This is a genomic window from Nitratireductor sp. B36 (assembly GCF_020833685.1).
GTDB lineage: Bacteria > Pseudomonadota > Alphaproteobacteria > Rhizobiales > Rhizobiaceae > Nitratireductor.
On record NZ_JACKZY010000001.1, the window covers coordinates 54,455 to 169,797 of the forward strand.

General features: G+C 59.5%; 103 protein-coding genes and 1 tRNA gene (1 of these 104 cut by a window edge). 34 read left to right on the top strand and 70 right to left on the bottom strand.

The genetic code is table 11. The annotated features are described in order from the left end of the window. Both glmS and H7H48_RS00340 read left to right on the top strand, forming a co-directional pair. Positions 1-1,506, top strand: the 3' portion of a protein-coding gene (gene glmS, locus H7H48_RS00335) for a glutamine--fructose-6-phosphate transaminase (isomerizing) (protein WP_229446858.1). Its footprint begins 318 nt before the window's first position; only the last 1,506 of its 1,824 coding nucleotides appear in the window; the start codon falls outside the window, past its left edge; it ends in the stop codon at positions 1,504-1,506. 121 nt (positions 1,507-1,627) lie between these two features. Beyond that, entirely contained in the window at positions 1,628-2,332 is a 705-nt protein-coding gene (locus tag H7H48_RS00340) for a DUF502 domain-containing protein (RefSeq protein ID WP_229448023.1), read from the top strand. Here H7H48_RS00340 and recG read toward each other — a convergent pair. Then, positions 2,284-4,392 carry an ATP-dependent DNA helicase RecG gene (gene recG, locus H7H48_RS00345; RefSeq protein WP_229446859.1) on the bottom strand — a complete coding sequence of 703 codons (2,109 nt, stop codon included), beginning with the start codon at positions 4,390-4,392 and terminating at the stop codon, positions 2,284-2,286. The two genes, H7H48_RS00340 and recG, sit on opposite strands and share 49 nt — an antisense overlap. Positions 4,393-4,499: 107 nt before the next feature. Between recG and H7H48_RS00350 the strand changes: the two genes are divergently transcribed. After that, complete coding sequence (locus H7H48_RS00350; protein WP_229446860.1) at positions 4,500-4,778, top strand: succinate dehydrogenase assembly factor 2; 279 nt, start codon at positions 4,500-4,502, stop codon at positions 4,776-4,778. Positions 4,779-4,790: 12 nt separating this feature from the next. Continuing rightward, positions 4,791-8,294 (top strand): transcription-repair coupling factor, encoded by a 3,504-nt coding sequence (mfd, locus tag H7H48_RS00355; RefSeq protein ID WP_229446861.1) that lies wholly within the window; start codon positions 4,791-4,793, stop codon positions 8,292-8,294. A gap of 28 nt (positions 8,295-8,322) precedes the next feature. On the opposite strand, the gene H7H48_RS00360 is transcribed toward mfd, so the two are convergent. Both H7H48_RS00360 and H7H48_RS00365 read right to left on the bottom strand, forming a co-directional pair. Continuing rightward, positions 8,323-9,000: a DsbA family oxidoreductase gene (locus tag H7H48_RS00360; RefSeq protein WP_229446862.1), complete on the bottom strand. Its 678-nt coding sequence runs from the start codon at positions 8,998-9,000 to the stop codon at positions 8,323-8,325. Between the two features lie 12 nt (positions 9,001-9,012). Further along, a complete protein-coding gene (locus H7H48_RS00365) occupies positions 9,013-10,845 on the bottom strand; it encodes an extracellular solute-binding protein (protein WP_370633298.1) in 1,833 nt (610 codons plus the stop codon). A gap of 275 nt (positions 10,846-11,120) precedes the next feature. Here H7H48_RS00365 and H7H48_RS00370 point away from each other — a divergent pair, with 275 nt between their 5' ends. Beyond that, positions 11,121-11,747, top strand: coding sequence for an invasion associated locus B family protein (locus H7H48_RS00370; RefSeq protein WP_229446863.1), 627 nt, complete (start codon positions 11,121-11,123; stop codon positions 11,745-11,747). A 68-nt stretch (positions 11,748-11,815) separates the two neighbouring features. Here H7H48_RS00370 and hspQ read toward each other — a convergent pair whose 3' ends face one another. Then, entirely contained in the window at positions 11,816-12,148 is a 333-nt protein-coding gene (gene hspQ / locus H7H48_RS00375) for a heat shock protein HspQ (protein ID WP_229446864.1), read from the bottom strand. Between the two features lie 164 nt (positions 12,149-12,312). Here hspQ and H7H48_RS00380 point away from each other — a divergent pair, with 164 nt between their 5' ends. Then, complete coding sequence (locus H7H48_RS00380; RefSeq protein WP_229446865.1) at positions 12,313-13,275, top strand: AEC family transporter; 963 nt, start codon at positions 12,313-12,315, stop codon at positions 13,273-13,275. Here the strand turns inward: H7H48_RS00380 and H7H48_RS00385 are convergent. Beyond that, the gene (locus H7H48_RS00385; protein ID WP_229446866.1) at positions 13,238-14,458 is read right to left on the bottom strand and encodes a UbiH/UbiF family hydroxylase; all 1,221 of its coding nucleotides are present in this window, start codon (positions 14,456-14,458) and stop codon (positions 13,238-13,240) included. The two genes, H7H48_RS00380 and H7H48_RS00385, sit on opposite strands and share 38 nt — an antisense overlap. A 27-nt stretch (positions 14,459-14,485) precedes the next feature. Here H7H48_RS00385 and H7H48_RS00390 point away from each other — a divergent pair, with 27 nt between their 5' ends. From H7H48_RS00390 to H7H48_RS00425, 8 genes are all read left to right on the top strand, one after another. Then, on the top strand, positions 14,486-15,472 hold the full coding sequence (locus H7H48_RS00390; protein WP_229446867.1) for a DUF2182 domain-containing protein: 987 nt from the start codon (positions 14,486-14,488) through the stop codon (positions 15,470-15,472). Between the two features lie 16 nt (positions 15,473-15,488). Next, positions 15,489-16,103 (top strand): DUF1326 domain-containing protein, encoded by a 615-nt coding sequence (locus H7H48_RS00395; RefSeq protein ID WP_229446868.1) that lies wholly within the window; start codon positions 15,489-15,491, stop codon positions 16,101-16,103. Between the two features lie 9 nt (positions 16,104-16,112). After that, on the top strand, positions 16,113-16,841 hold the full coding sequence (pcsA, locus tag H7H48_RS00400) for a phosphatidylcholine synthase (RefSeq protein ID WP_229446869.1): 729 nt from the start codon (positions 16,113-16,115) through the stop codon (positions 16,839-16,841). Between the two features lie 98 nt (positions 16,842-16,939). After that, entirely contained in the window at positions 16,940-18,526 is a 1,587-nt protein-coding gene (locus H7H48_RS00405) for an ABC transporter ATP-binding protein (RefSeq protein ID WP_370633320.1), read from the top strand. Continuing rightward, positions 18,526-19,623, top strand: a complete 1,098-nt coding sequence (locus tag H7H48_RS00410; protein ID WP_229448026.1) for an ABC transporter permease — start codon at positions 18,526-18,528, stop codon at positions 19,621-19,623. Before H7H48_RS00405 ends, H7H48_RS00410 begins: the two co-directional genes overlap by 1 nt. Continuing rightward, on the top strand, positions 19,616-20,530 hold the full coding sequence (locus H7H48_RS00415) for an ABC transporter permease (protein WP_229446871.1): 915 nt from the start codon (positions 19,616-19,618) through the stop codon (positions 20,528-20,530). Before H7H48_RS00410 ends, H7H48_RS00415 begins: the two co-directional genes overlap by 8 nt. 34 nt (positions 20,531-20,564) lie before the next feature. Continuing rightward, positions 20,565-21,641 (top strand): BMP family ABC transporter substrate-binding protein, encoded by a 1,077-nt coding sequence (locus H7H48_RS00420; protein WP_229446872.1) that lies wholly within the window; start codon positions 20,565-20,567, stop codon positions 21,639-21,641. Between the two features lie 140 nt (positions 21,642-21,781). Next, complete coding sequence (locus tag H7H48_RS00425) at positions 21,782-22,417, top strand: glutathione S-transferase family protein (RefSeq protein ID WP_229446873.1); 636 nt, start codon at positions 21,782-21,784, stop codon at positions 22,415-22,417. 30 nt (positions 22,418-22,447) lie between these two features. Here H7H48_RS00425 and speE read toward each other — a convergent pair whose 3' ends face one another. Both speE and speD read right to left on the bottom strand, forming a co-directional pair. Next, on the bottom strand, positions 22,448-23,311 hold the full coding sequence (gene speE / locus H7H48_RS00430; RefSeq protein ID WP_229446874.1) for a polyamine aminopropyltransferase: 864 nt from the start codon (positions 23,309-23,311) through the stop codon (positions 22,448-22,450). Continuing rightward, complete coding sequence (speD, locus tag H7H48_RS00435; protein WP_229446875.1) at positions 23,308-23,787, bottom strand: adenosylmethionine decarboxylase; 480 nt, start codon at positions 23,785-23,787, stop codon at positions 23,308-23,310. The genes speE and speD overlap by 4 nt, the downstream gene beginning before the upstream one ends. Before the next feature lie 277 nt (positions 23,788-24,064). Between speD and H7H48_RS00440 the strand changes: the two genes are divergently transcribed. The 6 genes from H7H48_RS00440 to H7H48_RS00465 all read left to right on the top strand — a co-directional run bounded on the left by H7H48_RS00440 (position 24,065) and on the right by H7H48_RS00465 (position 30,114). After that, positions 24,065-25,225, top strand: coding sequence for a hypothetical protein (locus H7H48_RS00440; protein ID WP_229446876.1), 1,161 nt, complete (start codon positions 24,065-24,067; stop codon positions 25,223-25,225). Beyond that, a complete protein-coding gene (locus H7H48_RS00445; protein WP_229446877.1) occupies positions 25,222-25,644 on the top strand; it encodes a toxin-activating lysine-acyltransferase in 423 nt (140 codons plus the stop codon). Before H7H48_RS00440 ends, H7H48_RS00445 begins: the two co-directional genes overlap by 4 nt. Before the next feature lie 157 nt (positions 25,645-25,801). Beyond that, the gene (locus H7H48_RS00450; RefSeq protein WP_229446878.1) at positions 25,802-26,035 is read left to right on the top strand and encodes a complement resistance protein TraT; all 234 of its coding nucleotides are present in this window, start codon (positions 25,802-25,804) and stop codon (positions 26,033-26,035) included. 110 nt (positions 26,036-26,145) lie between these two features. After that, entirely contained in the window at positions 26,146-27,828 is a 1,683-nt protein-coding gene (locus H7H48_RS00455; protein ID WP_229446879.1) for a peptidase domain-containing ABC transporter, read from the top strand. Continuing rightward, positions 27,815-29,134, top strand: a complete 1,320-nt coding sequence (locus H7H48_RS00460) for an HlyD family type I secretion periplasmic adaptor subunit (protein WP_229446880.1) — start codon at positions 27,815-27,817, stop codon at positions 29,132-29,134. Before H7H48_RS00455 ends, H7H48_RS00460 begins: the two co-directional genes overlap by 14 nt. A 101-nt stretch (positions 29,135-29,235) precedes the next feature. Next, positions 29,236-30,114 carry an aldose 1-epimerase gene (locus tag H7H48_RS00465; protein ID WP_229446881.1) on the top strand — a complete coding sequence of 293 codons (879 nt, stop codon included), beginning with the start codon at positions 29,236-29,238 and terminating at the stop codon, positions 30,112-30,114. 195 nt (positions 30,115-30,309) lie between these two features. Here H7H48_RS00465 and H7H48_RS00470 read toward each other — a convergent pair whose 3' ends face one another. The 25 genes from H7H48_RS00470 to H7H48_RS00590 all read right to left on the bottom strand — a co-directional run bounded on the left by H7H48_RS00470 (position 30,310) and on the right by H7H48_RS00590 (position 55,662). Beyond that, a complete protein-coding gene (locus tag H7H48_RS00470) occupies positions 30,310-30,780 on the bottom strand; it encodes a YbaK/EbsC family protein (RefSeq protein WP_229446882.1) in 471 nt (156 codons plus the stop codon). Continuing rightward, the gene (locus tag H7H48_RS00475) at positions 30,777-31,601 is read right to left on the bottom strand and encodes an MBL fold metallo-hydrolase (RefSeq protein WP_229446883.1); all 825 of its coding nucleotides are present in this window, start codon (positions 31,599-31,601) and stop codon (positions 30,777-30,779) included. The genes H7H48_RS00470 and H7H48_RS00475 overlap by 4 nt, the downstream gene beginning before the upstream one ends. After that, positions 31,598-32,386: a TatD family hydrolase gene (locus H7H48_RS00480; RefSeq protein WP_229446884.1), complete on the bottom strand. Its 789-nt coding sequence runs from the start codon at positions 32,384-32,386 to the stop codon at positions 31,598-31,600. Before H7H48_RS00480 ends, H7H48_RS00475 begins: the two co-directional genes overlap by 4 nt. A gap of 5 nt (positions 32,387-32,391) precedes the next feature. Further along, a complete protein-coding gene (gene metG, locus H7H48_RS00485) occupies positions 32,392-33,951 on the bottom strand; it encodes a methionine--tRNA ligase (RefSeq protein ID WP_229446885.1) in 1,560 nt (519 codons plus the stop codon). Between the two features lie 83 nt (positions 33,952-34,034). Next, the gene (locus H7H48_RS00490) at positions 34,035-35,078 is read right to left on the bottom strand and encodes a DNA polymerase III subunit delta' (RefSeq protein WP_229446886.1); all 1,044 of its coding nucleotides are present in this window, start codon (positions 35,076-35,078) and stop codon (positions 34,035-34,037) included. Then, a complete protein-coding gene (gene tmk, locus H7H48_RS00495) occupies positions 35,078-35,743 on the bottom strand; it encodes a dTMP kinase (protein WP_229446887.1) in 666 nt (221 codons plus the stop codon). The genes H7H48_RS00490 and tmk overlap by 1 nt, the downstream gene beginning before the upstream one ends. 125 nt (positions 35,744-35,868) lie before the next feature. Next, entirely contained in the window at positions 35,869-37,017 is a 1,149-nt protein-coding gene (locus tag H7H48_RS00500; RefSeq protein WP_229446888.1) for a D-alanyl-D-alanine carboxypeptidase family protein, read from the bottom strand. A gap of 111 nt (positions 37,018-37,128) precedes the next feature. Beyond that, complete coding sequence (locus H7H48_RS00505) at positions 37,129-38,382, bottom strand: septal ring lytic transglycosylase RlpA family protein (RefSeq protein WP_229446889.1); 1,254 nt, start codon at positions 38,380-38,382, stop codon at positions 37,129-37,131. Positions 38,383-38,776: 394 nt separating this feature from the next. Further along, entirely contained in the window at positions 38,777-39,271 is a 495-nt protein-coding gene (locus H7H48_RS00510) for a 2,4'-dihydroxyacetophenone dioxygenase family protein (RefSeq protein ID WP_229446890.1), read from the bottom strand. A gap of 44 nt (positions 39,272-39,315) precedes the next feature. Continuing rightward, on the bottom strand, positions 39,316-40,011 hold the full coding sequence (locus H7H48_RS00515; protein ID WP_229446891.1) for an RraA family protein: 696 nt from the start codon (positions 40,009-40,011) through the stop codon (positions 39,316-39,318). A gap of 14 nt (positions 40,012-40,025) precedes the next feature. Next, positions 40,026-40,730: an SDR family NAD(P)-dependent oxidoreductase gene (locus H7H48_RS00520; RefSeq protein WP_229446892.1), complete on the bottom strand. Its 705-nt coding sequence runs from the start codon at positions 40,728-40,730 to the stop codon at positions 40,026-40,028. A gap of 4 nt (positions 40,731-40,734) precedes the next feature. Further along, positions 40,735-42,243 carry a tripartite tricarboxylate transporter permease gene (locus H7H48_RS00525; protein ID WP_229446893.1) on the bottom strand — a complete coding sequence of 503 codons (1,509 nt, stop codon included), beginning with the start codon at positions 42,241-42,243 and terminating at the stop codon, positions 40,735-40,737. After that, complete coding sequence (locus tag H7H48_RS00530) at positions 42,243-42,710, bottom strand: tripartite tricarboxylate transporter TctB family protein (protein ID WP_229446894.1); 468 nt, start codon at positions 42,708-42,710, stop codon at positions 42,243-42,245. The genes H7H48_RS00525 and H7H48_RS00530 overlap by 1 nt, the downstream gene beginning before the upstream one ends. A 23-nt stretch (positions 42,711-42,733) precedes the next feature. Next, on the bottom strand, positions 42,734-43,696 hold the full coding sequence (locus H7H48_RS00535; RefSeq protein WP_229446895.1) for a tripartite tricarboxylate transporter substrate binding protein: 963 nt from the start codon (positions 43,694-43,696) through the stop codon (positions 42,734-42,736). A gap of 27 nt (positions 43,697-43,723) precedes the next feature. Then, entirely contained in the window at positions 43,724-44,467 is a 744-nt protein-coding gene (locus H7H48_RS00540; RefSeq protein WP_229446896.1) for a FadR/GntR family transcriptional regulator, read from the bottom strand. A gap of 385 nt (positions 44,468-44,852) precedes the next feature. Continuing rightward, on the bottom strand, positions 44,853-45,905 hold the full coding sequence (locus H7H48_RS00545) for a dihydrodipicolinate synthase family protein (protein WP_229446897.1): 1,053 nt from the start codon (positions 45,903-45,905) through the stop codon (positions 44,853-44,855). A gap of 16 nt (positions 45,906-45,921) precedes the next feature. Then, positions 45,922-46,644, bottom strand: a complete 723-nt coding sequence (locus H7H48_RS00550) for a TetR/AcrR family transcriptional regulator (RefSeq protein ID WP_229446898.1) — start codon at positions 46,642-46,644, stop codon at positions 45,922-45,924. Beyond that, complete coding sequence (locus H7H48_RS00555) at positions 46,631-47,659, bottom strand: NAD(P)-dependent oxidoreductase (RefSeq protein WP_229446899.1); 1,029 nt, start codon at positions 47,657-47,659, stop codon at positions 46,631-46,633. Before H7H48_RS00555 ends, H7H48_RS00550 begins: the two co-directional genes overlap by 14 nt. Before the next feature lie 4 nt (positions 47,660-47,663). Beyond that, positions 47,664-49,142 carry a mandelate racemase gene (locus tag H7H48_RS00560; RefSeq protein ID WP_229446900.1) on the bottom strand — a complete coding sequence of 493 codons (1,479 nt, stop codon included), beginning with the start codon at positions 49,140-49,142 and terminating at the stop codon, positions 47,664-47,666. Continuing rightward, positions 49,139-49,978: a sugar phosphate isomerase/epimerase gene (locus tag H7H48_RS00565; RefSeq protein WP_229446901.1), complete on the bottom strand. Its 840-nt coding sequence runs from the start codon at positions 49,976-49,978 to the stop codon at positions 49,139-49,141. The genes H7H48_RS00560 and H7H48_RS00565 overlap by 4 nt, the downstream gene beginning before the upstream one ends. A 4-nt stretch (positions 49,979-49,982) precedes the next feature. After that, positions 49,983-50,489, bottom strand: coding sequence for a tripartite tricarboxylate transporter TctB family protein (locus tag H7H48_RS00570; protein WP_229446902.1), 507 nt, complete (start codon positions 50,487-50,489; stop codon positions 49,983-49,985). Between the two features lie 2 nt (positions 50,490-50,491). Next, positions 50,492-51,529: a Gfo/Idh/MocA family protein gene (locus H7H48_RS00575; RefSeq protein WP_229446903.1), complete on the bottom strand. Its 1,038-nt coding sequence runs from the start codon at positions 51,527-51,529 to the stop codon at positions 50,492-50,494. Continuing rightward, on the bottom strand, positions 51,526-53,040 hold the full coding sequence (locus tag H7H48_RS00580) for a tripartite tricarboxylate transporter permease (protein WP_229446904.1): 1,515 nt from the start codon (positions 53,038-53,040) through the stop codon (positions 51,526-51,528). The genes H7H48_RS00575 and H7H48_RS00580 overlap by 4 nt, the downstream gene beginning before the upstream one ends. A gap of 126 nt (positions 53,041-53,166) precedes the next feature. Beyond that, entirely contained in the window at positions 53,167-54,189 is a 1,023-nt protein-coding gene (locus H7H48_RS00585) for a tripartite tricarboxylate transporter substrate binding protein (RefSeq protein ID WP_229446905.1), read from the bottom strand. 99 nt (positions 54,190-54,288) lie between these two features. Then, complete coding sequence (locus tag H7H48_RS00590) at positions 54,289-55,662, bottom strand: PLP-dependent aminotransferase family protein (protein ID WP_229448029.1); 1,374 nt, start codon at positions 55,660-55,662, stop codon at positions 54,289-54,291. 157 nt (positions 55,663-55,819) lie between these two features. Between H7H48_RS00590 and H7H48_RS00595 the strand changes: the two genes are divergently transcribed. Then, positions 55,820-56,689, top strand: a complete 870-nt coding sequence (locus H7H48_RS00595; RefSeq protein ID WP_229446906.1) for a DMT family transporter — start codon at positions 55,820-55,822, stop codon at positions 56,687-56,689. Positions 56,690-56,817: 128 nt separating this feature from the next. Here the strand turns inward: H7H48_RS00595 and H7H48_RS00600 are convergent. Beyond that, a tRNA-Ser gene (locus tag H7H48_RS00600) sits at positions 56,818-56,907 on the bottom strand. A 196-nt stretch (positions 56,908-57,103) separates the two neighbouring features. Between H7H48_RS00600 and H7H48_RS00605 the strand changes: the two genes are divergently transcribed. Together H7H48_RS00605 and mazG are read left to right on the top strand one after the other, a co-directional pair. Beyond that, positions 57,104-58,150 (top strand): dipeptidase, encoded by a 1,047-nt coding sequence (locus H7H48_RS00605; protein ID WP_229446907.1) that lies wholly within the window; start codon positions 57,104-57,106, stop codon positions 58,148-58,150. Between the two features lie 122 nt (positions 58,151-58,272). Further along, positions 58,273-59,094, top strand: coding sequence for a nucleoside triphosphate pyrophosphohydrolase (mazG, locus tag H7H48_RS00610; protein ID WP_229446908.1), 822 nt, complete (start codon positions 58,273-58,275; stop codon positions 59,092-59,094). Between the two features lie 44 nt (positions 59,095-59,138). Here mazG and hflX read toward each other — a convergent pair whose 3' ends face one another. The 9 genes from hflX to dusB form a co-directional block, all read right to left on the bottom strand. Then, positions 59,139-60,515 (bottom strand): GTPase HflX, encoded by a 1,377-nt coding sequence (gene hflX, locus H7H48_RS00615; protein ID WP_255663313.1) that lies wholly within the window; start codon positions 60,513-60,515, stop codon positions 59,139-59,141. Then, positions 60,516-60,764: an RNA chaperone Hfq gene (gene hfq, locus H7H48_RS00620; protein ID WP_007007454.1), complete on the bottom strand. Its 249-nt coding sequence runs from the start codon at positions 60,762-60,764 to the stop codon at positions 60,516-60,518. Between the two features lie 148 nt (positions 60,765-60,912). Further along, positions 60,913-61,779 (bottom strand): D-amino-acid transaminase, encoded by an 867-nt coding sequence (locus H7H48_RS00625; protein WP_229446909.1) that lies wholly within the window; start codon positions 61,777-61,779, stop codon positions 60,913-60,915. A gap of 96 nt (positions 61,780-61,875) precedes the next feature. Further along, positions 61,876-63,252, bottom strand: coding sequence for a Trk system potassium transporter TrkA (gene trkA / locus H7H48_RS00630; RefSeq protein ID WP_223020646.1), 1,377 nt, complete (start codon positions 63,250-63,252; stop codon positions 61,876-61,878). A 131-nt stretch (positions 63,253-63,383) separates the two neighbouring features. Next, positions 63,384-64,745, bottom strand: a complete 1,362-nt coding sequence (locus tag H7H48_RS00635; protein ID WP_229446910.1) for a sigma-54 dependent transcriptional regulator — start codon at positions 64,743-64,745, stop codon at positions 63,384-63,386. Positions 64,746-64,748: 3 nt separating this feature from the next. Beyond that, positions 64,749-67,001 (bottom strand): PAS domain-containing sensor histidine kinase, encoded by a 2,253-nt coding sequence (locus H7H48_RS00640; protein ID WP_229446911.1) that lies wholly within the window; start codon positions 66,999-67,001, stop codon positions 64,749-64,751. Between the two features lie 160 nt (positions 67,002-67,161). Continuing rightward, positions 67,162-68,604, bottom strand: coding sequence for a nitrogen regulation protein NR(I) (gene ntrC / locus H7H48_RS00645; RefSeq protein WP_229446912.1), 1,443 nt, complete (start codon positions 68,602-68,604; stop codon positions 67,162-67,164). After that, positions 68,601-69,749 carry a nitrogen regulation protein NR(II) gene (locus H7H48_RS00650; RefSeq protein ID WP_229446913.1) on the bottom strand — a complete coding sequence of 383 codons (1,149 nt, stop codon included), beginning with the start codon at positions 69,747-69,749 and terminating at the stop codon, positions 68,601-68,603. The genes ntrC and H7H48_RS00650 overlap by 4 nt, the downstream gene beginning before the upstream one ends. Beyond that, on the bottom strand, positions 69,746-70,744 hold the full coding sequence (gene dusB / locus H7H48_RS00655; protein WP_255663314.1) for a tRNA dihydrouridine synthase DusB: 999 nt from the start codon (positions 70,742-70,744) through the stop codon (positions 69,746-69,748). The genes H7H48_RS00650 and dusB overlap by 4 nt, the downstream gene beginning before the upstream one ends. Before the next feature lie 145 nt (positions 70,745-70,889). Here dusB and H7H48_RS00660 point away from each other — a divergent pair, with 145 nt between their 5' ends. Further along, on the top strand, positions 70,890-72,137 hold the full coding sequence (locus H7H48_RS00660; RefSeq protein ID WP_229446914.1) for a bifunctional 2-C-methyl-D-erythritol 4-phosphate cytidylyltransferase/2-C-methyl-D-erythritol 2,4-cyclodiphosphate synthase: 1,248 nt from the start codon (positions 70,890-70,892) through the stop codon (positions 72,135-72,137). Then, positions 72,134-72,625, top strand: a complete 492-nt coding sequence (locus H7H48_RS00665; protein ID WP_229446915.1) for a CinA family protein — start codon at positions 72,134-72,136, stop codon at positions 72,623-72,625. Before H7H48_RS00660 ends, H7H48_RS00665 begins: the two co-directional genes overlap by 4 nt. On the opposite strand, the gene H7H48_RS00670 is transcribed toward H7H48_RS00665, so the two are convergent. The 16 genes from H7H48_RS00670 to tpiA all read right to left on the bottom strand — a co-directional run bounded on the left by H7H48_RS00670 (position 72,622) and on the right by tpiA (position 87,971). Next, entirely contained in the window at positions 72,622-73,077 is a 456-nt protein-coding gene (locus tag H7H48_RS00670) for a type II toxin-antitoxin system RatA family toxin (RefSeq protein ID WP_229446916.1), read from the bottom strand. The two genes, H7H48_RS00665 and H7H48_RS00670, sit on opposite strands and share 4 nt — an antisense overlap. Next, a complete protein-coding gene (lipA, locus tag H7H48_RS00675) occupies positions 73,077-74,054 on the bottom strand; it encodes a lipoyl synthase (protein WP_229446917.1) in 978 nt (325 codons plus the stop codon). Before lipA ends, H7H48_RS00670 begins: the two co-directional genes overlap by 1 nt. Positions 74,055-74,061: 7 nt before the next feature. Beyond that, positions 74,062-74,346: a GlsB/YeaQ/YmgE family stress response membrane protein gene (locus H7H48_RS00680; protein WP_007007442.1), complete on the bottom strand. Its 285-nt coding sequence runs from the start codon at positions 74,344-74,346 to the stop codon at positions 74,062-74,064. Between the two features lie 75 nt (positions 74,347-74,421). After that, on the bottom strand, positions 74,422-75,867 hold the full coding sequence (gene lpdA, locus H7H48_RS00685) for a dihydrolipoyl dehydrogenase (protein WP_007007441.1): 1,446 nt from the start codon (positions 75,865-75,867) through the stop codon (positions 74,422-74,424). Positions 75,868-75,936: 69 nt separating this feature from the next. Continuing rightward, positions 75,937-76,488, bottom strand: coding sequence for an HdeD family acid-resistance protein (locus H7H48_RS00690; protein ID WP_229446918.1), 552 nt, complete (start codon positions 76,486-76,488; stop codon positions 75,937-75,939). Between the two features lie 14 nt (positions 76,489-76,502). After that, a complete protein-coding gene (locus tag H7H48_RS00695) occupies positions 76,503-77,141 on the bottom strand; it encodes an SGNH/GDSL hydrolase family protein (RefSeq protein ID WP_229446919.1) in 639 nt (212 codons plus the stop codon). A 31-nt stretch (positions 77,142-77,172) separates the two neighbouring features. Next, the gene (locus H7H48_RS00700; RefSeq protein ID WP_229446920.1) at positions 77,173-78,513 is read right to left on the bottom strand and encodes a pyruvate dehydrogenase complex dihydrolipoamide acetyltransferase; all 1,341 of its coding nucleotides are present in this window, start codon (positions 78,511-78,513) and stop codon (positions 77,173-77,175) included. 12 nt (positions 78,514-78,525) lie between these two features. Next, a complete protein-coding gene (locus H7H48_RS00705; RefSeq protein ID WP_229446921.1) occupies positions 78,526-79,923 on the bottom strand; it encodes a pyruvate dehydrogenase complex E1 component subunit beta in 1,398 nt (465 codons plus the stop codon). A gap of 13 nt (positions 79,924-79,936) precedes the next feature. After that, entirely contained in the window at positions 79,937-80,998 is a 1,062-nt protein-coding gene (gene pdhA / locus H7H48_RS00710) for a pyruvate dehydrogenase (acetyl-transferring) E1 component subunit alpha (protein WP_229446922.1), read from the bottom strand. 210 nt (positions 80,999-81,208) lie between these two features. Beyond that, on the bottom strand, positions 81,209-81,529 hold the full coding sequence (locus H7H48_RS00715; protein WP_229446923.1) for a septum formation initiator family protein: 321 nt from the start codon (positions 81,527-81,529) through the stop codon (positions 81,209-81,211). Positions 81,530-81,607: 78 nt separating this feature from the next. After that, positions 81,608-82,882, bottom strand: coding sequence for a phosphopyruvate hydratase (eno, locus tag H7H48_RS00720; protein ID WP_229446924.1), 1,275 nt, complete (start codon positions 82,880-82,882; stop codon positions 81,608-81,610). Positions 82,883-82,988: 106 nt separating this feature from the next. Beyond that, positions 82,989-83,819 (bottom strand): 3-deoxy-8-phosphooctulonate synthase, encoded by an 831-nt coding sequence (gene kdsA / locus H7H48_RS00725; protein ID WP_229446925.1) that lies wholly within the window; start codon positions 83,817-83,819, stop codon positions 82,989-82,991. Next, complete coding sequence (locus H7H48_RS00730) at positions 83,816-84,721, bottom strand: VOC family protein (protein WP_229446926.1); 906 nt, start codon at positions 84,719-84,721, stop codon at positions 83,816-83,818. Before H7H48_RS00730 ends, kdsA begins: the two co-directional genes overlap by 4 nt. Before the next feature lie 85 nt (positions 84,722-84,806). Then, on the bottom strand, positions 84,807-86,444 hold the full coding sequence (locus tag H7H48_RS00735) for a CTP synthase (protein WP_305082505.1): 1,638 nt from the start codon (positions 86,442-86,444) through the stop codon (positions 84,807-84,809). A gap of 137 nt (positions 86,445-86,581) precedes the next feature. Beyond that, a complete protein-coding gene (secG, locus tag H7H48_RS00740; protein ID WP_229446928.1) occupies positions 86,582-86,968 on the bottom strand; it encodes a preprotein translocase subunit SecG in 387 nt (128 codons plus the stop codon). Positions 86,969-87,224: 256 nt separating this feature from the next. After that, positions 87,225-87,971 (bottom strand): triose-phosphate isomerase, encoded by a 747-nt coding sequence (tpiA, locus tag H7H48_RS00745; RefSeq protein ID WP_229446929.1) that lies wholly within the window; start codon positions 87,969-87,971, stop codon positions 87,225-87,227. 173 nt (positions 87,972-88,144) lie between these two features. On the opposite strand from tpiA, the gene H7H48_RS00750 reads away from it, so the two are divergent. The 5 genes from H7H48_RS00750 to glp are packed head-to-tail and all read left to right on the top strand — an operon-like array spanning position 88,145 to position 93,598. Next, the gene (locus tag H7H48_RS00750) at positions 88,145-90,031 is read left to right on the top strand and encodes a peptidylprolyl isomerase (RefSeq protein ID WP_229446930.1); all 1,887 of its coding nucleotides are present in this window, start codon (positions 88,145-88,147) and stop codon (positions 90,029-90,031) included. An 8-nt stretch (positions 90,032-90,039) separates the two neighbouring features. Next, positions 90,040-91,077 (top strand): anthranilate phosphoribosyltransferase, encoded by a 1,038-nt coding sequence (trpD, locus tag H7H48_RS00755; RefSeq protein ID WP_229446931.1) that lies wholly within the window; start codon positions 90,040-90,042, stop codon positions 91,075-91,077. Next, positions 91,074-91,889 carry an indole-3-glycerol phosphate synthase TrpC gene (trpC, locus tag H7H48_RS00760; RefSeq protein WP_229446932.1) on the top strand — a complete coding sequence of 272 codons (816 nt, stop codon included), beginning with the start codon at positions 91,074-91,076 and terminating at the stop codon, positions 91,887-91,889. The genes trpD and trpC overlap by 4 nt, the downstream gene beginning before the upstream one ends. A gap of 3 nt (positions 91,890-91,892) precedes the next feature. After that, positions 91,893-92,393 (top strand): cyclic pyranopterin monophosphate synthase MoaC, encoded by a 501-nt coding sequence (gene moaC, locus H7H48_RS00765; RefSeq protein WP_229446933.1) that lies wholly within the window; start codon positions 91,893-91,895, stop codon positions 92,391-92,393. Then, the gene (gene glp / locus H7H48_RS00770) at positions 92,390-93,598 is read left to right on the top strand and encodes a gephyrin-like molybdotransferase Glp (protein WP_229446934.1); all 1,209 of its coding nucleotides are present in this window, start codon (positions 92,390-92,392) and stop codon (positions 93,596-93,598) included. Before moaC ends, glp begins: the two co-directional genes overlap by 4 nt. 94 nt (positions 93,599-93,692) lie before the next feature. On the opposite strand, the gene H7H48_RS00775 is transcribed toward glp, so the two are convergent. Then, positions 93,693-94,106, bottom strand: coding sequence for a hypothetical protein (locus H7H48_RS00775; protein WP_229446935.1), 414 nt, complete (start codon positions 94,104-94,106; stop codon positions 93,693-93,695). A gap of 29 nt (positions 94,107-94,135) precedes the next feature. Further along, a complete protein-coding gene (locus tag H7H48_RS00780) occupies positions 94,136-94,630 on the bottom strand; it encodes a single-stranded DNA-binding protein (RefSeq protein ID WP_229446936.1) in 495 nt (164 codons plus the stop codon). Between the two features lie 939 nt (positions 94,631-95,569). Between H7H48_RS00780 and uvrA the strand changes: the two genes are divergently transcribed. Together uvrA and H7H48_RS00790 are read left to right on the top strand one after the other, a co-directional pair. Then, positions 95,570-98,494, top strand: a complete 2,925-nt coding sequence (gene uvrA / locus H7H48_RS00785) for an excinuclease ABC subunit UvrA (protein ID WP_229446937.1) — start codon at positions 95,570-95,572, stop codon at positions 98,492-98,494. Positions 98,495-98,498: 4 nt separating this feature from the next. Then, a complete protein-coding gene (locus H7H48_RS00790) occupies positions 98,499-99,299 on the top strand; it encodes a DUF72 domain-containing protein (protein WP_229446938.1) in 801 nt (266 codons plus the stop codon). 100 nt (positions 99,300-99,399) lie between these two features. Here the strand turns inward: H7H48_RS00790 and H7H48_RS00795 are convergent, their stop codons facing one another. Then, positions 99,400-101,820 carry a ComEC/Rec2 family competence protein gene (locus tag H7H48_RS00795; RefSeq protein WP_229446939.1) on the bottom strand — a complete coding sequence of 807 codons (2,421 nt, stop codon included), beginning with the start codon at positions 101,818-101,820 and terminating at the stop codon, positions 99,400-99,402. A 130-nt stretch (positions 101,821-101,950) separates the two neighbouring features. Here H7H48_RS00795 and gltX point away from each other — a divergent pair, with 130 nt between their 5' ends. Then, a complete protein-coding gene (gene gltX, locus H7H48_RS00800) occupies positions 101,951-103,372 on the top strand; it encodes a glutamate--tRNA ligase (protein WP_229446940.1) in 1,422 nt (473 codons plus the stop codon). A 195-nt stretch (positions 103,373-103,567) separates the two neighbouring features. Beyond that, positions 103,568-104,863, top strand: a complete 1,296-nt coding sequence (gene gltA, locus H7H48_RS00805; protein ID WP_229446941.1) for a citrate synthase — start codon at positions 103,568-103,570, stop codon at positions 104,861-104,863. A 36-nt stretch (positions 104,864-104,899) separates the two neighbouring features. Here gltA and H7H48_RS00810 read toward each other — a convergent pair whose 3' ends face one another. The 9 genes from H7H48_RS00810 to rseP all read right to left on the bottom strand — a co-directional run bounded on the left by H7H48_RS00810 (position 104,900) and on the right by rseP (position 115,187). Beyond that, positions 104,900-105,355, bottom strand: a complete 456-nt coding sequence (locus H7H48_RS00810) for a glyoxalase superfamily protein (RefSeq protein ID WP_229446942.1) — start codon at positions 105,353-105,355, stop codon at positions 104,900-104,902. Further along, positions 105,352-106,743 (bottom strand): MATE family efflux transporter, encoded by a 1,392-nt coding sequence (locus H7H48_RS00815; protein ID WP_229446943.1) that lies wholly within the window; start codon positions 106,741-106,743, stop codon positions 105,352-105,354. The genes H7H48_RS00810 and H7H48_RS00815 overlap by 4 nt, the downstream gene beginning before the upstream one ends. Before the next feature lie 240 nt (positions 106,744-106,983). After that, positions 106,984-108,159: a lipid-A-disaccharide synthase gene (gene lpxB / locus H7H48_RS00820; protein WP_229446944.1), complete on the bottom strand. Its 1,176-nt coding sequence runs from the start codon at positions 108,157-108,159 to the stop codon at positions 106,984-106,986. Further along, complete coding sequence (locus H7H48_RS00825) at positions 108,149-109,048, bottom strand: LpxI family protein (RefSeq protein ID WP_229446945.1); 900 nt, start codon at positions 109,046-109,048, stop codon at positions 108,149-108,151. The genes lpxB and H7H48_RS00825 overlap by 11 nt, the downstream gene beginning before the upstream one ends. Then, positions 109,032-109,862 (bottom strand): acyl-ACP--UDP-N-acetylglucosamine O-acyltransferase, encoded by an 831-nt coding sequence (gene lpxA, locus H7H48_RS00830; RefSeq protein WP_229448039.1) that lies wholly within the window; start codon positions 109,860-109,862, stop codon positions 109,032-109,034. Before lpxA ends, H7H48_RS00825 begins: the two co-directional genes overlap by 17 nt. A 10-nt stretch (positions 109,863-109,872) precedes the next feature. Further along, positions 109,873-110,343 (bottom strand): 3-hydroxyacyl-ACP dehydratase FabZ, encoded by a 471-nt coding sequence (fabZ, locus tag H7H48_RS00835; RefSeq protein ID WP_229446946.1) that lies wholly within the window; start codon positions 110,341-110,343, stop codon positions 109,873-109,875. Next, positions 110,336-111,397 carry a UDP-3-O-(3-hydroxymyristoyl)glucosamine N-acyltransferase gene (lpxD, locus tag H7H48_RS00840; protein WP_229446947.1) on the bottom strand — a complete coding sequence of 354 codons (1,062 nt, stop codon included), beginning with the start codon at positions 111,395-111,397 and terminating at the stop codon, positions 110,336-110,338. Before lpxD ends, fabZ begins: the two co-directional genes overlap by 8 nt. A gap of 65 nt (positions 111,398-111,462) precedes the next feature. Beyond that, a complete protein-coding gene (gene bamA, locus H7H48_RS00845; RefSeq protein ID WP_229446948.1) occupies positions 111,463-113,832 on the bottom strand; it encodes an outer membrane protein assembly factor BamA in 2,370 nt (789 codons plus the stop codon). Between the two features lie 215 nt (positions 113,833-114,047). Beyond that, on the bottom strand, positions 114,048-115,187 hold the full coding sequence (gene rseP, locus H7H48_RS00850) for an RIP metalloprotease RseP (protein ID WP_229446949.1): 1,140 nt from the start codon (positions 115,185-115,187) through the stop codon (positions 114,048-114,050). Positions 115,188-115,343: the final 156 nt, after the last annotated feature.

Genomic DNA, 115,343 nt, shown 5'->3' on the forward strand with positions numbered 1-115,343 from the left:
TTGCGCGATGAATTGAAAGCCGGTGGTGTTTCGTTTTCCTCACAAACCGATACGGAAGTCGTCGCACATCTCGTTGCGAACGAACTGAAGAAGGGATCTGCTCCCCAGGAAGCGGCTTTCGCGGCGCTGAAGCGTCTGCGCGGTGCCTTTGCCCTGGCGATCCTGTTCCGCGGTGATGAGGACATGATCGTCGGTGCTCGCAATGGCCCGCCGCTTGCGGTCGGCCACGGTGAGGGAGAGATGTATCTTGGATCCGACGCCATCGCGCTCGCACCGTTCACGAACACGATCACCTATCTGGAAGACGGCGACTGGGTGATCGTGCGGCGTGGGGGCATGGAGATCTTTGGCATGGATGGCCGGCCGGTCGAACGCGCACGGCAACAGTCCGTTGGCACCAGTCTGCTTGTCGACAAGGGTAACCATCGCCATTTCATGGAAAAGGAAATCCATGAACAGCCGGAGGTCATTTCCCACACGCTCGCCCATTATCTCAATTTCGCTGAGGGCGGAGTGGCGGAATTCGATCTGCCCTTCGACTTTGCGAAGATCGAGCGTCTGGCGATTTCAGCCTGCGGCACGGCCTACCTGGCCGGGCTGATCGGCAAATACTGGCTGGAGCGCTATGCACGTCTGCCGGTCGATATCGATATTGCCTCCGAGTTCCGCTATCGCGAAATGCCAATGCCAAAGAACAGCGCGGCTCTGTTCATTTCTCAGTCGGGCGAAACGGCCGACACACTGGCCTCGCTGCGCTATTGCCGCGGAGAGGGGATCCCTATCTCGGCTATCGTCAATGTGCGGGAATCGACCATCGCGCGCGAAAGCGATGGCATTTTCCCCACGCTCGCCGGCCCGGAAATCGGCGTTGCCTCCACCAAGGCATTCACCTGTCAGCTCAGTGTCCTTGCGGCACTGACGCTCCGGGCTGCCAAGGCGCGCGGTACCATCTCGGCAGACGAAGAAAAGGCGCTTGTGCGTCAGCTTTCGGAAGCGCCGCGGTTTGCGTCCCAGGCGCTGAAATTGAACGCGAGCATAGAGAAGGTCGCACGCGAACTCTCGCATGTGCGTCATGTGCTCTATCTCGGCCGCGACACGAACTATCCGTTGGCGCTGGAAGGCGCGCTGAAGCTCAAGGAAATCTCCTACATTCACGCCGAAGGTTACGCCGCCGGCGAACTAAAACATGGTCCCATCGCGCTCATCGATGAGCAGATGCCGGTGATCGTGATCGCCCCGCATGATCGCATATTCGAGAAAACCGTCTCGAACATGCAGGAGGTCGCCGCACGTGGCGGGCGGATTATCCTGATCACGGACGAAAAGGGCGCGAAGAATGCAACGCTCGACACGCTGGAGACGGTGGTTCTGCCGGATGTTCCGGAGTTCGTTGCCCCAATCATCTACGCTTTGCCGATCCAGATGCTTGCCTACCACACGGCCGTCATCATGGGGACGGATGTGGACCAGCCCCGCAATCTGGCAAAATCCGTTACGGTCGAATAGCAAGCACGGGGCTGTCATATGGCGGCCCGAATTCCTATTCTATTGTTCAGCCTGGTGGCGTAATGTCCACCGGGCTGTTCTTCCTTAATCCATCACATTCGAGGCCCGTTTCCGCATCATGATGACCCGCCTGCGCAACTATTTTCTCACGGGCTTTATTGTCACAGCGCCACTGGCGATCACCGCCTATCTTGCCTGGTCAATGATCGGCTGGGTGGATTCCTGGGTCAAACCCTACATTCCCTTCCGATATAACCCTGACAATTATCTTCCATTTGCGGTTCCGGGTTTCGGGTTGATTGTCGCCCTCGTCCTGATCACGCTGATCGGGTTTCTTACAGCGAATTTCATTGGGCGCACCATCATCGCCACCGGCGAGAAAATCCTGGGGCGCATGCCGCTGGTTCGCAGCGTCTACCGAGGGCTCAAGCAAATCCTTGAGACCGTGCTTTCGGAAAGATCGGACACCTTCAAGAAGGTCGGCCTCATCGAATACCCTCGAAAGGGACTTTGGGCGCTTGTCTTCATCGCCACCGAAACGCGAGGCGAGGTCCAGGCGAAGATCGATGACGATATGGGACAGACAATCGCGGTCTTCCTGCCGACCACACCCAATCCGACTTCCGGTTACCTCTTATTCGTCCCTAAAAAGGATGTGATAGAACTCAAAATGACGGTGGAGGAGGGAGCCAAGCTTGTCATTTCGGCTGGTCTTGTGGCGCCGGAATACCAGGCAAAGACAGAGGCGCTTGCCGCCGAGGCGAAGGCGAAATCCGCTCAGCCCGCCCGCAACAAGCGAATCGCCTCATCGCGCCCGAACAAATAAAGGAGAAGCCTAAGCGCTTCGCCACGTGGGGATTGCAGATCCGGATCGCGTGACAGGATCAGGCGCGCATCGTCGCGCGCGGCCTGCAGAAGGTCCACATGGGCCTCGATCCGGGCGACCCGAAATCCCGGCGTCCCCGACTGTTTTGTTCCCAGAAGATCGCCTTCACCGCGCAATTTGAGGTCTTCTTCCGCGATGACGAAACCGTCTTCCGTCTCGCGCATGACTTCGAGCCTGCGGGTTGCTGTCTCGCCGAGCGGTCCCTTGTAGACGAGCACGCAGGAGGAGGCGAGCGCACCGCGCCCCACACGCCCTCGCAACTGATGCAATTGCGCCAGGCCGAATCGTTCGGCGTGTTCGATCACGATGATTGTTGCATCGGGCACATCCACACCCACCTCAACCACTGTGGTGCCGACAAGAATGCGTGTTCGCCCGTCCTTGAAGGCGCGCATTGCCTCGTCCTTGTCCGCTCCCTTCATGCGCCCATGAATGAGACCGACCTTGTCTCCAAAGACTTTTTGAAGCGAAGCATGACGGTCTTCCGCCGACATCAGTTCAAGCTCTTCGGATTCTTCCACAAGCGGGCAGATCCAATAGACCTTCTGTCCTTCCGACAACGCTTTTTTTATTCGGTCCACCAGTTGCGGCAGGCGCTCGACCGGCAGTGTAACGGTGCGGATCGGCTGGCGACCGGCGGGTTTTTCGGTGAGGCGCGACACATCCATGTCGCCGAAGGCAGAGAGCACGAGCGTGCGCGGGATCGGCGTTGCTGTCATGACAAGCATGTCGGGCGCATTCCCTTTGGCCGTCATCGCAAGGCGTTGATGCACGCCGAAACGGTGTTGCTCGTCGACAACAGCAAGCGCCAGATCACGGAACTCGACCGTTTCCTGAAAGAGCGCATGGGTGCCGATCACAAAATCGGCCGCACCCGTCGCAATCTCCTCGAGAATGCGCTGGCGCTCCCGACCCTTTTCACGTCCGGTCAGGACCGCAACACGCAGCCCGGCGGCCTCTGCCAGCGGCGTGATGGTCGCTGCATGCTGACGGGCGAGAATTTCCGTGGGTGCCATAAGGGCCGACTGTCCGCCTGCTTCGGCGGCGCGGGCCATGGCCAGGAGCGCCACCACGGTCTTGCCGGCTCCCACGTCACCCTGCAGGAGGCGCACCATGCGCTCTTCGCCTGCGAGATCCTCAAGGATGTCAACTACGGCATTTTCCTGCGCGGCAGTCAGCGAATAAGGCAGTGCTTGACGGATCTTTTTCTCAAAACGCCCGTCACCCTGGAGGGGCCGGCCAGACAGGCGCTTGACCTTTGCACGCACGAGCGCGAGTGAAAGCTGGCCGGCGAGAAACTCGTCATAGGCGATGCGCCGCCAAGCGGTGCTTTCGGGCTGAATGTCGTCTGGTGCCTGCGGATCGTGAAGCCTTTTGAGGGCGGCCTTGAAGGGCGGCATCGGGTTTCGTGATAGAAAGCTCTCGTCCTGCCATTCAGGCAGATCCGGCAGGCGCTCCAGCGCTTGTAAAATGGCGCGGCGCAACACTTTTGCCGAAAGGCCGGCTGTCAGCGGGTATACCGGCTCCAGCATCGGCAGCGTATGGGCTTCTGCTTCCGGGACAACGAAATCAGGATGCACCATGGAGGCGCGGCCATTGAACCATTCCATCCTGCCGCTCACCAAGACCCTTTCCCCTTCGGGAAGAATTTTCTCGATCCATGGCGCGCGTGCATGGAAGAAGGTGAGGGCGATCTCGCCAGTCTCGTCGAATGCGAAGACCCGGTAGGGAACATTTCTGCGGCCGGGCGGAGAGGGGAGATGGCGCCCCACTGTCAAATCGAGTGTGACGATCGACCCTTCCGGTGCGTTGGCGATGCCGGGGCGGCTGCGCCGATCAATCAGCGAATGCGGCAGCACGAAGAGCAGGTCGCCCACGCGAAGTTCACGCCCTGTCCCGTCGCCCGGAGCTATGTTCGCCAGAAGGTCGGCAAGTTTGGCTCCAACGCCATCGAGCGCAGTCACAGGAGCAAAAAGGGGATCGAGCAGTGTAGGACGCATCCTGTCATGATTAAGGGCCAAATTCGCCGACGCAAGGCTGACAGACGCTCATGCACACGCTATATCCGCCCGGGCGACCGACCGCTGCAGAGCATGAAAGCAAAACCATGACAGGTACCACCCGTTCCAGCCACGATCTCGATCCACGCCGCCGCCGAGCACTCGTGCGTTCCTGGCGCCGTGGCATGCGCGAGATGGATCTTGTGCTGGGTGGCTTTGCCGATGCCGAGATCGATCGGCTCAGCGACCAGGAAATGACTCAGTTCGAAGCGATTTTGAATGTGCCGGATACCAATCTCTTCAAGTGGGTCACGGGCGAACTTCCGGTGCCGCCGGATTATGATACGCCGTTGTGGAGTCGCATTATCGCATCGCAGGGACGCTGAGGCACGACGTCGATGACACTCATCAATGCTTTGAATCTCCCGCGCGCGGGGGTCGGCGCCGTTACCGTCGATGGAGTTGCCGATGGGTTTGAAGCATTCGCCCTGGCCGCCGCGGCGAGAGAGGTGGCACCCGACGGTCCGATCATCTTTGTGTTGCGCGACGGGCAGCGTCTACCGTCGCTCGTCGACACGCTTCGGTTCGTGGATCCCGGTCTGCCGGTTCTTGATCTTCCGGCGTGGGATTGTCTTCCCTATGATCGCGTATCGCCAGGGGCGGATGCAGCCGCGCGCAGGCTTGCCGCCATGAGCGCAATGGCGGAACTGCGTGCGAATCCCCACCGCGCGGCAGTGATTGTGAGCGCCAATGCGCTGTTGCAACGCATGCCTCCTGCAGAGCAGATCGGCGCGCAGGGCTTTTCCGCCCGGCCCGGGAATCAGGTGGACATGACGGCGCTGACGGCGCGGCTTGAAACCAGCGGGTTCGAGCGCGTTTCCACCGTGCGCGACGTGGGCGAGTACGCGGTGCGCGGCGGCATTCTGGATCTCTTCGCACCCGGTTGGGACGAAGCGTTGCGTCTCGATTTCTTTGGCGACACGCTCGAATCGATCCGCGCTTTCGACATCGCTACCCAGCGCACCACCGGCCAGCGCAAGGAAGTTTCGCTCCAGGCCATGAGCGAGATCACACTGTCTCCCGAGGTGATAAGCCGGTTTCGCCGAAACTATATCGAAACGTTCGGCGCTCCCTCACGCGATGACGCGCTTTACAGCGCAGTGAGCGAGGGGCGGCGTTTTGCCGGAATGGAGCACTGGCTGCCGCTGTTCCACGAGCGGCTTGACAGCGTGCTCGATTATCTGCCCGACGCGCCGCTTGTATTCGACCACCTTGCCGAAGAAGCGCTGGGCGAACGGCATGCGCTGATTGTCGATCACTATGAGGCCCGCCGTACGCAGATGGAGGGCACCGAGCTCGGCGGGGCCGTGCCCTATAAGCCAGTGTCACCCGAGACGCTCTATCTCGATCCGAAGGAAATCAATGCAGCCGCAGCTGCACGGCGCGTGATCCATTTTACGCCCTTTGCCACGCCAGAGACCACCAAGGCGCGCATCTATCATGCGGGTGCTGTTGCCGGGCGCAACTTTGCCGAGGAGCGTGCCGACCCCAAAGCCAATGTATTCGATCACGCCGTCAAGCACATTGGAGCGTTACGCGCCAATGGCAAGCGTGTGTTGATCGCGGGATGGAGCGAAGGCTCTGCCGAAAGGCTGTCCCAGATCCTTGCCGAGCACAATCTTGGCAATGTGGCCCGCATCGACACGCTGGGGGAACTGGAGAAACTTCCGCCTGAAAAGGCAGGAATCGGTGTCTTGCCGCTGGAAGCTGGCTTTGAAACGCCCGTCCTTGCCGTCATCGGTGAACAGGACATTCTGGGTGATCGCCTGGTCCGACGGGCCAAGAAGCGCAAGAAAGCTTCGGACTTCATCTCTGAGGTGGCAGCACTTTCGGCAGGAGACATCGTCGTACATGCCGATCATGGCATTGGCCGTTTTGTCGGTCTCAAGACCATTGAAGCCATGGGCGCGCCGCATGACTGTCTGGAGCTGCGGTATGCGGGTGATGACCGGCTGTTCCTGCCGGTCGAGAATATCGAGCTTCTGTCGCGCTACGGGTCTGATGGTCCCGACACCATGCTCGACAAGCTGGGCGGTGTGGCCTGGCAGTCGCGCAAGGCCAAGCTCAAGAAGAAGCTTTTGGAGATGGCGGGTCATCTGATCCGCATCGCCGCTGAGCGCGAGATGCGTCCCGGTGTCAGGCTTGCTCCGCCGGAAGGGCTTTACGGCGAGTTCGCCGCGCGTTTTCCCTACGAGGAGACGGATGATCAGCAGGCGGCCATTGACGCCGTCATTGACGATCTCGGTTCGGGCCGTCCTATGGACCGTCTGATCTGCGGCGACGTCGGCTTCGGCAAGACGGAAGTCGCGCTGCGCGCAGCGTTCGTGGCTGCGATGGAGGGGCTGCAGGTTGCCGTTGTCGTACCAACGACACTGCTTGCCCGCCAGCATTTCAAGACGTTCCGCGACCGTTTTGCCGGTCTGCCGCTGCGTGTGCGTCAGGCGTCGCGCCTTGTCGGCGCGAAGGAGCTTTCTGAGACCAAGAAAGGCATTGCCGACGGTACGGTCGATATTGTTGTAGGCACGCATGCGCTTCTCGGCGGCTCGATCTCGTTCAAGAATCTCGGCCTTCTCATCATCGATGAGGAGCAGCATTTTGGCGTCAAGCACAAGGAGCGGCTGAAGGAGCTGAAGTCCGATATCCACGTGCTCACCCTGTCTGCGACACCGATCCCGCGCACGCTGCAACTGGCACTGACGGGCGTGCGTGAGCTTTCGCTCATCACCACGGCACCCGTGGACCGCATGGCGGTGCGCAGCTTCATCTCGCCGGTCGACCCACTGGTGATACGCGAGACGCTTTTGCGCGAGCGTTATCGTGGCGGCCAGAGCTTCTATGTCGTCCCGCGCATTTCGGATCTGGCGGAGGTGCGCGCATTCCTCGAAGAACATGTGCCGGAACTGAAAGTGGCCACCGCTCATGGGCAGTTGCCGCCGGGCGAACTCGACGACATCATGAACGCCTTCTATGACGGGCAATATGATGTTCTCCTGTCCACCACGATTGTGGAATCAGGCCTCGACATCCCCACGGCCAACACCCTGATCGTACACCGCGCCGATATCTTCGGTCTTTCGCAGCTCTATCAGCTGCGTGGACGCGTGGGGCGCTCCAAGGTGCGGGCCTATGCGCTCTTCACCCTGCCGCCGAACCGGACGCTTACATCGACTGCGGAGCGGCGGCTCAAGGTGCTCCAGTCGCTCGACACGCTTGGCGCAGGCTTCCAGCTTGCAAGCCACGATCTCGACATTCGCGGCGCCGGCAACATTTTGGGCGAAGAACAGTCCGGTCATGTCAAGGAAGTTGGCTACGAACTTTACCAGCAAATGCTGGAAGAAGCGGTTGCCGAACTGAAGGGATCGGACGAGGCGGTCGATACCGGCTGGTCGCCGCAGATCACGGTCGGCACCGCCGTCATGATCCCCGAATCCTATGTTTCCGACCTGCAGTTGCGGCTCGGCCTCTATCGCCGCATCGCGGAACTGCAAACGCCGGAAGAGATCGACGCCTTCGGCGCGGAGTTGATCGACCGTTTCGGGCCGCTTCCGCAGGAGGTGGAACACCTGTTGAAGATCGTTTTCATCAAGGCGCTTTGCCGAAAGGCCAATGTGGAAAAGCTCGACGCCGGTCCCAAGGGCGCGGTGGTGCATTTCCGCAATCAGGAATTCCCCGAGCCCGTGGGGCTCGTGCGCTTTATTGGCGAACAGGGTTCATTGGCAAAAATCCGGCCCGACCACAGCATCGTGTTCATTCGTGACTGGGCGACACCGGAAAAACGCCTCGCCGGCTCCGCCGTCATCATGACGCAGCTTGTGCGGCTGGTCGAGAAAAAGGCGGCCTGAACACTCAAGCCGCCTTTGGCGGGGCTCTTTACGCCTGGTCCTGGTCAAGCGTTCCTTCGGCCTTGGCTTGCGCCACCTGACGAATCGCGTCGGCAAGCGTGGCCGGCTCCTGAGCGCCGACCACCGCATAGCGGCCTTCAAGCAGAAAGCAGGGCACACCCGTCACCCCCATTTGCTGTGCGGTGGCGATTTCCTGTTCCACCTCTGCCTTGTCGGCATCGGTTGCCAACAGTGTTTCGACCACGGCAGCATCCATGCCCGCATCCCGTACAGCCTGAACGAGCACAGCGGAATTGCCGATATCCGCGCCTTCCTCGAAATAGAGCGCGAAAAGGCGTCCAACCAGCAGATCCTGTACACCCGGTTCGGCGGTTGCCGCCCAGCGGATCACCCGATGTGCGTTGAGCGTGTTCGGAGAGATATCAATGGCTTCGAAATTGAAATCGATCCCTTCCGCCGCACCGAGAGTGCTGATTTGCTCATGCATCTGGCGGATGCGTTCCGCATCGCCGAATTTTTCGGTCAGATAAGCTTTTCGGCTCTTGCCTTCGGGCGGAATGGTGGGGTCGAGCTGGAAAGGGCGCCAGCGTATATCGACCGCCAGGTCCGCAACGGTTTCAAGTGCTTTTTGCAGGCGCGCGCGCCCCACATAACACCAGGGGCAGACAACGTCGGACACGACGTCGACAGTCACGGTAAGAGACATATGGTTCTGGCCTTAATCTGCGTCTGGCTTGTGCCACCAGGTCTGCAGCTTGTATCCGTAGAGGGGTGTTTTTTCCGGGTGAGCCAGATCGTTCCAGTAGGCCACCCATTCGTCGCTGTCGTGTTGCATCGGAACCACATAGGCCCCCGACATCAAAAGCCGGTCGAGCGCGCGCACGGCAGCAGCATAATCATCCATGTCGCGTGCGTTCAGCATCGCATCGATCATGGCATCGATTGCCGGATCGGCTGCGCCCGAGAGGTTGAAACTGCCTTCGGCTTCGGCTGCGGCAGATCCCCAGCGGTTGATCTGCTCGATGCCCGGCGAAAGAGAACCGGAAAAGCCCACCGACGCGATGATGACGTCGAAGTCGTAGCGCTGTTTGCGCTGCTGCGCCTGTGAATCGTCCAGCAGGCGGATCGAAACACCGATACCGATCTTCCTCAGAGCGCGCTGGAAAACGGCAGCCAGTTTCTCGCCTTCCTCGGATGTGACAAGAATTTCGAAGGTGAGAGCCTCGCCCTCGGCATTCACCAGAGCGTTGCCTTCAAGACTGTATCCCGCCTCCTGCAGCATTTTTAGCGCTTCACGCATTTCGTTGCGTCCGATCGGAGCGCCGGCCATCTCTGCTTTCCCGTAGGTGCCGTCCATCACCTCTGGCGTCACCCGGTCGGCAAACGGCTCGAGAAGGGCGCGTTCGCGCTGATCCGCTGGTTTCCCAAGCGCGGAAAGGTGAGAGCCCTGCCAATAGCTCAGTGTGCGCTCATACTCGCCCCGCAACACATTGGTGTTGACCCAGCCGAAATCGTAGAGTTTGGACAGGGCACGGCGCACCTTGGGGTCGGAGAATTTTTCGCGCCGCGTGTTGAAGAAAAAGCCTGTGACGGCAGGCGGCACGCCATTGCTGAAGGTTTCGCTGACAACCTTACCCTCGCGCGCGGCAGGAAAATCAATGCCATGCTGGCGGCGGACGGGATCGGACTCCGCATAGACCGAGCAAATGCCCTTCTTGAACGCTTCGATCATCGAGTTTGCGTTCAGGAAATATTCGATCGTGACCTTGTCGAAATTGTCGAAACCGCGCTTGGAAGGGATGTTTTCGCCCCAATACTCCGTGTTGCGGGTGAAGACGATCCGGCGGCCGGGTTCGACTTCCGTAATGCGGTATGCGCCGCTGCCGATAACCGGTTTAAGCGTCGTCTGATCGAAGGTCTCGATGTCGAAGGCGTGTTCGGGAATGATCGGCGTCATCGCGATGATCAGAGGAAATTCGCGATCCGCCTTGTCGTTAAAGGTGAAGCGTACACTGTGATCGCCTGTTTTTTCGATCTTTTCGATCTTGGCCATTCGGCTGGAATAGGGAGGCCGGCCCTTTTCCGTGTAGGCTTCATAAGTGAAGATGACATCCTCGGGCGTGACAGCCTCTCCGTCGGACCACTCGGCCTCCGGGTTCAGATGGAACTCTGCGTAGGTGCGTGCCTCGTCCATCTCGACGCTTTCGGCCAGGAGCCCATAGAGCGTGAAGGGTTCATCCGCGCTTCGCATCATCAGCGGCTCGAACACCAGATTTCCGAAAATCGTGTCGATCACGCCCCGCGCTGTGGTGCGCATGCTTTTAAGGATGAAGGGATTCAGATTGTCGAACGATCCGACAACGCAATAGGTGACGTCACCGCCTTTTGGCGCATCGGGATTGACGTAGGTGAAGTGTTTGAAATCCGCCGGCAGTTCCGGTGTTCCGTGCATCGCGACGCCGTGCATCGGTTCAGCCTGGGCGAGGACGACACCGGATGCGATCAGGCTGGCAGAAATCGTGAAACGAAGGGTTTTGAGGGCTGCAAACATCGACGCACCTTTGGCGGGGAACTCGAACGGACCCATGCGGATCCATGATTCGCCGGGGAGCGTAACACACCACGTGTGTTTTTCCGGGGCATCCGGCGGATCGTGTGATGTTTGCCGCACCTTCTCACAAAGTCCAGCGAAATGCTTTGACGGGCTGGATTCGCGCCGCATGGCGGTGTAACACGCGGCCAAGGGTCATGCTGTCGCCGCATTTTAACAACAGGTGACGCATGGATCGATATTCTGGCGCTGTGCATTTAGAGGAACTGAGCCATATGAAAAGCCTGAACGCGAAAGCAACCCGCACCCTGTTCGCCCTTGCCGGCGCCGCCTGCGTGGCCGCAAGCGGAGTTGGTGTCGCCGCCGCGCAACAGCAGCAGCCGCCGCAGGGCTGGTTCAAGGCCTGCACCAAACAGGAAGACGTGGACATCTGCAACGTGCAGAATGTTCTTGTCGCGGAAACCGGCCAGATGATCACCGGCGTCAGCCTGATCGAGGTGAAGGGCAAGGTGAACCGCAAGGTCTTCCAGATCACCGTGCCGACCGGCCGCATGGTGCCTCCCGGCATCGGCCTGCAGATCGATGGCGGACAGACCCAAAAGATCGACTATGCGATCTGCCTGCCAGATCGCTGCATCGCGGAAGCGCCGCTGACTGATCAGCTCGTCGCATCCTTCAAGCGCGGATCGGAATTGACGCTTACCTCGGTCAACTTCCAGAACCAGCCGAACCCGATCAAGATGACGCTCTCCGGTTTCACCAATGCCTATGATGGTGACCCGCTGCCACAATCCGACATCGAGGACCGCCAGAAGAAGCTTCAGGACTTCGTGAACAAGAACAACGAAGAGTTCACCGAGAAACTGCGTGAAGCGCAGGAGAAGGCAAAGAAGGCGGAGTAGCCTTTAAGACCTCGAAACAAGAACAGGGCCCGCGTGGCCCTGTTTTTGCTTGAAGCGGAAATCCCCGGTCAATGATGCATTCGCTCGCGCGGCTCGTAATGGCCGTCACCGGTTTCCACGAAAAACTCTGCCAATTGTGGGTGCCGAACCGGCACGCCGGATTCATCCGGCACCAGGTTCTGCTCTGAAACATAAGCCACATACTCCGTCTCCTCGTTCTCGGCGAGAAGATGATAGAAGGGCTGATCCTTGCGCGGGCGCACTTCCTCGGGGATCGCCTGATACCAGGCTTCGGTGTTGTTGAATTCCGGGTCTACATCGAAAATCACGCCGCGGAAGTCGAACACCCGATGGCGGACGACCTGGCCAATGCGAAATTTTGCAGTTCCAATAGTTTGCATAATTATACCTCTGACTTCCTATGTGGCGCAGCAGCCGTCACAATTCAATCCCGCAGGCTTGACGGGCAGGGCGCTCGCGGGCTAGCCGGCATGTGTGGGCGATCCGTTTGCGCACCGTTTTCAAGGGGCGTTGAAGCGGGCGGTGGCCCAAGCAGGGATGGGCCATGACCAGTGTCGCAGGACTTGTTCTGCCGTTTTTCGGATTGATCTTCATCGGCTACGCCGTGGCCCGGCTGAAGCCGCATCCGGCTGATGCGCTTGGCTGGATGAACACCTTCGTCATATATGTGGCGCTCCCGGCGCTGTTTTTCCAGCTTCTGGCCAAAACACCTATCGAGCGCCTGACGGAGTGGGGCTATATTTTCGGCGCGGTTGCCTCCACCTACATCGTCTTCGGGATCATGTTTGCTGGCTCACTTTTCATCAGCCGCAGTTCGATCGCCGAAAGCACCATCAAGGGGCTTGCCGCCAGCTATGGCAATATCGGCTATATGGGGCCCGGCCTGGCGCTTCTCGCCTTCGGCGAAGAGGCGGCGGTGCCTGTCGCGCTCATCTTCTGTTTCGAGAATATGATTCACTTCGCGGTGGCCCCGATGATGATGGCGATCTCGGGTGGCAACGGTGAGAAACCTGGCCGACTAGCCCTCGACGTTATGCGCAAGATCGCGCTGCATCCCTTCATCGTCGCGACCGCGGCTGGCGTTGCTGCAGCGGCTCTTAATTTCGCACCGCCATTGCCCATCGAGCGCCTGCTCGCCTATCTTGCTTCAGCGGCGGCGCCATGCGCGCTGTTCGCCATGGGGGTCAGCCTTGCTTTGCGACCGCTGAAGCGTGTGCCGCAAGAGGTGGGCGCCATCGTCGTCCTAAAGCTCATTCTCCACCCCGCAATCTGTTACGTGATGTTGAGCTGGATCGGCAATTTCTCTGAAAGCTGGGTGTTTTCGGCTGTGCTTTTGGCGTCGCTTCCCACGGCCACCAATGTCTTTGTGATCAGCCAGCAATACGGTGTTTGGATGGAGCGCGCTTCGGCAAGTGTGCTCATCACCACGCTCGTATCGGTGGGGACTGTGACCGCCTTGCTTTACGCGATCACGAACGGGATTCTGCCGCCGGACCTTTTCCCTTAAACGGAAGAAGCGCGGAAAACCCGCTGCCGGGCCGCATGCCTTCACGCATGAAGAGGGCGCGCAGTGGGGGAATGCTTCCAATGATGGAAAGTCCAGCACTGCGCGCCACCTGTGCGGGCAGGAATCCCGAAAGGAGCGAGGCGTTCAGCAGATTGACTGAATTGCTGCGGGCGAGCACATCCGGGCGCCGCGCAGCATGATAGCGGCTCATCGCGACCGTGGTTCCGGGATCATCGGGAAAGGCGTTGGCCACAGAAACGAGATCCTCCACGTCTCTGATACCCAGATTGAGGCCCTGTGCGGAAATGGGAGGGAAGACATGCGCGGCTTCGCCCACAAGCGCCACGCGGTTCTGTCCGAATCGCGACGGCATGAGTGTGCTGAGCGGGTAGATCTGACGTCCGGGCTCCACGGTGACGCGGCCCAGCATGGAGGAAAACTGCTCCTCGATCCGTAGAGAAAGTTCCTCGTCACCGAGGCTGTTCATCCGCTCGGCATCTTCAGGGTGAAGTACCCAGACAAGGCTGGAACGCATTCCGGGGAGAGGGACCTGCGTGCAGGGGCCGCTCTGGGTGTGAAGCTCCGTAGACACAAAGCCATGGTCACGGGCGTGGCTGAAATTCAGCACGAGCGCTGCCTGGGGCAGGGCGCGTGTTTTTGCCGAAATCCCGGCGGCCTCCCGCGCCGGCGAGTTACGCCCGTCGGCGGCAACCGCCAGCTTTGCTGTAATCTCCACACCGTTTTCGAGCGTGGCTGTCACGTGGTCGCTTTCACAGGCCCATGTTTCGACAAGACTTTCGTGCCATTCAATCAGCGGCGAAGATTCCGCTACCTTGGCCAGCTCTTCCGTCAGGCGCGCATTGGGGATGTTCAAGCCGAAATAGTCTTCGCCGATCTCTCCGGCATGGAATGTCACCGTGGGACTGCGCACCAGACGCCCTGTCGCATCCACGAGACGCATCGCGCGCAACGGCGCGGTTTCCGGCGTCAGCGTATCAAGCACGCCGAGCGGCGCGATTGTATCAAGCGACGGGCGCATGAGTGCCACGGTCCGGCGATCGCGTCCCTGCGGAAGCGGACCCGCCAATGTCACCGCGTGGCCGTGATGTGCGAGCATCAGCGCAGCGATTAGGCCGGCTGGGCCTGTCCCAGCTACGACAATTTTGCGGTCACGATCGCCCACGGCTTTCCATCCATTTCTGTTTCTGTCTTGATCGACAGGACCGTCCCTGTCTTTCTCATGATGGGGCGGGTCGGCGCAAGCTTCAACGCGGCGAAAGACCCCAGTGAGTTTCATGAGGGCGATGTGAGCACCGAATATGACGACCTGACCGCTTTGACCGGCTCCCGTCGCACCGTGTACCGAACCGCGCGACAGGCCTATCCCCTCTCCCTTGGTGCGCTTCTTCTGGCCATTGCCATGTCATGGCTTTTTCTTGCGCTGATGGGGGTGAGAACTGCGGTGGTTGCCCCGGGTTCAGCAGGACCTGGCGCGATGTGGCTTCGGCTTTCTCCAGATATTGCAATGCCATCGTCCTTCGAGGCTTTTTGGGCTCTTTGCCTTGCGCCAGTCCGTGCCGGCAGCGACTGGACCGCTTTCATCTTCCTGGCGTTGATGTGGTTCCTGATGGCGCTGGCGATGATGCTGCCGTCGGCCGGACCGTTGCTACGAACCTATTGCGAAATTGCCGACACCGCCGCCCGCAAGGGTGAGCGTGCCGTGCATCCCGCATTACTCGCAGCCGGCTATCTCTCCGTGTGGCTTGCCGCCTCACTCGGTTTCGCCGGAACAGCGCTTGTCGTTTCCACGCTATCGCCCGGTGGAACACTCTTTGCTCCATGGACCGGGTTCGCGGGAGCGGCTGTGCTTGCGGTGGCCGGACTTTACCAGTTTTCTGGCCTCAAGGAGGCCTGTCTCGTCAAATGCCGCAACCCATTCGCCACACTGTTCGGACGCTGGAGCACACGGCCTTTATCAATCTACCGCCTGGGGATTGAGCAGGGTGTGTGGTGCCTTGGCTGCTGCTGGGCATTGATGCTCGTCATGTTCGCCGTCGGCATCATGAATGTGTTCTGGATGGCGCTTCTGGGCGTCTTCACCATGGTGGAAAAAACTGGTCATAGTCGCGTTTTCACACGCATTTCAGGCGCGCTTCTGCTTGTGTGGGCACTCGCGCTTCTTGTAATCTCACTTTAGAAGAGGGGCAGACGCCATGGGAAAGAAAGACTGGGCGCTGAAAGGCGAGCTGGTGCTGTCGTGCAATTGCACCGTGTTCTGCCCCTGCGTGCTTTCGCTGGGCAATCACCCTCCCACGGAAGGGTACTGCCAGACCTGGGCCGGTTTCCGGATCGATCAGGGGCATTACGGTGAAACGGACCTATCCGGCATCAATCTCGGTCTGGTGATGGAAATTCCCGGCTATATGAGCCGCGGCAACTGGACCGCCGGCATCTTTCTGGACGAACGAGCCTCGATCTATGCGGAAAAGGCGATTGGCAAGATCTTTTCCGGCAAGGCGGGCGGAACGACAGGTCTCCTTTCCATTCTCGTCGGCCAGTTTCTGGGCATTCAGCGCGCCCCGGTTCACTATGAAACCGATGGAAAGACGCGCATCTTCCAGGTTCCGAAAATCATCGACGGGGCCATCACGCCCATTGCCGGCAAGGATGCCGATAGCGACACGGTGATCACCAATTCCCAATACTGGATCGCTCCGGAAATCACGGTAGCGCGCTCTGAAAAAAGCCGTATGCGTGCCTTTGGCCGCAATTGGAACTTTGCCGGACGTTCGGCGGAAATATGCCCGCTCGATTGGCGCGGACCTTAGGCAAAAAGCATGAAGACCAAGAAAGTAACTGCCCCCCAGGCCAAGGCGTTTTCCGTTCATCTTCTGACGGCGTCGGGGTCGTTTCTCGCGTTCCTGTCTCTCGTGGCAGCCAGCGAGGAGCGCTGGGTGGCGATGTTCTGGTGGCTCGGTTTGGCGCTGTTCGTGGACGGCATCGATGGCCCCATAGCACGCAAACTCGACGTGAAGCAGGTTCTGCCCACCTGGTCGGGCGACATGCTCGACAACATCATTGATTACGTCACATATGTGCTGATTCCTGCCTTTGCGCTCTACCAGAGCGGCTTTATGGGCGAGGGGCTGTCATTCCTCTCAGCGGCGATCATCGTCGTCACCAGTGCGATCTATTATGCCGACACTGGCATGAAGACGCGGGAAAACTTCTTCAAGGGGTTTCCTGTCGTCTGGAATATGGTGGTTTTCACCCTGTTTGTGGTCGAACCCGGTGAATATGTCGCCTTCGCCGTGGTGCTGATTTCGGCTGTCACGACCTTCCTGCCGGTGTTTTTTCTTCATCCTGTCCGGGTGCAGCGCTTGCGCGCACTCAATCTTTCGATTTTTTTCGCCTGGTGTGGTTTGGGTGTTGTCGGACTGGTTCAGAACCTTGATGCCTATCCCCTGGTGCGGATTGGTATTGCAGCGACCGGCATCTACCTCTTTGTCATCGGCGGGATCATGCAGGCGTGGCCGAATCTGGGCAAAGGGCGTAAAGGGGAATAGGGCGGGCGCGTTTGAATCTCTTTCAAGCAATGCGGCTCTAATGCGCTGCAAAGTCGTCTGCCTATGATCGAGTTGGGAACAGAACAATAATGTCCGAAATGGGAGCCGGCGTGGATCAAACACACGAAGGCAAAGGTGGCGAGCTTCTCGAAGTTCGCGGGCTGACAAAGATATTCGGTACGTTGAGAGCGTGTGATGCGATCGATCTTTCGATCGGCAAAGGCGAAATTCACGCGCTTCTCGGCGAGAATGGTGCCGGCAAATCCACACTGGTCAAAATGCTATTCGGCGCGCTGGAACCGGCCGCCGGTGAAATTTTCTGGAAGGGGAAACCTGTTTCCATCCAGTCTCCGGGCGAAGCACGCCGGCTTGGCATAGGCATGGTTTTCCAGCACTTCTCGCTGTTTGAAGCTCTGACAGCGGCAGAAAACATCATGCTGTCTTTGGACGACAAGACGCCTATCCTGCAGGTGGCGGAACGGGCGCGCGAGCTCTCAAAGGCCTACGGTCTTCCGCTCGATCCCTTTGCCCATGTGGGCGATCTTTCCGTCGGTGAGCGTCAGCGCATCGAGATCATTCGTTGCCTCCTGCAAAAGCCGGACCTCATCATCCTCGATGAGCCGACTTCAGTTCTCACCCCGCAGGAAGCGGACAGGCTCTTTGTGACGCTTGAGACCCTGCGCGACGAGGGCAAATCCATTCTCTACATCTCCCACCGGCTCGAAGAGGTGAAGCGGCTTTGCGACCGCGCGACCGTGCTGCGCCATGGCAAGGTGGTTTCGCATTGCGACCCGAGGCAGGAGACGTCCGCCTCACTCGCCAAAATGATGGTGGGGGACGATGTCGACACGGTCCGGCGCACGGGGCACGCCGATAGCGAGGGTGCGGCGCTTCTGGAAGTCAAAGCTCTCAAGCGGCCGGCCGCTAATCCTTTCGCGATGCCACTGCGAGGCATCAGTCTTAAAGTCCGTTCCGGCACGGTTATGGGCATTGCTGGCGTGGCTGGGAACGGGCAGGGGGAATTGTTCGAGGCCCTGTCCGGCGAGGTCCTGCAGGACAAGGCGGACGCCATCCGCATTCGCGATACGGATGCCGGACGGCTTGGCATTTCCGGTCGCCGTCTTCTCGGCGCGTCCTTTGTGCCGGAAGAGCGGCTTGGCCATGGCGCTGCACCGCAAATGCGTCTTTCCGAAAACCTGTTTCTGTCACGGCATGTCACCGATAAACGCGCGCTCCTGGGCATGTTCGGCACCGTACGTGTGAGCGCGCTTGCAAAGGCGGCTTCCCGCATCGTCAAGGTCATGGATGTTCGCAAAAGCGGGGAGGATCCCGAGGCCTCGGCCCTCTCCGGTGGCAATCTGCAGAAATTCATCATTGGCCGTGAGCTTGATCGTCAGCCGGCCGTCATCGTCGTGAATCAGCCCACATGGGGGGTGGATGCCGGGGCGGCGGCGCGCATCAGGCAGGCCTTGATCGATCTGGCGCGCTCGGGCTCGGCGGTTCTGGTCATCTCTCAGGACCTCGATGAATTGTTCGAGATTTGCGATAGTATTGCGGTCATGCATGACGGGCGGCTGTCGGCACCAATGCCGATCGCCGAAGCAAGCTTTGAACGAATCGGCCTTCTGATGGGCGGCGCCGAGCCCGAACGTACCGGCCTGCCTGAAAACACGGAGACCGCATGATGCGCCTGGAACTCGTCAAGCGCCCGCAGCATTCCGTTTTGTTCAGTGCAATATCGCCGTTGATCGCCCTGGTGCTGACCATGATCGCCGGTGCGATCATGTTCTCCATACTGGGCAAGAATCCTCTCGATGCGCTCTATTACTATTTCATAGATCCGTTGCGCGAGACATGGTCGTTGCATGAGCTGGCGATCAAGGCAGCACCGTTGATCCTCATCGCCGTCGGCCTGTCGGTGTGTTTTCTGTCAAACAACTGGAACATCGGTGCTGAAGGACAGTTCATCGCAGGCGCAATTGCCGGCAGCATCCTGCCGGTGGTTTTTCCCGATTTTCAGACTTGGCTCGTTCTTCCCCTGATGCTCGTCATGGGGGTGGCTGGCGGTGCGGCTTACGCCGCCGTGCCGGCCTTTCTCAAGGCGCGTTTCAACACCAATGAAATCTTGACCAGCCTTATGCTGGTTTACGTGGCGCAGCTCTTTCTGGACTGGATCGTGCGCGGCCCCTGGCGCGACCCAGGCGGCATGAACTTCCCCGAAACGCGTGATTTTCATGCTTTCGCCATCCTGCCCGAGCTGATGCCCTCGGCAGGGAGGGCCAATTGGGGCATCGTTTTCGCCGTTCTTGCTGCTCTCATACTCTGGTTCATCTTGCGCAAGACACGAAAAGGTTTCGAGATTCGGGTCTTGGGTCAAAGCCCAAGGGCAGGGCGCTTTGCCGGCTTCAGCTCATCGCGGATGGTGATGGTGGCATTCCTGATCTCCGGCGGACTTGCCGGTCTCGCCGGCATTTCGGAGGTCGCAGGCGCCATTGGCCAGCTCCAGCCTTCCATTTCACCGGGCTACGGGTTTACCGCGATCATCGTTGCTTTTCTCGGTCGCCTGAACCCGCTTGGTATCGTTGCGGCAGGCTTCGTTCTTGCTCTCTCCTATCTTGGAGGTGAAGCGGCGCAGATCTCGCTTGGGCTTTCCGACAAGGCGGCGCGCGCTTTTCAGGGCATGCTGCTTTTCTTCGTGCTCGGCTGCGACACGCTCATTCATTACAGGATACGGCTTGCCGGGCGCGCTATGCGGGGCGGGGAGGTCACGACCAATGCTTGAATCCGTTCTCATCACCATCGCCACCGCGGCAACGCCGCTTCTGATTGCCGCCATCGGCGAACTGGTCGTGGAGCGCTCGGGTGTTCTGAACCTTGGCGTGGAAGGTATGATGGTGATGGGCGCCGTCACCGGCTTCGGCGTGGCAATCACCACCGGCTCTCCCTGGCTTGGTGTCTTCGCGGCCATTCTGGTTGGTGCGGCTTTCGCGCTGCTCTTCGGGTTCCTGACGCTGTCACTCGTTACAAACCAGGTGGCGACTGGCCTTGCGTTGACGCTGCTCGGGCTCGGTGTATCGGGTATGATTGGCGAAGCCTTTATTGGATTGCCGGGCGTTAAGATGGCGCCACTGGTCATACCTGTCCTGTCCGATCTGCCCGTGGTTGGGCGGTTTTTGTTTGCGCAGGCGCCGCTCTTCTATATCTCGATCCTGCTCGTGATCGGTGTCAGCTATTTCCTGTTCAACACGCGCGCCGGTCTGACGCTGCGCTCGGTGGGGGACAATCACGATTCCGCGCACGCACTCGGCATCAAGGTGATCGCGGTGCGCTATGCTGCGGTCGTCTTCGGCGGTGCCTGCGCCGGGCTTGCGGGGGGCTATCTTTCACTGGTTTATACGCCACAATGGATCGAGAACATGACGGCCGGACGCGGTTGGATTGCGCTGGCGTTGGTGGTGTTCGCTTCCTGGCGTCCATGGCGTGTCCTGGCGGGAGCCTATCTCTTCGGCGCTGTCTCTATCGGCCAGTTGCATGCGCAGGTGATCGGAGTATCTGTGCCCTCACAGTTCCTGTCTGCGTTGCCCTATCTGGCGACCGTCGCCGTTCTTGTACTAATCTCGCGAAACCGGCGCCTGACAATGGTCAACACGCCTGCATGCCTCGGCCGGCCCTTTGTGCCAGCCAGATAAGCCCTGCACTCAGTCAACAGAGAGGACGTCAAAAATGAAAAAACTCGTTCTGGCACTTGCCGCGACCACCGCGGCCATCGCCTTTGGTGCCGCGCCCGTCGCCGCGCAGGACAAGACCAAGGCCTGCTGGATCTACGTCGGGCCGATCGGCGATTTCGGCTATTCCTATCAGCACCATCAAGGCCTGCTCGATGTCGAGGAGCATTTTGGTGACAAGGTCGAGACGGCCTATCTTGAAAGCGTTCCGGAAGGGGCGGATGCCGAGCGCGCGCTCGAGCGCTTTGCGCGTTCCGGATGCGATATCATCTTCGCGACGTCCTTCGGTTTCATGGATCCGGTACAGAAGGTTGCCGCCAAGTTCCCGGACATCAAGTTCGAGCATGCCACCGGCTTCAAACGCGATCATCCGAATGTCGCCACATACAATTCACGCTTTCACGAGGGGCGTTATGTGCAGGGTGTGATCGCTGCCAAAATGTCGGAAAAGGGCGTGGCCGGCTATATCGCCTCCTTCCCGATCCCCGAGGTGGTCATGGGCATCAATGCCTTCATGCTCGGTGCGCAATCGGTCAATCCGGATTTTCAGGTGAAGATCGTCTGGGCCAATACGTGGTTTGATGCCGGCAAAGAAGCCGATGCAGCCAAGGCACTGCTTGACCAGGGCGTCGACATCATCACCCAGCACACCGATTCCACCGCGCCCCTTCAGGTGGCAGCAGAGCGCGGCATCAAAGGGTTCGGTCAGGCCTCTGACATGATCAAATTCGCGCCGGAAACTCAGCTCACCTCCATCGTCGATGACTGGGGCCCATATTACATCGAGCGTGTCCAGGCGGTCATGGACGGCACCTGGGAACAGAACGATGTCTGGGGCGGCATGAAAGATGGCCACGTCGTCATGGCGCCGTACACGAACATGCCCGACGATGTTAAGGCGGCTGCCGAGGAAATCGAGGCTAAGATCAAGGACGAGGGCTTCAACCCCTTTACCGGTCCTGTCTACAAGCAGGATGGAACGCTCTGGCTTGAAGAAGGACAGGTGGCGCCTGACGGAGAAGTCCTTAGCATGAATTTCTACATCAAGGGCATCGACGACAAGTTGCCGAACTGAGGCAATTCATCGTTGTTCGAGCGAAAAGGCGGCTTCGGCCGCCTTTTTTGTATCTAACAGATCGAACAGGGCAATCTGCTGACAATCTCCTGTCAGGAGGGAGGTGGTAAGGTCGGGCCAAATACAAGAAGGGATACCCGATGTTGACGTTCTATCATGCACCCTGGTCGCGCTCTTCCAGCATTCTCTGGCTCCTTGAGGAGCTGCAAATCCCTTATGAACTGGAGATGATCGACATCCGCGCGCGCGAGGGTGTGCCCGAGAGCTACCGTTCCATTCAGCCCAGCAAGAAGGTTCCTGCCATTGTCCATGACGGGCAGGTCGTGACCGAGCGTGCCGCAATAACCATCTATCTGGCCGACAGGTTTTCGCAGACCGGACTGGCGCCTGCGATAAGCGATCCGGACCGTGCGGCTTATCTGACAGCGCTGGTTTATTGTGATGCGGTCTTTGATCCGGTGATCTGCGCGCAAGTGCAGAGACTGGATTACACGAGCAACGAATACCCGTTCGGTATTTTTGCCGATATGCTCGCCTATATCGAACGTCGGCTCGAGAAACAGGCCTTTGCCGCAGGGGAGCACTTTACCGCCGCCGACACGCAGCTCGCATCCGGAATCAATTACACGATGAACATCCTGCGCGCCCTGCCTGAGAAGCCGGTTTTCAAGGATTATCTCGCACGCGTGGAAACACGGCCTGCCTATCGCAAAGCCCAGCAGTTGGACATGGAACTGGCTGCCAGCGTACCGTTCTTTTCCGGGCAGGGAAGCTGAAAGAGGAGAATGGGCCTTCTGGCCCATTCCTTACGCTTTTAAGGCGTCCTCAAGGAGCGTTTCGATGAAACGCGGAAGGGCGAAAGCCGCCCGATGATGTGCCGGTGTGTAATAGCGGGTCTCGATCCCCGCCATACGTTCCGTAAGCGTCGCCTCACTGACCGAGAGTGCTTCCGGATCGTCGCTCGACCATCCCAACGTCATGTGCCCGCCGAAATAGGTGGGCACTGATACGAGATAACAGCTCGTCGTCTCGAATACCGAGGAAAGCCCCTTCATCGCCTTGGAAAACTCCTCAGGCTGTAGGAAGGGAACCCCGTTCTGGGACACGACGATGCCTCCCGGGCGCAGGATGCGCTTCAGGTTCCTGTAAAAATCGGTGGTGAACAACACCGCGCCCGGACCTGTGGGATCGGTGGAATCGACAAGGATTACGTCGAAACGCTTATCGGTTTCCGCCGCAAAAACCGCGCCGTCGGCAATCTCTACCTGGAAACGGGGATCTTCAAAGACTGGCGCATTGAAATCGGCGAAATGCTCACGCGAGAAATCGAGCACCGAGGCATCGATCTCCACCTGGGTCAGGGTGCCGACGCGCTTGTGCTTCAGCACCTCTTCGGCCAAACCGCAATCGCCGCCGCCGATGATGAGAACATCGGCGGGGTTTTCATGAGAAGCGAGCGGAACGTGCGCCAGCATCTCATGATAGATGAACTCATCCCGGCTGCTGACCTGCACCGCGCCGTCGAGAACGAGAACTTTTCCAAAGACCGGGTTTCGGATCAGCGAAAGCTGATGGTGTCCCGTTCCTTCCTCGTAAAGCACCTCGTCGACATCGAAAACCATACTGATGCCGTCATGGAGGGTTTCCGATATGGTTTTTCGATCGCTCACGCGTTTCGTCCCCGAAGCAACTCGTTCACATCCATGCGGCCAGGAGCGAATGCTTCCTTCAAGACGTCAATGCACCGCTCGGGCTTTGCGTCACCGCACATGAAAATGTCCAGCGCTGCATATTGCCGCTCCGGCCAGGAATGGATCGAGATGTGGCTTTCAGCCAGCACGGCAACGCCGCTGATCCCGCCATTCGGCTCGAATGGGTGCAAGTGGATATGCAAGAGAGTCGCACCGGCTGCGTTCACGCAATCGATCAACGTTTTCTTGATGTATGGCAGATCGTCCAGGCGTTCGGCCTCGAACAGATCCACGATAAGATGCGAGCCGGCGCAAAGAACGCCGTCCTTCTCGATAAAGTGATCCTTGTCGTCGCAAACCGCAGTGGCGGGCTGCGCGGTGGTGCTTTCTTCCTTTTGGGCGGTGTTCAGTACAACTGAATCCATCCCCAATTGGAAAAGGGCGTCTTGAGACATGGCGTCCTCTCCAACCAGCAGATGCTCAACCTGATCATTCAGGAGTGTGGCCCGTATATATGCAACGAAAGTCGGGACGCAAGCACAATCATACGCAATCCTTAGGGCACATATTGGCTTTGAGGGGCGCCCCCTGCATCCTTCCTGTTCAGAAGCGCTGCTATAGCGACTATGTTTTCGATATAATATTCACCAAAAAATATCAGTATAAAAAGGGCGTTTATTTCACAAAATTCACGAGATAAATACCTCCTTCATCATGTATATTACCCTAAACATGACGACGAAGACCAATATTTGTTATAGCTTTTTCATGGTTGATATTTTTTCTGATTGGTTACGCGCCAATAGTTTGGATTCTCAGTTCCTTAAACGAAACCTGGTGGATCATCCCCTTCCCATTTTTTTGATCGGTCTGGGGGCCGGCGGCGGCGACAGATTCCTTGACCTGTCTGGAGAGGCGGCTTGGGAAATGGTTGCCGAGGCGCTGACGGCGAGGATCCCTGAACTGACCTCGCTGATTCGAACCGTGCGGATGCGTGTGCCGAAAAGTTTCGAGGCTAACGAGGAAAGGGGAGGTCGCGCCTACACTTACGACCGAGGCCCGAAGAGCTTACCCTTCGTTCATTGCCCCTATAAAGGGACCGCTTCGGATGTTCTTACTGTCGCCCATGAGTTTTCGCATGCGCTGCAGATCGTTGCGTCCAGGCGCACCGCAATGCCGCCAATGGCTCGCGAACTATGCGCTTTTGTCGGGGAGCGCTTGCTTCTCACCTGGTTACGCGACAACCAGCCATCCTTATCTCCTTTTATGGAGACGGCGTGGTTGGCAGACAATTCCAGCTATCTTGGTACCAGTCTGCAATCGCTTGTTCGTGCTTTGGAGGACGGTAGCGACGTATACGACTACGCCTGGAATTATCCGGTAGCGCGGCTTCTGGCTCATGCAGTTGGGTATGAATGGTCCAGCGGCAAAACAGCTTTGCTCTTCAAAAGCGGCGCGAAGGCACCGTCTCATTTAGCGGAGTTTTATGAGCGGGCGCACATTCTGCCACAGCGGTATGTCCTTCCCGCGTTGACGGACACAGGCGGCACTGTCGCCAATCTCTATCGACAGATTGGTGCACTTTTGTTGTTGGATCTCCAGCGACAGGGAGCCGACACGTTCGAAGAAGCTATCGGCTCGCGATACGCACATCTTTTTCAGGCCATGCAGGGACGCAATGTGTTCCTTGCAACCGATCGGGAGCAGGTGCCGCTTGGTTATATCCTGTGGCAGTGCAGAGAGGGAGGCAAGCCGACCGGGTTTGAGCGCCGGATCGCGTGTGCGCAGCGTCTTCCCGATTTGCTTACGGCCTTCGAAAACCATTGCCCGCAGGCGGCGGCCGAGCTCCGCCGCACCACCCCGGACAACATTGTGGGAGATTTCGTGTCATGAAGCCGATCGATCTGTATTCGGGTGTTGGCTATGCGCTGGAACTTCTGGCACGCTCTGGAAACCATCGGGGTTTCCCTGTGAAACGGTACCTCGACGTGGAAATCCTGCCCCCGTTACATCTAGGTCAGGCGAGATTTTATCTCACCCCCGACGGGATTCCCACGGGTTTCGTCAGCTGGGCGTTTGTCGATCTCGAAACGGAGAAAACCATCCTGCAAACAGGGCGCGCACTCGCCTTTCACGAGTGGAGAAGCGGGGATCGCCTGTTCTTCAACGATTTCATCGCGCCGTATGGCACGGCGCGCGAAATTATCTCCGATCTCCGGAAGAACATCTTTCCTGGCTGCCGCGCGACCAGCGTGCGGCGAGCATCCGATGGCGCGCTTCGCTCCGTCAAGCGTTGGAGAAGCAGCGCCTAGTCGCAACACCCGAACCGACCCCTTGCAGGGCGTTGGTTTAGAAGGAATGCCCCGATGTATTTCGTGTCGGGTGCATACCGGTGAACATTATTCGCCGGTGAAACCGCCGATTGTTCGGCTTCATACTCAAAACATATTTAAAAACAGGACTTTGATAATGTATCATGAGTTTCAGATTGACTACCCTGGCATTGATGCACCCGTCAGCTTCGGTGGCGGCGGCGAGGGAGCCGAAAGTCTCGGCCACACCGTTGGCGCTGCTGTCGGTTCGTTCGTTGGCGGAGCCATCGGCGGTTACTTCGGAAGCGTGCCGGGGGCCGAGATTGGTGGCGCAGTCGGAAACACGGTCGGCGGCCTTATCGGCGGTGCCATCGAAGACGCTGTGGCTTAATTTTCAGCCGCGTTAGCCAGATAGCGTAGTGCGAAATTGCTCGCACGAAGGTTGGGGGCCGTGCACGTCCGCGGCCCCCGCCTGACAATGCGCTCCTACCAGGTTTTTTTATGACGCAACGCTTCAAGACGAGTGAACAGGGCGTTCCCCTGTCGTGGTTCACAACGACACTGGGCAAGCATATTCCATTATATGCTGAGCTTACGTTTTTGGCTGTCTGTGTGCGGCTCATAGGGCTTCTGGAGCCCTTCGTGTTTCAGGTGGTGATTGATCGGATCTTGCCGTTTCAGCGTGAAGCATCCCTGATCGTCGTTGTGATCGTCATGATTGGCGCCAATGTATTTCAGCTCTGCTTCAACCTGCTTGCAGCATTTCTGGGCGTTTCTGTCGCAAACCGCCTGACCTTGGAACTGGGAACACGGCTGTTTGAGCATCTGTTCCGATTGCCATTGCGCCATTTTCGCAAATGGCCGGTCGGCGAAACTCTCTCGCGGATCGGCGAGACCGATACGATCCGGGCGTTTCTTGTCGGTCTTACCACCGGTGCTTCACTGGATCTTTTCTTCACCTTTCTCTATGTCGCCGTTCTGTTGTCGATTTCAGGGCAATTGACACTGGTCGTTGCGGTGGCTCTGCCACTCCAGGCGGCATTGTATCTGTGCTTTGGCCCCATGCTGCGAAAGCGGCTGCGTGTCCAGTTCGACACGGGCGCTCGACACCAGGCGCGGCTGGTTGAGAACCTGACTGGCATGACGGCCGTGAAAGCACTAACGGCTGAGACCGCGATGCTGGCGCGGCTGCGGCAAACGCTTTCCCAAACCCTTCAGGCTTCGCGAAGGGTCTACACGATGAACGCCGTGAGCGGCCAACTTGCCATGATCTGTGAGAAAGGCGTTTTCATTGGAGTAATCTATATCGGAGCACAGCAGGTGTTTGCCGGTGAACTCACATTGGGCCAGCTCATCGCTTTCCAGCTCATTGCAGAGAAGGTCGCAGCCCCCATCGCAGGCTTTTCAAAATTATGGCAGGATTGGCAGAATCTCCGTGTCTCGCGTCAACGCTTAGGTGACATCCTGAGCAGCGAGCGCGAGCCCTTCGGCGAGAAAAAGCGTCTCCCAAACGGGCTTGAACCCCGGCTGGAATTCCGGTCTGTCTCCTTCTCCTATTCTATCGATCAGAAGCCGGTCCTGGACCGCGTTGACCTTGTGGCAGAACCTCACACCTGCACCCTTGTTGTCGGGCCGTCGGGAGTAGGGAAGTCGACATTCGGGCGCCTGGCTGCCGGGCTGGAAAAGCCGCAGGAAGGAGCAATCTGTATTGGTGGCGAGGATCTCAGCGGGTACGAACCGGAGAGCGTTCGGTCGCGGATCGTTTATGTTCCTCAAGACCCCTATCTTTTTTCGGGTACGCTCCGCGAGAATTTGCAGTTGCGATGCCCAGACGCAACCGATGCGGCGCTGCGCGATGCGCTTGCGGTCGCGGCTGCGGATGATCTCGTCGACCGATTGCCGCTTGGGCTCGATACGCCGGTAGGCGAGCAGGGGAATGCCTTGTCTGGCGGGCAGAGACAACGAATAGCTATCGCCCGCGCAGTGCTTCAAAGCCCGTCCGTTCTCATACTCGATGAACCGACCAGTGCGCTTGATGAAGCCTCACAGCGGCGAATGGTGGCGGAGCTGATGCGGCTCAGGAGAACGATGACGGTGATCGTGATCACACACAGGCCGGATGTTTTTGAAGGCCGAGATCAAATCATCGACTTTGCTGCAGGAAAAAATCATGCGCCTGTTTGACACATCGGGTGCAGCCTCCCCGACATTGCATCTCACCGTGCTGATCAGCACGACCATCTTCATCGTCACTCTCATTGCGGCGTGCCTGTTGCGTGTTGAGGTTACCGCACGCGGAACCGTACGGCTCGTTCCGCTGGACAGAGTGCAGGTGGTGCAGGCCGAATATCCTGGCTCCATCACAGGGATCCTCGTGCGTGACGGTGTCAGTGTCAGCAAAGGAGAGCTGTTGCTAACACTCGATGCCACCCCCGCCGAAACAAAACTTCTTACGCTGGTCGAGGAAGAAGCGCGCCTGAAGCGCGAAAACGTCCGCTTCGCCGCTTTCCTGTCCGAACTCGTCGTGCTGCGCGACGGGGGAGATATTGGCAACGGTAAAGAAGACACCTCGTCAACCAGGGCAGGAGATGCTGCTGATGAGGCCATGCAGGCGCGCCTTCTCGAAGCCGAACTCAAGGACTTTGCAGATGGGTTGGCCGCGGCCGATGCTCGCCTGGACGTCAATCGAAAGGCCATGGAGGTTCTGCAGGGTCGGATTGCCCAGGCGGATACCGCACTCGCCGTTCAGGAAGAGCGACTACAGGCAGCGGAAAAACTCATGAAACGTGGCATTTCTTCACGCGAAGCCTATCTGAAGGTACGCGCAGCCTATGACGATATTCGCAGTGCGAGAGATGTTCTCAAACGCGAGATCGCAAAAACCGCCGCGGAGGCTTCCGTCCTGGACGCCGAGCGGGCAGGGCTCTTCAGCACGAATTACAACAGGTTCATGCAAAAACGAGACGGGATCGAGGCGCGATTGGCCGCGTTGCGGCAGGAACGCCGGGCGCTGGAGGAAAGAGTGGCCGCCACGCAGCTACGCGCTCCTGTATCGGGCACGGTCGAACAGCTCTCCGTAACCACCGTAGGAGGCGTTGTCCAGGCTGGACAGGATCTGATGCGCGTGGTGCCAAACGACAGCCAGCTCGAGTTCGAGGCCTTGTTTTCGAATGAAGACAGCGGGTTTCTTGAAGCAGGACAGAAAGCGCGTATTCGTCTTGATGCCTATCCTGCCGAACGCTTTGGCGCGATGATGGCCACGATCACTGATATCGCAAGCGATTCGATCGAAGTTGGAGGCAGCGGCCGCTGGGGGTTCGTCGTGCGGCTGAAACCCGAGGGTGATGCGTTGCAGTCACCGGCAGGGCGGTTGGCTTTGCGACCGGGGATGACCGGCAGTGTTGATGCCATCACGGGAGATCGCCGATTGATCAGCTATTTTCTGGCACCGATCACCGCACAGTTCAGTCAGAGTCTGGGCGAGCGCTGACAGGACTTGGCAAACTCGTCGCAAATCCCTCCTGAGCGGATGGTTTCGCGGGCAGGCTTGTTGTAAGGCTTGACCCGGATTGCTCGATGTCAGGGGGAACAATGCCGGACCATATGATCTTGTTGGAAAGCACGGATTTGCGTGTTCGGGTTTCCCCACGCTTTGGTGTCGTTGTCGACGGATATCATCGGAATGGCCGGCCGTTCATGCGGCCGTTTGCGGGCGATAACGATGCGTTCGGGCCGACGGATACGGCGTGTTTTCCGATGGTGCCTTTTTCCAATCGGGTTGGCGGGAACACATTCGACTATGAAGGCCGGACCTACACGTTCGAACCCAACGATACCCCACCATTCTACATCCATGGCGAGGGCTGGAAGAGCGATTGGACCGTTGTAGAGCGTACAGATGGTTCTGTGACGCTCGAAATGGAGCATGAGGGCAATACACGATCCCCGTACACTTATAGAGCCGAGCAGCGGTTCATGCTCGATCAAAATTGCCTGACAATAACAATCGAGGTGGAGAACAGGGGCGGGGACGCCATGCCGTTTGGCCTTGGTTTGCACCCATATTTCCCCAGAACCTCCGGCATGACCCTGGAGGCACCTGCGCAATCCTGGTGGACTGAAGACGAATACCACGTTCCGGACCGCAACGAGCCGCTGCCTGAAACAGTCGATTTTTCAAAACCCCGGCTGCTGCCTGATCACGGGCTCAATCATTGTTTCGAAGGATGGAACTGCCGGGCCAGGTTCGTCTGGCCAGAGCTGGGGCTTGGGGCGAGCATCGATACCGATCCGGTCTTTTCTCGCTATATGCTCTTTTCACCGCCGCCTGACTTCGAGTTTGTCTGCTTTGAACCCATGTCTCATACGGCAAACGGTTTTCACCACGCAGGTTTCGGTGGCCTTCGTCGTCTTTCTCCAGGCGAGATGATGGGCGGGAGCATGCGCCTGACGGTGGACGAAATTCCGTAGGCGTTATCGGGTCGAACCCTCCCAACACATATTCTGCGCGCAGCGGCGTGCAGCAGTGAGAGAGGCGCGGGTGGCGCGTTTTTCTTGCGGAGCCGGCTCGTTGGTATTCATCCGCAAGTCGCGGTCCAAACTTGAACCCGCCCTTGGACATCAATAGATCGCATAAGATAGATTATGGAACTAGCGAATGTCTGCTCATGATGCAATATCGACCTTCTGAACGCTTGCGGCTTCGAAAAGCGCGGCTGGTTCAGCGGAGAAAACCGCATCGTGCGCTCCTGCTGCTGCCCACACCACATCGAACCCAAGAAGGCTCTCGTCGCCAAAACGCGCAACCTCGTCGGGCTGCCCGAGTGGTGAAACGCCTCCGATTGCAAATCCCGTAACATCGCGGATGTGCCGCGGATCCGCGCGTTTCAAGGGTTCACCGACCAGCGCCGCTGCCTTGCCGGTATCCAGCTGACGGCTACCCGAAACCAGAAACAAATAGAGCTTCTGGCTTTGCTCGCCTTGAAAGATCAGGGATTTCACGATCTGGGCGACGCTGCAGCCACATTGGTTTGCCGCTTCTTCAGCGGTTCGTGTGGATTCGCCCATGCGTTTGATTTCGATTGCCAGCCCGGCCGCATCAGCCGCTTGCTGCACCCGTTTGATGCTCTTGCTCATTCCATATCCTCCTCAATGGGCAACTCAAGCACCATGCCGTCAAAGGCCGGTTCCACGTGGTCCGGCGTTTCCCGCAACACGGTCTCATAATCGAGCGGTATGTGCATGTGTGTCAGCACTGCGCGTCTTGGGTTGAGACGCTCAATCCAGCCCAGCGCTTCCCCAAGCGAAAAGTGGCTTGGGTGCGGACGATATTGCAGTGCATCGATGATCAGCGTGTCGGCACCTGAAATCAGCTCCGGAGTGTCGTCCGGAAAGGCGCTGACATCCGGGCAATAGGCGAAGCCGCCAATGCGATATCCGAGTGAAAGAATATCGCCATGTATCTGAGGAAGCGGAACAAATGGAATTTTCCCGCCGGCTCCCTGAATGGAAAATTTCGCCTCATGACTGATGGGACACGCCTTCAGGATCGGCGGATAATTGCTGCCTGGCGGCGTTTCGAAGCAATAGCCAAATGCTTCGTTCAGACGTTCCAGTGTCGGCTTGTCCGCATAAACGTCCATCAGGTGACGCTGATTGAGGACATAACCGCGAAGATCGTCGATACCGTGGATGTGATCTGCGTGAGGATGAGTATAGACGGCAGCGTCCAACCGGTCGACACCAGCAGAAATCATCTGTTCCCGGAAATCCGGTCCGGTATCGATGACAACACGTGTGGTGCCGCCGTTCTTCGAAATGCGCTCGACCATTGCTGCGCAGCGGCGACGCCGGTTTTTGGGATTTTCGGGGTCGCAGGCGCCCCAGTCGCCGGTAATCCGCGGCGTGCCTGGCGACGAACCACATCCCAGGATCGTCAGGCGCAGAACATCGCTCACCGCGCAGCGTCCCGTGGCACTTTGGTGAACAGCCGGAAAAAATTCTCCGTTGTCAGGCGCGCCGTTTCTTCCTCGGAAAGACCTATGGTTTGTGCGAGAACACGCGCCGTATGCACGACAAAAGCCGGCTCATTGCACTTTCCGCGCTTCGGGACCGGCGCAAGATATGGCGCGTCTGTCTCGACCAGAAGCCGGTCGTGCGGCACGGTTTTGGCGATATCACGCAGTTCCTGGGATTTGCGGAACGTCAGGATGCCCGAAAACGAGATATAACCTCCCAGTTCGACACCTGTCTTTGCAAGCGCGGCGCCGGAGGAAAAACAGTGCAAGATGAAGGGGAAGGCGCCCTTCCCTGTTTCTTCTTCGAGGATCGCCATCATGTCGTCATCGGCATTACGCGCGTGTATGACAAGCGGCAGTCCCGTCTGGCGAGCCGCTGCGATATGTGTTCGGAAGCCCTGAGCCTGAGCGTCGCGCGGAGCCTTGTCATAGAAGTAGTCGAGACCGGCTTCGCCGATCGCGACCACTTTTGGGTGCCCGGCAAGGCGCACGAGATCGTCAGCTGTCACATCCAGTTCCTCATCCGCATTGTGGGGATGGGTGCCAACGGAACAGAAGACGTTCTCATGCGCCTCGGCGATCGCGCGGATTCGCTCAAACTGGCGCACGCGGGTCGATATCGTCACCATGAGGCCGACGCCGACTTCCCCAGCGCGCTTGATGAAACCCGCCCGGTCCTCCTCGAAATCGGGGAAATCCAGATGGCAATGGCTGTCGACCAGCATCAATGTCAGGCCCCCTCACCGTCCGTTTTCGGCTCGACATAGCGTGGGAAGACCGGCTGTGGCGCCGGCAGAGCGGTGCCAGGCACCAGAGCGTTTTCGTCTCCCAGATGGGCAAACGTCCGTGCGTCCTTGTCGACCGCTAGAAGATCTAGCAGTTTTTCTGCCGACCCCGGTATGAAGGGCTGGCAAAGAATGGCCACCCGACGCACCAGTTCAGCGGTGGTGTAGAGCACGGATTGCATCCGCGCCGGGTCCGTTTTTTTCAGCGCCCAGGGCTCCTGCCCCGCGAAATAGCGGTTCGCCTCGGCCACCACGTTAAAGATCGCCCCGAGCGCCTGATGAAGAGCCTGCGTGCCCATGGCTCCGCGTGCCGTCTCCAGCGCTTCGCCGGCGCGCTTCAGAATGGCCAGATCCTCCTCGGCAGGTGTGCCCTTCTGAGGAACGGCACCGTCGCAATTCTTGGCGATCATAGAAAGCGAACGTTGGGCGAGATTGCCCAGATCATTCGCGAGATCAGCGTTGGTGCGGTTGACGATGGCATCATGGCTGTAGCTGCCATCCTGCCCGAACGGCACCTCACGCAGGAAGAAATAGCGCACCGCATCCAGACCGTAATGCTCAATCAGCGCGAACGGGTCGACTACATTGCCGACCGATTTGGACATCTTCTCGCCGCGGTTGAACAGGAACCCATGCGCGTAAACGCGCTTGGGCAGCTCTATGCCCGCCGACATCAGGAAAGCCGGCCAGTAGACGGCATGAAACCGCACGATGTCCTTGCCGATCACATGCACGTTCGCGGGCCAGTAAGACCACCGCTCGGCATTCGTGTCGGGATAACCGGCAGCCGTGATGTAGTTGGTCAGCGCATCCACCCACACATACATCACATGCTTTTCATCACCTGGTACCGGAACACCCCAGTTGAATGTCGAGCGCGAAATCGAGAGATCCTTCAGACCCGAGCGTACAAAGCTCATCACCTCGTTGCGGCGCTCGGCGGGACCGATGAAATCCGGATTGGCCTCGTAGTGGGCGAGGAGCTTGTCCTGATAGGCGGAAAGACGGAAGAAATAGGTTTCCTCCTCGTTCCATTCCACAGGTGAGCCCAGCGGTTCGCGGCGCACGCCGTCTTCGCCAACTGTCGTTTCGCTTTCGTCGAAATAGGCTTCCTGCCGCACGGAGTACCAGCCCGAATAGCGGTCCAGATAGATGTCGCCATTGTCGGCCATCTTCTGCCAGATCGCCTGGCAGGCGCGATGGTGCCGTTCCTCGGTGGTGCGGATGAACTGGTCGTTCGAGCCACCCAGCGCGGCGATCATATCGCGAAACACGGCGGTGTTGCGGTCTGCGAGGGCCTGGGGCGTGATGCCTTCCTTATCCGCTGTCTGTTGCATCTTCAGTCCGTGCTCGTCAGTGCCGGTCAGGAAGAAAACATCCTTGCCATCAAGCCGCTGGAAGCGCGCCATCGCATCTGTCGCGATCACCGTATAGGCATGTCCGATATGCGGTTTGCCGTTGGGATAGAAAATGGGCGTGGTGATGTAAAACTTATCGCGAGCCATTGGGAAGAACGTCCAGAAAACACATTGCTAGATGACGCCCAGATAGCGCATCGCGCATGCGCATGCCAGCCCAACACGCATCTTCAGGCATTGAATGCGGCATTAAGCTTCGCGGCAATGCCGGCGGCATGCTGCTTGCGGTCAAGATTGAAGGTTTCCGCATCCCGGATCGCTGTGTTTATTTCGTCCCAGAGGTCCGCTGCCGCTGCAGCCCCTCTTGTGTCGCCGGCTTCAGCGCGCCTCGTGGCAAACTGATTGATCATGTCCAGCACCGTGCGGTTGAAGATCGCAAACTGGACGTCCCGCTCGCGCCCGCTGACTGCTTCGCCAAGGCGCAAGGCTTCAGCGGCGTCAAACCTGCGCCCCGAGACCAGTTTTTGCAGGACGTCGGCGATTTCGGCTCCGCCAAACTGCGAGAGAAGGATCGCATTGCGCACACTGCCCTGGGCTCGTGCCGCAATCTCCTCATCGCTGTCACCATCTGCAGCACCCAATGTGCGCAACAAACCCACGAGATCCGGCGCTGCAAGCGGTTGGAGACGTACGATCTGGCAGCGCGAGCGGATCGTGGGCAGAAGCCGCCCGAGCGAATGGGTGATCAGGATGAAGACCGTTCGCGGTGGCGGTTCCTCAAGACTCTTCAAAAGTGCGTTTGCAGCGCTGACGTTGAGATCGTCCGCCGGATCGACAATCACGACCCGGTATCCGCCATCATGAGTTGTCAGCGACAAAAACCGCTGAATGCGGCGGATTTCATCCACGGTGATGACGGTTTTGAATTTCTTGTCCCGCTCCACGAAGGGCCGTGACAGGTGCAGCAACGAGGGGTGTGCATCCTGCGCGATCAGTCGAAAAGCCTGCGATTTGGGATCGGGCACCAAGAGGCGTTCGGGAGCATCTTCCGCCCGCGGATAGGCGAAAAGATGATTGGCAAGGTGAAAGGCGAGCGTTGCCTTTCCTATGCCCGGAGGACCGGCAAAAAGGAGTCCGTGATGCAGTTTACCTGCCCGATAGGCACCGGCCAGCATGTCGGCCACCCTTTCATGGCCCACCAGAAGCGGATTCTCCGATGGTTCAGGGATTTCCGGCAGTGTATCGAAACGTTCAGGCGCGGTGCGTTCCAACATCAGGCATCGCTCCTTTCACGTCCTGCCTCACGTTTGGCCATGGTCTGCTGAACGACGCGCTGTATGGCAACCGTGACCCTGTCGGCGGGCAGCGCCGCGTCGATCACGACACAGCGCGCCGGCTCGGCCTTGGCAATTTCGAGAAACGCTTTTCTTCGGCGGCGATGCGTCGCGAGCGCTTCTTTCTCGAAGCGGTCCGGCGCTTCGTCACCGCGTCTTGCGTTGGCCCTCCGCAGCCCCTCCTCAGGGTCGATATCCAGGATAAGCGTCAGGTCCGGGACCATGCCATTGACTGTGACACGTTCGAGACTTTGCATGAAATCGCGGCTCAGGTCGCCCGTCACCCCTTGGTAGACGCGCGAGGAATCCAAGAAACGGTCACACAGAACGATAGCTCCCCGCTCGATCGCCGGACGGATCACCTGCTCTACATGGTCGGAACGTGCTGCCGCGAAAAGAATGGCCTCCATCGCCGGCCCGAAAGGCTCGGCCGCTCCCGACAGAAGCACATGCCTGACCGCTTCGGCTCCGGCTGAGCCGCCGGGCTCGCGCGTAATGATCACTTCGTGCCCCTGCTCCCGCAGGCTGGCAGCAAGCCGCGTAATCTGAGTCGATTTTCCAGCCCCCTCGCCTCCCTCGAACGTAATGAAGAATCCGCGAGACAAGAGATCGTGTTCCTCTTCCGAATTGCGTGCGGCGTCATTGCCGGCAACGATCTACTTAGGCGTTCGTTTGTCCAAGGTCCATGCTGTTGTGCGGAGTGTAAACGGCTGTTTTAAACCAGGGCGGCCTAAGAGCGGTATTTGCGCAGCCAGCCGATCAGCAATTCGCCCACGGCATCAAGCGCACGGTCTGGCAGTCCTCCCTGCCCGACGCTCTCTGCCGCATAAAGAGGTGTCTCCTGGCTCAGCGTATCGCCGATCCAGACCTTCAGCGTGCCAACCTGATCTCCTTCCTCCACAGGAGCCGGGATCGGCCCCTGATAGACGATGCGCGCGCGCAAACGGTCTGCGTTGGTGATGGGACGAAAAATGGCGATCGGCCCCTTGGCTTGTACGGCCAGATCCGGCTTGTCACCTCCGAAAACCGAAATTCGACCAACCGTCTCACCCGTTTCGAAAAGCTCGATCTTCTCGAAAGCACGAATGCCCCAATCCAGCAGCTTGCGGGCTTCTTCGGCCCGTTCGCTTTCGCTTGAAAGTCCACTCATTGCGGCAAACAAGCGGCGCCCATTCCTGTTCACCGCACCAACGATGGCGTAGCCGGACGCTTCCGTGAACCCAGTCTTGAGGCCCTCGGCCCCGATATCCATGCGCAGGAGCGGGTTGCGGTTGCGCTGGAGGATCTTGTTCCAGGTGAAGGCATCTTGAGAATAGTATTTGTAAAATTCCGGATATTCCCGCTGCAGATGCATCGCCAGCGTAACCAGATCGCGCATGGTCACATGCTGGCCCTCGGCGGGCAGACCAGTCGCATTCACGAAGACGGAATCTCTGAGGCCGATCTTTTTCGCCCGCTCGGTCATCAACTGGGCAAAGTTTTCTTCCGACCCGGCCATTCCCTCGGCGATGATGATACATCCGTCGTTTGCCGACTGGACAATCACACCCTGGATCAACGCTTCGAGCGGCACGGAGGACTTGATTTCGGCAAACATCGTGGAGGTGCCGGACACCGCTCCGCCGGTCCGCCAGGCGTGCTCGCTGACGTAAAACTCGTCGCTCAGCGACAGCCGCCCGCTCTTTATGGCGTGGAAGACTACTTCCACCGTCATCAGCTTCGCCAGGGATGCGGGCGGTATGCGCTCGTCGGGGTTTTTTGAAAAAAGCACCGTGCCGGTTTCGGCTTCGACCAGATAGGCCTGTTTTGCACGGGTTTCAAACAGCTGTGCCAAGGCTGTCTGGCTTCCCAACAGCAGCAGGCAGCAGGCGAAAACCATTGTTCTTTTGTACGCGGCAAACAAGACAACGCCCCCTAGCGCAGGAATAGATCCTGAAACTAGCGGTAGGAGCACCCTGAAATCAACTGGTGGCGAGGTGGCGGATCGTGGCTATCGCACGATGAATGCGTCGTCCGCCCCACTTGCCCAGGCTGCCTGCAGAAGCGTATCCACGAGCGACTGCTTTCTGGGCGTCACCTTCAATGCGTAATGAACCACCCCGGATTCATCGTATACGGCTTCAATCTGCGGCTCGCCATAAGCCGCCAGTTCCTGAGCTCGCAGCTCGGCCTGTGCCCGCTCCGCCCAGGCACCCACGCTCACAAATATGCCCGTGTCCCCTGACGTCTCGGGTGGTGTCTCGGGCTGAACCGCGATGTTTTTCTGCCGCCACCAGCGTGTCACGTCTTGTGATCGTAGCGCATTGTCATTCAGCACGCTGTCAAATGCGCCTGCCGCAGCACTGATGCGCTGATCCGCATAAGAAAGTGCCGCCACATCCTGAGGAACCGCGTCGAGCGGTGCCGTGCGCGGACGATCAGGCACGATCGGTCCGGAACTCGGCAATTCAAACGCTGACGATGCCGCAATCGGCGTGGGTGGTGTCAGGCCGGGCTGGCTGGCAAAGGCATCGGCTGCCTTCACGCCTGGCAATGTCGCCGTTGGGGTCGGGCCGTTCATGGCCACCATCACGCCGGTGGCCAGACCGTCTGAAGGATCAGGCGCTGCACCGCCTGGCCTGTAGGATGCCATCAGATACTCGTCGTCACGACCTTCCAGCGGCGCGGGCCCCACATATTCGACCTTCACCTGCGCTACACCGGCGCTCTGGTAGTCGAGAAGCTGCGCAGCGCGTTTCGAAAGATCGATAATCCGGTTGTGCGCGAAAGGTCCACGGTCGTTCACACGCACCAGGACCGAGCTCCCATTGTTCATGTTGGTCACACGCGCATAGCTGGGCAACGGCATCGTCGGATGCGCGGCCGTCAGATGCGTCATGTCATAAATTTCGCCATTGGCGGTCAGCCGGCCATGAAAAGCATCACCATACCAGGATGCTGCACCGACCTTCTCGTAGTCGGGATCTTCCTTCGGGTGATACCATTTGCCCTTCACCTGGTAGGGTTTGCCGACCTGATAGCGTCCCCCGCCCCGGCGCAGGTTGGAAGACTTTGTCGAAACGCGCGGGCTGGCTTTCACGCCATATTCGGATTCCGCGAAATATTCCTTGGATTTGCTTTTGCTGACGGCAACCTTCGGTGTCGTGGAATTGCATGCTGTCAACAATGCTGCGCAGGCAGCGATGGCAATGCCGGATGATAAGCGGCGGCTTGATTTGCGGCGCACGGCAATCGAAAAACTCATGCGCCCGCATCTCCCCCAGGCATCGAAATCTCGTTCATGATCGCGAGATATCCCCACTCATCAAAAATAACCGGAATCGAGGCGTTCCAGTCTTCAACAGTACAGGATGCCCTCCGCACCCTGGACCGAAATATCTTAGCAAGCTGTTAATCATTTGTGGCAGCAAAGGGGCAAACCGCTAAAATTATGCTCTCGGGCGTTATTTCAGAGGCAAGGTTTACTGTAGCCACGTCCGATACGCAGGTCGCAACGGACGTAGAGCCTGCTCTCCGATGGTTCTGCATGACAGTTCCACATGAGCCCCTGTCGCCTGCCGAGAGGCTCCGGCGGTGAGTCAATCGTGCAGGCGTAAGGAGAAAGTTATCAAGCTATATCAGCGGCTTTTCGTTGTTTCCTAACGAATGAACTGATCGACGAAATCGCCTCCCAACCCTACCCTTTCATAGTGCTTGCGGCACATCTCGATCTTGGTGAAAACATCCTCGAACCCCTCATGCTTGCCCCACGGGTCGACGTAGTACATCACCCCATTCACCTGAAACAGCGTGATCATCTCTTCGACGTCCTCGGGTACAACGAGGGTGTGGGTTTCGCCGGGCGGTTCATAGACATAGCCGCCCTCTTCCGCCACCCAGTCATGCTCCAGATAATGCCATCGCCCCTTGATCACATAGCCGTGCACCGGGTTGGGATGGCGGTGGCGGGCCAGAACACCCGCCTTGCGTACCTTCAGAAGGTTCACCCAGTAACCCTGCGAGGCGTTGAGGCAGAGCGGCCGAAACCAGACCTGCTCGGCCTGTGGAACCCACACCCGCTCATCCTCCGGAATAACGCTGGGTACCACGATGTCACTGCCTGCTTCCGGCGGCATGGGCAGTTGGTAAGGCATTCTCTTTTCGTCTTCGCTCTGAGCCATTTCTGTCTCTACCTCGCTTACATAACGCCAAAGGTTTCGAATGCCTCGACGGCGGGCATCCCTTCGCGGATCGCGTTTCCGACCCGGTTCTCCGTCTCCGCTTTTTCCAACGAGCGGCGCACCACTTCCTCCTCTGCGTCGTGCGGGATGATGAGCACGCCTTCGCGGTCGCCGAAGACGAGTGCGCCGGGCTCGACCTTGATGCCGTCGATCTGAACCGGTGAACGGAAATCAATAACCTTGCCACGGGGGCCTTGATCCTGCGCATAAACGCCGCGGCAGAAGGTCGGGAAGCCAAGTGCTTCGATGCCATCGGCATCCCGCACATAACCATCGAGCACGGCGCCGGCGGCTTTCAGGAAGCCGGCTCGTGTCGCCATGAGCTCGCCCCACAGCGCATAGCGCAACGACGCGCCGGTGGCCACATAGACCTCCCCCTGCTTGAGATCGTCCAGTGCCTCGAGCATGAGGCCAAACGGCTTGTGCGCGAGCGGACCGCGGGCCTCTTCTCCCGCATTGCCAAATACGTCGGCTTCGAGAACCGGCATGGCGCGGCCGACCGTAACCATGTTTTGTTTCAAAGGCGCAATGCCCGCCGGCAAGAACTGGTTTTGCAGGCCCATCTCGTCGAGAATGTCGCCGAGCACGGCGGTGAACAGGCGCTCGCGCATCAGCGCGAACATTTCCGTGTCGTTGGTGTAAGGTTTGTTCATCAGGGGGTCCTTCTTCAAGAGGCCGAATAACCGCCATCGACGGGCAGGATGACGCCGGTAACGAAGGCAGCTTCGGGAGATGCGAGAAAACAGGCGGGGCCGGCAAGATCCTCAGGCCTGCCCCAGCGTTTCATGGGGGTGCGCGACAGGATCTGCTCGCTGCGCGCAGTGTCTTCAGTCAGCGCCCGTGTCAAATCGGTGGCGATCCAGCCCGGGGCGATCGCGTTGACACGGATTCCGTCGGCTGCCCAGGCAATGGCCAGGGATTTGGTAAGCTGTGCCACCCCACCCTTGGAGGCCGCGTAGGCCGGTGAGGTGGCGCTGCCGAAATAGGTCAGCATGGATGCGGTGTTGATGATGCAGCCACCGGCAGCCTTGAGCGCTTTATGGGCAGCTTCGCAGCAGCGCTGCGTTCCATTGAGGTTGATGTCCAGCACCTCTGCGAAGTCCTTTTGGCGGAACTCCGCTCCATTGCGACGGATGACTCCTGCGCAATTGACCAACACGTCGATACGTTCAAAACCGGCGAAGAAGGTGGTAACGGCGTCGGGGTCCCGCACATCCAGCACCGCCCCCTTCACGTTTTCCGGCAGGTTGGCGATGACGCCGTCTTCGTGGCCGGTTGCAATAACGGCTGCGCCCTCCTCGCCCGCAAATCCGGCAGCGATCGCGCGGCCGATGCCGCTCGATCCACCGATCACGACAACAGTTCTCGTCATGTATTTATTCTCCAGTTGATGCAGCGCGACGCGATCTGGTCGCCCTGTAAAGCGACATGCCGATCAGCAGCGCCCAGATCGCCAGAGTCAGCATGCCCAGCGTTCCGCCAATGGGACGCGCAAAAAACTCAGTCAGTTGCCCGTCCGCCTTGATGATCGATTTCATGAAATTTTCCTCGACAAGTTGTCCGAGGATCAGGGCCAGGATCATGGGTGCCAACGGAAAATCATTCTCTTCCAGAACAAAGGCCACGAGGCCGACAACCAGCATGACCCAGACATCGAACAACGTGTTGTTGGCGGCAAACGCGCCGATGACGCAAAACAGAAGAATGATCGGAAAGAGAATGTCCTGCGGAATGCTGAGGAGACGGCGCGAGCCGTAGACTGCCGCCAGCCCCAAAGGCAGCATCAAAAGGTTGGCGATGATGAATACGGCAAAAATGGCGTTCACAAGCCCCGTATCCATCACGAAGACCATCGGCCCGGGCGTGATGCCCTTCATCAGGAGCACGCCGATCAGAATCGCGGTGATCGTGTCGCCGGGGATGCCGAAGACAAGGCTCGGCACATAGGCTCCTGATAGTGCCGCATTGTTGGCGCTGGACGCACTGACGATGCCCTCGGGATAGCCTGTGCCGAACTTCTCGGGCGTCCGGGAAAATTTCTTGGAAAGCGCATAGGCAATCCATGCCGCGATATCGGCACCTGCCCCCGGCAGGGCACCGATGACGCTGCCGAGCAGGGAAGAGCGTGCAACCCCACCCTTGAAGCGCCAGATCGTGCTTCCGACACCCGACACCATCGCGCCAAGCCGCACCGGTGGCGGTGCAGGCAAGCGTGAGGGGCGCGCGACCTTGCGCAGGATCTCGGTGATGGCGAACATGCCGATCAGAACCGGGATGATGGAAACGCCTCCAATCAACTCGGTGTCGCCGAACGTAAAACGCTTCACCCCCATCACCACATCGATGCCGATCGTGGACAACATCAGACCGATGCACAGCGAGAGAACGCCTTTGACGGGTGAGCTGCTGGAAACGAAAATCGCACAGGACAATCCAAGCAGTGCCAGCCAGAAATACTCGTAGCTCGAAAAGCCGAGTGAAACCGCTGCGATCTGCGGCGCGGCAAGAATGAGAACGGCAACGCCCACAAGGCCACCAATGGTGGAGCACAGCATGTTGACGCCAAGCGCCAGCTCCACCTGCCCTTTCTCCCGCATGCGATAGGATTCATCCGTGTAGGCGGCCGACGCGGGTGTGCCAGGTATGCGCAGGAGCGCGCCGGGAATATCGCCGGCGAAGATTGCCATCGTGGTAGCGGCAACAATGGCGCCGATAGCAGGGATAGGGTCCAGAAAAAAAGTGATCGGGACGAGCAGTGCGGTGCCCATGGTCGCGGTGAGCCCCGGTATCGAACCGATCATCAGGCCGTAGGCGGAGGCCGCCACGATGATGAAGAAGACCTGCGGCTGAAGAACCTCGCCAAAGGCTGTCAGAACAGCATCCATTAGTAGATCACCTCTGTCAGAAGGCCGAGTGGCAGCGGCACGCGCAGGATATAGGCGAACAGCAGCCACAGAGCGGCGGTGCCCAGCACTGCGATGGCGGCCGCACGCACCGGCCTGCCAGTGGTGACGGTAAGGAATGCACCGAGCAACACCGGCACCAGAAGGGGGAACCCGATCGGCTTGCTGAGATAGACATAGGCGATCACGAAGCCTGGCACCCAGGCCATGCGATGAAGCGTGGCCGCGCCGCGCATCCAGTCCGCCACCGCAAGGAGCGGCACACGGCTGCGTGCGCCGCTCCAGATCAGTGCGAGACCGCATACCATCATCACGGCTGCAATGATGGTGGGAAACGTGCCGGGCCCATAGGGCTGGTCCGGCAAAGTGGGGAAGCCGCGAGCGGCAAACAGGATGAGTGCCGACAGGAGGACGAAAACGCCTCCCGTCACGGCGTCGTTCATACGCATGATCTAGGCCTCCCCACGCAAGGCTACTGCTTCAGGCCGAGCTTCTCGATGACTTCGGCATTGCTCTTGGAGGCATTTTCCATGAACGTGCCGAACTCATCTGCAGGGAGCCAGCGCACGCCGAAACCGCGGCTGCTCATGAACTCCTGAAACTCAGCGCTCTGATAGACCTTGTCGAGCGCGGCCTCGACCTTGCCGGCAATCTCTGCGTCCAGTCCCTTCGGTCCGACAACACCGCGCCAGGTGCCACCCACCGAGGCGGTGCCGACAGCTTCCTTGGCGGTTGGTACATCGGGATAGGATGCAAGCCGCTCATCCGCCAGGACGGCGAGGGTTTTTACGAGCCCCGCATCGCGCATCGATGCTGCCTCCGGCAGGGAGGAAGGAACGACGGCCACGCCTCCTGAGACCAATTCCTGAAAGCCGGGAGCAGCGCCCTGGCTGGGCACAACGGTCAAAGCGGTCGGGTCGACGCCGTTGTCATTCAGAAAGCCGGCAAATGCCAGGTGGTAAGCAGCACCAACCGGGAAACCGGAAGCCTTGAATTTGCCGGGATTGGCCTTGATCGCTTCAAGTGCCTGGCCTGCGTCTTCCCACTCGCTGTCGGCATGCACATTGAAGGCGGACGCATCGAAGTTGACCAGAGCGATCGGTGTCACATCGGCCGGGGACGCTTCGGATGTGCCGATCGCGGCATAGGTGGTCAGTTCTGCCGTGGCCAGCCCGAGCGTGTACCCGTCCGGGTCGGCATCGATCATCGCCGTATGTCCGACAATACCGCCCGCCCCGGTGCGGTTCACCACGTTGACCGGTGTGCCGAGTTCCTCCTGCAGACCTTTGGCAAGCATGCGTCCGACAGCATCGGTGCCGCCACCGGCCGACCATGGCACGATGAGTGTAATGGGACGCTCAGGATACTCGGCAAATGCCGGCCCGGCAAAGGCCACGGTCGCTGCGAGCAGCGTCGTCAAAGTTACGTATTTCATTGCTTCTCCTCCGTTGATTGGCATTCCTCAATGCCGATTGTCGGTTCGCGTTGAACCGAAAAGCTCCTTTGTGTCGGTCAGGCTCTGCTCGAGCAGACGCTCCATGGCGAAGCGGGCCTGATCCGGGTCGTGTGCGGCGATGGCTTCGTAAACCAGCCTGTGGTTTTTCAGATTGCCCTCGAAATTTCCCGGCTGTTCGATGAGCGCCTCGAAATTGGCGCGCACCGCGTGGATGATCGAGCGGATGATGGACTGGATGAATCGGTTGTTCGCTGCATCGGCCACGGAGAGGTGGAAGGCGACATCGACCCTCACCTGCTCAGCAGTACTGCCGCTGCCACGCTGTTCTTCCATGTCGCGGTAGGCGGCAGCGATGGCCTCGACCTGGCTTGGCGCGGCCGAACGCGCGGCCTCGAACGCTGCCGCCGGCTCTATCGTCTGCCGCGTCTGAACCAGTTCCTCCATGAATGCGGAGTCGGCGCGAAACAGGGCGCCAAACCAGTCGATCACATCGGGATCAAGCACATTCCATTCCGCTCGCGGCAGAACCACAGTGCCCCGGCGCGGCGCAATCGCCACCATCGATTTGGCCGCAAGCAGCTTCATTGCCTCTCGAAGCGTGTTTCGTGAGACCGCAAAGCGCGATGCGAGTTCAGCTTCCAGAGGGAGACGTTCGCCCTCTGAAAACTCTCCCTCAACAATCGCCTGACCGATGGCTTCTGCCGTGATGAAGGCTCCCGACCTCCATTGCGACCCAACGCGCGACGTCATGGTTCCTCCCTGCCGTCATTGGTAGGATCAATGAGCCTTGAATTTCAATTTCTGTCAAGACCCCGTCCCGGCCAGCCGGGTACGCTGACGAATTTCTTTCGGCAGAGTGTTGAAGACGTGCAGTGTTAGAGGGGGTGAAAAGTTTGGAAGTTTCTCGGGGATGACCGTGTGCCCCCTGACCAGAATCAGAGCCCGGTGGGCAGTATTGGCGCGATTTCGGTAGCCTGCGAATAGAGCGCGCACAGGCTAAAAAACGGGCGGTGAGAAGCCACCACCCGTTTTCTGCACGATAAATCCTGCCTGTAATGGAGACTTGGTCAAGCCACCGTGCAGGAGCGCTGATTGCAGGCCATAGAAGGCCAGGATACTCGAAAGAGGTCCGCAATCAGCCGTTCAGCCAACGTTCCAGATTCGCAGCCACGAACGCATCATCATTGAGTTCCGGGTAATCGCGGCAGATCCGCTCTAGCTCTTCCATCTGGCCAGGTCCCATGGTCTCTTCCGGATTGAGGCACCATGTTCCTTCAAGCAGGCCCTGACGACGCAGGACTTCGTGCAGGCAGGCGATGCAACCTGCAAAATCGTTCGCCACATCGAACAATACGCCGTTGGCGTCGGTGGTGCGGGCATCGAGTTCCAGCCATTCGCTGGCGGTTCTGCTTTCAGGGCGATCGTGAATTTCTTCAAGCAACTCAACAGCCTTGCGTGTCCAGACTGACCAGTGTCCTAGAAGCCCGCCCTTGATCCGCACGCTCACTGGCGCGCCATCGCGCATGAACGTGAACTTTGTCATCAGATCGGCGACGATGTGGTCGTCATTGCCGGTGTAGAGCGTGATGCGGTCTTCCGCCCGGGCGTCAATGACCGCGCGCACCACGTCGAGCGTGCGGTAACGGTTGAACGGTGCCATCTTGATCGCCACCACATTCTCGATCTCGGCAAAACGCCGCCAGAATGCATAGGGCAGAGCCTGTCCACCAACAGCGGTTTGCAGATAAAAGCCCACCACCGGGATCACATCGGCGACGGCGCGGCAGTGCGCAATCAGTTCATCGATGCTCGCCTCTTTCATTGCCGCCAGGCTGAGAAGCACGGCGTGGTAACCCATGGATCGCGCAAGCTCGGCCTCGCGCACGGCCTGCTGGGTTTTGCCGACTGCGCCTGCCACCATGAAGGGGGTGCTCGCATGAGCCTTTGCTTCTTCAGAGGCAAGTGTGAGAACGGGCTCCAGAAGGCCGTGTTCCCGGATTTCAAACTGGGTGGTGTGCACGGCCACGGCCAGGCCGATTGAGCCCGCATCGAGATAATAGCGCGACAGGGCGCGCTGGCGACGTTCATCGATCCTGCGGTTGGCATCGAGCGCCAAAGGGTGCGCCGGGATCACGCCTCCCTTGCGCAGGGCGGCAAACGGTGTGGCGGGAAGATCACTGATTTTCATGGTGAAGCTTTCGTCGTCAGGCCTTCTGTGTGGAAGGCAGGTCCTGTCCCTCGGCCTCCGGGCGAAGATAGCCCAGTATGACCTCGATCACGTGCTCGCGGCGGCGCGCAAGCACCTCGGGCGTTTTCGGCAGACCGAAGATGGCCGACAGTGTGGACCGGTTGGCAATAAAGAAGTAGCAGATGCTGGCGATCGATATGTAGAGCTGCACGGGATCGACACCAGCGCGGAACTTGCCCTCCTCCTGTCCCCGCTCCAGGATCGTATCGATCATCGCCACGAGCGGGCTGTTCAGGTCCCTCGCCTTCGCCGAGTGCGCCACATGCACGCCGCCGTGCATGTTCTCGTCATTGATGAGCGATATAAATTCCGGGTGTGCGCTCACATAGTCGAAAGAGAAACCGATGAGCTCCTGCATGGCGGCCACGGGTTCGCGGTGGGCGAGATCAAGCTGCCGCTCGGCGGAGCGAATGGCCTCGTAATTTCTCTCCAGAACCGTGCTGAACAGGGCCTCCTTGTTCCCGAAATAATGGTAGATCAGAGCCTTGTTGCAGCGAGCTCGCTTGGCGATCGCGTCAATGCGCGTTCCTTTAAGCCCTTTTTTTGCAAACTCTTTCGAGGCTGCATTCAGAATGCGCGCACGCGTCGCCGCCGCGTCGCGCGTCGCTTTCTGCCCTGTCTTGGAAGCGCTTTTCCTGCCTGCCTCGGCGCTGGCCGACGGCCGATCAGTATTTTCCATCGCGAACCTCGAAATGGGTCGGTTTTCCAAGGGAACGCCCGCCCTCTTTCATCCATTGTGCCGTCCACTCTATCAGCCGCGGCAACGGCACTGAGGGATAGCCGAAGAGTTTCTGCTGCAGGCTCGTGTCCACGATCCAAGCCCGCTCCTGTTCCGAACCTGCAAGAACCGGCTTCTTATCGAAGAATTCGCCGAATTTCCTCGCCAGGCTGCGCACATTCACCAGTTCGGGGCCGGAAAGATTGAGCACGAAAGGCGGATTATCGGCATGCGCCAGGGACTGCAATGCAATGTCATTCGCATCCCCCTGCCAGATGACATTGCAATGGCCGCTGTCGATCTGCACGGGCTCGCCCTGCTGGACCGCGTTTGCAACGTCATGCAAGACGCCATAGCGCAGATCGATTGCGTAGGAGAGCCGGATCAGCGCCACGCGCGTGCCATGCACGCTTGCGAAATGCTCGAACATGCGCTCGCGTCCCACGCAGGAATTAGCATATTCGCCGGGCGGGTCCAGCACCACATCCTCGCGTGCGCCCTGCTCCGTGATATTGACGAACGGATAAACGCAGGCCGTCGAGAAGGCGACGATGCGCGACGCCTTGAACGCCTCGGCGACGATTGCGGGCACATGAACATTCATGGCCCAGGTCAGTCCTTGATTGCCGCTCGACCCGAATTTGCGACCCGCCATGAAGATCACGTTTTCGGTTTTCTCCAGGCCTTCCACCGCTTCGCGATCCAGAAGGTCGCAGGAAACGGGTTCAATGCCCCAGCCTTCCAGCTTTTCCTTTAGCCCCGGCTCCGAGAATCTCGCGACGCCGATAACCCTCTTATGGGGCGCGGCGCGCTTGGCCATGCGCGCGAGGGTCGGCCCCATCTTGCCGCCGACGCCGAGAATGGTGATGTCGCCATCCAGTTCTGAAAGCACGGAGACAAGCTGGTCGCTCGGCTGCGACAGCATGTCTTCGAGCTGGGCTTCATCCAGTATTGCGTCTGGCAGTGATCGGGTCATGGTCTCATTCTCCTGTGCCGGCATGTCCGGCATCGCTTTTGTTGAGGCTATCGAAAGTCCAGTCGGCAGCGCGGGTGCGCTGGCTGAGATTTGGAAGGCAGGCAAATCCCATGCCGGGGACCTGCAATGAGGCGATGTTGAGGGCGCCGCCATCGATGGCGGTGACAATGGACGACCCCTCGCGCCGATAAAGATCGGGATGGGCCGCCAGAGCAGCCTCTGCTTCACACGTGGGTAGATGCTCAAGGCCTTGGAAATAATGGTGGCCATTGCGTTCCACATGGGTGATCCCGAGCGTGGCCACGACGGCAAGATCGGCTTGCAGGGAAACCACCGGCAGGCAGGTCAGATCTTCTGCCGACTGGAAGTAGACCCCCTTCCCCGACGTGCGATTGCGCTCGGCAGCGATCATCGCGTTCAACACGGACCGTATTACGCCCTTGCAGTTCTTGTGGCTCACGCCGTGATAGCCAAGGGTGATCGCTTCATGATAGGCGCGCGTCCAGCCATCGGCTTCATCGATCAGAAGCGGCTTGCCTATTGTCTTGAGGGCGTGAGGATCAAGGGGAGCCGAAAGCGCGACCGAGCGTTCCAAAGGCTGTTCGACAAAAAGAATCGATTGATAGAAGCGCCCAAGCGCCGGATTGCTACGGATGGCTTCCATCAGCGCTGCAAAATCCTCAAGCCGGCTATATTGTTCATTGCCGTCGAGCGTGAGTGCGAATGACCTGCCAGTCCGTTCCATCAGTGTGGCAATGCGCTCCAGCCGGGCCATATCCGAGGCTGGGTCACCTGCGATCTTGATCTTGAGATAGCTGAGATCATCCTCTTGAATGTAATCGGAGAGCGTTTCAGGCAGTCCATCATCAAGCCGATCTGCCGAAGCGATATCTTCGGCCTCGATCGGGTCGACCAGGCCGACCGTGTGGCGCAAGGCAATGCGCTCCAGCGGCTTTTCGGGAAGGATTGAGGCTGGCGGCAGACCCGCAAGCTCGGGGAAGACCGCACCGCCCTCAATACCAAAAGCATTGTTGCGCACCATTTCGAAAAAGCTTTGCCCGGTTGCACGTCCCAGCGCATCGATTATGGCGCGCTCCACCATGGAAACACCGAAGGAGGCACCGAGCCGGTTGAAACCGGCGGCAACCGCCCTCCGATCGATTTCCTCGTCCAGTTGTCGCCACAGGGAGAATACGGACCCTTCCGGCAGAGCACTTGCAACGGTCAGCGCCTCATCGATCACCCAGAGGAGATCTGCGACATTGTCGGCCGGTGTCTTTTCCGGCCGCTTGTCGAACCATTTGTAGGCGAGAAGATCGGAGGCGTAGCCGAGAACAGGCTGACCATTGACGAAAACCTCAAGCTCCAATGTGGCGCTGGCCGCAGCCTCCATCGTCACGACACCGAAGCGGAACGGCATGCGCGCAAAAGCATTGGCAATGCCGATGCGGCCACCGATGATCTTGAGTCTGGCCGTGCTCATGAACGCTCCTTCCGCATTTCAAAAAGTCCCCGGACATAACCCGCAGCATAGGCTGCCACCGTTGGCCCATCCGGGTGGTAGTCAAAGGGCTCCACGGCGATGACGCCGTCATAGTCATGCCGGACGAGACAATCGACGACTGGTGCAAACCGATCATCACCGAGCCCCGGCCCACGCTTCGAACGGTCGTTGAAATGAATGTGCCGGACATGGCCGCCCGGCAGAAAACGGTCCAGAACCGCTTCTGCTGGCTCGGCTTCGCCGCCCACCGCCGCATAAGTGTCGAGCATGGTCGCAAAGCCGGGCGAGCCAATGGTTTCGACCAGCTTAACCGCGTCGGCAACCGTGTTGACGAAATCGTCCATTGAGGGTGCAAGCGGTTCGATGCAGTAAAGTACCCCGGCACGCGCCGCCGCCTCTCCTGCTGCAGCAAGATGTGCCGTGGCGATCTCACGCGCACGCTCTGGCGAAGCCGCGTCCTGGAGTTGGCGCTGGCCGGGCGATCCGTGAACAAGGACGCTGCCGCCCAGATCCGCGCAAAGCTCGACCATTTCCAGAATGTGATCGCGTGTGCGGGCCGCCACAGCGGTGTCGTCACTCGTCAATGAGAGGCCCTCCGGCGCGGTCAAAAGCCAATGCAGTCCTGTGACCTCAAGCCCGTGATCGGCGACCATAGTGCGCAGACGCAGTCGCTCGGCAGCGGAAATCGAGGCGGGCTCATCCGACAGTGTGAAGGGCGCGATTTCGAGCCCGTCATACCGAAGATCGGCAGCCAGCCGGCACTGCTTCTCAAAGGAAAGGTCACGCAACACTTCGTTGCAGAGAGAAAGCTTCATTGCATCACCCCGGCAACCGAACGAGAAAGAGATCGGTGAACACGAAATCGATCGCGTAAGCCGCACCGCCGGCGAGCAGACATCCACCGATCAAAAGCTTCCAGGCGGGCAAGCGTCGTTCGGTATCGATCAGCTCCGCCCCTACCGTGAACACAAAAACGAAAAGCGCTGTGGCATAGAAGAAGGGCATACGGCCGAACAGAAGCGTGCCATAGACAAGCACCATCACGATGGTGAAGAGCGTCCGGATTGCACTGGCACGCGTCCATTGCGTGATGCTGGGCTGCGCACCTTCGGTCAAATTCCGTCCCGACATGCCGCGCAACAGAAGAACGATACCCAGCACGCATAAAACCGCGCTCAAAAGACCCGGCGTAAGACCGGGAACGGTGAACGGATCCGCACCGCGGGCCTCGAAGCGCGGCATACGCAGAGCTTCGACCAGTCCCGCCGCGCCCAACGCCGCCACCACGAGGCCGGAAAGGAAATCGGTCCTGTTGATGGTACGCATGATCACGCCCCCTTCTCTAGTGCGATCTGCGGAAGCGGTTTTTGCAGAAGCGCCTGGTCGATGGCTTCCAGAAGCGCCGCCATTTCCAAAGCGCCCTCATTTGCACTGCAGAGGGTCGGTCCACCGCTTTCGATCGCGGATACGAACAGATCGAAGCTCTTCGCCAGGAGAGTTGGGGGCGTGATCCCGATCACCTGTTCGATTGTCATCGCGCCGGGAGACACATTCCAACCGCCCGCCTTGGGTGTGTAGGAGACCTGCGCCTGCGTCAGCGTGTTGCGGTTGAAGTCGATGACGATGTTGCCGGCATCGCCGATCAACCGCAGCCGCTTTGTGGTCACAGCACCCGGCATGAAACCGTCTTCCACCTCACCGCAGGCGAGAATGCCAAGCCGCAGATTGCCGCTTATGCCTCCCTCGAAAGTCAGGGCGATACGGATATCATCGTTTTTATGAGCACCGAGCAGGCTTGCTCCACGGGCCTCAACAGAACATATGGGAACACCCGCCAGATGGCGCATGAGATCGAGGAAATGCACGCCGTCATTTTCGATGATGGTGGAATCGTCGCGCATCCGCTTCCATCCCGAGAAGTCACCCTCCACCGCAAGCAGGCGGCCAATGGCTTCCGAAGCGATGAGCGCCTTCGCCTTTTCGACGAGCGGATGACAGCGCAGAACGAAACCGATCTGGACAGCGCAGCCCGAAGTCTCCACCGCAGCCATCAGCTGCCGCCCTTCATCCAGCGATGTCACAGCCGGCTTCTCGATGAAGACACGTTTGCCGCGCCCGAGAGCTGCCAACGCAACGGGCAGGTGCAGGCGTGGCGGCGTGACAATGTCAACGAGATCGACCTGATCCAGATAGACGGACGGGTCCTCCGCCACATGCTGGAGGCCGACAGCAAGCGCCCTGTCACGGGCTGCAGGGTCGGGATCGCTGACATAAAGGCGCGGCGCCGCGGTGCTCCGCCGCCAGGCGGCTGCATGCTGCGCGCCGAATGCACCGAAACCGCAAAGGAGAACACTTTTGACGCTCATCGCTCACCTCCGGCAAAGCGTGTGCGCAGGGTGGCCAGGCGGCGACGTACCGGCGGCAGGCTGAAAATGATGATGAGAAAAACCAGCGTCGCGATCAACGCGCTTATCGGGCGCGTCACAAAGGGAATCGGATCGCCCTGCGTCAATGCGAGGCTACGGCGCAAATTGTTGTCAAGGATCGGGCCGAGAACGACACCAAGGATCATGGGAGCGACCGGGAAGCCGGCCTCGCGCATCAGGAATCCGATCAGACCGAAGCCGATCATGACCCAGACATCGAAAATGCGGCCGGCGATGGCGAAAGCGCCAACGGTGCACAAGACGAAGATGATGCCCATCAGCCATTCGCGCCGCACTTTGAGGATGAGCAGCAGCGGCCGCGTGAGAAGCAGGCCCAGTATCAGCATGGCGCAGCTTGCCCAGAACACCATGGCCACCACCGAATAGAAGAAATCGGCCTGCGTGATCATGATCAGGGGACCGGGCCGCAGACCGTGAATGATCATAGCTGCCAGAAGAACTGCCGCCGGCGCGGACCCGGGGATGGCAAGCGTCAGAACCGGGATCAGCGCGCCGGGAACGGCGGCATTGTTGCCGGTCTCTGCGGCGAGCAGCCCTTCGGTCGAACCCTGCCCATACTCCTCCTTGCGTTTGGACGCACGTTTTGCAGCAGCGTAGGAAACCCACGCGCCCATATCCTCGCCAACACCGGGAACCACGCCCATGAACGTGCCGATAAATCCGGAACGGAGCCAGGTGCGCGCATGACTGAAAGAGGAAAGCGCGGAACGGAAGACCCCGGTCACCTTGCCGGCAACGGCGCGGGTCGCTTCCTGCCGCATGACGATGAACACTTCCGTGCAACCAAATGCGCCGACAAGCACCGGCAAAAGGCCAAACCCGCCTTCAAGGTCGCGAATGCCATAGGAAAAGCGGGCATAGGCATGGATGCTCTCCTGCCCGACCATGGCGACAAGCAGACCGAAAAAGCCGGCGATCCAGCCTTTCAGCGCGTCGTCCATGGCGGTGAGCTGGCCGCAAAGGACAATGCCGAAGACGGCAAGCCAGAAGAATTCGAAAGAGGTGAAATCAAGCGCGAACTCAGCAAGCCAGGGCGCGACCAGAGCAAGCCCCACCATGCCGACGACCGAACCCAGAAACGAACCCGTGGTGGCAACCGCCATCGCCTCGCCTGCCCGCCCTTTCCGGGCCAGCGGAAACCCTTCAAGAGCGGAAGCGGCATTGGCCGGCGTGCCAGGAATGTTGAGCAGAATGGCCGTGCGCCCGCCGCCATAGATCGCGCCGATATAGACGCAGATCAGCACGAGGATCGCCGTGTTCTGCTCCATCGTGAAGGTCAGCGTCGTCACCAGCGCGACGCCCAGTGTCGCCGTCAGGCCCGGGATCATGCCCACGGTGATGCCGAGGAGCGTGGCCCAGAAGACAACGATGATCTGCGCGGAAAATCCGATTTCGGCGATCGCGCCCAGGAAATGATTTAGTCCGTCCATGGCCATGCTTGTCGACAGAAAGGGTCAGCGCGGCCAGGAAACTGGCAGCGCAAACTGTCCGGTTGCGTATAGGCGAAGCGTCGCGGGCTCCCCCGCCTCGCAGCAAGGGGAGCCACGCATCCAGCCTTATTCGGGGCGCGGTATGCCGAACTTGCTCGGGTCGTTCGGTGCAGCGCCGCTGTCGAACTGCTGCCAGGCGTTGATCGAGAGGAAGGGAAGCGCGGTCTTCGCCGCCTCTTCACCGTAGGTCGCCTTGAACAGCGCACCGCGCTCGGCGGCATGCTTCTTCATGACCTCGGAGTTGGCGATCTGTTCAGCCCAGACCTTGTCCATTGCGTCGAGCACCTCTTTGGGTGCATCGGCGGGGAGGAAAATGCCGAAGAAATTGGGGGCGCTGGCCACCTCTGGAAGCCAGTCGGTGACCGGCGGAATCGTGCCATAGCCCTGCAGCTCAAGCGGCTGATCGGCAATCACCGCGAGAGGCTTGAGCCGCCCCGCGCGGATCATGTCCACCTGTTCGGTTGCCGTCTGAGCGGTGAACTGCGTTTCGCCGGACACCGTGGAGATAACGGCCGGATTGCCACCCTCATATACGATCTGTCGGTAGCTGATCCCCGGCGCGGCCTTTTCGAGGGCCTGCATGGAAATCGCCGTAGCGGAGGAAAGCCCGCCGGAAGACACGGTGATGGGCTCGCTCGCCGACTTCATGGCTTCCAGAAGATCGCCAAAGGTCTCCCATTCGCTGTCGGCGCGCACCGACACGAGGCCAGGATTGGCCACATGGAGATAAAGCCGCCATTGATCAAGCGTCGCATCCAGTGTCCCGAAAACCGGATAGGCGCCGAGATCGGCTGCCGCGCCCGCGGCCATGGTCATGCCGTCATGCGGGGCCTCCCAAACCGCACGCGTACCGACGGAGCCTGACGCGCCTGGCTGATTGATGATCACGAAATTCTGGCCGAAGGCCTTGCTGAGTTCCCCAGCAACAACGCGGGTGACCGTATCGGTCGAGCCGCCGGCGGACCACGGAACGATGATCGTTACGGGCTCGGCCGGCTTCCACTCCTCGGCAATGGCCGGCGCAGCGAGAAATGCAGACGCTGCGAAAGCCGCAGAAACCAAGCTTTTGGCAAGTTTTTTGCTCTTCATTTTGTTCCCCTAATTAAACAAACAGTTAGATAATTAGTGACGTGTTTTAACTTTCTGTCAAGAGCTTTTATGATCGCTCAGCGCGCGTCGCTCCCTGCTTCATCGGCTGCTGGGAGCGCACCTTTCAAGAGATTGCTGGAGAACGTCCGTGACGATCGGGTCATCACAGTGGGCAACGTTGAAGCGCATGAAACCGGTCGCAGTCTGCGAAACGCTGAACACGTTTCCCGGCGCAAGAACAACACCCTGGGCCAGGCTCGCGCGCGCCACATCGGCGGAATCGCAACCGTCCGGCAACTGGCACCAGAGGTAGAAGCCCCCACGCGGCATCAGCCAGGGTTCAATCCCTATGGAGTGCAAGTTGTCGATGGCTTTTTGCCTTGCGCCCGCAAGGCGACGGCGCAATCCTTCCATGTGCTTGCGATAACTTCCACTCGCCAAAACACCGCTGATCATTTGCGCCGCCACCGGGCTCGGACCTCCGAAGCTGGTCGCGACCTGCAGATCCACAAGGTCAGCGATCCAGTCGGGCCGGGCCGCGATATAGCCGCAGCGTACCGATGCCGATAGCGTCTTCGAGAAGCTGCCGATACGGATCACGCGGTTGAGCCCGTCCAGTGCTGCCAGCCTGATGGAAGGCTCGGGCTCGAAATCTGCGAAGATGTCATCCTCGACAATAATCAGATCATGGGCGGCAGCTTCGTTGAGCAGACGATGTGCCGTATTCGCGGAGAGCGTCGCGCCTGTGGGATTGTGAAGCGCCGAATTGGTGAGATAAAGGCGCGGGCGTTCCGCAGCCAGCGTCGCCTGAAAGGAAGTTATATCCGGCCCCGAACGGGTATAGGGAACACCGACAACCTTAACCTGGTGCGCGCGCAACAAAGCCCGGAAATTGAAGTAGCACGGGTCGTCCACCAGAACGGTATCGCCGGGCCGGAGGAGGCAACGACACACCAGATCCACAGCCTGCGTGCCCGATCCAGCAAGCATCAGCTGCTCCGGAGATATGCCAATGCCTTCGTCGGCAAAACGCCCCATCAGAAGACGACGCAGCGCAATCGAGCCACGGGTGCTGCCGTAATCCGACAAAACCGCGCCCTCGCCCCTTGAGACGCTCCTCAATGCGCGACGCAAGTCCTCTTGCGGCATCCAGTCCGCGGGAAGCCAGCCGCAGCCAGGCTTCACAGTCGCAGGATCTGCATCGAGCGACTGGCGAGAGACCCAGAAGGGATCGACGGCACGCTCCGTTTGAGGCAGATCCTCCGCCAGCGCCAGAGGTGGCAGTGCGGTGGTGGAGACATAGAAGCCCGAACCGCGCTTGGCGCGAATAACCCCGTCCGCCGCGAGCCGGTCATAGGCTTCGACAACCGTGGATGGGGAAACCTGCATGGTTTTCGCAAAGTTCCGGATGGACGGCAGCCGGTCTCCCGGGCCAAGTGCGCGGTTCGCGATTTTCCTCCGGATCGCCCTCATCACATCCAGGGTTCGCGCGCCCTTGGCGCTGAAATCCTGTCGCCCGTCATTCAATTGTATGGCCCCTTTGATCAATACGATTTTTGAAAATTGTAATGGTTTGTAGCTCCCCGCACCACAGGGAATTGCCTATGGCTATCGTGGAAAGCGAGGTGAGATGGGAAAAGCAGCATCATCGGTTGCAGGTTGGGGCAGCGGGCTCCTCGGTATTGTCATCTTCAGCGGCTCGCTGCCTGCGACGCGGGTCGCGGTGGCGGATTTTTCGCCTGTGTTTCTGACATCTGCACGCGCTGTCATCGCGGCGCTGCTCGGTGCTGCCCTGCTCATGAGTTTGCGGCAGGCGCGTCCCCAGCCTTCCGATATCAGGTCCCTTGTGGTCGTTTCGGCGGGTGTTGTGATCGGGTTTCCACTGCTGACTGCGCTTGCGCTTCAGCATATCACGTCTGCGCACTCGATTGTCTTCATCGGACTGTTGCCGCTGGCGACCGCCATATTCGGCGTTATGCGTGGGGGAGAGCGACCGAAACCGATGTTCTGGCTGTTTTCGTGTATGGGAAGCGCCACAGTGGTCGCATTTGCGCTGTCCAGTGGCGGATCACGTTCGCTCGAGGGTGATTTTCTGATGATTGCAGCGATCATCCTGTGCGGTCTTGGCTATGCCGAAGGCGCAAGACTGTCGCGTCGTTTGGGCGGATGGCAGGTTATTTCATGGGCGCTGGTTCTCTCTGCTCCCATAATGTTGCTGCTATCGCTTCTGACCCTTCCATCCTCGTGGGAAGGCGTTACGGCACCTGCTTGGCTGAGTCTGGCATATGTATCCGTCTTTTCCATGCTTGTGGGTTTTGTGTTCTGGTATCGCGGACTGGCCTTGGGCGGCATAGCCGGCGTCGGCCAGCTGCAACTGCTCCAGCCGTTCTTCGGACTTTGCCTCGCCGGCATTCTGCTGGGCGAGCCCATCGAAACGACCATGATTGCCGCAACCGCTCTGATCGTCATCTTCGTGGCGTTTGCGAAGAGGTTTGCGTGATGCAAGAACTAGACTTGCGCGCCTTCGATCCAGGCAGGCTCCGTTTCAGGCGCCGCATCGGAGATTGCCCAAACCACCTCTCCGACATCAGATGTAAGCCATGTGCCAAGAATGGACCCATGACAAAATGGCGGAGGGAGTGGGATTCGAACCCACGAGACGGTCACCCGCCTGCCGGTTTTCAAGACCGGTGCCTTCAACCGCTCGGCCATCCCTCCGGTCGCTGTCGGGGGCTTTTACAGCCGCGCCGGGCGTGGCGTCAACTCGTTCCATTCAAGACGGTGCGAATTGTGCCGTGAAGATTGCTGGAAGACGCAGAGGATCAGGGCCAGGCGATTTGCTTCCCGTTTCAGCCTTGCTTAAAAATGATGCCCAGACTCACCCGGCGCATTCGTGCCAAAAGGCAGCTTCTTCATGGCAGATACAATTCCCGTTTTCGACGGTCACAACGATGCGCTTCTGAGACTTTACCAGAGCGGAAGGCGGGACGCCGAGCAACTCTTTCTTGAAGGAACGGATCGAGGACATATAGACCTTCCTCGGGCCCAAAAAGGGGGACTGGCGGGCGGCCTCTTCGCAATATTTCCACCACCTCTGTCAAACATGAAAGTGGACGGAAAACGCCCGCAGGATGTGACCTTCCCAACGCTGGGGCAAGGCGATGCACTGGCCTCCACCATCGCGATGGCAGCGTTGCTGCAGCGGCTGGAACGCGCATCGGATGGGCGCTTCGCCGTCTGTCGCAATGCGGCGGCGATTCGAGCGGCGATGGCATCAGACACGCTGGCCGCCGTGTTCCATATTGAAGGCGCGGAAGCCGTCGGTCCCGATCTGGATCTGATCGATGTTCTTTATGCTGCCGGCTTGCGTTCGCTCGGACCGGTGTGGAGCCGTTCCAACATTTTCGGCCACGGGGTTCCCTTCCGATTCCCCTCGACACCCGACATCGGAGAGGGTTTGAGCGACGCTGGCAAGGCGCTTATCCGCAAGTGTAATCGCCTGGGCATCCTGGTCGATCTTTCCCACCTCAATGAGAAGGGTTTTCGCGACGTTCAGGCGATCAGCGACGCACCGCTCGTCGCGAGTCATTCAAACGTTCATGCCATCTGTCCCCAGTCACGCAATCTCACGGATTGGCAAATGCGGGCGATCCGGGAAACCGGCGGCTTGGCAGGCCTCAATTTTTCCGTGAGCTTTCTGCGTCCCGACGGCGACACCAACGCCAACACGGATCTAGACATCCTGTTGAGGCATCTGGATGCCATGTTGGAAGCACTTGGCGAAGACGGAGTGGCACTCGGGTCCGATTTCGACGGTGCACTGGTGCCGCGTGCCATCGGAGATGTCTCCGGTTTGCCGAACCTCATAGAGGCCATGCGTGGGCATGGCTATGGAGAGGAACTGGTCGAGAAAATAGCTTGGCGCAACTGGCTGCGTGTGCTCGAACACACGATCGGCTGAGCGGGAGCATTTTCCGGTCCGATCGGCACCTGGTTTCATCCGGATCCGCATTAAATCAATTGCTTGGTGAGCTTTTGCCGGTCAAGAAAAAGCGTCGACAGATCAGACACAGGAACGCGGTGATGCAGCCCTCAAAGGATATCGCAAGACTTCTCGAGATCATGAAAGCCCTTCGCACGCCGCAGACCGGCTGTCCGTGGGACGTTGAGCAGGATTTCGCGTCCATCGCACCCTATACGATCGAGGAAGCATACGAAGTCGCAGATGCGATCGAGCGCCATGATCTTGATGATCTGCGTGATGAGCTGGGAGATCTTCTTTTGCAGGTCGTCTTTCATGCACGCATGGCTGAGGAAGAAGGTCATTTCGATTTTGGTGATGTGGTAGAGGCGATCACCCGCAAGATGATCCGTCGCCACCCGCATGTGTTCGGTGATGCCAAGGCACGGAGCCGGGGCATGGCGAAAGGCATGTGGAACGAGATTAAAGCACAGGAAAAGGCCGAGCGTCTTGCCCGGCGGAAGCAAAATGGCAGCCCTGAAGAGTTCACCGCCTATCTGGATGATGTTCCGCGCGCCCTGCCTGCTCTCATGCGTGCTTACAAGCTTCAGCAACGGGCTGCCCGCGTGGGTTTCGATTGGGGTAAAACCGGTCCTGTGCTCGACAAGATCGAGGAGGAAATCGGTGAATTGCGGGACGCTTTAAACGAACAGGATGACGCTCACGCGGCGGAGGAATACGGGGATCTTCTGTTCGCCGTGGTTAATCTGGGACGCCACCTGGGGCACGACGCGGAAGCCGCCCTTGCCCGGACCAATGATAAATTCCGCAAGCGCTTCGATTTTGTGGAACGCGAGCTTAAAAAGGCTGGGCGCTCGCTAGAGGATGCAGACCTTCAGGAGATGGAAGCGCTGTGGCAACGCGCAAAAACCGCAGCCTGCTGACACCCTCTCCATGTGAGTGCCACGTTCGCCATGGGGCCTGGGACCTAATGGCGAGCGGCCTTCTTTCCGGCGAGCTGTTCCTGAAGCTCCTGTTTCGCCGATTCCGTCATCCGCAGTTTCAGTAAGATGCTTCCATCGTCGTTGTTTGTGCGCTCAACAACGTCGCCATTGCGATACACCCAGTCGAGGAGTGACATCCGTTCCGGTGCAAGGACGATCGAGGTCAGGACAATCTGTCCGGAAATATGCTCTTCGATCAGCGCCAGCAGATCGGGGATACCCTCCCCCGTGATTGCGGAGATTGCCAGCGGTGCATCGTCGGCACGCATCCCCTCCAGAAGGGCCCGACGTCGTTCCGGATCAAGACTGTCGATCTTGTTCCAGACCTCCAGCACGCGTGTCCGGTCAGCGGCATCCACCCCCAGGTCGCCGAGAATGGCCTCGACATCCATCGCCTGAGCTGCCGTATCGGGGTCTGCGATGTCGCGCAAATGCACGATCAGGTCCGCTTCAACAACCTCCTCGAGCGTTGCGCGGAAAGCGGCGACAAGGTGGGTTGGCAAGTCGGAGATGAAGCCGACCGTATCGGAAAGGATAATGGTCGTGCCATGAGGCAGCTGTACCCGGCGAAGCGTGGGGTCCAGCGTGGCAAAGAGCATGTCTTCCGCCATCACGCTTGCCCCGGTAAGCCGATTGAACAGGGTCGATTTTCCGGCATTGGTGTAGCCAACGATGGCGACGATCGGGAACGGGACCTTCCGACGCTTGGCGCGATGCAGATCGCGTGTGCGCCGGACCTGTTCCAGATCCTTCTTCAGACGCATGATGCGCTCTTGAAGCTGTCGCCTGTCTGCCTCGATCTGCGTCTCGCCCGGGCCGCCCATAAAGCCGCCGCCGCCGCGCTGCCGCTCCAGGTGGGTCCAGCTCCGGACAAGCCGGCCGCGCTGATATTCCAGATGGGCCAGATCGACCTGAAGTCGCCCTTCCTTGGTTCGCGCGCGGCGCCCGAAAATCTCGAGAATAAGCCCCGTCCTGTCCAAAACCTTGGCTTTGAGCGCTTTTTCGAGATTGCGCTGCTGCACCGGTGTGAGTGGATGATCGATGATCACCACTTCCACATCCTGTTCTTCAACCCGGGCAGCGATTTCTTCCAGCTTGCCCGTGCCGAGCAATGTTGCCGGCCGCGGCGTATGAACACTTACGATCTCGGCGAAAACCACGTCGAGATCGATCGCTTCGGTAAGACCGATCGCCTCTTCGTGGCGCGCATCGGATGCACGCGAAGAAACCGCACCGCTCTCGGCGGCACGGCGTTCGGACGGGAGGACAGGCGTAATGACTGCAGCTCGCGTGGTGTCGGGACTTGTGGTCGACCGATCGCCGCCGCGGGCTTCTTCGTCTGACTTGCGTTTTTCTGTCAATCAGGAGTCCCGATTGCTTTCCTCGGCGTCGTAAAGCTGAACAGGCTGGCTCGGCATGATCGTCGAGATCGCGTGCTTGTAAACGAGCTGCGAATGTCCGTCGCGGCGCAAAAGCACGCAGAAATTATCGAATGAAGTAACAATGCCTGTCAGTTTGACACCGTTGATGAGGAAGATCGTGAGAGGGTTCTTGCTCTTGCGAACGGTATTCAGGAACAGGTCCTGCAGGTTTTGAGTTCGTTCCGCCATTTTTGGTCTTTCACCCATTCGCTGCCTTAGGGCAGCCAGTAGCGCAAATATGACACGCTCCTGTCAAGAAAGTCTGTGACAGGGACTGCATGATCAATTGATGCCTATGTTCATCGGTTGCACCGAGCCGCATCATCATGCGCGTTGGTTAACAGCTAGGACTTTTTTCCGCAATCGCAAAAAACGCGTCCCGCAAAGAGCGCGCGACACTGCCGGGATGTCCGTTGGCCACGGGTTTCCCATCGATGTTGACCACAGGCATCACCACGCTTGTGGCGCTGGTAACAAAGGCTTCGCGGGCGTTTTGCGCCTCCTCCACCGAAAAAGCGCGCTCCTCGACCTTCAGCCCGAGATCGGCGGCGACCTTTATCACGGTGGCTCTGGTTATCCCACGCAAAATGCCGAAATCGGCCGGCCGCGTCACCAGATGACCGTCCTTAGTCACGATCCACGCATTGGTGGAAGCGCCTTCCTTGACCGTTCCGTCCGGGTCGACAAACCAGGCCTCCTGCGCCCCGGCATCAACGGCCGCCTGACGTGCCAGAACGTTCGGAAGAAGTCCGATCGTCTTGATATCCACGCGCTCCCAGCGGTTTTCCGGCACGGTGATCACGGTCATGCCTTTTTCGGCCTTCTTTGCCGCGGCGTTCGGATCCATGCGCTTTGCCGTCACCACGAGGGCTGAGCGAACGGGCGTGGTGGGGAAGGCATGGTCACGCGGGGCAACGCCGCGCGTCACCTGCAGATACACCATACCGTTGCGTACATGGTTGCGGCGGATGACTTCACGCATGATGAATTCGAGAGCCTTGCGCTCAACCGGCCAGTCCATGCGCAGTTCGCGCAGCGAACGGTCGAGCCGGTCAAGATGCCCCTTCATATCGATAATGTATCCACGAGAAATCTCGCACACTTCGTAGACGCCGTCGGCGAGCTGATAGCCACGGTCCTCCACGTGAACCATCGCGTCACCGTGATTCGCATAACGCCCGTTCACATAAGCAATGCGTGGCATGTCTCACTCTCCGTCTGCTGAAATCCGCCGGCTGGAATCGTTGCCGCACGAAAGAAAGGTTTGTTTTGCCGCCCTGCGGGAGGTTTTTCAAGCAGCTCAGAAGAACTCCAGGCTGACACGGAACATCTGCTCGACCTGCCGAACCGCGCTTTCGAGCGCAAAGATCACAACCCGGTCCTTCGGTTTGATCTTCAGAGATCCGCTCGGCTTGATAACAGCACCGTCGCGATAGACCGCGCCGATGCGCATTCCGTCGGGGAACTCCACCTCGCTGAGCGGCGGCCCGACAAGCGGCGATGTTTCCAAAGCTTCGGCCTCGATGACCTCGGCTGCACCGCGCTGAATGTTGTGGACGGCGCGAATGCGGCCGCGTCTGACATGCTGGAGCACTTTCGAAATCGTCACCGAACGCGGGTTCACATGCGCGTCGATCCCCAGCGTTTTGGCGAAATCGTGATAGGTGGGATTGTTGATCAGAACCAGATTGGAGCGGCACCCGAGACGCTTGGCAATCACGCTCGAAAGGATGTTGACCTGATCGTCATTGGTCAGCGCCACCATCAGGTCGGCGTGCTGGATATCGGCTTCCAGAAGAAGTTTCTGGTCGAGCGCGCTGCCATGAAGAACGACCGTGCGGCGCAGCTTGTCCGCGAGAGCCACCGCCCGTTCGCGGGTGTTCTCGATCACCTTGACCTTGGTGCGGCTCTGCTTCTTCTCCATGGCGCGCGAGACGTAAAGGCCGATATTCCCGCCGCCGGCGATCACGATGCGGGTCGCCTCGCGCTCCTCATGGCCGAAGAGGCCAAGCGTGCGGCGCACCTGATCCTTGGTGGTCACCACATAGGCCAGATCACCGGCAATGAGCTGATCGCCCGAATGCGGGATGAACAGCTTGCCTTCGCGTGAGACGCCCACAACGGTCGAGGGCAGATCAGGGAAAAGTTCCGTCAGCTGTGCCAGCGGCGTGTTGATGACCGGACATTCCTCCAGACACTCGATCGCCACCATCGATACCTTGTCGTCGGCGAAGCTCACCACATCCGTTGCACCCGGCAGAGCGATGCGGCGCATCACCATCTCGCCAACCTCGACCTCCGGCGAAATGATCACGTCGATGGGAAGATGATCGCGCGAGAACAGGTCCATATAGTGCGATTGCAGATAGGATTGCGAGCGAATGCGCGCGATCTTGGTCGGCACGTTGAACAGCGAATGCGCGACTTGGCAGGCCACCATGTTCACCTCGTCGAACAGGGTCACTGCGATGATCATGTCGGCTTCGCTCGCGCCGGCTGAGGCGAGCACGTCGGGATGCGCGCCATGTCCGACAAAGCCGCGCACGTCGAGCGTATCGCGAACGGCACGAATCAGTTCCGGCGATGTGTCGATGACGGACACGTCGTTCTGCTCGGCCGCCAGTCGTTCCGCAATACCGAAGCCGACCTGCCCCGCGCCGCAAATAATGACTTTCATCGCCTGTTCCCTGCCTCAACAAAGACCAAATGCCGGGTCTGCAAGGCCCATGCTCTAGCGCTTTTCCCTCGCCATGAAAACCGGAAAGCCGGATGTCCGCCTTCTGCTGTCTGTCCGCTCCATCTCACTCGCTAGACGCCCAGAGATTTAAGTTTGCGATGAAGTGCCGAGCGTTCCATGCCGACGAATTCCGCCGTACGCGAGATGTTTCCGCCGAAGCGGTTGATCTGGGCAAGCAGATATTCCTTTTCGAAGAGTTCGCGTGCCTCGCGCAATGGCAGCGCCATGATGTGCTGATCCGACTGCGTCGGCAGACGCGGCATGACATCGCCGATTTCCGCCGGCAGAAGGTCGGCAGTAATCGGTGTGTCCGGCCCGTCACCCCGCGTCAGGATCATCAACCGCTCGATATTGTTCCGCAGCTGTCGCACATTGCCCGGCCAATTATGCGCCTGAAGCACAGCCATTGCGTCGTTGCCCAGCGGGCGCGGCTTGATGCCGGCCTGTTCACCGATCTGCTGCATGAAATGATCGACAAGCAGGGGTATGTCCTCACGTCGGTCGGCTAGGGGCGGCACGACCACCGGCACCACCGCCAGTCGGTGGAACAGGTCTTCGCGGAAACGGCCATCGGCTATGAGGGATTCGATGTTCTGCGCGGTGGATGAGATGATGCGCACGTCCACTTTCACCCGCCGCGTGCCCCCGACACGTTCGAACTGCTGGTCCACGAGAACGCGCAGAATCTTGCTCTGCGTACCAAGTGGCATGTCGGCCACTTCATCAAGGTAGAGAACGCCGCCATGCGCCTCCTCAAGGGCACCCACCTTCCTCTCGCCACCATCCGACTCGGTGCCGAACAACTCGATTTCCATACGTTCGGGCGTAATGGCTGCAGCGTTCAGCGTCACGAATGGTCCATTGCTGCGTGGCGAGGCGGCATGGATCGCTCTAGCAACCAGCTCCTTGCCGGATCCGGATGGTCCGGTCAGCATGATCCGGCTGTTGGACGGCGCAACGCGTTCGATCGTCTGGCGCAAATGGTTGAGCGCGGCAGATTCGCCGACGAGATCGTATGAGGCGCCACTGCGTTTCTTCAGATCGCTCATCTCGCGCTTGAGCTTGGAAATCTCAAGCGCCCGCTCGCAGATCAGGATCATCCGATCGGTCTTGAAGGGTTTCTCGATGAAATCATAGGCACCGCGCTTGATCGCCGAAACCGCGGTTTCGATTGTGCCATGACCGGAAATCATGACGACAGGCACATGCGGGTGCAATTCCTTGATCTTGTCGAGCAGCGCCAGCCCGTCGAGCTTGGATCCCTGCAGCCAGATATCAAGCAGGATCAGGCGCGGGACGCGCTCGGAGATCGAGGCCAGCGCACTGTCGCTATCATGAGCCGTTCGTGTCTCGTGGCCCTCGTCGCTCAGAATGCCGGCAACGAGTTCCCGGATGTCTTCCTCGTCGTCTACGATCAGAATGTCGGAAGCCATTTTCTACCTTCTTGTCGTCTCAGCGGTGCCGCCGGCGTCTCCGGCGGCAGGAAGTATGATGCGGATCATCGCGCCGATGCCGCCATGGAAATCGGCCGGCGCATCGTGCAGCTCCAAACGCCCCCCATGGTCCTCAATAATTTTCTTCACGATAGCCAGGCCCAGGCCCGTCCCCTTTTCGCGCGTGGTCATATAGGGTTCGAGCAGACGCTGACGGTTTTCCCGTGGCAATCCCTTGCCATTGTCGATCACTTCAACCTGGATGAAGCGGCCGCTCATACCGGCATTGATGCGGATTGCGCCTGGCTGTCCATTGCTCCGCTCGGCAGCGTCGATCGCCTCTGCAGCATTCTTGATGACGTTGCCAAAGGCCTGCCCCATCAAGCGCGCATCGAAACGACCCATCAGCGGGGTCTCTGAGATATGCCGTTCAAAACTGATCTCGTTGCGGGCAACTTCGACCAGAAATGAAGCCTCACGCAGCGGATCTCTCAAATCGAGGTGCTGAATGTCTGGTTTTGGCATCCGCGCAAAAGCCGAAAACTCGTCGACCATTCGCCCGATATCGCCGACCTGGCGAATGATCGTATCGGTGCACTGATCGAAGATCTCCCTGTCCTGTTCGATCACCTTGCCGAACCGGCGGCGGATGCGTTCGGCAGACAATTGGATCGGCGTCAGCGGGTTTTTGATTTCATGCGCGATGCGACGTGCAACATCGGCCCAGGCCATCGACCGTTGCGCCTGCATCAGATCGGTGATGTCGTCGACCGTTACCACGTATGAATGCTCATCGTCCTCGTTGACGCCCTCTTCCGTTGTAATCTGGATGTTGAAGGTACGTTCCGATCCGCCCCGAAAGAAAGTAGCCTGTTCGCGGTAGACGGGGCGGCCTGATTTGCGCCCGGTTTCGAACACTCGCCCGAGATGCGGCAGAACAGCCGAGAGATTTTTGTTCACCGCCTCATGCGCGGAAATATCGAGCATGGCTTCCGCGGAACGGTTGACCATGGCTACCGAACCGTCTGCCTCCACACCGATGACGCCCGCACTCACGCCTGAAAGGACCGCCTCCGTAAATCGGCGACGCTCGTCAATCACGTCCTTGGCGGCGATAAGCTGATCGCGCTGCGATTTGAGCTGCTGTGTCATCTTGTTGAACGTATCGCCGAGAAGTCCGACATCACCGTCGGAGGATCGAACCGGAACAGTGACATCGAGATCGCCGGTCGACACCGCTCCCGCCGCCCCGATCAACTGACGTATCGGCCGCACAAGGCGATCTGCAACAGCAATGCCCGTCCAGATCGCCGCAAGGACGATCGCAAGTGTCACGACAAGGTATAAGAGCGCGAAAGCGATCTGCGTGTTGCCGCGATTGCCCTCGAGAGACCGGTACTCATCCGTGTTGGTTCGCACGATCTGCCGCGCTTTCAGCACCTCGGGATCCAGCAAAGCACCCGTATAGAGATAGGCGTCAGGGATGTCCTGAAGTTTGTAGACAGCGGTCACGAGATTGGTACCGCCAATCTCGTTGAACGCAATCTGGGAGCTGTTGGCAATTTCCATCGCCTTGCTTCCGGGACGCGGTAGCGGAATATCCTCCGCCATCTGCGCGCTCATGATCACGGACCCATCTTCCCGGACGAGTTCAGCATCCGCCAGGCCACGTAGCATGGCTTGGCGCGTCATGAAATCGCGGAACCCATAGCGGTCGAGATTGTAGAGGGTACGAGCCTGATCGAGCCTCACCCCCATGCTTTCTGTAGTGCCCTGCAGGCTTCGGGCATTTTGCTGCACATAGGCATCGGCAATTGATAGTGAGGAGTAGACAATCACCTTCGTGCGCAGTTCGAACCACCGGTCGAGGCCCAGCTCAAGTGTGACCGAGGCAATTACCGCGACGAGAATAGCGGGTATTGCCGCCACCAGCGAAAACATCGCGATAATGCGTACATGCAGACGAGACGCCGCCCTCTGACCCTTCCGCGATTTGTAGATGCGAAGGCCCTCGAGCACGATCAGCCCGAACAAAAGCATGATGAATGCGAAGTTCACCGCGATGAGCAAAAGCGTTGTCTGTGCATCCGGTGTGAAAGGCGTGAGCCCGAGAAGCACCGTGAACGAGACCGCGGCCGTCAGAAGGGCGCCCAGCGCTGCTGCCACGCCGATGAAAAACGTGGCCGACCGCCCACGCCGAACAGGCGAAGCCGCAACAAAAGGCTGCGTCGGCGAACTCTCAGACAAGCTTACCATAACTCCCGCTTCTGCTCTCCAACCCCGCCCCAATGTTGCACATATGCAACGACTGTCACCTGCTGGCAACAGTTGCATTTCTCAACATTGCGGCATTGCTGGGGCAAAATGGGGATCTGCAGGGGCCAGGATGAGTTGCCAGCCAGGTTTTGGCGCTCGCTCAGCCTGCTCCGCGATAGATATTGATGCCGTAGTCGCGAATCTTCTTGCGCAGCGTGTTGCGGTTGAGTCCCAGAAGATCGGCTGCCTTCAGCTGGTTTCCACCCGTTGCCGTAAGAGCGGCTATCAGAAGCGGCTGTTCGACATCCGCAAGGACACGCTGATAAAGGCCGGCCGGTGGGAGTTGGTCTCCGAACTGTCCGAAATAGCGTTGCAGATGCTGCTCGACGGCCTGAGTGAGTGTCGTCTCTTCTGGAAGTGCATCTTGTTGGCTTGCACGCAAAGCCCCTGCGGCACGCAACTCCTGTTCGATGATCTCTGCGGAAATTTCATCCTGCGGATAGAGAGCCGCCAGGCGTCGCACGAGGTTTTCCAACTCACGCACATTGCCCGGCCAGCGGTAGCTTTTAAGCCGGTCGAGTCCTTCCGAGCCAATGCGTTTGGGCTGAAGACCTTCCTGCTCGGCTCGTGCAAAAAAGTGCCGCACCAGATCGGGAATATCCTCGGCCCGCTCGCGCAAAGGGGGCAGGCGCAGCGGGACCACATTGAGCCGGTAGAACAGGTCCTCACGGAACAGTCCCTGATCGATCAGCATTCTGGGGTCCTTGTTGGTGGCAGCCACGATGCGCACATCGGTCCGGATCGGGGTGCGCCCGCCGACGGTCGTATACTCACCCTGCTGCAGCACGCGAAGGAGGCGTGTTTGAGCCTCCATTGGCATGTCGCCGATTTCATCGAGAAACAGCGTTCCGCCTTCCGCCTGTTCGAAGCGGCCAAAGGAACGCGCCTGCGCACCGGTAAATGCCCCTTTTTCGTGGCCAAAGAGCTCGGATTCGATGAGATCGCGCGGGATGGCAGCCATGTTGATCGCCACGAAGGGGCCTTTGCGCCTGCGGCCATACTCATGCAGCGCTCGCGCTACCAGTTCCTTGCCCGTCCCGGATTCGCCGCTGATCATCACCGTAAGGTCGGTCTGCATCATACGCGCCAGCAGACGATAGATTTCCTGCATGGCGGCCGAACGACCGATGAGAGGCAAGGCGTCCGGCGCTTCTGCGGTTGCGCTTTCCTTCTGATTCGACTTGGGTTCCGAAAGCGCTCGTCCCACGATGTTGACGAGTTCCGTCAGATCGAAAGGCTTTGGCAGATATTCATAGGCACCGACTTCCGAGGCGCGGATCGCGGTCATGAATGTGTTCTGCGCGCTCATGGCGACGACCGGAAGGTCGGGACGCGCCTTGCGGATTCGCGGCAGAAGGTCGAACGCATTGCCATCGGGCATCACCACATCGGTGATAACCAGGTCCCCCTCGCCCGCAGAAACCCAGCGCCAGAGCGTCTCCACATTCGATGTCACCCGCACATCGTGACCCGCGCGTGAAAGTGCCTGATTGAGCACTGTGCGGATGGCTGCATCGTCATCGGCGACGAGAATGCTGGTCATGCGGGCGTATCCTCTTCGTTAAGAAGGACATCCTTGCGGCGCGCTTCGCGCCAGGCAGGCATCAGGATGCGGAAAACCGTGCCGCGCTGGCCAGAGGATTCGCACTCGATGACGCCGCCGTGTGCGCCGACGATCTTGGCAACCAGCGCGAGCCCCAGACCGGAGCCATTTTGTTTCGAAGTCACAAAAGGATCGAAGATGATTTGCCGCAGGTCCTCAGGGATCCCCGGTCCATTATCGTGAACGCAGAATTCCAGCGGCAGGGCCACCCGATCCGGCGAGCCTGGGACCGACAAGCGAATGCCCGGTCGAAACGCCGTCGTGAGCCTTATCTCGCCATCGTCTCGGTCACCGATCGCTTCAGCGGCGTTCTTCACCAGGTTCAGGAACACCTGGATCAACTGATCGCGGTTTGCCCATACGGGTGGCAGGGAAGGATCGTAGTCTTCGACGATGCTCACCTTGCGGGCGAAGCCACTCTTGGCAACGGCTTTGACGTGATCGAGCACCAGGTGAATGTTGATCGGGTCGCGTTCCACGGGGCGTTCGTCGGAAAACACCTCCATGCGATCCACCAGCGCAACGATCCGGTCCGTTTCTTCGGTTATGAGGCGTGTCAGGGCACGGTCCTCATCAGACACCGCATGTTCCAGCAATTGCGCGGCGCCACGGATGCCCGAAAGCGGGTTCTTGATCTCGTGCGCCAGCATGGCTGCAAGGCCGGTCACCGAACGCGCAGCACCGCGATGGACCATCTGCCGGTCGATCTTGTCGGCCATGGAGCGCTCCTGCAGGAGAAGCGCCACCGCCCCCGGCACTTCGGACACCGGTGCGGCATGAATATCCACCATGCGCTCCGCTCCGAGCCGCGGCGAGGAAATGTCGACGCGATATTCGTTGATGGCCACACGCTGCTCACGCACCTGTTCCACAAGTGCGATCAATGGGCTCCCAAAGGGGACGAAATCCTCAAGCCGGCTGCGCGCGAGAATGGAGGCGCCGGAGCGAAAGAAGTCCTCGGCTTCCGCATTGACCTCGACCATGAAACCCTCGCAGTCGATCATCACCATCGGATGTCTCAGCGTGTTCAGGAGAAGACTGGCGGGGCCGATCTCCATGCGTGTGGGCTCCTCCTGCCTGTTCATGCGGCCAGACGCTCCTCGTGCCTGCGGAAAAGCCCCCGCAGAAGGCGTGAGACCTCGCGGTGATCGGTCCCCGTCATGATCGCCTTGCGGCTTTCGGTATCGACCGCGCCGAGATGTCGGTCCATGTACCAACCAAGATGTTTGCGGGCGTGTCGTGTGCCGTGCTCCGTTCCGTAAAGGGCAAGCATTGCTTCGTAGTGATCGACCACATAATCAGCCAGCGTCTCAGGCCGGCGGTCGGCATTGGCAGCGAGGGCTCCGGCCGTCCATGGCGCACCGTAATGCGCACGACCGATCATCACCGCATCCGCTCCGGATGCCGCAAGGATGCCCGCAGCATCCTCGGGTGTGTTCACATCGCCATTGGCAACAACGGGAATGGTGACGGCATCCTTCACCGCGGATATCGCCTGCCAGTCCGCCTTGCCCTTGTAGAACTGGCAGCGGGTACGCCCATGTACGGTCACCATTGCGACACCGGCAGCCTCAGCTCGGCTGGCAATGTCCGGTGCGTTGAGCGCATGTTCGTCCCAGCCTAGCCGCATCTTTACCGTAACGGGCACCCGCACCGCCGACACAACTGCCTCGATCAGACTCAGCGCATGGTCGGGTTCGCGCATCAGCGCAGAGCCGGAGTAACCGCCCGTCACCTTCTTGGCGGGGCAGCCCATATTGATGTCGATGATGTCGGCGCCTTCTGCTTCCGCTATCCGCGCGCCCTCGGCCATCCAGCGTGCTTCCCTACCGGCAAGCTGCACCATATGCACGTCCACCTCGGGACGGCGCAGGCGGCGTGCCGATTCCGCCTTGCCACGCGCAAGTTCACCACTTGCTACCATCTCTGAAACCACAAGCCCCGCCCCGTGCGCATGCGCACGGGCGCGAAAGGCGAGATCGGTCACGCCCGACATTGGTGCCAGAAACACCCTGTTGCGGATGGTTACGGGCCCGACAGTAAGCGGTGTCGACAGAAATTCAGTGAACGAGATGCACAAAATTAAAGCACCTTTTGCTTGTGCTTATTATTTAGCCACTTCGGGCCGCACCTGCAACACACAATTCGCTCGGAATGGGTGTCATGCAAATTCGGCTGGCCTTTCGTGGCGTGTCTTATTATGCGTCTGCCCTATGGACAAGCAGATGCACCAATCCGAAATCCTTGCCGAGGCAGATCCTCGAGCGCCTCGCTCGACGGGAGAAGTCGCTGCCGTCATCGTTGCCGCCGGGCGTGGCGAGCGCGCAGGCCAATCCACCGAGGGGCCGAAGCAATATCGCCTGATCGGCGGCAAGCCCGTTCTGCGTCACACGCTCGAGACCTTCCTCGCCGATCCCCGCATCGAACGCATCGTGGTCGCGATCCATCCTGATGACGAAGCGCTCTTTGCCGAGGCGACGGCGGGGCTCTGCGCCGAACGTGTTCGTGCGATCCATGGCGGGCATTCACGGCAGGCCTCCACCCGGCTTGCCCTGCTCGCACTCTACGATCCGTCCCCCCAGACGGTTCTGATTCACGACGGCGTGCGCCCCTTCATCGACCGGGAGCTCATCGACCGCATCATCAACGCCGTTGAAGAGGGCCAGGGTGCCCTGCCCGCCCTGCCCGTCGCAGACACGGTCAAACGGGCCGGCCCCGCAGGATTTATCGCCGAGACCGTTCCGCGCCACGACCTGCACGCTGCTCAGACCCCTCAGGGCTTTCCTTTCGCGCTGATCGCGGCTGCCCATGAGCGCGCGCACAAGCTTGGCCGTGAGGATTTCACCGACGACGCCTCGATAGCCGAATGGGCAAAGATCCCCGTCCGCCTCGTTGCCGGCGCCGTCGACAACATCAAGCTCACCTGGGCGCGGGATATTGCTCTTGCCGATGAGCGACTGAACCGTCCGACCGCCTTTCCCGATGTGCGAACCGGGAACGGTTACGATGTTCACACCTTTACCGATGGCGACGCCGTCATCCTGTGCGGGGTCAGCATTCCCCACACGAAGCGTCTCTCGGGCCATTCCGATGCGGATGTCGGCCTGCATGCGCTCACCGACGCGCTGCTTGCCACTTGTGGCGCCGGAGACATCGGCACGCATTTTCCACCGTCCGACCCCCAATGGAAGGGGGCTGCCTCCCACATTTTCCTCGAACACGCCGCCCGCATCGTGCGTGATGCCGGCGGCCGCATTGCCAATGCAGACGTTACCATCATCTGTGAAGCGCCCAAGGTCGGTCCCCACCGGGAAGCAATGACCAAAGCCCTTTCCGCCATGCTCGGCATCGCGCCACACCGCATCTCGATCAAGGCCACGACCAACGAGAAAATGGGCTTCATTGGCCGCGAGGAAGGCATCGCGGCCATTGCCACCGCCAGTGTGATCTATCCCGGCGAGGTTCCTGCATGAGCGGTTTCGAGACGCCCGCCCGCAAAGTGCTGAAGGCCTGTGAAGCGCGCGGCATCATGCTGGCCACCGCCGAATCATGCACCGGCGGCATGATCGCCGCGGCCCTGACGGACATCGCCGGTTCGTCCTCCGTTGTCGATCGTGGTTTCGTCACCTATTCCAACGAAGCCAAGATGGAGATGCTCGGCGTCTCACCCGAAACACTCGCAAACCATGGCGCGGTTTCGCGCGAGACCGCGCTCGAAATGGCCGCCGGTGCCCTCGCCCGTTCACGTGCTGGCGTGACGGTCGCCGTCACAGGTATCGCCGGCCCCGATGGCGGATCGACAGAAAAGCCGGTCGGCCTTGTCTGGTTCGGTCTGGCGCTAGAAGGACGCGAACCCGTCGCGCAATCGCACATCTTCTCGGGCAAGGATCGAGCAGGCGTCCGGGCTTCCACAGTCGAAACGGCACTCGATATGGTGCTCTCGACCCTGAAAACCGCTTAAACGCCTGTCCCGTAGACCGCATCCGCGCGGCGCTCGAAGGCTTCGGAAAACATGCGGAACGCCCGGTCGAACATCGCGCCCATCAATGCGCCCAGCATCCTGCTCTTGAATTCATACTCGATGAAAAAGTGGATGTCGCACTGCTGATCGCCGGCGGGCTCGAAACGCCACTCGTTTTTCAGGAAGCGAAACGGACCATCCACATAACGCACATCGATCGCCGCATCTTCCGGCTTCAGCGTGACCTGGCTTGTGAACGTTTCCCGCAGCGCCTTGTAGCCCACCGTCATGTCGGCGACGAGGAGCGTGACCCCGTCGCGTTCCTTGCGGGTGCGCACGGAAAGCGCTTCGCACATGGGCACGAATTCGGGATATTTCTCCACATCCGCGACCAGCGCGAACATGTCTTCAGGCGTGTGCGCCACCCGGCGCACGGTCTCGAATTTCGGCATCAGTTCGCAGCAGAATCCGCAGCGCTCAGGCGCGCATCACGTGCGGCCTTCAGCTTGGCGAAATCCTCGCCCGCATGGTGCGAGGAGCGCGTGAGCGGGCTCGACGACACCATGAGGAAGCCCTTCGTGTAAGCCACGGTTTCGTAGGACTTGAACTCTTCGGGCGTCACGAATTTCTTCACCGGATGGTGCTTGCGCGTCGGCTGCAGATACTGGCCGATGGTCATGAAATCAACATTGGCCGAGCGCAGATCATCCATGAGCTGCAACACTTCGTTGCGCTCTTCGCCAAGCCCCACCATGATGCCGGATTTGGTGAACATGGTCGGATCCAGCTCCTTCACCTGCTGGAGCAGCCGCAGCGAATGGAAATAGCGCGCACCGGGGCGAACTTTAAGATAATTCCCCGGTACCGTCTCCAGGTTGTGGTTGAAGACATCGGGCTTTGCTGCAACCACGATTTCCAGTGCGCCATCCTTGCGCAGGAAGTCCGGCGTGAGGATCTCGATGGTCGTTTCGGGAGAAGCAGAGCGGATCGCGCCGATCACATCGGCAAAATGCTGCGCGCCCCCATCGGCCAGGTCGTCGCGGTCGACCGAAGTGATGACCACATGCTTCAGCGCCATTTCGCGCACGGCCTTGGCGACGTTTTCCGGCTCGTTGATATCCACCGGACCGGGAATGCCCGTGGCGACGTTACAGAAGGCACAGGCGCGGGTGCAGATCTCGCCGAGGATCATGAAGGTCGCGTGCTTCTTGTCCCAGCATTCGCCGATGTTCGGGCAGCCCGCCTCTTCGCACACGGTCACGAGCTTGTTGGATTTCACGATCTCGCGGGTTTCCAGATACCCTTGCGAGGTCGGTGCCTTGACCCGGATCCATTTGGGCTTGCGCAGCACTTCCTGATCGGGCCGGTGCGCCTTTTCAGGGTGCCGCGGGCGCGGCTTGGCGGTGACAGTATCGAGAATCGTGACCATGTTTGTCCTATCGCGCCCGGCTGGAAGACGAGCGTCCGAATACCCAGAGGATCAGGATCGCGCCAACAATGGCGATCACCAGATTGCCCAGAAAACCGTAGAACGAGATGCCGACCAGACCGGCAAGCGTTCCGCCGACGAAGGAACCGGCGATGCCAACAAGGATGTTGGTCAGAAAACCATGATCGCGGTTCATCGTTTTCTCGGCCACGTAACCGGCCAGAAAGCCGATGACGAGCAGGCCGAAAAAGCCGACGCCGGGCATGCCCAGAAGGCCATAGCTTTCTTCCATCATCCTGTTCCTCGTTCAATGTTCCCCCGCATATAGTCCAGTTGCTGCGGGGGAAACAGGGGCCTTCAGCCCATTTTACGCGTTGAGCGTACGCCCATAGGCGTCGAGCACGCTCTCTTTCATCATCTCAGACAGGGTCGGATGCGGGAAGACCGTGTGCATCAGCTCTTCTTCCGTCGTCTCAAGGTTCATCGCAACGACGAAGCCCTGAATGAGCTCGGTAACCTCGGCACCAATCATGTGTGCGCCGAGAAGCTCGCCCGTCTTTTTGTCGAAGATCGTCTTGACGAAACCCTGGTCTTCGCCGAGCGCAATCGCCTTGCCGTTGGCGGCAAACTGATAGCGGCCAACCCGGATGTCGCGGCCGGCTTCCTTGGCTTTGGCTTCCGTGAGGCCGACGGAGGCAACCTGCGGATGGCAATAGGTGCAGCCGGGGATCAGCCCCTTGTCGAGCGCATGGACGCCCGGCACGCCGGCGATCTTCTCGATGCAGATCACGCCCTCATGCTCGGCCTTGTGCGCCAGCATGGGCGGGCCCGCCACATCGCCGATTGCGTAGATGCCCTCAACATTGGTGCGACCGTACCCGTCGACCGCCACACAGCCGCGATCCGTCTTAACCCCGAGCGATTCGAGGCCGAGATTCTCGATATTGCCCTGCACGCCAACGGCGGAGATCAGCTTCTCGGCCGAAATCTTCTCAACCTTGCCGTCCTTGGTTTCGATATGGGCGGTGATCCCGTCCTTGGTCTTCTCGACCTTGGCAACTTTCGCCTCAAGCTTGAACTGGATGCCCTGTTTCTCGAACTGGCGCTTTGCAAACTTCGAGACTTCCGCATCCTCGACCGGCAGGATCTGCGGCATCAGCTCTACAACCGTCACATCCGCTCCCATGGTGCGGTAGAAGGAGGCGAACTCCATGCCGATGGCGCCGGAGCCCATCACGACGAGCGATTTCGGCATGGTCTTCGGAACCATCGCCTCGAAATAGGTCCAGATCTTGTCACCATCCGGCTCGATGCCTGGCAGAACGCGCGGGCGTGCTCCGGTTGCGACAATGATGTGCTTTGCCTTGTAGGTGCCGGCACCCTTGGTGTTCTTCGGCATGGGTGGCTGCGGCTGCATCGCCTTTTTGGAGGGTTCGGAAACGACCACCTCGCCCGGCTTGGAAAGCTTCGCCTCACCCCAGATCACGTCGATCTTGTTCTTCTTCATCAAGAATCCGACGCCGCCATTCAGCCGCTGGGAGACCTTGCGTGAGCGGTCGACAACGGCATTCACATCCGCAGAAATCTTGCCGTCGATGGTCAGGCCGTAATCCTTGCCGTTCTCGGCATAGTGCTTGATCTCGGCCGAGCGCAGCAGCGCCTTTGTCGGGATACAGCCCCAGTTGAGGCAGATGCCGCCCAGATGCTCTCGCTCCACGATTGCCGTTTTCAAACCAAGCTGTGCCGCGCGGACGGCGGTGACATAGCCGCCGGGTCCCGATCCGATGATGATAACGTCGTAATTTTCAGCCACAGCTGGTTTCTCCTTGTAGTCATATCATTGTCCGGGCGCGGCTTGCACACCGCCGCGCCCCGAAAGTTTTCAGGCCCGCGCAGCCCCACGCAGGCCAAAGGCGATGAACAACAGGAACACGCCGTTCGAAAGCAGTTCAATCGCCAGCAGAATGCCCAGTATCGTTGCCGCAGACCACGGCAGGTCGGCGAGGATCATCACGCCCAGAATGAGCGACACGATTCCGGAGAAAAGCACCCATCCCCAGCCCGAGAGCGGGCGGAAGGAGAAGGAATACATGACCTTTACCGCGCCCAGAACCAGAAACATGATCGCCACGAGAATGGTTAGCGAGATGATCCCCGCAGCCGGCTTGGCAATGATCGATACACCGACTGCAAGCGTCAGGACGCCCAAAAGCAATGCCCACAGAAATCCGCCCCAGCCGCGCACGCGAAAGGCCTGGACGATCTGCACGACCCCGAACAAGACGAATGTCCAGGCGGCCAGGATCGCCGCTGTCATGGTGGCGGCAAACGGGTTGGCCAGGGCCAGAATGCCCCCGATCAGCGAGATGGCTCCAAGCAGAGCCAGCCAGCCCCATGATGCATGTACACTTTCATGGTCCACCGTGTTCGTCATGCTCCCCTCCTTTGTCAAAGCTCAAGCATGTCTCTCACGACCGGGGCGAGCCCCCGGCCAATGGAGCTCGTGTTTTCCGCGTCCAGATGAACGCCGTCAAGCGGGCTTGTGTGCGCCACGGAGCCGGCGTCGAAAAAAACGGCGCCGATCTCCTTGGCAAGCGATGCATAGAGAGCAGCCAACTTTGCCGATTCGATACGGGCGCTTTCAAACAAAGCCGCGAAATCGGGATCGGGCGTTTCACAAGCCGGCGGGGGCGACATGATGAGGACCTTCGGTGCCGGCTCTCCCATCGGATAGTCATGTCCGCGCACGATGTCGATCAGGCGCTGCATGCCCTGTTTTGCTCCGAAAGCGTGGCCACAGATGAAGGGCTTCATGTCGTTTGTGCCCAGCATGATGATGACCAGGTCGAGTGGCGCGTGGCTGGTGAGAAGCGTAGGCAGGACACGCGCACCATTGCGGTCGGCACCGGCCGCAAAATCGTCGAACACCGTGGTTCGGCCATTCAACCCTTCGGCAATCACGCGCGCTTTGCCGCCAAGTTCAGCTTCAAGAACGCTCGGCCAGCGAACGTCATGGGCGTGCCGCCCGGGGCCAACGGGGTCATACCCCCATGTCAGCGAATCGCCAAAGCACAGGATGGTCTTCATCGTTTCCCCCGGTAAAGCAGGTCCATGACGCCTAAATCAGCATGGTAAGCGGATTTTCGATGACCTGTTTGAAGGCGGCGAGGAGTTCGGCGCCGAGCGCCCCGTCCACCGCGCGGTGATCGGTCGACAGCGTCACCGACATCACCGTTGCCACCTTCACCTCGCCATCCTTCACCACCGCCCGCTGCTCGCCAGCGCCAACCGCGAGGATCGTCGCATGCGGCGGGTTGATGACGGCGGCGAAGTCCTTGATGCCGAACATGCCGAGATTGGAAACGGCCGTGTTGCCGCCCTGATACTCTTCCGCCTTCAGCTTGCGCGAGCGCGCCCGTGTTGCCAGATCCTTCATCTCGTTGGAAATCGCCGACAGCGTCTTCTCGTCGGCGCGGCGGATGATCGGCGTGATCAGGCCGCCGGGGATCGACACAGCCACGCCCACATCGGCATGTTTGTGCTTCACCATGGCGCTCTCGGTCCAGGAGACATTCGCCTCCGGCACCATGGCAAGCGCCTTGGCATGCGCCTTGATGACCATGTCGTTGACCGACAGCTTGTAGGCCGGCTTCTCGCCATCCTCAGTCTTCACCTTCGGCGCGGCATCGTTCAACTGCTTGCGCAGCACCAGAAGCGCGTCGATCTCGCAGTCGAGTGTCAGGTAGAAATGCGGGATGGACGACTTCGCCTCGACCAGACGGCGGGCGATGGTCTTGCGCATGCTGTCATGGGGGATGAGCTCGTAGGAGCCTTCCTCGAACAGTTTCATGACCTGATCGTCGGACATGGCCGGCTGTGCGGACGGAGCGGCAGAAGGTGCTGCATCGGCGGCTTTCGCACCGCCATCCTTCGCCGCTGCTTCCACATCGGCCTTGACGATCCGGCCTTTCGGGCCGGAGCCCGAAATCGCTGCAAGATCGAGACCGGCTTCCTTCGCCAGACGGCGGGCAAGCGGAGAGGCGAATACGCGTTCGCCATCGCCTGCTGGTGCCGCCTTTGCTTCCGCAGGCTTTGCCTCGGATTTGGCAGCGGGCGCTTCTTCCTTTGCAGGCTTTTCCGCCTTGGATTCAGACTTGGGTTCAGGCTTCAAGTCGGATCCGCTCTCGGCAGCTTTCGCCGCCGCCCCGGCATCCTCGCCCTCTTCGGCCAGGATCGCGATCAGCGCATTCACCTTCACGCCCTCGGTGCCTTCCGGCACGACGATCTTGGCGACAGTGCCCTCGTCCACAGCTTCCACTTCCATGGTCGCCTTGTCGGTTTCGATCTCGGCGATCACGTCGCCGGGTGCGACGCTGTCGCCCTCCTTGACCATCCATTTGGCGAGATTCCCCTCCTCCATCGTCGGCGAAAGGGCAGGCATGGTGACTTTGATCGGCATGGTTTCCTCCCCTTAGCTGCGATAGGAAACGGCTTTCACCGCCTCAACCACTTCGGCCACGCTCGGCAGCGCGAGCTTTTCAAGGTTCGCCGCATAAGGCATCGGCACATCCTTGCCCGCAACCGTGATCACCGGCGCATCGAGATAGTCAAACGCCCGCTGCATCACCTGGCTGGCGATATGCGCACCGACCGAAGACTGCGGGAACCCTTCCTCCACTGTCACCAGACGGTTCGTCTTCTTCACCGAAGCGATCACCGTATCGAGGTCCATCGGGCGGATCGTGCGCAGGTCGATCACCTCCACGTCGATGCCCTCGCCCGCCAGCTCTTCCGCCGCCTTGACCGCATAGGTCATGCCGATGCCGAAGGAGACGATGGTCGCGTCCTTGCCTTCCTTGTGGATGCGCGCCTTGCCGATGGGCAGCACGAAATCATCCATCTTCGGAACGTCAAAACTCTGGCCGTAGAGGATCTCGTTTTCGAGGAAGATCACCGGGTTCGGATCGCGGATCGCGGCCTTCAAAAGCCCCTTCGCGTCGGCTGCCGTATAAGGCATCACCACCTTGAGCCCCGGGATATGCCCATACCAGGCCGCATAGCACTGCGAGTGCTGCGCTGCCACGCGGGCAGCCGCACCGTTCGGACCGCGGAACACGATGGGCGCACCCATCTGGCCGCCGGCCATATACAGCGTCTTGGCCGCCGAATTGACGATCTGGTCGATCGCCTGCATGGCGAAGTTGAACGTCATGAACTCGACGATCGGCTTCAGACCCGCAAAGGCGGCACCAACGCCAACGCCGGCAAAGCCGTGCTCGGTGATCGGCGTGTCGACCACGCGCTTGTCGCCGAACTCCTGCAAGAGCCCCTGCGTCACCTTGTAGGCGCCCTGATACTCGGCCACTTCCTCGCCCATGACGAAAACATCGCCGTCACGGCGCATTTCCTCGGCCATGGCGTCGCGCAGCGCCTCGCGCACGGTGGTCGAAACCATTTCCGTGCCTTCGGGAATGTCCGGATCGGCCGCCGCCTTCACCTCGGGTGCCGCCGGCACGGATCCACCGGCCTTATCTTCCGGCTCATCCTGTTCGGCATCATCGTTCGCCTCATCGGAGGCTTCCGCCGTGGGCTTCGAAGCGGCCTTGTCGAGATCGGCCTCGCTTTCGCCTTCAGTTAGAAGAAGCGCAATGGCCGTGTTGACCTTCACGCCTTCGGTGCCTTCGGCAATCAGGATTTTTCCGAGCGTGCCTTCGTCCACGGCTTCCACTTCCATGGTCGCCTTGTCGGTTTCGATCTCGGCGATCACGTCACCGGGCGCGACGGCATCGCCTTCCTTCTTGATCCATTTGGAAAGATTGCCCTCTTCCATGGTCGGAGAGAGCGCGGGCATGAGAATTTCGGTTGGCATGTCGGCCCTCCCCTCAAAGCAGAATGTCGGTGTAGAGTTCAGACACATCCGGTTCCGGATCCGTCTGCGCGAATTCGGCCGAATCACCGACGATCTCGCGCACCTCCTTGTCGATGGCCTTCAGTTCGTCTTCGTCAGCCCATTTGTTCGCCACCAGACGCTGCTTCACCTGCTCGATGGGATCATGTTCGGAGCGCATTTTCTGCACTTCATCCTTGGAGCGGTATTTTGCCGGGTCAGACATGGAATGGCCGCGATAGCGATAGGTCTGCATTTCCAGAATGATCGGCCCCTTGCCCGAACGGCACCAGTCGACGGCCAGATCGCCTGCAGCCTTCACCGCGCGCACATCCATGCCATCCACCTGGATGCCCGGAATCTTGAAGGAAAGACCGCGATGGGAGAAATCGGTTTCCGCCGATGAGCGCGCCACTGCCGTGCCCATGGCATAGCGGTTGTTCTCGATGATGTAGACCACCGGCAGCTTCCACAGCGAGGCCATGTTGAAGCTCTCATAGACCTGGCCCTGATTGGCAGCACCGTCGCCGAAATAGGTGATCGAAACGCTGTCGTCGCCGCGGTAGCGGTTGGCGAAGGCGAGCCCGGTGCCCAGCGGCACCTGCGCGCCCACAATGCCGTGCCCGCCATAAAACTTCTTCTCCTTGGAGAACATGTGCATGGAGCCGCCCTTGCCCTTGGAGTAGCCGTTGCGGCGCCCCGTGAGCTCGGCCATCACGCCGCGCGCTTCCATGCCGGTTGCGAGCATGTGACCATGATCGCGATAACCGGTGATCACCTGGTCGCCATCGTTCATGCTCATCTGCATGCCGACGACCACGGCCTCCTGGCCGATGTAAAGGTGACAGAACCCGCCAATCAGACCCATGCCGTAAAGCTGGCCGGCCTTTTCCTCGAAGCGACGGATCAGAAGCATTTCACGATAGGCGTGAAGCTCCTGCTCCTTGTCGAAATCTTCCGGCTTCGGGGGTTTGGGTGCCTGAACGGCAGCCCCTGCCGCCCCTTTCTTGGTCGAGCGTGACCTTGCGGCACTTGTCTTGCTTGCGGCTCGCGCCATGCCTCTACTCCCTAGCTGACATTCCGGGGAATTTGTGCAACGGTAGAGCCTGGCATTGGTTGCGCCATGAGCCTCCCGTCATCTCCCGCTTATGGTAGATGAAGCTAGCACGTGGAACAAAATTCGGCCATTCAAAATCCGCATAGCTGCCATGCAGCTAAACGCTTGGATTTTCACATTTTATTGTTGATTAAGTGAAATTCAGTTAATTCACTGATCGGCGCCGATCAGGATAATGACCTCATTTTCCCGGGCCAGATTGAGCGCACGGCGTGCCTGCTCGTCAAGCATGTCCTTCTCAAGACTGCCATCGTTCACCAGGGCTACCCTGTGCTCGAGTTCCTTACGCTTGGCGACAAGCGAGTCGAGACGCGCCTGTGCTTCGGCGATCCGCGTCTCAAGCCGGTACTTAGAGTATATGCCGTAATCGCCGTGATAGGCGTGAAAGCCGAAATAGGCGAGAAACAGCCCCGTGATCGCCGGAACGATCAGACGGCCAGTGTTGCGGCGTTTGTGATGACGTGTCCACATGCGGAAAAATACCCTTCTTCCGCATGTGATCACACGTTGCTTAAAGGACCGTTATTTCCCTACGGTCACCTGCAAACTTTATCCGCGCAGGATCGATTTTCCGGCGTAGCGCGCCTGCGGGCCAAGCTCTTCCTCGATGCGGATGAGCTGGTTGTACTTCGCAGTCCGGTCCGAACGTGCCAGCGAACCGGTCTTGATCTGTCCGCAATTGGTGGCAACGGCCAGATCAGAAATGGTCGAATCCTCGGTCTCGCCGGAGCGGTGCGACATCACCGCCGTGTAGCCGGCCTTGTGCGCCGTCTCCACCGCGTCCAGCGTTTCTGTCAGCGTTCCGATCTGATTGACCTTGACGAGGATCGAATTGCCGATGCCCATCTTGATGCCGTCGCGCAGGCGCGCGGAATTGGTCACGAACAGATCGTCACCCACGAGCTGCGCCTTGTTGCCCACCAGATCGGTCAGAATCTTCCAGCCTTCGAAATCGTCTTCCGACATGCCGTCTTCGATGGAGATGATCGGATAGTTGCCGACGAGCTTCGCAAGGTATTCGGCCTGCGCCTTGCCGTCGCGCGTCTGGCCTTCGCCCTCGTAGATATACTTGCCTTCCTTGAAGAACTCGGTCGCGGCGCAGTCGAGCGCGATGCCCACATCCTCGCCCGGCTTGTAGCCGGCCTTCTCGATTGAGGCGAGAACGAAGTCGAGCGCATCTTCAGCACTCTTCAGGTTCGGAGCAAATCCGCCTTCGTCGCCCACATTGGTGTTGTGGCCGGCGTCTTTCAGGCCCGCTTTCAGCGTGTGGAAGATTTCCGAGCCCCAGCGCACGGCCTCACGAATGGACGACGCGCCGATCGGCATCACCATGAATTCCTGGAAGTCGATCGGGTTGTCGGCATGCGCGCCGCCATTGACGATGTTCATCATCGGCACCGGCAGGACATGCGCGGAGGCCCCGCCCACATAGCGGTAGAGCGGCAGGTTGGAGGTCTCGGCGGCAGCCTTTGCCACCGCAAGCGAAACACCGAGGATCGCGTTTGCGCCAAGGCGGCTCTTGTTGGGCGTGCCATCGATATCGATCATTGCCTGGTCGATCTGCATCTGGTTTTCTGCCTCGAGCCCGCTCAGGGTTTCGAAAATCTCGCCGTTGACCGCATCGACCGCCTGTTCGACGCCCTTTCCGAGATAGCGCTTGCCGCCGTCGCGCAGCTCCACGGCTTCATGCGCGCCGGTGGAGGCGCCCGAAGGCACGGCGGCGCGGCCCATGGAGCCATCTTCCAGAACCACATCGACTTCGACGGTCGGGTTGCCCCGGCTGTCCAGTATTTCGCGTCCGACAATGTCGAGAATGGCAGTCATTTTAACTCTCTCTGATCTGGAGGTTGGTTCCGGCAGTGTTTGCCGGAAGGAACAGCTCGCGCCTGTCATAGCGCAGACGCGTGAAAACTCAATGTCGCCGCCGGGGTCAGTTCGCCTTGGCGATGCGATCGAATGCCATGAGCCGCTCAAGAAGCCCCTTCATCTGGTCAAGCGGCACCATGTTGGGTCCGTCCGAGGGTGCGTTGTCGGGGTCCTGGTGCGTTTCCATGAAAACACCGGCCACGCCGACCGCGACTGCAGCGCGCGCAAGCGTTTCCACAAATTCTCGCTGACCGCCGGACGAACCTCCACGGCCTCCGGGCTGGGCGACCGAATGCGTCGCATCGAAGATGACCGGTGCGCCCATAGCCGCCATCTGCGGCAGGCCGCGCATGTCCGAGACAAGCGTGTTGTAGCCAAACGAGGTTCCCCGCTCGGTCGCCATCACGTTGGGATTGCCCGATTCCGTCACCTTGGCGATCACGTTTTCCATGTCCCAGGGCGCGAGAAACTGCCCCTTCTTCACATTCACCACCTTGCTGGTCTTTGCTGCAGCGATTAGGAGATCGGTCTGGCGGCACAGAAATGCGGGAATCTGGAGCACATCGACCACCTCGGCCACGATCCGGCACTGCTCCTCGGTGTGAACGTCCGTGATCACCGGGAGATCGAATTCCTTGCGGATGTCGGCGAAGATCGGCATGGCCGCCTCCAGCCCCGCCCCGCGTTTTCCGGAGAGAGAGGTGCGGTTGGCCTTGTCGAAGCTGCTCTTGTAGACGAGGCCGATTCCCAGCTCATCTGTGATTTCCTTGAGCGCGCCTGCCATGTCGAAAGCGTGCTCACGCGTTTCCATCTGGCAGGGCCCGGCGATCAGCGCCAGCGGCGCGTCATTGCCGAAAACGACGTTGCCGACAGTCACACGCGGATTGGGTTTCATTGCGAAGACTCCTCAAAGACAAAAACTGCGCCCTGCCCCGCGGCCGGCGGCACGATGATTGAACCGGCCTGCTCTGCGAACAGGACCTCCTGCATGGAAAGCTGCGCGTGCAATCTGGCAATATCCGGACACCGGAACACAATCGCAGCAAGATCGAGCCGGCCATGGGGTGCAACGCGGCCAAGACCAAAGATCTCTCTAAAGCGCCCGGGCGTCATCACGCTCAAAACGGCATTGCCAAGCGGCAGATCGAGTTGGTCCTCCTGAACAGTCTCAGGGGTCTTGGTCGAGAACGCTTCCAGGAATCCCGCATAATCTGCAGGTGCGGTGGCAAGCAGGATGATCCGCGCCGTCCCCGTTACGCCGTTTGGATGCGTTTCCAGCGCGCCGCGTCCCGCCGACGGCAGGTTCACACGCTGGCAGGTGAAAAAGAAATGACCGTCCACTTTTTCCGGTGCGGCAAAGGCCAGCCGGAACGATGCAGTCGCCTCCTGTCCGGAGGAATCGCGAAACGGACGCGAAAATGAAAGCGGATCACCGACCGATATGCCAGAATCGACAAAGCGCTTGTGATCCTCATCGGCGTCGCCGGTTCCAAGAACCACCGCCGAAAAGCCTTCATCACCGAATTTTTCGCGAAACAGACGGTCGCGCTCGACGAACACATTCCCTGCGGCCTCCGCCTCGACCGCGACCTGCGGGGCCACCCGGCTCAACGGCTCCAGATAGGATCCGTCTGAGAAGAAGACACAGCAATTCCCGGTTCCGAACGGATGAGCAGCGTCGGCAGCCACCGTGAAGCCAAGTGCGTTGAGGCGTTCACGTGCAACCGCCAGATCGGCGGTTGGCAGAACACAATGGTCGAGCTTGCGTGGAGATTGCACGTCGTCTTCAGAAACCATGCACCGCATGTGCCCTAAGGGCTGACGCTTTGCAAGGCCTTCACCGATGAAGGAAATCACCCCGCCTCGCAGCGGGGTGAGATTTTTACACGAGGCGCGATTGCTCTACAGCTGCTTCAATGAAGGAAGCAAAGAGCGGATGTGGCTCGAAAGGCCGGCTTTTCAGCTCAGGGTGATACTGCACGCCGATGAACCAGGGATGATCGGGATATTCGACCGTTTCCGGCAGAACGCCGTCGGGTGAAAGACCAGCAAAGACCAGTCCGCACTCTTCGAGCTTCTGACGATAGCCGATATTCACCTCGTAGCGATGGCGGTGACGCTCGGAAATTTCTTCCGAACCATAGATCGCCGCAATCTTCGAGCCTTCGACAAGTTTCGATTCGTAGGCTCCAAGACGCATGGTCCCGCCAAGATCGCCGGAAGCTGTGCGCTTCTCCAGCATGTTGCCCTTGAGCCATTCGGTCATCAGGCCGACAACCGGCTCATTGGTTGGGCCGAACTCGGTTGATGAAGCGTTCTCGATGCCCGCCAGCGAACGAGCCGCCTCGATGCAGGCCATCTGCATGCCAAAGCAGATGCCGAAATACGGCACCTTGCGCTCGCGTGCGAATTTGGCAGCCAGAATCTTGCCTTCCGCGCCACGCTCGCCGAAGCCGCCCGGCACCAGAATGCCATGCACCTTCTCAAGCCATGGAGCCGGGTCTTCCTTCTCGAAGATTTCCGCCTCGATCCACTCGAGTTTCACACGCACCCGGTTGGCCATGCCGCCATGCGACAGGGCTTCGATCAGCGATTTGTAGGCGTCCTTCAACCCGGTATATTTGCCGACGACGGCAATCGTCACCTGGCCTTCAGGATTGTGAATACGGTCTGTGACCTCTTCCCAGCGCTCCATGCGTGGCTTTGGCGCCGGATCGATGCCGAAAGCGGACAGAACTTCCGAATCCAGCCCTTCCTTGTGATAGGCCATCGGCACGTCGTAGATATGCGCCACGTCCAGCGCCTGAATGACGGCTGATTCGCGCACATTGCAGAACAGCGAGAGCTTGCGGCGTTCTTCGGCGGGTATTTCCCGGTCTGCGCGCACCAGAAGAATGTCGGGCGCAATGCCGATGGAGCGCAATTCCTTCACGGAGTGCTGGGTCGGCTTGGTCTTGAGTTCGCCGGCTGCCGGAATCCAGGGCATCAAGGTCAGATGCACATAGACGGCGTTGCCCCGCGGCAGTTCATTTCCAAGTTGGCGAATCGCCTCAAGGAACGGCATAGCCTCGATGTCGCCGACGGTTCCGCCGATTTCGCACAGAACGAAATCGTAGTCCTCATTGCCTTCAAGAACGAACTGTTTGATCTCGTCGGTAACGTGCGGGATCACCTGCACCGTGGCGCCCAGATAGTCGCCACGACGCTCTTTTTCCAGAATGTTCTGGTAGATCCGGCCTGTGGTGATGTTGTCCTGCTTGTTGGCCGAACGCCCGGTGAAGCGCTCATAATGGCCAAGGTCCAGGTCGGTCTCGGCACCGTCATCGGTGACGAAAACCTCACCATGCTGATAGGGCGACATCGTGCCCGGATCAACATTCAGGTAGGGATCGAGTTTACGGATGCGAACGCGGTACCCACGGGCCTGTAACAGCGCGCCAAGGGCCGCTGCTGCAATGCCTTTTCCGAGGGAGGAGACCACGCCGCCGGTTATGAAAACATATCGCGCCATGGGACTCATCGCTTAACCGGACACAGGCGATTCCGCCAGCAAAAAATAACGAGACGCAAATCTTTTTGCGCACCGCGGTGAATAAGTTCTGCGATTGGCAAAGCCGGTCGCAGCTCAGGCGACCGGTCAACCTCGCGGCACGGAGCTTACTGCCCCGTGGGAACCTGATCTTCAGGATTGGCGTCAGCCGGAGCCGAAGGCTCCTCGGTGGGAACCGAAGCGCCAGAACCGCCAAGCTGGTCGAGAACGCCACCCGAACCGTCCGTCTGCTCGCTGCCGGCAGGGATTCGGTCCAGAATGTCCGTCGGGCTCGCGCCATAACGCGCAATCAGCGACAGGGCCAGAGATGTGGCGAAGAACGCAGCTGCCAGAATGGCCGTCGTGCGCGTCAGGGCATTGGCTGCGCCGCGCGCGGACATGAAACCGGAACCGCCGCCGATGCCAAGCCCGCCACCCTCGGAGCGTTGCATGAGGACGACGCCTACCAGCGCGACCACGACGATCAGATGAATGACGATGATAACGGTCTGCATGTTTCCTTCCGGCTCTCCGGCTCGAAGCGTCCGCTTCAATGCGGACGCGGCTCATTACACGGCTTTTGCCGATTTTCCAAGACCGGCATAAATCCGTATCCCGGCACCTGAATGTTTTTCCAGAAAACGGGGCGGAATGCACCCGTTTCAGGGCATTTGTCACGGTTTTCGGTAAAACCAGCCGGAATTCCGAATTTCCGTCAAAGCCACTCTCACATAGGCGCTTGCGATGACAACGCAAGCGTTTTCTGTTTTCTCAAACCGGACACGCGGCAGCAATCGCTAGAAAATCCACCGCCTTCAGGCTCGCCCCACCAACCAGCGCACCATCCACATGTTCGATCGAAAGCAGTTCCGTCGCATTCCCCGGTTTGACCGACCCCCCATAGAGAATCCGCATTTTACCGGCCTCTTCTCCCAAAAAAGATGTCAGCTCGTCGCGGATATGTCGGTGTGCCTCTGCCACATCCTCAGCGGTCGGCGTCAAGCCCGTCCCGATGGCCCAGACCGGTTCATAGGCAACCACCGTATTCTTCGCCTGAGCAGTTTTGGGAACCGATCCTGAAATTTGTCGCGAAAGAACCGACAAAGTGTCGCCGGCTTCGCGCTCCGCCTTGGTCTCGCCAATGCAGATGACCGCGGTCAGACCGGCACGCCATGCTGCCTCTGCCTTGTCGGCGACAATGCCATCGGTCTCACCATGGTCGGTGCGGCGTTCCGAATGGCCGACCAGGACATGGGTTGCACCGGCATCCGCCAGCATTTCGGCAGAAATATCACCCGTATGCGCGCCGGACGCAGCGGTGTGGCAATCCTGACCGCCCAGATGCAACTTGCCGTCCAACGCTTCCCGCGCCCGCGTCATGAGAGTGGCCGGTACACAAATGAGAGCATCAGCACCGCCAAACGCCCCTTCAGCCATCGCCTTCAACTCGCCGATATCAGCGCTCATGCCGTTCATTTTCCAGTTGCCTGCGATCAGAGGGCGAATTCCGGGCGTCATGGTCGATGTCCTCAACAAAAACAAACTCGGGGGCTTCCCTAGCAAAAACACGGGCTGATGCAAAAGCAATTGGGGTGGCATTTCCCACTCCGCTATCGACACTTGGCGTCTGGGACGCTATTGCGCTTCGTTGGGGAACGCCCCGAAACACACCAAGGAACTTCGGAAAAGCCATGCTCGACAGTCTGAGAAACGCCGCCTCCACCTGGATCGCCAAGCTGCTCCTGGGCCTTCTTGTCGTGAGCTTCGCCGTCTGGGGCATTTCCGGCCAGGTTCTGAATGACCAGTCCCGCAACGTTCTGTCAGCCGGCGACTCCTCGGTTTCCATGCTGGATTTCCGCCTGGCCTATGACCGGCAGATCAATGCGCTGTCGCAGCAGCTCGGTACGCGTGTGACACGCGAACAAGCGGTTGCCTTCGGCCTGGATGATCAGGTGTTGCAGCAGCTCGCTGCGGGCGCCCTTCTGGACGAAGAGGCACGTCGCCTCGGCCTGGGCCTTTCCGGAGACAAGCTTGCCCAGCTGACCGCGGACGATCCGGCGTTTCGTGGTCCTGACGGCCGGTTTGACCGGCAACAGTTCGATTTCGTGCTGCGCCAGATCGGCATGCGCCCAGAAGACTATCTGAAAAACCGCGAGCAGGTCGCCATCCGCCAGCAGATCGTCGAAGCCGCGACGGATGGCATGAGTGTTCCGGATGAGCTGTTTAAAAATCTTGCGCTCTATCGCGGTGAGGATCGCACCGTAGAATATCTCGCAGTTCCGCGCTCCCTTGTGGAACCGGTCGCGGATCCCGATGAGGCCGCTTTGCAGGCATGGTTCGACGAGCGTAAGGACAACTACGCTGCTCCCGAATATCGCAAGTTCAGCTATGTCAAGCTGGAACCCTCAGACATCGCCGACCCTGAGGCCATTTCGGATGCGCAGGTGCAGAAGGCCTATGAAGACCTGCGTGATCGCTACACAACGCCTGAAAAGCGCACAATTGACCAGATCGTCTTTGCCGACCGCGCTGCGGCTGAAGCGGCGCTGAAAGACCTGCTGGACGGCAAAAGTTTCGCAGACGTCGCATCGTCGGCAGGCAAAAGCAGCACCGACACCGCCCTCGGTACACTGACCCGCGGTGAGGTGGCAGACGACGCGGTGGCTGAAGCAGCGTTCTCTTTGGACGCCAATCAGTTCAGCGATGTGATCGACGGCGCGTTCGGCCCCGTGATTGTTTTTGTCTCTGAAATCCAGCCGGAGGTCGTGCAGCCACTCAGCGAAGTGGAAAGCGAGATTCGACAGGATTTGGCGCTGGAAGAGGCGTCTCGCGTTCTGCTCGACGTGCACGATGCTTATGAAGATGCCCGCGCCGGCGGGGCTTCGATGGCGGAAGCTGCGGAAAGACTGAAGCTTTCCATGCGGACGATTGAAGCCATCGACGCCAGTGCCCGCCGTCCTGACGGTTCAATTGTGGGCGACCTCCCCGTCTCAGCAGAGCTTCTGCGGGAGGTGTTCGAGAGCGATTCCGGAATCGAAAACGCTCCGCTTTCGATGGGGGGAAATGGTTTTGTTTTCTACGAAGTCGAGGGCATCACCCCAGAACGCGATCGATCACTTGATGAAGTGCGTGACCAAGTGCTGGAAGATTGGCGGAAGGCTGAAACCGACCGGCTTCTGGCCGAGCGTGCGTCCCAATTCGCCAAGCGACTTGAAGAAGGTGCCTCGCTGGACGAAATCGCGCAGGAAATCGGTCAGGAAAAGCAGATCAAACGCGGTCTCAAGCGCAACGCGAATGATGCCGATCTGGGTCAGGCTGGCGTCGCTGCAGTGTTCTCCGTCCCGCGCAACGGAACGGGTGTTTTCGCCAACCCTGCGGGGGACGGTCAGTTCCTGTTCAAGGTGACGGAGGTCTTCGAACCTGCCAGTGCGACAGCGGAAAGCATTCCTGACAATCAACGTGCCACCATGCGCTCAGCGCTTGCCGACGATCTGCTCGACCAGATGGTTGCGCGCCTGCAAGGCAAGTACCCGGTAACGGTAAACCGGGCCGCCATGCAGGAAGCACTCAGTTTCTGAGGCGAAGGATGAACGCTTTCAAGTCCTACATCGCAAAGGTCGCTTCCGGCGCACCTCTGAGCTTTGATGAGGCACGCGAGGCTTTCGACATCATGATGTCGGGCGATGCGACGCCAAGCCAGATCGGCGGCTTTCTGATGGCTTTGCGTGTGCGCGGGGAAACCGTGGAAGAGATTTCCGGCGCGGTGACAACCATGCGTGACAAGATGCTGCCTGTTTCCGCACCGGACGACGCCGTGGATATTGTCGGCACGGGAGGAGATGCTTCCGGCTCCTACAATGTATCCACCTGTTCCGCCTTTATCGTTGCAGGGGCCGGCGTGCCCGTTGCAAAGCACGGAAACAGGGCACTCTCATCGCGCTCGGGTGCGGCTGACACTCTGGCCGCCCTCGGTATCAATATCGAACTGACACCACAGGGGATTACCGACTGCATCCAGGAAGCCGGGCTCGGCTTCATGTTCGCCCCTGCCCATCACTCTGCCATGCGGCATGTGGGGCCGTCGCGGGTTGAACTGGGCACGCGCACGATCTTCAACCTTCTGGGGCCGCTTTCCAATCCCGCCGGTGTCCGCCGCCAGCTGATTGGAGTGTTTTCGCCGGAATGGGTGGCCCCGATAGCCAATGTGCTCAAACAATTGGGCACGGAAGCTGCGTGGGTTGTCCATGGTGCGGGCCTCGACGAAATGACAACCGCCGGAACCACACAGGTTGCGGCGCTGGAAGACGGCGAAATCCGCCATTTCGAACTCACGCCAGAAGACGTCGGCCTCAAGCGGGTCACCATGGCCGATCTGAAAGGCGGAGAGGCTGCTTACAACGCAGAAGCGCTCAAGGCGGTGCTCGAAGGTGAGAAGAATGCTTACCGGGATATCTGTCTGTTGAACTCCGGCGCGGCTTTGGTGGTGGCTGGACGTGCAAAAACGCTGAAGGACGGTATCACGCTGGCTGCAGAATCCCTTGATCAGGGGCACGCGCTCGCCACCTTGAAGCAACTCATCGAGGTTTCGAACAGGGGAGCCCCGCCAAGCGGGCACGAGCAATGACGACCGATATCCTGCGCAAGATCGAAACGTATAAACGCGAGGAAATCGCAGCGGCAAAGTCCGTTGCGCCCCTGCCCGAGCTTGTGGCCAGAGCACGTGATGTTGAAGCGCCGCGCGGTTTTGCTGAAGCGCTGTTGGAGAAACAATCGGCAGGACGTTTCGGCCTGATTGCGGAAATCAAGAAGGCGAGCCCCTCACGCGGGCTCATTCGTGCCGATTTTGATCCTCCCCGGCTTGCTGCTGCTTACGAGGAAGGCGGCGCTGCCTGCCTCTCGGTGCTGACCGACGGCCCTTCGTTTCAAGGGGCTCCTGCTTTTCTGCAAGCCGCGCGCTCCGCATGTGGCTTGCCGGCGCTGCGCAAAGACTTTCTGTTTGAGCCCTACCAGGTTTACGAAGCGCGGAGTTGGGGCGCTGATGCGATCCTGATCATCATGGCCAGTGTGTCCGATGATGAAGCGCGCGCGCTCGAAGACACCGCGCTCGAACTCGGCATGGATTGTCTGATCGAGGTGCATGACGAAGAGGAGCTCGAACGTTCGCTCGAACTGTCGTCGCGGCTCATCGGCATCAACAACCGGAATCTGCGCAGTTTCGAAACATCCCTCGAGATCAGCGAGCGCCTCGCTCCGCGCGTTCCCGAAGACCGGCTGGTGGTGGGCGAAAGCGGCATCTTCACCAATGAAGACTGCCGCCGTCTGGCGCGTGCCGGGATGAACACCTTTCTCGTCGGCGAAAGTCTGATGCGCCAGGACGATGTCACGGCGGCAACGCGGGCGCTGTTGGGCCTCGATGCGGCCAATCAGGCGGACTGATCCATGAGCGGCGAAACCGGGAAGCTGACGCATATCGGCGCTTCCGGAGAAGCGCATATGGTGGACGTGAGCGGCAAGCAGGAGAGCCACCGTGAGGCCGTTGCCGAAGGCTCTGTGCTCATGCAGGCGCAGACACTTGAGGCCATTCTTTCCGGCAATGCAAAAAAAGGCGACGTGCTGGCTACAGCGCGCATCGCCGGCATCATGGGCGCGAAGAAAACATCGGACCTGATCCCGTTGTGCCATCCCCTTGCCCTTTCCAAAGTGGTGGTCGAGATCGAGCCCGACACGGCCCTCCCCGGGCTCAAAGTGCGTGCCCGCGTCAGGGTCACCGGTCAGACGGGGGTGGAAATGGAAGCGCTAACCGCGGTTTCTGTTGCCTGTCTGACAATCTACGACATGGCGAAAGCACTGGAAAAAGGCATGACCATCAGCAATATCCGCCTTTTAGAGAAGACCGGGGGGAAATCGGGCGACTGGCGGGCTCCGGAGCCTGCTGCATGACGCTTTTGCCGGTAGACGAAGCGCTGGAGCGTATTCTCGATGGTGTAAAGGCGCTGCCTGGTGAAAACGTGCCCATCGAAAAGGCCGACGGTCGCGTTCTGGCCACTCCGCTTGCGGCCACGCGGACGCAACCTCCCTTTCATGCCTCCGCCATGGATGGTTATGCCGTGCGGGCGGTGGATGTTCAAACCCCGGGGGCACGGCGGTTGCGTGTGGTTGGGGAATCGGCTGCAGGATACCGGTTTCATGGCGTTGTTGGTGCTGGCGAGGCCGTGCGGATTTTTACAGGTGCTCCGGTGCCTGAAGGCGCCGACACGATTTTGATACAAGAGAACGCCACATCTGTGGGCGATGACTTTATCGAAGCAACGAGCGCGGTGGCCATCGGGCGTCACATCCGCAAAGCCGGGCTCGATTTCCACGATGGCGATATTGTTCTTGAGCGAGGACGGCTGCTTGGACCCGCCGGTATCGGCCTGGCCGCTGCCGCAGGCCACGCGCTTCTTCCCGTAACCGAACGCCCATTGGTGGCGATCATCGCAACCGGTGACGAGCTGGTGCGGCCGGGAGAAACATGTGGTCCCGATCAGATTGTCGCGTCGAATGGTTTTGCGATTGGAGCCCTGGCGAAAAACGAGGGCGCCCGTATCCTCGATCTGGGTATCGTGAGCGACAACAGCGCTGCAATTTCAGCCGCGGTTCGAAAAGCTGCAGATGCCGGAGCGCACGTGCTGGTGACCCTGGGCGGAGCTTCGGTCGGGGCCCGCGATCTCGTGCGACAGGCCCTTCTCGACGCGGGCATGTCGCTCGACTTCTGGAAGATCGCCATGCGCCCGGGCAAGCCTTTGATGTTTGGCAGACTTGGAGAAATGCGCGTTCTCGGCCTGCCTGGCAATCCTGTCTCGAGCCTGGTCTGTGCTCATCTCTTTCTGCGCCCGCTTGTTGCGCGGTTGGGGCAGCGCAACCACACACCCGATCTGCGCGCGGCAGTTCTGGCGACGGCGCTGCGTGAAAATGACGAGCGCCGCGATTATATTCGCGCTTCGGTCGCCGCAGGGCCCGAAGGGCTGATCGCAACGCCGTTTCCCGTGCAAGATTCCTCCATGCTCACGACACTGGCAGCGGCCAATGCCCTTATCGTGCGGGAACCGGGAGCGCCTGCTGCCGAAGCGGGCTCGCGCTGCCGCGTGCTGATGCTCGGCTGATTTCGAGATCTGAACAAGCGCCCTTCCCCGCTCAGGGAAAAGAAGCGCCATCCCACACGGAAGCAGCCCACACCCAAACTCCAGGTGTGCGTCCCTATTCCCTCGCCTGTCGGGGGATGGAGATCCTCATCTCCTTGCCGCCATATCCATGAACCGTGTCATGGGCCCGGATGGTCACATGCGCAACACCATTCGGCAGCGAAACCCCAGGCAAGCTGCGCGTGAATGGCTGTTCATTGACATGCGGATGCATGAGTTTGCGCGATCCCAGGACATTGCCCGCATCGTCGAGCACATCCCATCGGTCTGCATAGTGTTCCCAGCCTTCATCGGAATGTGTGAGGGTGACCTCGAAGCGATAGGTTCCGGCCGGCTCGGCAACGACTCTCACATCCACAATGTCCGCTTCTCCGGCAAGCACTGCCGGTGCGAATGTGAGCGCAAGCATAAAGGCCCCGGCTCCACCCGCCCGAACACCATGTCTAGCTGCATGGTGTGGACTGGTCATGCCGGGCCTCCAAAATGTTCAAATTCCGATCAGAACGGGATTTCGTCGTCCAGATTCTGCGAGTAGCCGCCTCCGCCGCCTCCGCCGCCGCTATCGGCAGGGCCTGACTGGCCGAAATCGGAACCGCGGCTGCCGCCGCCGCTATAGCCGACCTGATTGTCGCCGCCCTGCCCGCGTGTATCGAGCATCTGCAGTTCGCCACGGAATTTCTGCAACACAACTTCGGTTGTGTAGCGTTCCTGACCATTCTGGTCGGTCCATTTGCGTGTCTGTAGCTGGCCCTCGATATAAACCTTGGCGCCCTTTTTCAGATACTGCTCGGCCACCTTGGCGAGGTTGTCGTTGAAAATCACGACATTGTGCCACTCTGTCCGCTCACGCCGCTCACCCGACTGGCGATCGCGCCATGTTTCCGAGGTCGCAATGCGCATATTGACCACAGGATCGCCGGAGTTGAGCCGGCGAATCTCGGGATCGGCGCCCAGATTTCCCACTAGAATGACCTTGTTGACGCTGCCCGCCATAACGCTTCTCCACGCTTGTCCGAAATCTGCCGCGCACTTTATCGCAAGCCGGGCTGCCGTGCGCTCTCCGCCTGCGGTGCTCCGCCTCTCGTCCACAGCTCATTTGTTCTTATTATGTTCACATTCGATGACCAGCGTCAATGCACCTCCTCCCACGCGCGCGTTGCATGAGGAAAGCCCCGCCGCCATTTGGTCGCACGGGGCTCCGGGTCTTCCGACCCTCCATACCGGGAATGGTTTACCGGTGTCATCAGGCAGGGTGTCTTACCAACCCTGTCTTCAAAGAGATTTGATTTTTCAGGGGCAGCCAGCCGCCAGCGTTGTCATGCCTGCCGGCAATTGCGTTCTCCAGAAACGCAATTCGCCATGGACCGGTATCGAGACACATTTTCCGCGCCAAGCGCCGAATGTGCCGCGCACCAATCAGCCGGCTGTGGCTTCGCGATCCAGGCGAAGCCCGGTGGATCGGTCAGGTGGAGTCATGCCTTCCTCCTTCTTCGCGTTTCGGTCGGTGCTCGGTTGTCAGCCTGCTCAAGCGGATCGTGCTTGCAGATAGCTCATCAGCGTGTCTGCGGCGCATCTGATCGCGAACTCTGACAAAGAATATTCTGCGCCTTTGGGCCAGACCGGTCAAGCAAATGCCTTCTGAAGCCGGCAAATGTGATCGTCTGTAACGCAACACGCCTCCAATGGCAGAAATGTCAGGAGAACGTTCGGTTTTTGTTCTTTTTCCTTGCGGAAGGCCGGGCGGCGCGTGTTAAAGGGAGTATGCGCGTTCATCTGTGTGTTGAGCAGATGGAGCGCGCCCGCGGTGAAGCGCTTTCCGCCCGGTGCCATTCTGGCCCGCGACGGTCGACATTTGCATCCCGCTTCCTACATGATGCACAGACCGGCCTGCGGCCGGCCAATCCGGTTTCTCAAGACAGGCAGCGACGGGGCATGCCAGAACACAAATCCATTACCATCCGCGGCGCGCGCGAACACAATCTGAAGAATGTCGATCTCGACCTGCCACGCGAGAAGCTGATCGTCATGACGGGCCTGTCGGGTTCCGGCAAGTCGTCGCTCGCCTTCGACACGATCTATGCCGAGGGGCAACGGCGGTATGTCGAAAGCCTTTCAGCCTATGCGCGCCAATTCCTGGAAATGATGCAGAAGCCGGATGTCGACCAGATCGACGGGCTTTCACCAGCCATTTCCATCGAGCAGAAGACCACATCGAAGAACCCCCGCTCCACCGTCGGCACGGTGACGGAGATCTACGACTATATGCGCCTGCTTTTTGCGCGCGTGGGCGTGCCCTACTCGCCGGCAACGGGCCTCCCGATCGAAAGCCAGACGGTGAGCCAGATGGTCGACCGGGTGATGGCGCTGGAAGAAGGCACACGGCTTTACATTCTCGCGCCCATCGTCCGCGGACGCAAAGGCGAATACCGCAAGGAAATGGTCGAGCTCCAGAAGAAGGGCTTTCAACGCGTCAAGGTGGACGGCGAATTCTACGAGATCGCCGACGTCCCCGCGCTTGACAAGAAATACAAGCACGACATCGACGTGGTGGTCGACCGTGTGGTTGTGCGCGACGATCTGGCGACGCGTCTGGCGGATTCGCTTGAAACCTGCCTGAAACTGGCCGAAGGGCTGGCAGTCGCCGAGTTTGCCGACAGGCCTCTTTCCGATGAGGCAACGGCCAAGGGCGGAAGCGCGAACAAATCCAAGAACGAAACGCATGAGCGTATCGTCTTTTCGGAGAAATTCGCCTGCCCGGTATCGGGCTTCACCATCCCGGAGATCGAGCCGCGTCTCTTTTCGTTTAACAATCCGGCCGGTGCCTGCCCTACCTGTGACGGGCTTGGCAGCCAGCGCGCGATCGATCCCAATCTGGTGGTTCCAGACGACGGTGTGATCCTGCGTGAAGGCGCCATCGCGCCCTGGGCGAAATCCACATCTCCCTATTACCTGCAGACGCTCGAGGCGCTTGGGCGCGAATATGGGTTCAAGGTCGGCGATCGCTGGCGCGACCTTCCAGCTGAAGGGCAGGATGCAATCCTGAACGGCACAGGCTCCAAAAAAATCGTCTTCGATTATGATGACGGCCTGCGCAGCTACCGCACCACGAAACCTTTCGAGGGCGTGGTGGTCAATCTCCAGCGCCGCTGGAAGGAGACCGAATCTGCCTGGATGCGCGAGGAGATCGAGCGTTACATGTCGGCCCATCCCTGCCCGGCCTGTGGCGGACATCGCCTGAAACCCGAGGCGCTGGCCGTGAAGATCGACGGCCTGCATATCGGTCAGGTCACGGAAATGTCGATCCGCAAGGCGGGTACCTGGTTTGAGGAGCTGCCAAAACGTCTCAACGACAAGCAAAACGAAATCGCGGTTCGTATTCTGAAGGAGATCCGCGAACGGCTGCGCTTTCTCAACGATGTGGGCCTCGATTATCTGACGTTGTCGCGCAATTCAGGCACGCTGTCGGGCGGCGAGAGCCAGCGCATCCGGCTTGCCTCTCAGATCGGCTCGGGTCTGACGGGGGTTCTTTACGTGCTTGACGAGCCGTCCATCGGCCTGCATCAGCGCGACAATGACCGTCTTCTGGCTACGCTCAGGCATTTGCGCGATCTTGGCAACACGGTCATCGTGGTCGAACATGACGAAGACGCCATTTTGACCGCGGACCATGTGGTCGACATCGGGCCGGCGGCCGGCGTTCATGGCGGACGAATTATCGCCGAGGGGACCCCGCGTGACATCATGGCCAACCCGGCCTCTGTCACCGGCAAGTATCTGACCGGTGCAATGGCGATCCCGATGCCCGAACAACGCCGGGATATCCCCAAGAAACGGCGCATCCGGGTCGTGGGCGCACGCGGCAACAATCTGAAGGATGTGACGGCGGAAGTGCCACTGGGCACCTTTGCCTGCGTCACCGGCGTTTCGGGCGGCGGAAAGTCGACGCTGCTCATCGAGACGCTTTTCAAGGCTGCATCACGGCGGATCATGGGATCGCGAGAGCAACCTGCCGAACATGAAAGGATCGAAGGTCTCGAGCATCTCGACAAGGTGATCGACATCGATCAGTCCCCCATCGGGCGCACGCCGCGGTCCAACCCCGCCACCTATACCGGTGCCTTCACGCCGATCCGCGACTGGTTCGCGGGCCTGCCGGAAGCCAAGGCGCGCGGCTACCAGCCCGGGCGTTTCTCGTTCAATGTGAAGGGCGGCCGGTGCGAGGCCTGCCAGGGCGATGGCGTCATCAAGATCGAGATGCACTTTCTGCCGGATGTCTACGTCACCTGCGATGTCTGTCATGGCAAGCGCTACAATCGCGAGACGCTGGAAGTCACCTTCAAAGGCAAGTCGATTGCCGATGTGCTGGAAATGACGGTGGATGAAGGTGTTGAGTTTTTCGCGGCCGTTCCTGCCGTGCGCGACAAGCTGGTCACGCTCGCCCGCGTCGGTCTTGGCTATATCCATATTGGCCAGCAGGCCACCACGCTTTCCGGCGGGGAGGCACAGCGCATCAAGCTCGCCAAGGAACTCTCGAAACGGGCAACGGGCCGCACACTCTACATTCTGGACGAGCCGACGACCGGCTTGCATTTCCATGATGTGGCAAAACTGCTTGAAGTGCTGCATGAACTGGTCGACCAGGGCAACACGGTGGTGGTGATCGAGCACAATCTGGAAGTCATCAAGACCGCCGACTGGATTCTCGATCTGGGTCCGGAAGGTGGCGATGGTGGCGGCGAACTGGTCGCTTCGGGGTCCATCGACGATGTCATGGCTGAACCGCGCAGCTACACCGGTAAATTCCTCAAAGAACTTCTCGAGCGCCGGCCCGCCGGCAAGGCACAGGCAGCGGAGTAGACCGATGACGACTGGCACCATTCGCGCCGGCATGGGCGGCTGGACGTTTCAGCCATGGGAAGGCACGTTCTATCCCGACGACCTGCCGAAGAAGCGACAGCTTGAATATGCCTCACGGCAGGTGCCGACGATCGAGGTGAACGGCACCTATTACGGTAGCCAGAAGCCGGCGACCTATGCCAAATGGGCGAGTGAGGCACCGGAAGGGTTTGTGTTCTCGCTGAAGGGAAATCGCTTCGTGACAAACCGCAAGGTTCTGTCCGAAGCGTCTGAATCTCTCGAGAAATTTCTCGGGTCGGGCATTTCCGAGATCGGAGAAAAACTCGGTCCTCTCGTCTGGCAGTTCGCTCCCACCAAAGAGTTTGACCCGGAGGATTTCGAAGGGTTTCTGCAGCTTCTCCCATCCGAGCGCGATGGAGTTCCGCTCCGACACGTTCTCGAAGTGCGCAACGAGACCTTCTGTACGCCGGAGTTCCCCCGGCTCGTACGGAAATATGGTGCAGCGATATGCTACGCGCATCACAACACCTATCCGGAGATCGCGGATGTGACGGGAGATTTCGTCTATGCCCGTCTTCAACGCGGTGAGGACGATATTCCGACAGCCTACCCGCCAGAAGACCTTGACGGATGGGCGAAGCGCGCCAGGCTTTGGGCCGAGGGCGGGCAGCCAGACGACCTTCCCCTCACGGACGCGGAATTCACGCCGCAAAAAGAGCCGCGTGACGTGTTCGTCTATTTTATCCATGAAGGGAAAATCCGTGCACCCCATGCTGCCAGAGCTTTCATGGAGCGCGTGGGATGATTTCCCATATGTGACGTCCGAATTCACACCTTGGCGCGAGCGATCACGCGTCGGCGCGCGTTCAACAAACCTCTGTGAAGTTTGATTTAATCATCTGTTTCTAAGGACTTTTGTCAGCTTCATTCGATGTTTTTCGGCTGCGTTTGTAAGGTCCCAATCCACGAGCTGCGCGTGAAAACTGGCGCTGCTCATGCCATGGTCGATACGGCTCGCTGAGCGCAAAGGTGATGTTGACTGTGAACGGATCTCGCGGCTCACCCCCTATGCGTATCTCGGCACTGCCCCATCGCGCCAGGTCTCGTGCGGTGATGGTAGGCGTGCCGCTCTCCCCGCAGGGTCGGTCGATACGCGTATCATTGATGATGATGAGATGCGCAACCCCACACAATTCGTCAATTAGCCGGTCGGGCGGTGGAGAATCGGTCTCCATTACATGCGCGATCAACGCGCCGCGCCGATGGCGCAGCATACAAATCGTCTCGTTGCACCGAAACTGATCCCCTGCAGCGCGGGCGAAGACCTCTGCGGTCGCCGCGCCACTTTCCGTATCCGGCTTGTGTACTGTTTCTGACCCGGCAGCGCGTAGCCAGTTTTCCAAAGCGAAAGCATTGGGCCTCTTGCGGTTGACGGCCAGCCCCCCTTCCTCGACGCGCACGGCCACCAGCCGTGCATCTTCGGAGACAAAAACGTCAGGCAGACTGCGGGCTGAGATAAGGGCAAGTCCGGCCACAAGGAACGGCGTAGCAGCTAATCGCAGGCTGGTGGTCGACATGGTGAGGATTGCCAGCGCCACCGTCAGGCACAGCGTCGCCGAGAGAGGGATCGCGCCGGTCGCATCGATGGGGGTTTGCTCGGAGAACCACCTGGCAATGCCCATGACGGCGGAGATCCCCCACCCCATCACAGCCAGGGGCCAACCATCGAGGTTCAACGGCATTGCGGCGATCGCCGCAACGGCGGAGGGCATAACCACGACTGAGACAACAGGCATCGCCGCCAGATTGGCGCCAAGCGCGAGCGGAGATGCCCGTTGAAAATGCCACACACCGTATAGCGTTGTCGCTGTCCCGGCGATCAGGGATGTAAGCGCGATACCGCCAATGGCCACGAGAATCAGATGGACGAGCCTCGCGGCACCTTTGCGCTCCACATATGGTTTTCGAGAGAGGCGTTTCATACGGTGCGCATTCCACGCCGCGTAGCCGGCGATGAGTGCTGCAGTTGCCGAAAAAGACATCTGGAAGCCTGGGCCGACGACCTCGTGCGGTGCTGTTATAAGGACGATCAGGGCGGCAACCGCCAGATTGCGCATGGTGAGAGCCGCCCGGTCAAACAACAGAGCCAGGAGCATGACCGCAAGCATCAGAAAGCTGCGCTGTGCAGCCACCCCGCCACCTGAGACGAGCAAATAGAAAAAACACACAATAAGAGCGACAGCGGCAGCGTATTTGCGGACCGGATACCGCGAGGAGAAACCAGGAAAAAAGGCGAACCCCAGCCTGGCAGCCCCAATAATGGTAAAGGCCGCTAGGGCCATATGCAGACCTGAAATGGCAAGAACATGCGCCAATCCGGCCCGGCGCAGATCTTCATTATAATGCTCGGGGATGCCGCCCCGCATGCCCGTGATGAGGGCCGCTGCCACCTCTCCCTCGGCCCCGCCCACCCGGTTTCTAAGCCTTTCGGCAAGGCCTTCGCGCAGTCCCTGCAGTGTGGATAATGCCCACGGCCACGCCCCGTTTGGCTCGTCAATCTGCACCAGAACCGGCTCCTGCATGAAGAAGCCCACAGCGCCCAGACCGTCAAAATAGCTCTCGAAGGAGAAATCATAGGCGTGCGGTCGTACCGGGCCGGAAGGGGGCATGAGGCGCACGAGACCCTTAATTCCATCACCCGGTCTCAATTCCTCCGGGATAGAGCGTGCTGACAAACGAGCGCGTGCCGGCGCATAGCGCAATTGCGGTCGTTCGGTGGAAATGAGATCCACGGTCAAACGCGAACGCCCGTCCGCTCGTGGCTCTATGCGCGCAACACGGGCCGTGACCCGCGTTGTCACCTCGGATCCTAGCATGGGGGTGGCCGCTCGCCAGCTTTCGACCTTCGCACATGAAAGCCCCAAAAGACCGATCAACGCGGCGAGAGTGACGGCCCGAACAAAAGGCTTTCCCGAAGCCAGAAAAGCCGTGAGAGCGAGCGCGAGCAAACCGCTGACAACAGCATAGGCCGGCGGTTCGACCGGCAAGGCGAAATACACAAGGGCGCCACTGCCCAGCAGAATAGGGAGCCAAAGAAATAAGGTGCCCCTGGCTGCTTCTTGCGAGAGGGCAACCCGTATTCGCGCGTCCCACGCCTGCCAGGATGCGGCGGACAAATCGAATTTCCCTGCGGCAACCCGGCGAAAAGCAGCACTCGCCGGCCAGGTCGCAATGCTATGAGCTGCGCTACCTGTTTGCGGCGCTTGCGTGCCGACGGCGAACTGTGCCCGCTCGTCGGTTTCAGCCACTGCCAGTTCGTCCCCCATCGCCTGGCCTCCCCGTGCCATGCTTGCGCCCGGACCGTTCTATGCTACATGACAGCCAACCAAAGACCACCTGCGGTATCGCTTACCTTTCAATAGGCCGTGATCCCGCTTCGTATCCCGGGATAGATTCATGAGCAGACCCGTCGTCACGCGCTTTGCGCCCTCACCTACCGGCTTCTTGCATATCGGCGGCGCGCGCACGGCGCTCTTCAACTGGCTTTATGCGCGTCACACCGGCGGAAAGATGTTGTTGCGCATCGAGGATACCGACCGTCAGCGCTCCACTGATGAAGCTACCGCGGCAATCCTCGACGGGCTTGCGTGGCTCGGTCTCAACTGCGATGGCGAGCCTGTCTCCCAGTTTGCGCGGGCAGACCGGCATCGCGCAGTCGCGGAGGAGCTCGTTGCCAAGGGTGAAGCCTATTACTGCTACAGTTCACCCGAAGAGCTGGAAGCGATGCGCGAAAAGGCGCGAGCGGAGGGGCGTCCACCCCGTTATGACGGCACATGGCGCGATCGCGATCCGTCCGAAGCTCCCGAAGGCATCAAGCCGGTTATCCGTATCAAAACGCCACAGGATGGGGAGACTGTCGTCGAGGACCAGGTTCAGGGAACGGTGCGCTTTCCCAACAAGGACCTCGACGATTTTATCATCCTGCGTTCTGATGGGTCACCCACCTACATGCATGCTGTGGTGGTGGACGACCACGATATGGGCGTCACACACATTATCCGCGGCGACGATCACCTGACCAATGCGGCCCGACAGACGGTGATCTACAAGGCCATGGGTTGGGACGTGCCGGTGATGGCCCATATACCGCTTATTCATGGGCCAGACGGCGCAAAGCTTTCCAAGCGCCATGGTGCGCTCGGTGTCGAGGCTTATCGCGAGATGGGTTACCTTCCCTCGGCCTTGCGCAACTATCTCGCACGACTGGGATGGAGCCACGGAGATGACGAAATCATGTCCGATGAAGACATGATTCGCTGGTTCGACATCGCTGACGTGAACAAGGGTGCCGCGCGCTTCGATTTCCAGAAGCTGGAGGCGCTCAACGGCGTGCATATGCGGCAGATGGACGACGCAAAGCTGCTCGATATCCTGATCGAGACACTGCCGCACCTGCCTGGAGGGAAAACACTTCTCGACGGGATGGACACGACACGAAAAAATCAGTTCCTACAGGCTCTTCCGGGCTTGAAAGAGCGAGCAAAGACTCTGGTAGAACTCGTTGATAGCGCAGGGTTTCTATTCGCCGCGAGACCGCTTTCAATCGACGAGAAAGCCGCCCAGTTGCTGGATGAGAATGCGCGTCAACTGCTTGCGGAAATTCTTCCCGTATTGCAAAATGTCGAAGATTGGACCCTTGCGAATATCGAAGCAGCTGTCCGCGCTTTTGCGGAACAGACCGAACGCAAGCTTGGCAAAGTCGCCCAACCGTTGAGGGCAGCGCTCGTGGGGCGCACCACATCGCCAGGCATCTTCGATGTTCTTTCCGTTCTTGGGCAAGAGGAGAGTTTGGCGCGTATCCGCGATCAGGCTGCCTAGTTTCGTCCTGAAAAGGAGGAGGCTTGCGGACAGGGTTTCATCACCAGGGGCGTGTTGCAGTGCAATATTCAGATGCTGCACGCGCTTGGCACCACGGGGGAAATGCGTTAGCTATTTCGCGCGCTCGACCGCCGGACATATTGTTTGGGCGACAGTTTTCTGGCGCCAAGTTCCTTGAAGTGAGAGGTGATTGCGATGACCAAACCAACTGCGAAGCTGGAAATTGGCGGCCAGGAAGACGGGCACGAATTTGAGATCTTGAAGGGTAGCGTGGGCCCGGATGTCATCAACATCACCTCGCTTTACAAAGACACCGGGATGTTCACCTACGACCCCGGCTTCACTTCCACCGCAAGCTGCGAATCCAAGATCACCTATATCGACGGCGATGAAGGCATTCTTCTCCACCGGGGTTATCCGATTGAGCAGCTGGCCGAGCACGGCGATTTTCTGGAGACCTGCTATCTGCTGCTTTACGGCGAACTGCCAACCAAGGCCCAGAAGGAAGATTTCGACTATCGCGTGACGCACCACACAATGGTGCACGAGCAGATGAACCGCTTCTTCACCGGTTTCCGCCGCGATGCCCATCCCATGGCGGTGATGTGCGGTGTGGTGGGCGCGATGTCGGCCTTTTATCACGATTCCACCGATATTTCGGACCCGCATCAGCGCATGGTGGCAAGCCTGCGCATGATCGCCAAGATGCCGACCATTGCGGCGATGGCCTACAAGTATCACGTGGGTCAGCCCTTCGTTTATCCGAGGAACGATCTCGGCTATGCCGCGAATTTCCTGCACATGTGCTTCTCGGTGCCGTGCGAGGAGTACAAGGTGAACCCTGTGCTGGCGCGCGCGATGGAGCGGATCTTCATCCTTCATGCCGATCACGAGCAGAATGCTTCCACTTCGACGGTTCGACTGGCCGGCTCTTCGGGCGCCAATCCGTTTGCCTGTATCGCCGCCGGCATCGCCTGCCTTTGGGGGCCTGCCCATGGTGGCGCGAACGAGGCAGCGCTCAACATGCTGGACGAGATCGGCTCGGTCGACCGCATTCCCGAATTCATCGATCGCGCAAAGGACAAGAACGATCCGTTCCGCCTCATGGGCTTTGGACACCGGGTCTACAAGAACTACGACCCGCGTGCGAAGATCATGCAGAAGACCTGCCATGAAGTGTTAAGCGAACTGGGTATCAAGGATGATCCGCAGCTCGACATCGCCATGGAGCTGGAGCGTATCGCGCTGACAGATGAGTACTTCATCGAGAAGAAGCTTTATCCGAACATCGATTTCTATTCCGGCATCACGCTGAAGGCGCTGGGCTTCCCCACCACCATGTTCACGGTGCTCTTTGCGCTCGCACGCACCGTCGGCTGGATTGCCCAGTGGAAAGAGATGATCGAGGATCCGAAGCAGAAGATCGGTCGTCCGCGCCAGCTCTACACAGGTGCGACGCAGCGCGATTACGTGCCAATCGCCAAGCGCTAAGCCTCGATAAATCGACGCGAAAATGCCCCGTTGTTATCAACGGGGCATTTTTTTGGAATTGCCTTTCACTTCAAGTTTCAGGTGCGGCAACCCATTGGAAGTATGCTCGCTTGTATACCCGTCAGGACCGACGGTTGCGCGAATGCGTTTGCGACGGTTGGAAAAGCTTGCGAATGTGACGACATCCACCGGCTCATCCAGGTCAATCATCACCCGCAACCAGCCTCGGCGCAGCCTTTGGGAGGCGACCAGAGTTCCGTTGAACGGCCGCGAAAGGTAGTTGCCGCATACGCGCTGACCGGGCGTCCACGTGTGAGGCTCGTTTCGACCGATGGCCGCGCAAAGAGTGTTCCAGTCCCGATACCCATGCTGATGAGCGACGATTTCGAGAGCCTGCGCATGCGTAACGCTGCGACCATGATCTTTCAGATCCGTTCGCAGACGCTTTGCAAGCGCCTTTGCTTCCCCGACCGTTGTGAGACAGGACTTCATGCCCGCTCTCCCTTCACGGCCGGAAAAAGCCCCCACTGCAGCTTGTTGTCTCGCGCTGTGCGGAAAAGAACGATCCCAGCGAGGATGAACAGCATCGCCTCGGCGGATGGCCCCGCAGCCCAGATACCCGCTTCGCCAAACAGTGCTGAGAGACCGAAGGTAAGCGGGATGGCGAACAAATAGGGCTTCGAAAGACCGAGTATTGCTGCCCTTGTTGCATCGCCGATCGCCTGAAAGTGCATCGCCAGCATCATCAAGGGGCCTGTTGCAAAGAACAACGCCGTCATCACCGGGAGAATTCGCGCCACCTCAGCCACGACCGCTGGGTCGTTGACGAAGATTTGTCCGATATCCGAGGCGAAGCAAGCCATCATCAGCTGGAGGGCAAGACCGTAGACGAAGGCTACAACCACAGCCAAGCGCAGGCTCCGGCGGGTGCGGGATAATTTCTTCGCACCGAAATTATTGCCTGTGATCGTCTGCATGGCGTGGCTCAAGCCAAGGAGCGGCAGAAAGGCGAAGGTCATGACTCTTGTTATGATCCCGTAAGCGGAAACGGTGATGTCGTAACCCGGCGCTCCCACCCACTGGAGCGCTGTCAGGATGGCAGCCGATCCAAGCGCCAGGCCGATGAAATTCAAGCTTTGCGGTGCACCGAGCACCAAAATGCGCGCCCAGCCTCCATGCCACCCATGATGTGACAGGATCGAAAAGGGCAAAGATGTGCGGCCACGCAGCCGGAAAACGATAATGACCCCGAATGCCAGCGCCTGTGCCAGTACCGTTCCGTAGGCGGAGCCGGCAACCCCAAGGTGAAAGCCGACGATCAGGATGTAATTGAAGCCGATGTTGACGATCGAAACAAGAAGGCTCATTGCAGCCATCAGCGCAACACGTCCCTCATTGCGCAAAGCATCGGAATGAATGGAGAGCAGAAAAATCAAAGGTGAGGAGAACACCGTTATCCGCAGATAAATCAGCCCCATTCGCGCCAGTTCCTGCGAACCGCCAGCCGCAAGCAGGGAGAATGCGGGTCCGAGCGCGAAGAACAGCAGTATCAATCCAGAGCCCATGAGAAGCGCCAACCCGTGCGCGCCAGCAAAGATGGCGGCTGCTTCGTGCAGCTGTGCTGCGCCAAGGTGGCGCGCCAGAAGGCTCGACATGCCACTCGAAACGAGCGTGGCCAGTGCAACCACGACCATATATAGCGGAAACATGAGCGTTACGGCGGCAAGTGCTTCCGGTCCGACGAAATGCCCCAGGAAAAGCGCGTCGCACACAGCAAGCAGTCCGTTCATGCCCATAACGAAAATGATCGGAAGCGCGGTACGCGCATAGATGGGTCCGAGAGGACCTTCGGTGAATGCGTTGATGGGTTTTTCAGACAAATCCCCGTTCTCCTGTCGCCAGAGCCGCGCTGATAAGGACGGGGTCCGCATTGCCATCCGCGCGACGAGCGTGGAGGAGGAGAAACGAAAAGGCCTGAGGCAGAACTTCACCGGGACATGGTGTCAGCGGACGGCAGGCGTCTGCAGCCGTCCGCTCTCTAGCCGGAAGCCACCTCGACGTCAATCATCTGCACGATTTGCCCAGCCTATCCCGTCTTGCTGGAACAGCCTGCACACACCTCAGGCGGCGCCTGAAACATGCCGCAGCACCACCTGCGCCGCAATCTCTCCGGAAGGCCTTTCGGTGGCCAGTGCGTCAGCGATCTCCTGGAAGCCTGCCATCTGCGCGGCCCGGCCCGGCTTGTCGTCCCACAATGTCGTGATCTGGCGCGCCAGATAGGACGGCCGGACATATTGATTGAAATGTTCGGGCACGACCGGCCAACCGGCAATCAGGTTTGGAAGGGCCGCAGACCATACAGTGATCAATGGTATAAGGGCGCGGGCTGCGAAATCCGTCTTGTAGCAAAGAATGGTCGGTACGCGCGCCAAGGCGAGTTCCAAAGAAACGGTACCAGAACACGCAAGTGCCGCATCGGCCTCGGCAAACGCCTGCCATTTGCGCTTTTGATCGAGGATTATTTCGGGCCTTTTGGGCCAGTCCTTCGCCGCGACCTCGATCAAGGAAGCGACATGCGGAACCGTGGGCATGAGAATGCGGAAGTCGCATCCCATCTCATGAAGATGCCGCACGGTTTCTCCAAAGGGCTGGAGAAGACGCGAAACCTCGCCACGGCGCGATCCCGGCAAGAGAAGCAGGGTCCGCGGTTCGTCCGGTGTTTTCACCTCCCCTGAGAGATGCGCCCGCGCCGCAGCCAGGATGTTCGGATCACTTGCCAGACGATGCCCCACAAAGGTGCCGATCGGGCCGCCCAACCGCTCCAGCTCCGCCGGTTCGAATGGCAAAAGGCAGAGGATCTCGTCCACATGTGGTTGCATGGCAGGCGCCCTTCCCGGCCTCCACGCCCAAACGCTGGGACATACATAATGTATGATCGGGATGGAGGGCGCGAGGGCGCGCACCTTCTTGGCCACGCGCAGGCTGAACTCAGGGCTGTCGATGGTGACCAGGCAATCAGGTTTTGCATCCGCAATCGCCTTCGCTGTCTGACCGATGCGGCGTATCAGCCTGGGCAGATCGCGCACAATGGCGCTGACCCCCATCAGCGCAATATCTTCAGCATTGAAGATGGACTTCAAGCCCTGTGTGGTAAGCGCTCGTCCGCCGACACCCAACAGGTCCACATCTTTATCGCTCAACCGGCGCAGAGCCTCTATGAGATCCGCACCCAAAAGATCTCCGGATTCCTCGCCGGCGATGACTGCGATTTTCAGTGCACGGCGATCAACGGTCATCATCAGCCTCCGGATTCAGCCCTATCAGAAAAAGGCCGAGTTCATCCGCCAGTTTTACCGTCTCGGCGTAATCCAGGATCAGGGAACGTCCAGCTTCAACACCGACGCCGGCGAGCCCGGCATCATGAGCTGCCCGAATCGTCTCCGGGCCGATGGTGGGCATATCGGCGCGTTCCTCTTGCTCCGGTTTGACACATTTAACCAGTGCTCCGCGGGATTTGCCTGCCAGGCGACCATGATTGCGCATGCCGCGCATCCGCTCCAGCAGGCCCGCCGTTCCTTCGATCCCCTCGAGCGCGACTGCGCGTCCACCCACCGCAATAGCGGCCTGCCCAATATCAAGCGCTCCGATCATTCTTGCTGCCGCGTAGGCGGCTTGAAGATCTCTTCTGTCGGACGCCTTTGGTTTGCTGCGCGTCATGATCCCTTCGGGTGCAAGGAGCTCAGGGGCGATCTCGTGTGCACCCAGCACCCGGATTCCTTTGGCCTCGATATGCGCTATCACGGCGCGCAGGAGGCCATCATCTCCCTTGGCATAAGCGGCAACCAGTTTAGGAAGAGCGCGGAACACGTCCCATCCCAGTCGCACTTTGAGGATCGGCGGGCGGCGGCTCACCCCTCCAGCCAGCACGAGATGCGTCACACCTGCGCGTTGCAGCTTTGGCAGAAACAATGCAAGGCGCTCAGCAGGTGCGGGCCAAAGGTCAAATCCGGCGACATTCTCGCCATTCAGCCAGTCGGCTTCACCCTCGATCGCAATGACAATCGGCCTGTGCCCGCTCTTGACGAGCGTGCGAACCACATCCCGTGGCAGGGCTCCGCTGCCGGCCACAACCGCGATGCGGGAGGCCTCCGGCAGAACCGGATGTGTTTCAGCCCGTTTCATCATCCTCGGAGGCGCCTCTACCGCGCGCGGGGAGGGTGAAATGACGTTTGTCCCTGCCTCCGACAAAGGCAACGATGTCGCCGATCAATTCTGAGGAGGGATAGGCGCTCTGGACTGTGCGGGCATTTTCGTCCAGCGAAGCCCCTTCGGCGAAGAGCATCCTGTAGGCCTTGCGTAGAGCCGCGATGTCTTCGCGCGGCATGCCCGAACGTTTGAGCCCAACAAGATTGAGACCACGCAGGCGGGCCCGGTCGCCCACGGCCATCCCGTAGGGAATCACGTCGCCCACAACAGCGGCGAAACCACCCAGGAAAGCGTGGTGGCCGATCCGCACAAACTGATGCACTGCAGCGTAACCCGAGATAATCACATGATCGCCAATTTCGGCATGACCACCGAGACCCGCATAGTTTGCCATGGTGACATGATTGCCCACATCACTATCGTGCGCCACATGCGAATAGGCCATGAACAGGCCGTGCGAACCAACGGTGGTCTTGCCGCGGCTCGTATCCGTCCCGGCGTGGAAGGTCACGCCCTCACGGATAACGCAATGCGCTCCAACCTCGAGTGTGCTTTTGCCGCCCTTGTGCTTGAAGTTCTGCGGAGGTGCGCCGAGAACAGCTTGCGGATAGACCTGGCATGCTTCTCCCAGTGTCGTATCGCCCATGATGGTTACGTGGCCAATCAGCTCCACGTCATCGTGTAGCCTGGCACCTGACGACACATGGCAAAATGGCCCTATACGAACGCCCTGGCCCAGTTCTGCACCGGGCTCGATGATAGAAGAGGGATGAATAACAGTGTCGCGCGCCATGAAATGCCCGTCAGCTCGCCTGCTCGACATTCATCATGGCCGAAATGACGGCTTCGGCAACCTTGGCCTCGTCCACCTTTGCGACGCAATCGAACTTCCAGATGTTGCCGCGTTGCTTGACCTTGGTCACGTGGATCTCCAGACGATCGCCAGGAATGACCGGCTTGCGGAACTTCGCATTGTCGATGGTCATGAAATAGACCAGAGAGGGACTGTCATCCCCGGCATTGTTGATACAGATAGCGCCAGCAGTCTGGGCCATCGCCTCAACGATAAGGACACCCGGCATGACCGGCTGCGCGGGAAAATGCCCTGTGAAGTGGGGCTCGTTCATGGTGACATTCTTGATGCCGATGGCGGAACGGTCACCGTCAATTTCGATGATCTTGTCGACCAAAAGGAAAGGATAGCGATGCGGAAGCAGCCGCATCAGATCCATGATGTCCAGGCTTTCAAGCGTGGTCGAAGCGGTTTCACTCATCCCCGTCCCTCATTTTCTTTCTCTTTCCGTCTACCAGCCCCCGCAAGGCAGCCAGCTCGCGGAAGGCCTCACGGATAGGCTGCGCGGGAGATCCGGCCCAACGTTCACCCGCCGGCACGTCGTTCATGACGCCGCTGGACGCTGCAAGCTGAGCACCGCTGCCGATATGGATATGGTCAGCGATGCCGACGCGACCGCCCAGCATGACGAAATCGCCGAGCGTCACGGAGCCTGATAGACCACAATTTCCAGCGATAACGCAGCTTCGGCCGATGCGGACATTGTGCGCCACCTGCACGAGGTTATCGATCTTGGTCCCCTGCCCGATGATCGTATCCACGAGGGCGCCACGATCCACGGTGGTATTGGCACCAATCTCCACATCGTCCTGAATGACCACGCGGCCAATCTGAGGCAGTTTTTCAAGCCCCCTGGCGCCCGGCAGATAGCCGAATCCATCCTGTCCGATCCGAACACCCCCGTGGAGGATCACGCGATCACCGATCATCGCGCATTGCACCGAAGCGCCCGGGCCAACATAGCTGTCCCGGCCAATCCGCGTACCGGCTCCGATCACGGCGTTGGGGGCAATGATCGTTCCGCGGCCGATCAAAACGCCTGCGCCAATGACGGCGCCAGGTTCCACGATCACACCGTCTTCGAGAACGGCATCTGCGGCCACACTGGCCCGATCCGAAATTCCGGCCTCACCGGTCATGGACCCGGGGCTCATGGCCTGAGGAAAGAGAAGTCGTGTTATCTGGGCAAAGGCCGCCTGCGGCTTATCGGCGATGAGCACCGCGACGGTATCCGGGCAATGCCCCGCCGCCTCGCGCTTGCACAAAACAGCGGCGGCCGTCGTGTTGCGCACGAGTTCGGCATTGCGCTTGCCCTCGATGAAAACCAGCATGCCGGCGCCGCCGTCAGAAGCGGCGGCCACGCCCTCAATCATAACTTCCGCAAACTCAGGACGAGCAAGCTCGGCTCCCGTCAGCGAGGCAATCTCGCCTGCCGTAATGCGGCGTGCGGGAGGAAAAAAATCAGGGTCCTTCATGGAAACCTTTCGCCCGGACCCTGAGGGCCCGGGCTAAACGGAACTGCTCCAGCAACACGCGACCGTTAGAAGCGCGTCGAAATACCGAAGTTGAAATGCTCCACGTCGTCGGATTCTTCCTTCAGGACGGGATACGCATAATCAACCCGCAGCGGACCGAAGGGCGATGCCCAGATCAGACCAGCGCCGACCGAGGCGCGCCACTGCATATCGGTTCCGATCGCGCCGGCAACATCGCTGCCGTAAAGCGTGGCGGCATCGGCAAAGACCGCGCCGCGAAGACCAAAGCTTTCGGGCAGGATCGGGAACGGGAACTGCGCTTCTGCGGAGGCATTGAAATATGTCGTGCCACCCACATGGTCGATGCTGCCGTTACTCGCCTTCTGATACGGACCGATGCCATTGTAGTCGAAGCCGCGAATGATGCGGTCGCTGCTCGAGAAATGGTCGAACACGCGAAGATCGCCATCGAGCGCCTGAATGTGGCCAGCGCCGACCGTGAAGAGGCCCACAACGTCAAACTCTTCCGACAATGTATGGTAGTAGGTGCCGCGTGCAGTGGCCTTCACGAACTTGGCATCACCACCGAGGCCGGCGACCTCAAGCGTCAGGTTCGCATAAAGACCCGAGTGCGGGTTCTTCATGTCGTCGATCGTGTTGTAGATCAACGAACCGCTGACGGACGACTTGATCCACTTCTCCTGACCGATCGCTTCGATCAAAGCCGGAGCAAGATTACACGTCGCAGGGTCAATTGGATCCTCTGCACAAACACCGATGCCCGTATACTGCTCCTGAGAGAGGTTGTAGGCGAGCTGTGTGGACAGAGCCTCGGTGATCGGCAGGCCGAAGCGGACCGTTGCACCCGTCGTGTCGCGCTCATACTTGTCATCGAACTTGCGCGTGCGGCGGTAAACATCGAAACCAGCCGAGATGCGGCGTCCGAGGAAATACGGCTCGGTGAACGAGAACGAGTAATCGCGCGAGTTCTTGCCGCCGCCGGCAGCAATACGGACATACTGGCCGCGACCCAGGAAGTTACGCTCGGTAACCGAGCCTTCCACGGAGAAACCGCCGCTGCTGTCAACACCGCCGCTGGTCGAATAACCGGCGCCGATGGAGAATTCACCCGTTGATTTCTCGACCACATCGACGACGAGGACCACCTGGTCGGGCTGCGAGCCCGGCACGGTGGAGATATTGACCGTCTGGAAGAAGTTCAGTGCTTCAAGACGCCGCTTGGCGCGCTGTACCAGCACCTGGTTGAAGGCATCGCCTTCACTCAGATCGAACTCGCGGCGTATCACATAATCGCGGGTGCGCTGGTTGCCGCGGATCTCGATGCGCTGGATATAGGCGCGCGGTCCCTCATCGATCGAATAGACAACATCGATCTCACGGGTTTCGAAATTACGGTTGCCGCGCGGCGTGACCTGGGCAAAGGCATAGCCCATGCCGGCGACATGCTCCGTCAGGGCGATGATGGAATCTTCGACATTTTTGGCGCTGTAGACGCTGCCTTGACGGGTTTCGATCTGCGAACGCAGCGTTTCCGGATCAATACCGGAAATCGTGCTTTCCACGTCGATATTGCCAAAGCGATAGCGCTCGCCCTCTTCCACCGTAAAGGTCAAGGTGTAGGCGTTCTCGGTCTCGTCGAGATCGGCGGACGAGGAGATCACCCGGAAATCCGCATAGCCGCGATTGTAGTAGAAACGACGCAGCGTTTCCTCATCCGCGCGCAGACGGTTGTCATCATAGATGTCGTTGCGCAGCAGGAAGGAAAGGAAATTCGACTGCTTCGTCGAAATCACGTCTTTCAGACGGCCATCGCGGAATGCATTGTTGCCGACGAAATTGATCGCGGCAATCTTCGTGCGCCCGCCTTCCTGCACCTCGAAGATGACGTTGACACGGCCATCGTCCAGCTCCTGAGTGCGACCGCTGACAGTCGCATCGTCACGGCCAATGCGGCGGTAAGCTTCACGAATGGTCTCCTCATCGGCCTGAAGCGCCTGATTGGAGAAGGACTTGCGAGGCTGCAGCTGCACAGCGCGCGCCAGGTTAGCGTCCTTGATCTTCTTGTTGCCCTGGAAGATCACCTGGTTGACGATCGAGTACTCGTCGACGGTGACGATCAACGCCCCACCCGACTGGCTGATCGAAACATCAGCGAAAAGGCCGGTGGCAAAGAGCCGCTTGACGGCGTCGTTCACGTCGTCCTGTGAGAACGAACGTCCCGGACGGATGCTGATATAGTTGCGAATGGTTTCCGCGTCGACGCGACGGTTTCCACGCACCTCGATTCGGCTGACCGTGGCAGCATGCGCCGCCTCCATTGCGGCCAGCTCAACGGCGATCGTCCCCGTCATCGCCAACCCCGCCGAAAGGGCCACTGCCGAAACGGCGTTCTTAAAGCTCGAAGATGCCTTCATTGGGCCTGAAAACCTCTATTCTCTTTGTCCCCGCAGCGAGAAATAGGAACAATCTTGCAAAGCAGCTAACCTAATAGCCAGATTTTTCCTACACGCAAGCCTTCTGGTTAATTTGCGTTTACGAACCACCGCTTAGTGGCATTCGCGTCACGCCAAAATCAAAGCCATGGTAAATATCGTCTCAATTTTTACACATTTTGCCTTCCCGAGCCTCCCTAGCACCCAAACAGGTCGTTCCAAAAAACAAACCCCATGAATGCGAGAACGGCGAACAGACCAACACGGTAAACCGCGTCCATGACCCTCTCGGACACGGGACGGCGCATCACAGCTTCTATGGCGTAGAACACCAGATGCCCGCCATCAAGGGGGGGAATGGGCAAAAGATTAAGAACGCCTATCCCGACTGACAATAATGCAACAAGTTGCACCACCCACTCGAAGCCGAGTTGTGCGGCCTTTCCGGCCATATCGGCGATCTTGACCGGCCCGCCGAGCTGGCAACGATCTTCCCGGCCAGCCACGAACCGTTTCAGGAACTGGCCGGTGCGGTAGATCACATAGCCGGTTTCGCGCACCGCCTCGCCGAGCGCCTCCAGCGGCCCGAACTCGATGAGCCTGGGCTGCCCCATCTCCTGATCGTTGACGACACCGATCACGCCGATCCGCACCGTGTTTCCCAGAGCGTCCTTTTGTTCCAGAAGCTCAGGCGTGGCTTTCAGGACCACTTCCTCTTCGTTCCTGCGAACAATGAACGACAATTCATCGCCTGCGCGCCCTGAAACGATACGCTGGACATCACCGAAGGTGCGCACCTGGGTGCCATCGACGGAGACAAACCTGTCACCGGGCTGAAATCCGGCGATGGCGGCAGGCGTATCCGGCCGCACTTCGGCAACCATCGGCTCCATGACATACCGACCGAAGCCAGCAAACATGACCGCGAACACGGCTATGGTCAGAAGAAAATTGAAGAACGGACCGGCGAACACCGTCGCCGCACGCTTCCAGACGGGCTGGGTGTGGAAGGCCACACGCAACTCGTCTGGCGAAAGATGCTCGGTTGATTCGGGGTCCGGCGTGCTGGTCACCGACATGTCGCCGGTGAATTTCACATATCCGCCAAGTGGAATAGCCGACAATTTCCACCGAGTGCCGTGCCGGTCGTTGACCCCAAAGAGCTCAGGGCCGAAACCGATCGAGAACGCCTTCACGCCTATTCCGCACCAGCGGCCGACGAGATAGTGCCCCATTTCATGAACGAACACGACCACAGTCAGAACGAACAGGAACGGGATGATCGTTCCGACCAGCAGGCCATTCGTGCTGAAAATGGAGGTCACATAGTCGATCACGTCAGTCTCACTCGATCGCGATTTGCTTCAGCGCATTCATCCGGAAAACCATCCAGACTTTCAGAAGGTCTGTCGCATTGTTCCAATAAGTCGCCGGTTAATGCGGTCACGCCCCAAAAAGCCTCCCGAATCCCGACTTCACCACACTCCATGCCA

Excerpts from the sequence above, each read along its gene's own strand:
- uvrA (WP_229446937.1), top strand. The coding sequence starts at position 95,570 with ATGCCAGAACACAAATCCATTACCATCCGCGGCGCGCGCGAACACAAT.
- H7H48_RS00565 (WP_229446901.1), bottom strand. The coding sequence starts at position 49,978 with ATGAAGCTTTCTCTCTGCAACGAAGTGTTGCGTGACCTTTCCTTTGAG.
- moaC (WP_229446933.1), top strand. The coding sequence starts at position 91,893 with ATGAGCGGCGAAACCGGGAAGCTGACGCATATCGGCGCTTCCGGAGAA.
- pdhA (WP_229446922.1), bottom strand. The coding sequence starts at position 80,998 with ATGGCGCGAGCCGCAAGCAAGACAAGTGCCGCAAGGTCACGCTCGACC.
- glp (WP_229446934.1), top strand. The coding sequence starts at position 92,390 with ATGACGCTTTTGCCGGTAGACGAAGCGCTGGAGCGTATTCTCGATGGT.
- H7H48_RS00810 (WP_229446942.1), bottom strand. The coding sequence starts at position 105,355 with ATGAAGTCCTGTCTCACAACGGTCGGGGAAGCAAAGGCGCTTGCAAAG.
- H7H48_RS00735 (WP_305082505.1), bottom strand. The coding sequence starts at position 86,444 with ATGAGTCCCATGGCGCGATATGTTTTCATAACCGGCGGCGTGGTCTCC.
- pcsA (WP_229446869.1), top strand. The coding sequence starts at position 16,113 with ATGAAGACCAAGAAAGTAACTGCCCCCCAGGCCAAGGCGTTTTCCGTT.
- H7H48_RS00340 (WP_229448023.1), top strand. The coding sequence starts at position 1,628 with ATGACCCGCCTGCGCAACTATTTTCTCACGGGCTTTATTGTCACAGCG.
- H7H48_RS00635 (WP_229446910.1), bottom strand. The coding sequence starts at position 64,745 with ATGGCTTCCGACATTCTGATCGTAGACGACGAGGAAGACATCCGGGAA.
- H7H48_RS00370 (WP_229446863.1), top strand. The coding sequence starts at position 11,121 with ATGAAAAGCCTGAACGCGAAAGCAACCCGCACCCTGTTCGCCCTTGCC.
- lipA (WP_229446917.1), bottom strand. The coding sequence starts at position 74,054 with ATGGTCACGATTCTCGATACTGTCACCGCCAAGCCGCGCCCGCGGCAC.
- H7H48_RS00585 (WP_229446905.1), bottom strand. The coding sequence starts at position 54,189 with ATGAAGAGCAAAAAACTTGCCAAAAGCTTGGTTTCTGCGGCTTTCGCA.
- bamA (WP_229446948.1), bottom strand. The coding sequence starts at position 113,832 with ATGAAGGCATCTTCGAGCTTTAAGAACGCCGTTTCGGCAGTGGCCCTT.
- ntrC (WP_229446912.1), bottom strand. The coding sequence starts at position 68,604 with ATGACCAGCATTCTCGTCGCCGATGACGATGCAGCCATCCGCACAGTG.
- H7H48_RS00515 (WP_229446891.1), bottom strand. The coding sequence starts at position 40,011 with ATGAACAAACCTTACACCAACGACACGGAAATGTTCGCGCTGATGCGC.
- H7H48_RS00480 (WP_229446884.1), bottom strand. The coding sequence starts at position 32,386 with ATGCTGGTCGACAGCCATTGCCATCTGGATTTCCCCGATTTCGAGGAG.
- H7H48_RS00695 (WP_229446919.1), bottom strand. The coding sequence starts at position 77,141 with ATGAAGACCATCCTGTGCTTTGGCGATTCGCTGACATGGGGGTATGAC.
- H7H48_RS00465 (WP_229446881.1), top strand. The coding sequence starts at position 29,236 with ATGCCGGACCATATGATCTTGTTGGAAAGCACGGATTTGCGTGTTCGG.
- secG (WP_229446928.1), bottom strand. The coding sequence starts at position 86,968 with ATGCAGACCGTTATCATCGTCATTCATCTGATCGTCGTGGTCGCGCTG.
- H7H48_RS00690 (WP_229446918.1), bottom strand. The coding sequence starts at position 76,488 with ATGACGAACACGGTGGACCATGAAAGTGTACATGCATCATGGGGCTGG.
- H7H48_RS00825 (WP_229446945.1), bottom strand. The coding sequence starts at position 109,048 with ATGATGAAACGGGCTGAAACACATCCGGTTCTGCCGGAGGCCTCCCGC.
- trpD (WP_229446931.1), top strand. The coding sequence starts at position 90,040 with ATGAACGCTTTCAAGTCCTACATCGCAAAGGTCGCTTCCGGCGCACCT.
- H7H48_RS00470 (WP_229446882.1), bottom strand. The coding sequence starts at position 30,780 with ATGAGCAAGAGCATCAAACGGGTGCAGCAAGCGGCTGATGCGGCCGGG.
- H7H48_RS00545 (WP_229446897.1), bottom strand. The coding sequence starts at position 45,905 with ATGAAAATCAGTGATCTTCCCGCCACACCGTTTGCCGCCCTGCGCAAG.
- H7H48_RS00705 (WP_229446921.1), bottom strand. The coding sequence starts at position 79,923 with ATGCCAACCGAAATTCTCATGCCCGCGCTCTCTCCGACCATGGAAGAG.
- H7H48_RS00715 (WP_229446923.1), bottom strand. The coding sequence starts at position 81,529 with ATGTGGACACGTCATCACAAACGCCGCAACACTGGCCGTCTGATCGTT.
- gltA (WP_229446941.1), top strand. The coding sequence starts at position 103,568 with ATGACCAAACCAACTGCGAAGCTGGAAATTGGCGGCCAGGAAGACGGG.
- H7H48_RS00550 (WP_229446898.1), bottom strand. The coding sequence starts at position 46,644 with ATGGAAAATACTGATCGGCCGTCGGCCAGCGCCGAGGCAGGCAGGAAA.
- hspQ (WP_229446864.1), bottom strand. The coding sequence starts at position 12,148 with ATGCAAACTATTGGAACTGCAAAATTTCGCATTGGCCAGGTCGTCCGC.
- eno (WP_229446924.1), bottom strand. The coding sequence starts at position 82,882 with ATGACTGCCATTCTCGACATTGTCGGACGCGAAATACTGGACAGCCGG.
- mazG (WP_229446908.1), top strand. The coding sequence starts at position 58,273 with ATGCAGCCCTCAAAGGATATCGCAAGACTTCTCGAGATCATGAAAGCC.
- H7H48_RS00350 (WP_229446860.1), top strand. The coding sequence starts at position 4,500 with ATGACAGGTACCACCCGTTCCAGCCACGATCTCGATCCACGCCGCCGC.
- H7H48_RS00700 (WP_229446920.1), bottom strand. The coding sequence starts at position 78,513 with ATGCCGATCAAAGTCACCATGCCTGCCCTTTCGCCGACGATGGAGGAG.
- H7H48_RS00505 (WP_229446889.1), bottom strand. The coding sequence starts at position 38,382 with ATGAGTTTTTCGATTGCCGTGCGCCGCAAATCAAGCCGCCGCTTATCA.
- H7H48_RS00790 (WP_229446938.1), top strand. The coding sequence starts at position 98,499 with ATGACGACTGGCACCATTCGCGCCGGCATGGGCGGCTGGACGTTTCAG.
- H7H48_RS00560 (WP_229446900.1), bottom strand. The coding sequence starts at position 49,142 with ATGAGCACGGCCAGACTCAAGATCATCGGTGGCCGCATCGGCATTGCC.
- H7H48_RS00555 (WP_229446899.1), bottom strand. The coding sequence starts at position 47,659 with ATGACCCGATCACTGCCAGACGCAATACTGGATGAAGCCCAGCTCGAA.
- H7H48_RS00730 (WP_229446926.1), bottom strand. The coding sequence starts at position 84,721 with ATGGTTTCTGAAGACGACGTGCAATCTCCACGCAAGCTCGACCATTGT.
- H7H48_RS00490 (WP_229446886.1), bottom strand. The coding sequence starts at position 35,078 with ATGTTGGAACGCACCGCGCCTGAACGTTTCGATACACTGCCGGAAATC.
- H7H48_RS00605 (WP_229446907.1), top strand. The coding sequence starts at position 57,104 with ATGGCAGATACAATTCCCGTTTTCGACGGTCACAACGATGCGCTTCTG.
- H7H48_RS00580 (WP_229446904.1), bottom strand. The coding sequence starts at position 53,040 with ATGGACGGACTAAATCATTTCCTGGGCGCGATCGCCGAAATCGGATTT.
- trkA (WP_223020646.1), bottom strand. The coding sequence starts at position 63,252 with ATGAAAGTCATTATTTGCGGCGCGGGGCAGGTCGGCTTCGGTATTGCG.
- H7H48_RS00450 (WP_229446878.1), top strand. The coding sequence starts at position 25,802 with ATGTATCATGAGTTTCAGATTGACTACCCTGGCATTGATGCACCCGTC.
- fabZ (WP_229446946.1), bottom strand. The coding sequence starts at position 110,343 with ATGAGTGAAACCGCTTCGACCACGCTTGAAAGCCTGGACATCATGGAT.
- H7H48_RS00660 (WP_229446914.1), top strand. The coding sequence starts at position 70,890 with ATGCACCAATCCGAAATCCTTGCCGAGGCAGATCCTCGAGCGCCTCGC.
- hfq (WP_007007454.1), bottom strand. The coding sequence starts at position 60,764 with ATGGCGGAACGAACTCAAAACCTGCAGGACCTGTTCCTGAATACCGTT.
- H7H48_RS00510 (WP_229446890.1), bottom strand. The coding sequence starts at position 39,271 with ATGCCTTACCAACTGCCCATGCCGCCGGAAGCAGGCAGTGACATCGTG.
- H7H48_RS00445 (WP_229446877.1), top strand. The coding sequence starts at position 25,222 with ATGAAGCCGATCGATCTGTATTCGGGTGTTGGCTATGCGCTGGAACTT.
- H7H48_RS00680 (WP_007007442.1), bottom strand. The coding sequence starts at position 74,346 with ATGGAAGAAAGCTATGGCCTTCTGGGCATGCCCGGCGTCGGCTTTTTC.
- H7H48_RS00575 (WP_229446903.1), bottom strand. The coding sequence starts at position 51,529 with ATGAGCGTCAAAAGTGTTCTCCTTTGCGGTTTCGGTGCATTCGGCGCG.
- H7H48_RS00780 (WP_229446936.1), bottom strand. The coding sequence starts at position 94,630 with ATGGCGGGCAGCGTCAACAAGGTCATTCTAGTGGGAAATCTGGGCGCC.
- H7H48_RS00395 (WP_229446868.1), top strand. The coding sequence starts at position 15,489 with ATGGGAAAGAAAGACTGGGCGCTGAAAGGCGAGCTGGTGCTGTCGTGC.
- H7H48_RS00415 (WP_229446871.1), top strand. The coding sequence starts at position 19,616 with ATGCTTGAATCCGTTCTCATCACCATCGCCACCGCGGCAACGCCGCTT.
- H7H48_RS00460 (WP_229446880.1), top strand. The coding sequence starts at position 27,815 with ATGCGCCTGTTTGACACATCGGGTGCAGCCTCCCCGACATTGCATCTC.
- H7H48_RS00670 (WP_229446916.1), bottom strand. The coding sequence starts at position 73,077 with ATGCCGAAATTCGAGACCGTGCGCCGGGTGGCGCACACGCCTGAAGAC.
- H7H48_RS00595 (WP_229446906.1), top strand. The coding sequence starts at position 55,820 with ATGGGAAAAGCAGCATCATCGGTTGCAGGTTGGGGCAGCGGGCTCCTC.
- H7H48_RS00640 (WP_229446911.1), bottom strand. The coding sequence starts at position 67,001 with ATGGTAAGCTTGTCTGAGAGTTCGCCGACGCAGCCTTTTGTTGCGGCT.
- H7H48_RS00365 (WP_370633298.1), bottom strand. The coding sequence starts at position 10,845 with ATGTTTGCAGCCCTCAAAACCCTTCGTTTCACGATTTCTGCCAGCCTG.
- H7H48_RS00590 (WP_229448029.1), bottom strand. The coding sequence starts at position 55,662 with ATGAGGGCGATCCGGAGGAAAATCGCGAACCGCGCACTTGGCCCGGGA.
- H7H48_RS00360 (WP_229446862.1), bottom strand. The coding sequence starts at position 9,000 with ATGTCTCTTACCGTGACTGTCGACGTCGTGTCCGACGTTGTCTGCCCC.
- H7H48_RS00440 (WP_229446876.1), top strand. The coding sequence starts at position 24,065 with ATGACGACGAAGACCAATATTTGTTATAGCTTTTTCATGGTTGATATT.
- H7H48_RS00625 (WP_229446909.1), bottom strand. The coding sequence starts at position 61,779 with ATGCCACGCATTGCTTATGTGAACGGGCGTTATGCGAATCACGGTGAC.
- H7H48_RS00380 (WP_229446865.1), top strand. The coding sequence starts at position 12,313 with ATGACCAGTGTCGCAGGACTTGTTCTGCCGTTTTTCGGATTGATCTTC.
- H7H48_RS00500 (WP_229446888.1), bottom strand. The coding sequence starts at position 37,017 with ATGGTTTTCGCCTGCTGCCTGCTGCTGTTGGGAAGCCAGACAGCCTTG.
- H7H48_RS00540 (WP_229446896.1), bottom strand. The coding sequence starts at position 44,467 with ATGACGTCGCGCGTTGGGTCGCAATGGAGGTCGGGAGCCTTCATCACG.
- lpxB (WP_229446944.1), bottom strand. The coding sequence starts at position 108,159 with ATGACCGTTGATCGCCGTGCACTGAAAATCGCAGTCATCGCCGGCGAG.
- metG (WP_229446885.1), bottom strand. The coding sequence starts at position 33,951 with ATGGCTCGCGATAAGTTTTACATCACCACGCCCATTTTCTATCCCAAC.
- H7H48_RS00665 (WP_229446915.1), top strand. The coding sequence starts at position 72,134 with ATGAGCGGTTTCGAGACGCCCGCCCGCAAAGTGCTGAAGGCCTGTGAA.
- H7H48_RS00520 (WP_229446892.1), bottom strand. The coding sequence starts at position 40,730 with ATGACGAGAACTGTTGTCGTGATCGGTGGATCGAGCGGCATCGGCCGC.
- H7H48_RS00420 (WP_229446872.1), top strand. The coding sequence starts at position 20,565 with ATGAAAAAACTCGTTCTGGCACTTGCCGCGACCACCGCGGCCATCGCC.
- H7H48_RS00650 (WP_229446913.1), bottom strand. The coding sequence starts at position 69,749 with ATGAACAGGCAGGAGGAGCCCACACGCATGGAGATCGGCCCCGCCAGT.
- lpxA (WP_229448039.1), bottom strand. The coding sequence starts at position 109,862 with ATGGCGCGCGACACTGTTATTCATCCCTCTTCTATCATCGAGCCCGGT.
- kdsA (WP_229446925.1), bottom strand. The coding sequence starts at position 83,819 with ATGAAACCCAATCCGCGTGTGACTGTCGGCAACGTCGTTTTCGGCAAT.
- speD (WP_229446875.1), bottom strand. The coding sequence starts at position 23,787 with ATGTCTCAAGACGCCCTTTTCCAATTGGGGATGGATTCAGTTGTACTG.
- H7H48_RS00750 (WP_229446930.1), top strand. The coding sequence starts at position 88,145 with ATGCTCGACAGTCTGAGAAACGCCGCCTCCACCTGGATCGCCAAGCTG.
- recG (WP_229446859.1), bottom strand. The coding sequence starts at position 4,392 with ATGCGTCCTACACTGCTCGATCCCCTTTTTGCTCCTGTGACTGCGCTC.
- H7H48_RS00530 (WP_229446894.1), bottom strand. The coding sequence starts at position 42,710 with ATGCGTATGAACGACGCCGTGACGGGAGGCGTTTTCGTCCTCCTGTCG.
- lpxD (WP_229446947.1), bottom strand. The coding sequence starts at position 111,397 with ATGAAGGACCCTGATTTTTTTCCTCCCGCACGCCGCATTACGGCAGGC.
- tpiA (WP_229446929.1), bottom strand. The coding sequence starts at position 87,971 with ATGACGCCCGGAATTCGCCCTCTGATCGCAGGCAACTGGAAAATGAAC.
- H7H48_RS00570 (WP_229446902.1), bottom strand. The coding sequence starts at position 50,489 with ATGCGTACCATCAACAGGACCGATTTCCTTTCCGGCCTCGTGGTGGCG.
- H7H48_RS00775 (WP_229446935.1), bottom strand. The coding sequence starts at position 94,106 with ATGACCAGTCCACACCATGCAGCTAGACATGGTGTTCGGGCGGGTGGA.
- gltX (WP_229446940.1), top strand. The coding sequence starts at position 101,951 with ATGAGCAGACCCGTCGTCACGCGCTTTGCGCCCTCACCTACCGGCTTC.
- H7H48_RS00795 (WP_229446939.1), bottom strand. The coding sequence starts at position 101,820 with ATGGGGGACGAACTGGCAGTGGCTGAAACCGACGAGCGGGCACAGTTC.
- trpC (WP_229446932.1), top strand. The coding sequence starts at position 91,074 with ATGACGACCGATATCCTGCGCAAGATCGAAACGTATAAACGCGAGGAA.
- H7H48_RS00410 (WP_229448026.1), top strand. The coding sequence starts at position 18,526 with ATGCGCCTGGAACTCGTCAAGCGCCCGCAGCATTCCGTTTTGTTCAGT.
- H7H48_RS00525 (WP_229446893.1), bottom strand. The coding sequence starts at position 42,243 with ATGGATGCTGTTCTGACAGCCTTTGGCGAGGTTCTTCAGCCGCAGGTC.
- H7H48_RS00535 (WP_229446895.1), bottom strand. The coding sequence starts at position 43,696 with ATGAAATACGTAACTTTGACGACGCTGCTCGCAGCGACCGTGGCCTTT.
- H7H48_RS00425 (WP_229446873.1), top strand. The coding sequence starts at position 21,782 with ATGTTGACGTTCTATCATGCACCCTGGTCGCGCTCTTCCAGCATTCTC.
- mfd (WP_229446861.1), top strand. The coding sequence starts at position 4,791 with ATGACACTCATCAATGCTTTGAATCTCCCGCGCGCGGGGGTCGGCGCC.
- H7H48_RS00455 (WP_229446879.1), top strand. The coding sequence starts at position 26,146 with ATGACGCAACGCTTCAAGACGAGTGAACAGGGCGTTCCCCTGTCGTGG.
- H7H48_RS00405 (WP_370633320.1), top strand. The coding sequence starts at position 16,940 with ATGGGAGCCGGCGTGGATCAAACACACGAAGGCAAAGGTGGCGAGCTT.